Origin of the sequence: Enterobacter sp. BNK-8, assembly GCF_048685095.1 — a bacterium.
Classification (GTDB): Bacteria; Pseudomonadota; Gammaproteobacteria; order Enterobacterales; family Enterobacteriaceae; genus Enterobacter; species Enterobacter quasiroggenkampii.
On sequence record NZ_JBLQTN010000001.1, the window covers coordinates 3,939,536 to 4,050,147 of the forward strand.

At 54.7% G+C, this 110,612-nt stretch carries 121 protein-coding genes, 2 tRNA genes, 4 rRNA genes and 1 pseudogene (2 of these 128 running past the window's edge); 43 read left to right on the forward strand and 85 right to left on the reverse strand.

What is annotated here, in order from left to right; all coding sequences use genetic code 11:
- The 3 genes in view from aaeB to aaeX are tightly spaced (at most 7 nt apart) and all read right to left on the reverse strand, a layout consistent with a single transcriptional unit that may run on beyond the window.
- Positions 1–1,391, reverse strand: partial view of a p-hydroxybenzoic acid efflux pump subunit AaeB gene (gene aaeB, locus ACMGGU_RS19050; protein ID WP_252077680.1) — the 5' portion only. It extends 577 nt beyond the left edge of the window; only the first 1,391 of its 1,968 coding nucleotides appear in the window; it begins with the start codon at positions 1,389–1,391; the stop codon falls past the left edge of the window.
- A 5-nt stretch (positions 1,392–1,396) separates the two neighbouring features.
- A complete protein-coding gene (aaeA, locus tag ACMGGU_RS19055) occupies positions 1,397–2,329 on the reverse strand; it encodes a p-hydroxybenzoic acid efflux pump subunit AaeA (protein WP_023309394.1) in 933 nt (310 codons plus the stop codon).
- Positions 2,330–2,336: 7 nt separating this feature from the next.
- Complete coding sequence (aaeX, locus tag ACMGGU_RS19060; RefSeq protein WP_003860416.1) at positions 2,337–2,540, reverse strand: p-hydroxybenzoic acid efflux pump operon protein AaeX; 204 nt, start codon at positions 2,538–2,540, stop codon at positions 2,337–2,339.
- 179 nt (positions 2,541–2,719) lie between these two features.
- Here aaeX and aaeR point away from each other — a divergent pair, with 179 nt between their 5' ends.
- Entirely contained in the window at positions 2,720–3,646 is a 927-nt protein-coding gene (aaeR, locus tag ACMGGU_RS19065; protein ID WP_023309395.1) for an HTH-type transcriptional activator AaeR, read from the forward strand.
- Positions 3,647–3,865: 219 nt separating this feature from the next.
- Positions 3,866–4,480, forward strand: a complete 615-nt coding sequence (locus ACMGGU_RS19070; RefSeq protein ID WP_262796594.1) for a YagU family protein — start codon at positions 3,866–3,868, stop codon at positions 4,478–4,480.
- Between the two features lie 47 nt (positions 4,481–4,527).
- Here the strand turns inward: ACMGGU_RS19070 and tldD are convergent, their stop codons facing one another.
- The 8 genes from tldD to csrD form a co-directional block, all read right to left on the reverse strand.
- Complete coding sequence (tldD, locus tag ACMGGU_RS19075) at positions 4,528–5,973, reverse strand: metalloprotease TldD (protein WP_045910133.1); 1,446 nt, start codon at positions 5,971–5,973, stop codon at positions 4,528–4,530.
- 84 nt (positions 5,974–6,057) lie between these two features.
- Positions 6,058–9,861 carry an AsmA2 domain-containing protein YhdP gene (gene yhdP / locus ACMGGU_RS19080; protein WP_420300848.1) on the reverse strand — a complete coding sequence of 1,268 codons (3,804 nt, stop codon included), beginning with the start codon at positions 9,859–9,861 and terminating at the stop codon, positions 6,058–6,060.
- A 41-nt stretch (positions 9,862–9,902) separates the two neighbouring features.
- The gene (gene rng, locus ACMGGU_RS19085) at positions 9,903–11,372 is read right to left on the reverse strand and encodes a ribonuclease G (RefSeq protein ID WP_008502847.1); all 1,470 of its coding nucleotides are present in this window, start codon (positions 11,370–11,372) and stop codon (positions 9,903–9,905) included.
- Complete coding sequence (locus ACMGGU_RS19090; protein WP_048028803.1) at positions 11,362–11,955, reverse strand: Maf family protein; 594 nt, start codon at positions 11,953–11,955, stop codon at positions 11,362–11,364. The genes rng and ACMGGU_RS19090 overlap by 11 nt, the downstream gene beginning before the upstream one ends.
- Before the next feature lie 9 nt (positions 11,956–11,964).
- Positions 11,965–12,453, reverse strand: a complete 489-nt coding sequence (gene mreD, locus ACMGGU_RS19095; RefSeq protein WP_023309399.1) for a rod shape-determining protein MreD — start codon at positions 12,451–12,453, stop codon at positions 11,965–11,967.
- Complete coding sequence (gene mreC / locus ACMGGU_RS19100; protein WP_032650442.1) at positions 12,453–13,469, reverse strand: rod shape-determining protein MreC; 1,017 nt, start codon at positions 13,467–13,469, stop codon at positions 12,453–12,455. Before mreC ends, mreD begins: the two co-directional genes overlap by 1 nt.
- A gap of 62 nt (positions 13,470–13,531) precedes the next feature.
- Positions 13,532–14,575, reverse strand: a complete 1,044-nt coding sequence (gene mreB, locus ACMGGU_RS19105; RefSeq protein ID WP_000913396.1) for a rod shape-determining protein MreB — start codon at positions 14,573–14,575, stop codon at positions 13,532–13,534.
- A gap of 281 nt (positions 14,576–14,856) precedes the next feature.
- Positions 14,857–16,797, reverse strand: coding sequence for an RNase E specificity factor CsrD (csrD, locus tag ACMGGU_RS19110; RefSeq protein ID WP_045910136.1), 1,941 nt, complete (start codon positions 16,795–16,797; stop codon positions 14,857–14,859).
- Positions 16,798–16,979: 182 nt separating this feature from the next.
- Here csrD and ACMGGU_RS19115 point away from each other — a divergent pair, with 182 nt between their 5' ends.
- The 14 genes from ACMGGU_RS19115 to ACMGGU_RS19180 all read left to right on the forward strand — a co-directional run bounded on the left by ACMGGU_RS19115 (position 16,980) and on the right by ACMGGU_RS19180 (position 29,899).
- On the forward strand, positions 16,980–17,954 hold the full coding sequence (locus ACMGGU_RS19115) for an MDR family oxidoreductase (protein ID WP_048028798.1): 975 nt from the start codon (positions 16,980–16,982) through the stop codon (positions 17,952–17,954).
- 77 nt (positions 17,955–18,031) lie between these two features.
- Entirely contained in the window at positions 18,032–19,033 is a 1,002-nt protein-coding gene (msrP, locus tag ACMGGU_RS19120) for a protein-methionine-sulfoxide reductase catalytic subunit MsrP (RefSeq protein WP_048028796.1), read from the forward strand.
- On the forward strand, positions 19,034–19,633 hold the full coding sequence (gene msrQ, locus ACMGGU_RS19125) for a protein-methionine-sulfoxide reductase heme-binding subunit MsrQ (protein ID WP_024906321.1): 600 nt from the start codon (positions 19,034–19,036) through the stop codon (positions 19,631–19,633).
- Between the two features lie 234 nt (positions 19,634–19,867).
- Positions 19,868–20,320 (forward strand): type II 3-dehydroquinate dehydratase, encoded by a 453-nt coding sequence (gene aroQ, locus ACMGGU_RS19130; RefSeq protein ID WP_024906320.1) that lies wholly within the window; start codon positions 19,868–19,870, stop codon positions 20,318–20,320.
- A gap of 21 nt (positions 20,321–20,341) precedes the next feature.
- Positions 20,342–20,806 (forward strand): acetyl-CoA carboxylase biotin carboxyl carrier protein, encoded by a 465-nt coding sequence (accB, locus tag ACMGGU_RS19135; RefSeq protein ID WP_013098992.1) that lies wholly within the window; start codon positions 20,342–20,344, stop codon positions 20,804–20,806.
- 10 nt (positions 20,807–20,816) lie between these two features.
- Positions 20,817–22,166, forward strand: a complete 1,350-nt coding sequence (accC, locus tag ACMGGU_RS19140) for an acetyl-CoA carboxylase biotin carboxylase subunit (protein ID WP_024906319.1) — start codon at positions 20,817–20,819, stop codon at positions 22,164–22,166.
- Positions 22,167–22,274: 108 nt separating this feature from the next.
- Positions 22,275–22,517 carry a YhdT family protein gene (locus ACMGGU_RS19145; protein WP_048028794.1) on the forward strand — a complete coding sequence of 81 codons (243 nt, stop codon included), beginning with the start codon at positions 22,275–22,277 and terminating at the stop codon, positions 22,515–22,517.
- A complete protein-coding gene (gene panF / locus ACMGGU_RS19150; protein ID WP_032650448.1) occupies positions 22,507–23,958 on the forward strand; it encodes a sodium/pantothenate symporter in 1,452 nt (483 codons plus the stop codon). The genes ACMGGU_RS19145 and panF overlap by 11 nt, the downstream gene beginning before the upstream one ends.
- Positions 23,959–23,969: 11 nt before the next feature.
- Entirely contained in the window at positions 23,970–24,851 is an 882-nt protein-coding gene (gene prmA / locus ACMGGU_RS19155; protein WP_045910140.1) for a 50S ribosomal protein L11 methyltransferase, read from the forward strand.
- A gap of 128 nt (positions 24,852–24,979) precedes the next feature.
- A complete protein-coding gene (locus ACMGGU_RS19160; RefSeq protein WP_167213865.1) occupies positions 24,980–25,720 on the forward strand; it encodes a carbonic anhydrase in 741 nt (246 codons plus the stop codon).
- A 330-nt stretch (positions 25,721–26,050) separates the two neighbouring features.
- Entirely contained in the window at positions 26,051–27,016 is a 966-nt protein-coding gene (dusB, locus tag ACMGGU_RS19165; RefSeq protein WP_167213201.1) for a tRNA dihydrouridine synthase DusB, read from the forward strand.
- 23 nt (positions 27,017–27,039) lie between these two features.
- Positions 27,040–27,336, forward strand: coding sequence for a DNA-binding transcriptional regulator Fis (gene fis / locus ACMGGU_RS19170; protein WP_000462905.1), 297 nt, complete (start codon positions 27,040–27,042; stop codon positions 27,334–27,336).
- A 177-nt stretch (positions 27,337–27,513) separates the two neighbouring features.
- Positions 27,514–27,678 (forward strand): DUF2556 family protein, encoded by a 165-nt coding sequence (locus ACMGGU_RS19175; protein WP_008502862.1) that lies wholly within the window; start codon positions 27,514–27,516, stop codon positions 27,676–27,678.
- A gap of 139 nt (positions 27,679–27,817) precedes the next feature.
- Positions 27,818–29,899: a putative bifunctional diguanylate cyclase/phosphodiesterase gene (locus ACMGGU_RS19180; protein WP_420300849.1), complete on the forward strand. Its 2,082-nt coding sequence runs from the start codon at positions 27,818–27,820 to the stop codon at positions 29,897–29,899.
- Here the strand turns inward: ACMGGU_RS19180 and envR are convergent.
- A complete protein-coding gene (gene envR / locus ACMGGU_RS19185) occupies positions 29,815–30,534 on the reverse strand; it encodes an acrEF/envCD operon transcriptional regulator (protein ID WP_045910143.1) in 720 nt (239 codons plus the stop codon). The two genes, ACMGGU_RS19180 and envR, sit on opposite strands and share 85 nt — an antisense overlap.
- 389 nt (positions 30,535–30,923) lie before the next feature.
- Between envR and ACMGGU_RS19190 the strand changes: the two genes are divergently transcribed.
- The 7 genes from ACMGGU_RS19190 (at position 30,924) to ACMGGU_RS19220 (ending at position 40,341) form a co-directional block, all read left to right on the forward strand.
- On the forward strand, positions 30,924–32,063 hold the full coding sequence (locus ACMGGU_RS19190) for an efflux RND transporter periplasmic adaptor subunit (protein WP_420300850.1): 1,140 nt from the start codon (positions 30,924–30,926) through the stop codon (positions 32,061–32,063).
- An 11-nt stretch (positions 32,064–32,074) separates the two neighbouring features.
- A complete protein-coding gene (locus ACMGGU_RS19195; RefSeq protein ID WP_420300851.1) occupies positions 32,075–35,188 on the forward strand; it encodes an efflux RND transporter permease subunit in 3,114 nt (1,037 codons plus the stop codon).
- A gap of 304 nt (positions 35,189–35,492) precedes the next feature.
- A complete protein-coding gene (locus ACMGGU_RS19200; protein ID WP_008502867.1) occupies positions 35,493–35,714 on the forward strand; it encodes a lipoprotein in 222 nt (73 codons plus the stop codon).
- Positions 35,715–36,187: 473 nt separating this feature from the next.
- Positions 36,188–37,213, forward strand: a complete 1,026-nt coding sequence (locus tag ACMGGU_RS19205) for an amino acid ABC transporter substrate-binding protein (RefSeq protein ID WP_047071242.1) — start codon at positions 36,188–36,190, stop codon at positions 37,211–37,213.
- Positions 37,214–37,280: 67 nt separating this feature from the next.
- On the forward strand, positions 37,281–38,462 hold the full coding sequence (locus tag ACMGGU_RS19210; protein ID WP_069719888.1) for an amino acid ABC transporter permease: 1,182 nt from the start codon (positions 37,281–37,283) through the stop codon (positions 38,460–38,462).
- Positions 38,463–38,471: 9 nt separating this feature from the next.
- The gene (locus ACMGGU_RS19215) at positions 38,472–39,575 is read left to right on the forward strand and encodes an amino acid ABC transporter permease (protein WP_023309439.1); all 1,104 of its coding nucleotides are present in this window, start codon (positions 38,472–38,474) and stop codon (positions 39,573–39,575) included.
- Between the two features lie 7 nt (positions 39,576–39,582).
- Positions 39,583–40,341, forward strand: a complete 759-nt coding sequence (locus ACMGGU_RS19220; protein ID WP_014171880.1) for an amino acid ABC transporter ATP-binding protein — start codon at positions 39,583–39,585, stop codon at positions 40,339–40,341.
- A gap of 106 nt (positions 40,342–40,447) precedes the next feature.
- Here the strand turns inward: ACMGGU_RS19220 and rrf (ACMGGU_RS19225) are convergent.
- From rrf (ACMGGU_RS19225) to ACMGGU_RS19250, 6 genes are all read right to left on the reverse strand, one after another.
- Positions 40,448–40,563: ribosomal RNA gene (gene rrf / locus ACMGGU_RS19225) — 5S ribosomal RNA — on the reverse strand.
- 43 nt (positions 40,564–40,606) lie between these two features.
- Positions 40,607–40,682 (reverse strand) — tRNA-Thr (locus ACMGGU_RS19230).
- A gap of 14 nt (positions 40,683–40,696) precedes the next feature.
- A 5S ribosomal RNA gene (gene rrf, locus ACMGGU_RS19235) occupies positions 40,697–40,812 on the reverse strand.
- Between the two features lie 73 nt (positions 40,813–40,885).
- A 23S ribosomal RNA gene (locus ACMGGU_RS19240) occupies positions 40,886–43,790 on the reverse strand.
- A gap of 183 nt (positions 43,791–43,973) precedes the next feature.
- A tRNA-Glu gene (locus ACMGGU_RS19245) sits at positions 43,974–44,049 on the reverse strand.
- Between the two features lie 85 nt (positions 44,050–44,134).
- Positions 44,135–45,674, reverse strand: a 16S ribosomal RNA gene (locus ACMGGU_RS19250).
- The 16S, 23S and 5S rRNA genes sit together here with 2 tRNA genes alongside, the layout of an rRNA operon.
- Before the next feature lie 471 nt (positions 45,675–46,145).
- Between ACMGGU_RS19250 and ACMGGU_RS19255 the strand changes: the two genes are divergently transcribed.
- Positions 46,146–46,700, forward strand: a complete 555-nt coding sequence (locus tag ACMGGU_RS19255) for a gamma carbonic anhydrase family protein (protein ID WP_262790820.1) — start codon at positions 46,146–46,148, stop codon at positions 46,698–46,700.
- On the opposite strand, the gene ACMGGU_RS19260 is transcribed toward ACMGGU_RS19255, so the two are convergent.
- Genes ACMGGU_RS19260 through dprA form a run of 6 tightly spaced genes read right to left on the reverse strand, consistent with a single transcriptional unit; the run spans position 46,676 to position 50,459 of the window.
- The gene (locus tag ACMGGU_RS19260; protein WP_023345007.1) at positions 46,676–46,924 is read right to left on the reverse strand and encodes a DUF1488 domain-containing protein; all 249 of its coding nucleotides are present in this window, start codon (positions 46,922–46,924) and stop codon (positions 46,676–46,678) included. The genes ACMGGU_RS19255 and ACMGGU_RS19260 overlap by 25 nt on opposite strands.
- Positions 46,921–47,739, reverse strand: coding sequence for a shikimate dehydrogenase (gene aroE, locus ACMGGU_RS19265; RefSeq protein WP_045909527.1), 819 nt, complete (start codon positions 47,737–47,739; stop codon positions 46,921–46,923). Before aroE ends, ACMGGU_RS19260 begins: the two co-directional genes overlap by 4 nt.
- Positions 47,740–47,743: 4 nt before the next feature.
- Entirely contained in the window at positions 47,744–48,316 is a 573-nt protein-coding gene (gene tsaC / locus ACMGGU_RS19270; RefSeq protein ID WP_414456265.1) for an L-threonylcarbamoyladenylate synthase type 1 TsaC, read from the reverse strand.
- On the reverse strand, positions 48,309–48,863 hold the full coding sequence (locus tag ACMGGU_RS19275; protein WP_045909528.1) for a type I DNA topoisomerase: 555 nt from the start codon (positions 48,861–48,863) through the stop codon (positions 48,309–48,311). Before ACMGGU_RS19275 ends, tsaC begins: the two co-directional genes overlap by 8 nt.
- Positions 48,864–48,889: 26 nt before the next feature.
- Positions 48,890–49,363, reverse strand: coding sequence for a DUF494 family protein Smg (gene smg / locus ACMGGU_RS19280; protein ID WP_008503477.1), 474 nt, complete (start codon positions 49,361–49,363; stop codon positions 48,890–48,892).
- Positions 49,335–50,459 (reverse strand): DNA-protecting protein DprA, encoded by a 1,125-nt coding sequence (gene dprA, locus ACMGGU_RS19285; protein ID WP_262751705.1) that lies wholly within the window; start codon positions 50,457–50,459, stop codon positions 49,335–49,337. Before dprA ends, smg begins: the two co-directional genes overlap by 29 nt.
- A 127-nt stretch (positions 50,460–50,586) precedes the next feature.
- Here dprA and def point away from each other — a divergent pair, with 127 nt between their 5' ends.
- The 5 genes from def (at position 50,587) to mscL (ending at position 55,364) form a co-directional block, all read left to right on the forward strand.
- Positions 50,587–51,096: a peptide deformylase gene (gene def / locus ACMGGU_RS19290; RefSeq protein ID WP_008503479.1), complete on the forward strand. Its 510-nt coding sequence runs from the start codon at positions 50,587–50,589 to the stop codon at positions 51,094–51,096.
- Between the two features lie 25 nt (positions 51,097–51,121).
- On the forward strand, positions 51,122–52,069 hold the full coding sequence (fmt, locus tag ACMGGU_RS19295) for a methionyl-tRNA formyltransferase (protein ID WP_048030956.1): 948 nt from the start codon (positions 51,122–51,124) through the stop codon (positions 52,067–52,069).
- A gap of 52 nt (positions 52,070–52,121) precedes the next feature.
- Complete coding sequence (gene rsmB / locus ACMGGU_RS19300) at positions 52,122–53,408, forward strand: 16S rRNA (cytosine(967)-C(5))-methyltransferase RsmB (protein ID WP_420300852.1); 1,287 nt, start codon at positions 52,122–52,124, stop codon at positions 53,406–53,408.
- A 22-nt stretch (positions 53,409–53,430) separates the two neighbouring features.
- Entirely contained in the window at positions 53,431–54,807 is a 1,377-nt protein-coding gene (trkA, locus tag ACMGGU_RS19305) for a Trk system potassium transporter TrkA (protein ID WP_048030954.1), read from the forward strand.
- A gap of 146 nt (positions 54,808–54,953) precedes the next feature.
- Positions 54,954–55,364: a large-conductance mechanosensitive channel protein MscL gene (mscL, locus tag ACMGGU_RS19310; RefSeq protein WP_025759210.1), complete on the forward strand. Its 411-nt coding sequence runs from the start codon at positions 54,954–54,956 to the stop codon at positions 55,362–55,364.
- On the opposite strand, the gene ACMGGU_RS19315 is transcribed toward mscL, so the two are convergent.
- The 31 genes from ACMGGU_RS19315 to rpsJ form a co-directional block, all read right to left on the reverse strand.
- Complete coding sequence (locus ACMGGU_RS19315; RefSeq protein WP_045909530.1) at positions 55,338–55,580, reverse strand: alternative ribosome-rescue factor A; 243 nt, start codon at positions 55,578–55,580, stop codon at positions 55,338–55,340. The two genes, mscL and ACMGGU_RS19315, sit on opposite strands and share 27 nt — an antisense overlap.
- A 57-nt stretch (positions 55,581–55,637) precedes the next feature.
- Entirely contained in the window at positions 55,638–56,063 is a 426-nt protein-coding gene (gene zntR, locus ACMGGU_RS19320) for a Zn(2+)-responsive transcriptional regulator (RefSeq protein WP_021242972.1), read from the reverse strand.
- A gap of 2 nt (positions 56,064–56,065) precedes the next feature.
- Positions 56,066–56,434, reverse strand: a complete 369-nt coding sequence (locus ACMGGU_RS19325; protein WP_420300853.1) for a DUF1992 domain-containing protein — start codon at positions 56,432–56,434, stop codon at positions 56,066–56,068.
- Positions 56,435–56,541: 107 nt separating this feature from the next.
- Positions 56,542–56,925 (reverse strand): 50S ribosomal protein L17, encoded by a 384-nt coding sequence (gene rplQ / locus ACMGGU_RS19330; protein WP_001216368.1) that lies wholly within the window; start codon positions 56,923–56,925, stop codon positions 56,542–56,544.
- Between the two features lie 40 nt (positions 56,926–56,965).
- Positions 56,966–57,955 (reverse strand): DNA-directed RNA polymerase subunit alpha, encoded by a 990-nt coding sequence (locus ACMGGU_RS19335; RefSeq protein WP_002919219.1) that lies wholly within the window; start codon positions 57,953–57,955, stop codon positions 56,966–56,968.
- A gap of 25 nt (positions 57,956–57,980) precedes the next feature.
- Positions 57,981–58,601 (reverse strand): 30S ribosomal protein S4, encoded by a 621-nt coding sequence (gene rpsD / locus ACMGGU_RS19340; RefSeq protein WP_004868345.1) that lies wholly within the window; start codon positions 58,599–58,601, stop codon positions 57,981–57,983.
- 33 nt (positions 58,602–58,634) lie between these two features.
- Positions 58,635–59,024, reverse strand: a complete 390-nt coding sequence (gene rpsK / locus ACMGGU_RS19345) for a 30S ribosomal protein S11 (RefSeq protein ID WP_003863312.1) — start codon at positions 59,022–59,024, stop codon at positions 58,635–58,637.
- 16 nt (positions 59,025–59,040) lie between these two features.
- Entirely contained in the window at positions 59,041–59,397 is a 357-nt protein-coding gene (gene rpsM, locus ACMGGU_RS19350; RefSeq protein ID WP_003863308.1) for a 30S ribosomal protein S13, read from the reverse strand.
- A 146-nt stretch (positions 59,398–59,543) separates the two neighbouring features.
- The gene (gene rpmJ, locus ACMGGU_RS19355) at positions 59,544–59,660 is read right to left on the reverse strand and encodes a 50S ribosomal protein L36 (RefSeq protein ID WP_000868187.1); all 117 of its coding nucleotides are present in this window, start codon (positions 59,658–59,660) and stop codon (positions 59,544–59,546) included.
- Between the two features lie 31 nt (positions 59,661–59,691).
- The gene (gene secY / locus ACMGGU_RS19360; protein WP_003863305.1) at positions 59,692–61,023 is read right to left on the reverse strand and encodes a preprotein translocase subunit SecY; all 1,332 of its coding nucleotides are present in this window, start codon (positions 61,021–61,023) and stop codon (positions 59,692–59,694) included.
- A gap of 7 nt (positions 61,024–61,030) precedes the next feature.
- Complete coding sequence (gene rplO, locus ACMGGU_RS19365; protein WP_003863304.1) at positions 61,031–61,465, reverse strand: 50S ribosomal protein L15; 435 nt, start codon at positions 61,463–61,465, stop codon at positions 61,031–61,033.
- A 3-nt stretch (positions 61,466–61,468) separates the two neighbouring features.
- Positions 61,469–61,648, reverse strand: a complete 180-nt coding sequence (gene rpmD, locus ACMGGU_RS19370) for a 50S ribosomal protein L30 (protein ID WP_003863301.1) — start codon at positions 61,646–61,648, stop codon at positions 61,469–61,471.
- Between the two features lie 6 nt (positions 61,649–61,654).
- Positions 61,655–62,155, reverse strand: coding sequence for a 30S ribosomal protein S5 (rpsE, locus tag ACMGGU_RS19375; protein ID WP_003863299.1), 501 nt, complete (start codon positions 62,153–62,155; stop codon positions 61,655–61,657).
- A 14-nt stretch (positions 62,156–62,169) separates the two neighbouring features.
- Positions 62,170–62,523 (reverse strand): 50S ribosomal protein L18, encoded by a 354-nt coding sequence (rplR, locus tag ACMGGU_RS19380; RefSeq protein ID WP_003863297.1) that lies wholly within the window; start codon positions 62,521–62,523, stop codon positions 62,170–62,172.
- Positions 62,524–62,532: 9 nt separating this feature from the next.
- Entirely contained in the window at positions 62,533–63,066 is a 534-nt protein-coding gene (gene rplF, locus ACMGGU_RS19385; protein ID WP_003863296.1) for a 50S ribosomal protein L6, read from the reverse strand.
- Between the two features lie 12 nt (positions 63,067–63,078).
- Positions 63,079–63,471 (reverse strand): 30S ribosomal protein S8, encoded by a 393-nt coding sequence (gene rpsH / locus ACMGGU_RS19390; RefSeq protein WP_006178918.1) that lies wholly within the window; start codon positions 63,469–63,471, stop codon positions 63,079–63,081.
- A gap of 30 nt (positions 63,472–63,501) precedes the next feature.
- Positions 63,502–63,807 carry a 30S ribosomal protein S14 gene (gene rpsN / locus ACMGGU_RS19395; protein WP_003863291.1) on the reverse strand — a complete coding sequence of 102 codons (306 nt, stop codon included), beginning with the start codon at positions 63,805–63,807 and terminating at the stop codon, positions 63,502–63,504.
- A 14-nt stretch (positions 63,808–63,821) separates the two neighbouring features.
- Complete coding sequence (gene rplE / locus ACMGGU_RS19400; protein ID WP_001096202.1) at positions 63,822–64,361, reverse strand: 50S ribosomal protein L5; 540 nt, start codon at positions 64,359–64,361, stop codon at positions 63,822–63,824.
- A gap of 14 nt (positions 64,362–64,375) precedes the next feature.
- The gene (gene rplX, locus ACMGGU_RS19405; RefSeq protein WP_003863287.1) at positions 64,376–64,690 is read right to left on the reverse strand and encodes a 50S ribosomal protein L24; all 315 of its coding nucleotides are present in this window, start codon (positions 64,688–64,690) and stop codon (positions 64,376–64,378) included.
- A gap of 10 nt (positions 64,691–64,700) precedes the next feature.
- Positions 64,701–65,072 (reverse strand): 50S ribosomal protein L14, encoded by a 372-nt coding sequence (gene rplN, locus ACMGGU_RS19410; RefSeq protein WP_002919748.1) that lies wholly within the window; start codon positions 65,070–65,072, stop codon positions 64,701–64,703.
- 166 nt (positions 65,073–65,238) lie between these two features.
- On the reverse strand, positions 65,239–65,493 hold the full coding sequence (rpsQ, locus tag ACMGGU_RS19415; RefSeq protein WP_008503489.1) for a 30S ribosomal protein S17: 255 nt from the start codon (positions 65,491–65,493) through the stop codon (positions 65,239–65,241).
- Positions 65,493–65,684: a 50S ribosomal protein L29 gene (rpmC, locus tag ACMGGU_RS19420; RefSeq protein ID WP_003863282.1), complete on the reverse strand. Its 192-nt coding sequence runs from the start codon at positions 65,682–65,684 to the stop codon at positions 65,493–65,495. The genes rpsQ and rpmC overlap by 1 nt, the downstream gene beginning before the upstream one ends.
- Positions 65,684–66,094 (reverse strand): 50S ribosomal protein L16, encoded by a 411-nt coding sequence (rplP, locus tag ACMGGU_RS19425; RefSeq protein ID WP_002919759.1) that lies wholly within the window; start codon positions 66,092–66,094, stop codon positions 65,684–65,686. Before rplP ends, rpmC begins: the two co-directional genes overlap by 1 nt.
- Before the next feature lie 12 nt (positions 66,095–66,106).
- Positions 66,107–66,808 (reverse strand): 30S ribosomal protein S3, encoded by a 702-nt coding sequence (gene rpsC / locus ACMGGU_RS19430; RefSeq protein ID WP_000529945.1) that lies wholly within the window; start codon positions 66,806–66,808, stop codon positions 66,107–66,109.
- A gap of 17 nt (positions 66,809–66,825) precedes the next feature.
- Positions 66,826–67,158, reverse strand: a complete 333-nt coding sequence (gene rplV / locus ACMGGU_RS19435) for a 50S ribosomal protein L22 (RefSeq protein WP_002919773.1) — start codon at positions 67,156–67,158, stop codon at positions 66,826–66,828.
- 14 nt (positions 67,159–67,172) lie between these two features.
- Positions 67,173–67,451: a 30S ribosomal protein S19 gene (rpsS, locus tag ACMGGU_RS19440; RefSeq protein WP_001138117.1), complete on the reverse strand. Its 279-nt coding sequence runs from the start codon at positions 67,449–67,451 to the stop codon at positions 67,173–67,175.
- Positions 67,452–67,467: 16 nt separating this feature from the next.
- Positions 67,468–68,289, reverse strand: coding sequence for a 50S ribosomal protein L2 (gene rplB, locus ACMGGU_RS19445; RefSeq protein WP_008457150.1), 822 nt, complete (start codon positions 68,287–68,289; stop codon positions 67,468–67,470).
- A gap of 17 nt (positions 68,290–68,306) precedes the next feature.
- Positions 68,307–68,609 (reverse strand): 50S ribosomal protein L23, encoded by a 303-nt coding sequence (rplW, locus tag ACMGGU_RS19450; RefSeq protein WP_000617546.1) that lies wholly within the window; start codon positions 68,607–68,609, stop codon positions 68,307–68,309.
- A complete protein-coding gene (gene rplD / locus ACMGGU_RS19455) occupies positions 68,606–69,211 on the reverse strand; it encodes a 50S ribosomal protein L4 (protein WP_000424395.1) in 606 nt (201 codons plus the stop codon). Before rplD ends, rplW begins: the two co-directional genes overlap by 4 nt.
- Before the next feature lie 10 nt (positions 69,212–69,221).
- Positions 69,222–69,851 (reverse strand): 50S ribosomal protein L3, encoded by a 630-nt coding sequence (gene rplC, locus ACMGGU_RS19460; RefSeq protein WP_003863274.1) that lies wholly within the window; start codon positions 69,849–69,851, stop codon positions 69,222–69,224.
- 32 nt (positions 69,852–69,883) lie between these two features.
- A complete protein-coding gene (gene rpsJ / locus ACMGGU_RS19465) occupies positions 69,884–70,195 on the reverse strand; it encodes a 30S ribosomal protein S10 (protein WP_001181005.1) in 312 nt (103 codons plus the stop codon).
- 379 nt (positions 70,196–70,574) lie between these two features.
- On the opposite strand from rpsJ, the gene ACMGGU_RS19470 reads away from it, so the two are divergent.
- Complete coding sequence (locus ACMGGU_RS19470) at positions 70,575–71,048, forward strand: prepilin peptidase (protein WP_420300854.1); 474 nt, start codon at positions 70,575–70,577, stop codon at positions 71,046–71,048.
- Here the strand turns inward: ACMGGU_RS19470 and bfr are convergent.
- The 11 genes from bfr to fkpA all read right to left on the reverse strand — a co-directional run bounded on the left by bfr (position 71,032) and on the right by fkpA (position 79,233).
- Complete coding sequence (bfr, locus tag ACMGGU_RS19475; protein ID WP_008503492.1) at positions 71,032–71,508, reverse strand: bacterioferritin; 477 nt, start codon at positions 71,506–71,508, stop codon at positions 71,032–71,034. The two genes, ACMGGU_RS19470 and bfr, sit on opposite strands and share 17 nt — an antisense overlap.
- A 72-nt stretch (positions 71,509–71,580) precedes the next feature.
- Entirely contained in the window at positions 71,581–71,775 is a 195-nt protein-coding gene (bfd, locus tag ACMGGU_RS19480) for a bacterioferritin-associated ferredoxin (RefSeq protein WP_196353013.1), read from the reverse strand.
- Between the two features lie 179 nt (positions 71,776–71,954).
- Positions 71,955–73,139, reverse strand: a complete 1,185-nt coding sequence (gene tuf, locus ACMGGU_RS19485; protein WP_014068448.1) for an elongation factor Tu — start codon at positions 73,137–73,139, stop codon at positions 71,955–71,957.
- 69 nt (positions 73,140–73,208) lie between these two features.
- Positions 73,209–75,323: an elongation factor G gene (gene fusA / locus ACMGGU_RS19490; protein WP_008503004.1), complete on the reverse strand. Its 2,115-nt coding sequence runs from the start codon at positions 75,321–75,323 to the stop codon at positions 73,209–73,211.
- Between the two features lie 96 nt (positions 75,324–75,419).
- Positions 75,420–75,890: a 30S ribosomal protein S7 gene (rpsG, locus tag ACMGGU_RS19495; protein ID WP_004106370.1), complete on the reverse strand. Its 471-nt coding sequence runs from the start codon at positions 75,888–75,890 to the stop codon at positions 75,420–75,422.
- A 96-nt stretch (positions 75,891–75,986) separates the two neighbouring features.
- Entirely contained in the window at positions 75,987–76,361 is a 375-nt protein-coding gene (rpsL, locus tag ACMGGU_RS19500) for a 30S ribosomal protein S12 (protein ID WP_000246815.1), read from the reverse strand.
- A 124-nt stretch (positions 76,362–76,485) separates the two neighbouring features.
- Complete coding sequence (tusB, locus tag ACMGGU_RS19505; RefSeq protein ID WP_045909310.1) at positions 76,486–76,773, reverse strand: sulfurtransferase complex subunit TusB; 288 nt, start codon at positions 76,771–76,773, stop codon at positions 76,486–76,488.
- A gap of 7 nt (positions 76,774–76,780) precedes the next feature.
- Entirely contained in the window at positions 76,781–77,140 is a 360-nt protein-coding gene (gene tusC, locus ACMGGU_RS19510) for a sulfurtransferase complex subunit TusC (protein WP_063622727.1), read from the reverse strand.
- A complete protein-coding gene (tusD, locus tag ACMGGU_RS19515; RefSeq protein WP_023294706.1) occupies positions 77,140–77,526 on the reverse strand; it encodes a sulfurtransferase complex subunit TusD in 387 nt (128 codons plus the stop codon). The genes tusC and tusD overlap by 1 nt, the downstream gene beginning before the upstream one ends.
- Positions 77,526–78,248: a helix-turn-helix transcriptional regulator gene (locus ACMGGU_RS19520; RefSeq protein ID WP_045330517.1), complete on the reverse strand. Its 723-nt coding sequence runs from the start codon at positions 78,246–78,248 to the stop codon at positions 77,526–77,528. Before ACMGGU_RS19520 ends, tusD begins: the two co-directional genes overlap by 1 nt.
- Before the next feature lie 166 nt (positions 78,249–78,414).
- Complete coding sequence (gene fkpA / locus ACMGGU_RS19525) at positions 78,415–79,233, reverse strand: FKBP-type peptidyl-prolyl cis-trans isomerase (RefSeq protein WP_008503008.1); 819 nt, start codon at positions 79,231–79,233, stop codon at positions 78,415–78,417.
- Positions 79,234–79,471: 238 nt separating this feature from the next.
- Here fkpA and ACMGGU_RS19530 point away from each other — a divergent pair, with 238 nt between their 5' ends.
- Positions 79,472–79,690: a protein SlyX gene (locus ACMGGU_RS19530; RefSeq protein ID WP_008503009.1), complete on the forward strand. Its 219-nt coding sequence runs from the start codon at positions 79,472–79,474 to the stop codon at positions 79,688–79,690.
- A 51-nt stretch (positions 79,691–79,741) separates the two neighbouring features.
- Here the strand turns inward: ACMGGU_RS19530 and slyD are convergent, their stop codons facing one another.
- The 4 genes from slyD to kefG form a co-directional block, all read right to left on the reverse strand.
- Positions 79,742–80,332 (reverse strand): peptidylprolyl isomerase, encoded by a 591-nt coding sequence (gene slyD / locus ACMGGU_RS19535; protein ID WP_008503010.1) that lies wholly within the window; start codon positions 80,330–80,332, stop codon positions 79,742–79,744.
- 94 nt (positions 80,333–80,426) lie between these two features.
- Entirely contained in the window at positions 80,427–80,627 is a 201-nt protein-coding gene (locus ACMGGU_RS19540) for a YheV family putative zinc ribbon protein (RefSeq protein ID WP_010436300.1), read from the reverse strand.
- Positions 80,628–80,640: 13 nt separating this feature from the next.
- Entirely contained in the window at positions 80,641–82,446 is a 1,806-nt protein-coding gene (gene kefB, locus ACMGGU_RS19545) for a glutathione-regulated potassium-efflux system protein KefB (protein ID WP_045909312.1), read from the reverse strand.
- On the reverse strand, positions 82,446–83,000 hold the full coding sequence (gene kefG / locus ACMGGU_RS19550; RefSeq protein ID WP_021242220.1) for a glutathione-regulated potassium-efflux system ancillary protein KefG: 555 nt from the start codon (positions 82,998–83,000) through the stop codon (positions 82,446–82,448). Before kefG ends, kefB begins: the two co-directional genes overlap by 1 nt.
- Positions 83,001–83,135: 135 nt before the next feature.
- On the opposite strand from kefG, the gene ACMGGU_RS19555 reads away from it, so the two are divergent.
- Complete coding sequence (locus tag ACMGGU_RS19555) at positions 83,136–85,040, forward strand: ABC transporter ATP-binding protein (protein WP_136195929.1); 1,905 nt, start codon at positions 83,136–83,138, stop codon at positions 85,038–85,040.
- 15 nt (positions 85,041–85,055) lie between these two features.
- Positions 85,056–85,988: a LysR family transcriptional regulator gene (locus ACMGGU_RS19560; protein WP_045909314.1), complete on the forward strand. Its 933-nt coding sequence runs from the start codon at positions 85,056–85,058 to the stop codon at positions 85,986–85,988.
- Between the two features lie 93 nt (positions 85,989–86,081).
- Here the strand turns inward: ACMGGU_RS19560 and mdcH are convergent, their stop codons facing one another.
- The 8 genes from mdcH to mdcA all read right to left on the reverse strand — a co-directional run bounded on the left by mdcH (position 86,082) and on the right by mdcA (position 93,127).
- Entirely contained in the window at positions 86,082–86,978 is an 897-nt protein-coding gene (gene mdcH, locus ACMGGU_RS19565; protein ID WP_196353015.1) for a malonate decarboxylase subunit epsilon, read from the reverse strand.
- Positions 86,978–87,595 (reverse strand): malonate decarboxylase holo-ACP synthase, encoded by a 618-nt coding sequence (locus ACMGGU_RS19570; RefSeq protein WP_262802584.1) that lies wholly within the window; start codon positions 87,593–87,595, stop codon positions 86,978–86,980. Before ACMGGU_RS19570 ends, mdcH begins: the two co-directional genes overlap by 1 nt.
- 2 nt (positions 87,596–87,597) lie before the next feature.
- Entirely contained in the window at positions 87,598–88,557 is a 960-nt protein-coding gene (locus tag ACMGGU_RS19575) for an AEC family transporter (protein WP_063622731.1), read from the reverse strand.
- 122 nt (positions 88,558–88,679) lie between these two features.
- Positions 88,680–89,480: a biotin-independent malonate decarboxylase subunit gamma gene (mdcE, locus tag ACMGGU_RS19580; protein ID WP_420300986.1), complete on the reverse strand. Its 801-nt coding sequence runs from the start codon at positions 89,478–89,480 to the stop codon at positions 88,680–88,682.
- Positions 89,480–90,313: a biotin-independent malonate decarboxylase subunit beta gene (locus tag ACMGGU_RS19585; RefSeq protein ID WP_048027661.1), complete on the reverse strand. Its 834-nt coding sequence runs from the start codon at positions 90,311–90,313 to the stop codon at positions 89,480–89,482. The genes mdcE and ACMGGU_RS19585 overlap by 1 nt, the downstream gene beginning before the upstream one ends.
- Positions 90,306–90,605, reverse strand: a complete 300-nt coding sequence (gene mdcC / locus ACMGGU_RS19590; RefSeq protein ID WP_023294711.1) for a malonate decarboxylase acyl carrier protein — start codon at positions 90,603–90,605, stop codon at positions 90,306–90,308. The genes ACMGGU_RS19585 and mdcC overlap by 8 nt, the downstream gene beginning before the upstream one ends.
- Positions 90,606–90,614: 9 nt before the next feature.
- Entirely contained in the window at positions 90,615–91,472 is an 858-nt protein-coding gene (locus tag ACMGGU_RS19595; protein WP_047072445.1) for a triphosphoribosyl-dephospho-CoA synthase, read from the reverse strand.
- Positions 91,472–93,127: a malonate decarboxylase subunit alpha gene (gene mdcA, locus ACMGGU_RS19600; RefSeq protein WP_334763289.1), complete on the reverse strand. Its 1,656-nt coding sequence runs from the start codon at positions 93,125–93,127 to the stop codon at positions 91,472–91,474. Before mdcA ends, ACMGGU_RS19595 begins: the two co-directional genes overlap by 1 nt.
- 228 nt (positions 93,128–93,355) lie before the next feature.
- On the opposite strand from mdcA, the gene ACMGGU_RS19605 reads away from it, so the two are divergent.
- The 3 genes from ACMGGU_RS19605 to ACMGGU_RS19615 are packed head-to-tail and all read left to right on the forward strand — an operon-like array spanning position 93,356 to position 95,493.
- Positions 93,356–94,378, forward strand: coding sequence for a hydrolase (locus ACMGGU_RS19605; protein WP_045909321.1), 1,023 nt, complete (start codon positions 93,356–93,358; stop codon positions 94,376–94,378).
- Entirely contained in the window at positions 94,375–94,593 is a 219-nt protein-coding gene (locus ACMGGU_RS19610; protein ID WP_008503016.1) for a YheU family protein, read from the forward strand. The genes ACMGGU_RS19605 and ACMGGU_RS19610 overlap by 4 nt, the downstream gene beginning before the upstream one ends.
- Before the next feature lie 30 nt (positions 94,594–94,623).
- The gene (locus ACMGGU_RS19615; protein ID WP_008503017.1) at positions 94,624–95,493 is read left to right on the forward strand and encodes a phosphoribulokinase; all 870 of its coding nucleotides are present in this window, start codon (positions 94,624–94,626) and stop codon (positions 95,491–95,493) included.
- 87 nt (positions 95,494–95,580) lie between these two features.
- On the opposite strand, the gene ACMGGU_RS19620 is transcribed toward ACMGGU_RS19615, so the two are convergent.
- On the reverse strand, positions 95,581–95,985 hold the full coding sequence (locus ACMGGU_RS19620; protein ID WP_014885509.1) for an OsmC family protein: 405 nt from the start codon (positions 95,983–95,985) through the stop codon (positions 95,581–95,583).
- Between the two features lie 311 nt (positions 95,986–96,296).
- Between ACMGGU_RS19620 and crp the strand changes: the two genes are divergently transcribed.
- The gene (gene crp / locus ACMGGU_RS19625; protein ID WP_000242758.1) at positions 96,297–96,929 is read left to right on the forward strand and encodes a cAMP-activated global transcriptional regulator CRP; all 633 of its coding nucleotides are present in this window, start codon (positions 96,297–96,299) and stop codon (positions 96,927–96,929) included.
- A gap of 57 nt (positions 96,930–96,986) precedes the next feature.
- Complete coding sequence (locus ACMGGU_RS19630; RefSeq protein WP_045909322.1) at positions 96,987–99,074, forward strand: YccS/YhfK family putative transporter; 2,088 nt, start codon at positions 96,987–96,989, stop codon at positions 99,072–99,074.
- On the opposite strand, the gene argD is transcribed toward ACMGGU_RS19630, so the two are convergent.
- From argD to ppiA, 4 genes are all read right to left on the reverse strand, one after another.
- Complete coding sequence (gene argD, locus ACMGGU_RS19635; protein ID WP_420300855.1) at positions 99,071–100,294, reverse strand: bifunctional acetylornithine/succinyldiaminopimelate transaminase; 1,224 nt, start codon at positions 100,292–100,294, stop codon at positions 99,071–99,073. The genes ACMGGU_RS19630 and argD overlap by 4 nt on opposite strands.
- Before the next feature lie 86 nt (positions 100,295–100,380).
- Positions 100,381–100,944, reverse strand: a complete 564-nt coding sequence (pabA, locus tag ACMGGU_RS19640) for an aminodeoxychorismate synthase component 2 (RefSeq protein WP_045909324.1) — start codon at positions 100,942–100,944, stop codon at positions 100,381–100,383.
- Positions 100,945–100,974: 30 nt separating this feature from the next.
- Positions 100,975–101,559 (reverse strand): putative adenosine monophosphate-protein transferase Fic, encoded by a 585-nt coding sequence (locus tag ACMGGU_RS19645; RefSeq protein WP_063622735.1) that lies wholly within the window; start codon positions 101,557–101,559, stop codon positions 100,975–100,977.
- Between the two features lie 106 nt (positions 101,560–101,665).
- Positions 101,666–102,238 carry a peptidylprolyl isomerase A gene (ppiA, locus tag ACMGGU_RS19650; protein ID WP_014885514.1) on the reverse strand — a complete coding sequence of 191 codons (573 nt, stop codon included), beginning with the start codon at positions 102,236–102,238 and terminating at the stop codon, positions 101,666–101,668.
- A 278-nt stretch (positions 102,239–102,516) separates the two neighbouring features.
- Here ppiA and tsgA point away from each other — a divergent pair, with 278 nt between their 5' ends.
- The gene (gene tsgA, locus ACMGGU_RS19655) at positions 102,517–103,701 is read left to right on the forward strand and encodes an MFS transporter TsgA (protein WP_196365609.1); all 1,185 of its coding nucleotides are present in this window, start codon (positions 102,517–102,519) and stop codon (positions 103,699–103,701) included.
- 18 nt (positions 103,702–103,719) lie between these two features.
- Here tsgA and ACMGGU_RS19660 read toward each other — a convergent pair whose 3' ends face one another.
- The gene (locus ACMGGU_RS19660) at positions 103,720–105,021 is read right to left on the reverse strand and encodes a cytosine deaminase (protein ID WP_157189811.1); all 1,302 of its coding nucleotides are present in this window, start codon (positions 105,019–105,021) and stop codon (positions 103,720–103,722) included.
- A 239-nt stretch (positions 105,022–105,260) separates the two neighbouring features.
- On the opposite strand from ACMGGU_RS19660, the gene nirB reads away from it, so the two are divergent.
- The 4 genes and pseudogenes from nirB (at position 105,261) to ACMGGU_RS19680 (ending at position 109,942) form a co-directional block, all read left to right on the forward strand.
- Complete coding sequence (gene nirB, locus ACMGGU_RS19665) at positions 105,261–107,804, forward strand: nitrite reductase large subunit NirB (protein WP_262802588.1); 2,544 nt, start codon at positions 105,261–105,263, stop codon at positions 107,802–107,804.
- A complete protein-coding gene (nirD, locus tag ACMGGU_RS19670) occupies positions 107,801–108,127 on the forward strand; it encodes a nitrite reductase small subunit NirD (RefSeq protein ID WP_008503027.1) in 327 nt (108 codons plus the stop codon). The genes nirB and nirD overlap by 4 nt, the downstream gene beginning before the upstream one ends.
- Positions 108,128–108,261: 134 nt before the next feature.
- Positions 108,262–109,634 (forward strand): annotated as a pseudogene (gene cysG / locus ACMGGU_RS19675) (siroheme synthase CysG).
- 137 nt (positions 109,635–109,771) lie between these two features.
- On the forward strand, positions 109,772–109,942 hold the full coding sequence (locus tag ACMGGU_RS19680) for a YhfL family protein (protein WP_008503029.1): 171 nt from the start codon (positions 109,772–109,774) through the stop codon (positions 109,940–109,942).
- 144 nt (positions 109,943–110,086) lie between these two features.
- On the opposite strand, the gene trpS is transcribed toward ACMGGU_RS19680, so the two are convergent.
- Positions 110,087–110,612, reverse strand: partial view of a tryptophan--tRNA ligase gene (gene trpS, locus ACMGGU_RS19685; protein WP_045909329.1) — the 3' portion only. It continues 479 nt past the right edge of the window; the window shows 526 of its 1,005 coding nt (coding positions 480–1,005); the start codon falls outside the window, past its right edge; it ends in the stop codon at positions 110,087–110,089.

A 110,612-nucleotide genomic window follows, 5' to 3' on the forward strand; every position in this document is an offset into this window, starting at 1 on the left:
CTCGCCAGCGCCCCCAGCGATCCCAGACGTCGCTTTTGCACTTCAATGCCGATAAAGAACGCCATTACCGCCAGGCTAATACAGAGCAGCAGCATGCTCTGCTGCGTCGACGGGATGATGACCAGAAAGTAGAGCGCGCCTATCGGCAGGGCGGCAATGGTGCCGTACAGGAAATCGATGGCGACCATACGCGGATTAGGCAGACGCATCGCCAGTGCGGTCACGACGGCAATCATCACCATCGCGCCGCTGCCGGACGTCCAGCCCGTCCACAGCCAGAACAGCGTGCCGAGCATACAGGCGAGCGTCGTACGCCAGAAGTTAACCATCGCGTGATGGCGCTCGGCGGATTCCGCCTTGATCACCACTTCGCCCTGCAGCACCTCTTCTTCCGCCGCGCTGATTTTGGTATTTCCGATCACGCCGCGTTTCAGCAGCAGGTAGCGCGTCGCGGCGCCGACCCAGGTGTAGATGGTTACCGGCGTGTCGCGCTCCCCTGTCCAGGCGATCACCCTGCGCATACGCTTCAGCTGCTTGTGCACGTCCTGCACCGTTTCCACCGGCTCGGCGAACAGTTCGCGGAAGGTATCGGTGACCGCTTCCGGGCGCGTGTTCTGTATCAGATAGGTTTCACATGCCTGGGTAATCAGCGTTAACGAGACCGTATTAAGAGCTTTCAGACGACGGTTAGCGCGGGCCCAGCGTGACGACTCCATATTGAGATTGCTGCGCATCCCCTCCAGCGCCTGCGTGCGGCGAACCAGCCCGCTCCAGGCTTTATCCACCTCTTCGCTGTCGCCGTGCTTGATGCAGAGCTGCATCAGCTGGTACTGAGCGACAATCAGCGCGTCAAGCTCTCGATCGACTTCCTGCTTGATGGAGCGCGGGGAGAACAGCAGGTCCGCGACAATCGCACTCACGATACCAATGACAATTTCGCTGCATCGCTCCACCGCAAACTGCGGAGCCAGCAGCGGCTCGGACTGGATGGTGATGATAATAATCAGCGCGGTATAGCCCGCCAGCCCCCAGGCGTAGGAGTTCTCCACTTTCACCAGAGACGAGATCCAGGTGCAAAAGCCCGCCCAGATACAGCACACCATCAGCATCAGCAACGGTGTGCGGATCATCAGAATAATAATGGTGAGCGCCGCGAAACAGCCGATAAACGTCCCGATGATACGCAGCATCCCGCGATAGCGGATCGCGCCTGAATAGGGTTCCCCACCCGCAGCAAAGGCCGGGCCCGCCGCGACAATCGCAGCCGTCAGCACTGCCCAGCGAGGGGTTTCAAGCTGGAAGTGAAAGCCAACAAACAGCGCCAGCACAATGGCACACGCCAGCTTCACGGCGAAGCGAATGTGCTGGCTGGCGATGGAAAAGATGCCCATAGCGATTAACCAAACTCGCGCAGACGGTGGGCGATTTTACGGAAGAACGAGTCCTGGCTGGCATCCCGATCTTTTTCACCGGTAATCACCACCGTCGCCGTGGTACCCGCAGGCCACAGGTTGCCCTGCTGTTCGTCCAGATGGATACGGACCGGCACGCGCTGGGCCAGACGCACCCACTCGAGATTGGAATCCACCGTTGCCATTCCTTTTGCATCGTTCGAACTGCTGGAGTTGGTCACCCCCGCGGCGACGCTGTCGACGGTACCTTTAAAGACGCGGTTGCTGCCCAGCGGCGTGATTTCTGCCCGGTAGCCCGGACGTACGCCTTCCAGCTTGGTCTCTTCCATATAGGCGAGTACGTAGAAGGAGTTCTGTTTCACCAGCGCCACGGCGGTTGAGCCACGGGTAATAAATTCCCCGGCATACACATTAAGGTTGGTCACCCAGCCATCAGACGGCGCGCGGATCACGGTACGCTCCAGATCGAGCTTCGCCAGATCGCGCGTTGCTTGTGCTTTCGCCAGCTGGTGCAGCACGGTTTGCAGCACGTTGTTGGACTGATCAATCTCTTCACGGGACATTGCCTGAACGCCAAGCTGGTTACGGCGGCCAGCTTCGCGGCGTTTCTCCGCAGCCAGCGCCTGGTAATAGGCCACGTCCGCTTCCGCCTCTTCCAGTGCTTTCTGGTAACGAGGCTGGTCGATGGTGAACAGAACCTGATCTTTTTTCACCAGTTGGTTATCGTGTACGTTGACCGCCGTGATGAGACCGGCCACGTCAGGGGCGATCGCCACCACATCGGCGCTGAAGCGTGCATCACGCGTCCACGGTGATTCGGTGTAATAGACCCAGGCGCGGAAAATAGCGATGAAGGCGAGGATAACCAGCGCCATGGTGATGGCAGTGCGGGAGATTTTTCTTGTTAGCGTTTTCACATCAACCTCAGACAAACATGCGCGATATAAGGTAGAACAGGCAGCAATACAGCGCGGTATTGAACAATGCAGGGTGCCAGACGAAATCGTAGATCCCGGTAGGGACCAGCACCTTGCGCACCAGCCAGAAGATCGCCAGTGATAAAAGAAGCTCGAAAAATATCGGTGGGAAGGACAAACCGAACACCACGATAACGGGAAACAGACTCATGTTGACCTTGATTAGAGAGAGTGCAGGCTTCAGAATTTTTTAGCGCACGCCATCGCAGGAGAGCAAGAAACGCCGGGCGAGAATGGCGCAGCCGTTATGTAATAAATAATATATTAACGTAACTGTTATGCTGTTATCTATAATATGTGATCTAAATCACTTTTAAGCCAGAGTGAACAATGGAACGTTTAAAACGCATGTCAGTCTTCGCCAAAGTGGTTGAACTGGGCTCCTTTACCGCCGCTGCACGCCAGCTTCAGATGAGCGTCTCATCCATCAGCCAGACGGTGTCTAAACTGGAAGATGAGCTTCAGGTCAAGCTGCTCAACCGCAGTACCCGCAGCATTGGGCTGACGGAAGCGGGCAAAATTTACTATCAGGGCTGTCGCCGTATGCTGCTTGAAGTGCAGGATGTTCACGAACAGCTCTACGCCTTCAACAACACCCCCATCGGCACGCTGCGCATCGGGTGTTCTTCAACTATGGCACAAAATGTTCTCGCTGCCATGACGGCGGATATGCTGAAAGAGTATCCCGGGCTTACCGTTAATCTGGTGACGGGTATCCCGGCGCCGGATCTGATAGCCGACGGTCTGGACGTGGTGATCCGCGTCGGCGCGCTGCAGGATTCCAGCCTGTTCTCGCGTCGGCTGGGCAGCATGCCGATGGTCGTCTGCGCTTCGAAGAGCTATCTGGCCCAGTACGGTGTGCCGGAGAAACCCGCCGACCTCACCAACCACTCGTGGCTGGAGTACAGCGTGCGGCCCGACAATGAATTTGAGCTGATTGCCCCGGAGGGGATCTCCACCCGACTGCTGCCGGAAGGACGGTTTGTCACCAACGATCCGATGACCATTTCGCGCTGGCTGGTAGCCGGCGCCGGGATCGCCTACGTGCCGCTGATGTGGGTGATCAACGAGATCAACAGCGGCGTACTGGAGATCCTCTTCCCGCGCTACCAGTCCGATCCGCGTCCGGTGTACGCCCTGTATACCGAAAAAGACAAGCTTCCGCTGAAAGTCCAGGTATGTATTAACTATCTGACCGAGTATTTTGTGGACGTGGCGGAGCTGTTTCAGGGGATGCGGGGAAGAAGAAAGGAATAATCAATTTATTTCTTAACGCATAGAGGCAATGAATATTCCCAGGATGAATCTCTTGTTGATTCAGGAATATTCCTTCGCCACTATCAGGAATAGAGAATTGACACTGCCGCTACCAGCCCATTACTTTATATGTAGTCTGCTCGTCAGACTGTTATTAATTTGTTGCTGATATGAATAATAAAATGTATTCCGCAGGATGACGTTAAACAAGGAAAAGAAATGAATCTATTTGAACAAACACCGCCTTCACGCAGGCGCTATGGACTCGCCGCGTTCATCGGTTTAATTGCAGGGATTGTCTCCGCGTTTGTCAAATGGGGAGCCGAAGTACCGCTTCCGCCACGCAGCCCCTCCGACTTATTCACCGGCGCATGTGGACCCGAGCAATTAATAAGAGCCGCAAGCGAGATTGACTGTTCCCGCAATTTTTTAAACCCTCCCTATGTATTTTTACGCGACTGGCTGGGCGTTGTTGATCCTAACGCGGCAGTTTATACATTTGCCGGACATATATTTAACTGGGTTGGCGTGACGCATATTATTTTCTCAATCGTCTTCGCTGTTGGCTATTGTGTCGTGGCTGAAGTCTTCCCGAAAATTAAACTCTGGCAGGGTTTGCTGGCGGGTGCGTTAGCTCAGCTCTTTGTGCATATGATCTCCTTCCCGCTGATGGGGCTGACGCCGCCGCTGTTTGAGCTGCCGTGGTATGAACACGTTTCAGAGATCGTAGGCCATCTGGTCTGGTTCTGGTCGATCGAAATTATTCGTCGTGACTTGCGTAACCGCATCACACACGAGCCGGATCCGGAGATACCGCTGGGTAACTTACGTTAAAAAAAAGGCGCTACATCAGTAGCGCCATTTTTTTATGCCCATTCAGGTCAGGCAGTGCCGCCTACCGTCAGGTTGTCCACTTTCAGCGTTGGCTGGCCCACGCCCACCGGCAGGCTCTGGCCCTCTTTACCGCAGACGCCCACGCCGTTATCCAGCTTCAGATCGTTACCGACCATCGAGATCTGCTGCATGGCTTCAATACCGGAGCCAATCAGCGTCGCACCTTTCACCGCTTTGGTCACTTTGCCCTTCTCAATCAGGTACGCTTCTGAGGTAGAGAAGACAAACTTACCGGAGGTGATGTCCACCTGGCCACCGCCAAAGTTTGGCGCAAAGATACCGTAATCAACGGATTCGATAATCTCCTGCGGCGTGGATTTGCCCGGCAGCATATACGTATTGGTCATGCGCGGCATCGGCAGGTGCGCGTAAGATTCGCGACGTCCGTTGCCCGTCGGCGCAACGCCCATCAGGCGCGCGTTGAGTTTGTCCTGCATGTAGCCTTTCAGCACGCCGTTTTCAATCAGCACATTGTACTGACCTGGCGTACCTTCATCGTCGATAGCCACCGAGCCACGACGGTCAAGCATGGTGCCGTCATCCACCACGGTACACAGCTCAGAGGAGACGAGTTGCCCGATCTGACCGCTGAACACGGACGTCCCGCGACGGTTAAAATCGCCTTCCAGACCGTGGCCCACCGCCTCGTGTAATAGCACACCCGGCCAGCCGGCACCCAGCACCACCGGGAATGACCCCGCCGGTGCCGCGACGGCATTCAGATTCACCAGCGCCATACGCACGGCTTCTTTTGCCCACGCGTCAGCGCGCGCTTCACCGTCAACGTCGCCCAGGAACCAGTCATAGCCAAAACGACCGCCGCCGCCGCTTGAGCCGCGCTCGCGTTTGCCGTCCTCATCGACCTGCACGCTGATGGAGAGACGCACCAGCGGACGGACATCAGCCGCCAGGGTGCCGTCGGTTGCCGCCACCAGAATCAGTTCATACACACCGCTCAGGCTGGCTGAGACTTCCTGCACGCGTTTGTCCGCCGCGCGGGCGACTTTGTCCACGCGACGCAGAATATCCAGCTTCTCTTCACGGCTCATGCTCTGCAGCGGATCGATGCTGGTATAGAGCGCAGAGTGCTGCACTTCTCCCAGCGTTTTCACACGTCCATCACCGGTATCACGCACAATGGTGCGCGCCGCCTGCGCGCTCTGCTCAAGTGCGGCGAGGCTAATCTGATCCGCATAGGCAAAACCGGTTTTCTCGCCGCTGACGGCGCGGACGCCGACGCCCTGGTCAATGTTGTAAGAGCCATCTTTGATGATGCTGTCTTCTAAAACCCAGGATTCGTGATAGCTCGACTGGAAATAAAGGTCGCCGTAGTCGAGACGGCGTTCGGTCAGTTGACCAAGAATGGAGAACAGGTCCTGATGGCTCAGGCCGTTCGCTGCGAGCAAATGTTCACTTACCAGGTTCAGACTCATCGTATTGCTACTCGTTCGTTGCCGCCCGTGGCGGTATAAAGATCGTATTTATTGAGAGTGAGGCAATTACCTGCCCACGTCAAATCATTGCTGTGCATCTTTGCGCGGCTGGCGCAGCACCTCGTTAATCTGCGGTTTATCGATCGGACCGGTAATGCGGTAGCGCAGAATGGAGACCTTGCTCCACAGCGGCCCCAGCACTTTGCTGGCGGCAAACACCGCCGCGCCGACAATCGGGTTCACCACAAAGGCCGCCGCAACGCCCACGCTCGCGGAAATTTCCGGTGCCACCACGGCTTCCATATCCAGCTCGCGGCGCACGAGGTTAACGGAGCCTTTCATGGCAATGTCCGCTTCCAGGCCATCCACCAGCGTATCGTCCGTATGCAGAACGCCGTCCTTGATCCACGCCGTACTGCGGATGGAATCGTAGTAGAACCCTTCGCTGAAGGTATCGCTGAAATCGAAGCGCAGCTTGCGCAGCAGCGCATCAAAGCTGAGGAGGCGCAGGATCTGGCCGGCGCGCCCCGTACTCACGTCGGCGATCTCACCTTTGCCGAAGTGGGTTTTCAAAATGCCATTAAGCGAGGCCTCATCCGGCTTCCACGGTGCGTCGCGCCAGTGAAGATCGTAATTAACGTCAAATGACGAACCGCGCAGCGGCGTGCTGATGCCAAAGAAATTGGCTGCTGCATCCAGTTTGTTGCCTTTAATGTCGCCCTTGAGGGACGTCCGCTGCTCGCCCGGATTATTCACCCATTCCCCGCCCGCCGTCATGCGGCCAAAGCCGGTATCAACCAGGCCGCCCGAGAGCGTAAGCGTGTTTCCCTGGATGGCAAAATCACCGTCGATGCGGCCATATTTCTGCCCCCACAGCCAGCACTCTGCACAGCGCAGCTGGAGATCGGGCCAGCCGCTAAAATCGACGCGGGAGATTTGACTCAGCGGCGACGTCGCAGCCGGTTTGTCTTTCCCGCTCGCGGCGCTTGCCGGGTTGTAGTAGAGGTAGCGGATCGCCGCCTGCCACGGCGCGTGATTGCGCATGGTCAGCGTACCGTTGATCTCTCTGCCCTGGGCTTCCACCTTCGTACCGTTAGCGCCAGGCTGTGAGACAATGCTCAGGTTGTTCCACTGCTGCCCGCCGAGCATTAGCGACGGCGTGCGTACGGTAATGGCTTGCGGGAACTGGGCGGTTTCATCGACGTTTTGCCCAACGCCTTTCTGGAACAGCGCCAGCCACTCTGCACCGTCCATCGGCGGAAGATTCAGCTCAATGCCCGCCTGTTCCGGCAGCGGTGGCGTGGAGCGGCTATCCGTCGTCCAGATGGCTTTGTCGAGGGTGAGCTTGCGGTTAAGCAACCAGCGACTGTTGAAGTGGTTCGTCCCGCCCGCGCTGCCGGTCAGCGCGAAGCTGTTCAGGTTGCCATCCACGTTCAGCTTCACCGGCAGCGGCTGTCCGGCCTGTTTATCCAGCGGCGCAGGCAGCTGGCTGTGAAGGTTTTTCAGATCGCCCGTGATGTCGACCTTGTACTGCGCGCCCGCGTGATAAGGCAGGTCTATTGCCACTTTACCTTTCCAGGCGACTGCGCCCTCCACGGACGCCTCAATCGGCTTCGGCAGGATGTCCATTCGCGCTGGCTGCCAGTTGCCGTCGAGATTGACGGCCACCTGATACGCCTTTTCACCCTCTGTGGTCGTGAAGTCGATATTCACGGGCTGATTAAACCAGCTGGCGGTAAGCGGTTCGCTCTTCAGGTTGCCGTTCTCAAAGCTGAACTGCCCGCTGAGATTTTTCAGGGTGCTCTCAAGGGGTTTGATGTACAGACTGTTGTTCTTCAGACGGACGTCGCCTTTCGCGGTGGTCATCTCACCGTCCAGCGGGATATCAAGATGTAAGCGAGCATTCACATCGCCATCAAGCTGGAGCTGCTGAAGCGTCGCGGCCAGTGACTCTTTCAGAGGGGTCTCCTCAAAGTACGGTCCCACCGCCTTGCCGGGACCGTTGATGTCGGCATCAATCAGCAGCTTCTCTTTTGAGTAGTCCGGAATGTTGGCCGTCAGGTTGCTGGCCGTCACGCCGCCCAGCGCCACGCTGTCGGACTTCATCCACAGGCCGTCATTGAGGAAATTAAGTTCGATATCCAGGTTTTTCAGCGCGGGCCAGCCCGGCTGGAACGCGAAAGTGGCGTCATGCAGCGGCACCAGAACCTGGAACTGACCTTCATTATGTTTATACGGGAACAGATGCGGATTACCGCCGTAAACCAGCGTGGCATTATCCGCCTGACCGCCCTGAATCGCACCGCTCAGATAGTCTACCAGCGCTTTCCCCATCAGGTTTTCCGGGAAATAGCGCCAGGCCTGTGAGCCGTCATCGGTACTGATCCCGGCCAGAATCCCCAGCCACGGCTCATCCCCTTCAGGCTGCAAATAGCGGAAATCGCCGCGCGCATGCACCGCTTTCGCTTTGACGTCGATATGCCGGCCATCGAGCTGGAAACCCTTGTCGTTACGGAGCCAGTTAAGCACTGCGTTGCCCTGTTCGATTTCCAGCGGCGCGCGGAAGACCGTCTCGTAAGGCATTTTGGCGTCGTGCATATCAACCGTCAGCCTGCCGTTCTCCACGCTGCCTTCCAGCTTGCCGCTAAAGTGCTCCGCACCCGGCAACAGCTTCCACTGCTTCCAGGCAAGATCTTTCCATGTCGCCTGGAAACGGGTTTTTTCCGTCGCCTGAAGCGGAATATCCAGCGCCAGAGAATCAATCTTTCCGCTCGGCTGCGTAGCCAGCCAGATCTCGCCCAGGTCAGGAGAAAGCTTTGCCGCCATCGAGCGCAGCCCTTCAATAGCGGCCAAATCCAGGTTACTGGCACGGATACGCAGCTCGTCGCTGCGTTTACTGGCCGTGCCGCCAACGTCCTGCTCCGGCATCCAGGCCAGCGTCAGCGCACCGCGCGGCCACGGCTTGCCGTCCATCGTGATGCGCGTATCGGGAATGGCAAACTGCCAGCCCTCTCTCTCCTGCGTCACGTGCGCGGTGAGGTTATCGACGGAAAGCTGATGCTGCTGGTTTTCACCTTTCCAGCTCGCGCCTCCCTGCTTGAGCCAGATATCGCCGCTGGCAAATTCGCCTTTCGTCAGGGTCAACCAGCCTTCAAGACTGAAGCGGGCCGTTTCCAGCTGCATATTTTGCTGGAGCCAGTCGCCCAGCCACGGCTTGACGTCCACATCGTCGGCCTGCAGCCAGACTTTGCCGTTATTTAACAGGCCGTCATCGTCGCGCAGATCCATACGTACCTGCATCACGCCGTGCTGGCCGTTCAGGCTTGAGAGATTGACCTGCCCCTCGGCGCGGTGCCGATCCTTACCGTTGAGCCAGGTCAGCTGTGGGATCGCCAGCTCGGCGCGCTGGCCGGAAAGGGTAATAAAGCTCACTTCGCTGTCGCGCAGATCGAAATGATCGAACTGGCGGAGGAAAAGATCGCTGAAGCGGTTGGCTTCAAGACCCTGACCGCTATCGCCGCCAAACAGCGGCGTATTGGTCAGGAACTGGAGCTGATAAAAGGTGAGATCGCGAAACTGCCAGCGCAGATGCAGCAGGCTTTGCCAGACGTCCAGCGCCAGGGTCACGCGCTTGATTTTCAGGTAGCCGCCATCTTTCAGGCTGGCGTTGATATCCCGGACATCGAGCGTCGGGCCAAAATTCTGCCAGTTAGCGCTGACCTGGCTGACGTTCACCGGCACGCCGGTAGTGGATTCGATTTTCGCCAGTAGCTGCGGACGCCAGCTGTCCAGATGCGGTAAAACGAGGCGTAGCCCGCTCACGAGCAACGCGACAATCACGACCAGCGTTGCCCCTGTAAGCAATAAAATCCCCGGCAATCGCCTCACGCATCTCTCCTTGTCAGCATTCGTCACGCAGCGTACTGCGCTTACATCATCACGACGTCAAACTGCTCCTGGTTATAGAGCGGTTCAATTTGTACTTTTACCTGTTTGCCGACAAAGATTTCCACTTCCGCCAGCGCGTGTGACTCTTCGCCTTTCAGCGCTTCAGCCACCGCAGGGGAAGCATAGACCAGAAAACGGTCGGAGTCGTAGGCATGATGCACACGCACAATTTCACGCATGATCTCGTAACAGACGGTCTCAACCGTCTTTACCGTTCCGCGTCCATGGCAGGTTGGGCATTCATTACACAGCACATGCTCCACGCTCTCGCGGGTACGCTTACGCGTCATTTCCACCAGCCCCAGCTGTGAGAAGCCGTTGATGCTGGTTTTCACACGATCTTTACTCAGGGCCTGCTCAAGCGAGTGCAGCACGCGGCGACGATGGTCTTCATTACTCATATCGATGAAGTCGATGATGATAATGCCGCCCAGATTGCGCAGACGAAGCTGGCGCGCAATCGCCTGCGTGGCTTCGATGTTGGTGTTGAAAATGGTGTCATCCAGGTTGCGATGGCCGACGAACGCACCGGTGTTGATATCGACGGTGGTCATCGCTTCGGTCTGATCGATGATCAGATAGCCGCCGGACTTCAGCTCAACCTTACGCTCCAGAGCACGCTGGATCTCGTTTTCGACATCATAGAGATCGAAGATCGGCTGACGCCCGGTGTAGTGCTCCAGCAGGCCTGGCATCTCCGGGATATATTCGGCGGTAAACTCCAGCAACGCTTCATACGTCAGGCGAGAGTCCACGCGGATGCGGTCGAGCTGCGCGTCGGCAAAGTCACGCAGAACGCGCTGCGCCAGCGCCAGCTCACCATAGAGCTGATAGCGGGTCTGGTTGCGTTTTTTACGCTCCATCACTTTTGTCCAGACGCGCTTCAGATAAGCCGCATCCGACGCCAGGTCCTCCTCGCTGATCCCCTCCGCGGCGGTACGGATGATAAATCCGCCCTGTTCATCGCAGTAGGCGCTGACCACTTTTTTCAGACGCTCGCGCTCGCTTTCGCTCTCAATACGCTGTGAGACGCCCACGTGCGACGCGCCGGGCATAAAGACCAGATAGCGGGAAGGTAAGGTGATATCGGTGGTCAGACGGGCGCCTTTGGTGCCGAGGGGATCTTTCACCACCTGCACCATCAGATCCTGTCCCTGACGCACCAGTTCAGAAATATCGCGCACGGCAAACTGCTTTTGCTCTTCGCCCGCGACGCACTCGGTGTGCGGCATGATATCGGAAGCATGTAAAAATGCCGCCTTATCGAGTCCAATATCTACAAAAGCCGCCTGCATACCCGGTAGTACACGACTGACACGACCTTTGTAGATATTGCCTACTATTCCGCGCCGCGCTTCACGCTCAATATGAATTTCCTGAAGAATGCCACCATCAATATAGGCCACACGGGTTTCCGATGGCGTTACGTTTACCAACAATTCAGCCGTCATAATTATCCCTTCCCTCACGCAGTGAGTTAAAATTGCTCAGCAACTCATACGTTTCCACCAGCGGTAAGCCGACTACGGCGTGATAGCTGCCATGAATCTTCCTGACAAAACAGCCACCCAGCCCCTGAATACCGTATGCACCTGCTTTATCCATCGGTTCACCGCTGGCAATATAAGCGGCGATGTCGTCGTCGGTAAGTACTCTGAAGGTCACTTCCGTCACCACCAGGCAGTCCAGCACGTGCTGGCGATCGGCCAGCGCGACGGCCGTCATCACCTGATGCGTTTGTCCGGACAGCTTGCGCAGCATGCGCGCTGCATGATCGGCGTCGTGCGGTTTCTCCAGCACTTCACCGTTCAGGATAACGATGGTATCTGCCCCCAGCACAGGGAGATCGCGTGGCACACTGGCCACGCCCGCCTGCGCTTTCTCCCGCGCCAGACGTGACACGTACTGTTGAGCACTTTCACCCTCAGCACGTTGTTCTTCAATGCCGGTCACGATGCGTTCAAAAGAGACCCCTAGCTGCGTCAGGAGTTCCTGACGGCGCGGGGAGCCGGAAGCGAGATACAAAGACGTCATAGAAACCTTTTATTGCACAGCAAACTGCTGGCGAACCTTACGCATCAGCAGGAACAGCCATGGCCAGAGCACACCGTTTACTACACTACTCCAGAACACTTCCGGTCGGAAAGAGACGTTGATCACTAAAAACTCTGCCCAGAAAACAACGATATCCGCAGCGAGCGACAACAACATCACAACCAGGGCCTGTTGCCAGAGCGCAAGGTTACGGAAGAGCTGGAATTTGAGTGCGACGAGGTACGCAATAATGCTCATGGACAAGGCGCGTACACCAAGCGTTGAGCCGCTAATGAGATCCAGTATGGCACCCATCACAAAACCTGTGCCGACATTTACGCGATGCGGCAGGGCAAGGATCCAGTAGAGCAAAATGAGCAATACCCAGTTTGGCCGGAAAACGAGAATGTCATCCGGCCATGGCATCACTTGCAGCAACAGTGCAATGAGAAACGAGAGCCAGATGACCCAGCGTCCCTGGCTACGATAGCTTGCCACTACTGCCCTCCCGAAGAGAGTTTAGGCGGTGGCGGCGCATCCGGCAGCGGCTGCGTTAACCCGGTTGCCGGCGCCGGGACTGGCGCAGGCGGCCCCATGGAATCCGCAGGCGGGAGAACCTGCGGCATCATCTGCATCAGACGTTCATTTGCCACACGATGCACCTCTTCAGGCGTCATCGGGTTAGCCCCGTTACGATCGGCGCCCCACAGCAGCAGCAGATAGCGCAGACGCTGCAAACCGGCGGTTGGACGCGCCTGAATCACGGTATAGGCACGCTGCGTATCCAGCTTCACCGAAGAGACCACCGCAACCGGATAGCCTTCAGGGAAGCGGCCACCCAGACCGGAGGTCACCAGCACGTCGCCCACGCGGATATCCGTGTTGGCCGGCAGGTGTTCCAGCTGCAGGTCATCCGTACAGCCGTTCCCGGCCGCAATCACGCGGATGTCGTTGCGCAGCACCTGGATCGGCAGCGCATGCGTGGCATCACAAATCAGCAGCACGCGGCTGGTCAGTTTGGCCACGGCAACCACCTGGCCCACGACGCCTTTATCACTGATAACAGGCTGACCTTCATACACCCCGTTCACGCTCCCTTTGTCGATCACAACCTGATCGCTGTAAGGGTCGTTCACGGTGGAGATCACCTGAGTGACCATTTTCTGCTCATCCTGACGCAGCGGCGAGCCGAGCAGTTCACGCAGACGCGCATTTTCCTGCTTGTATTGCCCCAGCATCAGCAGTTCGCTGTTTTTCAGCAACAGTTCCTGACGTAATGCCCGGTTTTCGAGTTCGAGTTGGTCACGTGAAGACAGCGTTTGAGAAACGGAGTCGAGCAGTTCACGGGGACCATTGGATATAAAGTAGAAAGGACTGACGGCGGTATCCATGTACGTTCGGATCTGGCTGAACGTACCGAGGCGGCTATCGGCAATAATGACCCCAAGCGCAACCAGAACCGCCAGAATGAGGCGAAACTGTAGCGATGGGCCACGGCTAAAAATTGGCTTCATAGGCTATGCGTATTCTCGCGTCAGAGAGAAAGGGTAGCAAATTGCTACCCTCTCAAACTCGACTACTCTTCGCTGAACAAATCGCCGCCGTGCATGTCGATCATTTCCAGCGCCTTGCCACCACCACGGGCGACGCAAGTCAGTGGATCTTCTGCAACTACGACAGGAATACCTGTCTCTTCCATTAACAGGCGGTCGAGGTTACGCAGCAGCGCACCACCACCGGTCAGAACCATACCGCGCTCGGAGATATCGGACGCCAGCTCTGGTGGGCACTGTTCCAGCGCGACCATTACCGCGCTCACGATACCCGTCAGTGGTTCCTGCAGTGCTTCCAGAATTTCGTTGGAGTTCAGGGTGAAACCGCGTGGCACACCTTCAGCCAGGTTACGGCCACGCACTTCGATCTCACGCACTTCATCGCCCGGATACGCAGAGCCGATTTCGTGTTTGATACGCTCTGCGGTGGCTTCACCGATCAGAGAGCCGTAGTTACGGCGTACATAATTAATGATGGCTTCGTCGAAGCGGTCACCACCGATACGTACGGAAGAGGAGTACACCACGCCGTTCAGAGAGATAACGGCCACTTCAGTGGTACCACCACCGATATCCACCACCATGGAACCGGTCGCTTCAGACACAGGCAGACCTGCACCGATTGCCGCCGCCATTGGCTCTTCAATCAGGAACACTTCACGCGCACCAGCACCCTGGGCAGATTCACGAATTGCGCGACGCTCTACCTGGGTTGCGCCAACCGGCACACACACCAGAACACGCGGGCTTGGACGCATGAAGCTGTTGCTGTGAACCTGCTTGATGAAGTGCTGAAGCATTTTTTCAGTCACGAAGAAGTCGGCGATAACGCCGTCTTTCATTGGGCGAATAGCGGCGATGTTGCCAGGGGTACGACCCAGCATCTGCTTCGCGTCATGACCCACAGCGGCCACGCTTTTCGGCGAGCCTGCACGATCCTGACGAATGGCCACAACGGAAGGCTCATTCAATACGATGCCTTGTCCTTTTACATAAATAAGGGTATTCGCAGTACCCAGGTCAATGGACAGGTCATTGGAAAACATGCCACGAAATTTTTTCAACATACTAAGGGATAATCCTGAAAGCTGGGGCGGAAAACAAAATCCGCTTACTTTACCAACCACACGCAGCAGCGACAAGGCGCAAAAATCATCTGCAACGGTGAAAATTTGTGCAGTACGTTTCCTGATGTTACAAAATCATCCCCTGACTCCCTCAGGGCTGAGTAAACAGTAGCGTTCCCCACTGACGTTTGTAACCCGTTAAGGTCGTTCACTGGCTTTTTGCTCGACATACTCAAAGCTACAGGCGCGATATTCTACGTGAAAACAGCGTAAACGGCAGGTCAAACAGAGTATCTTTGCAAATATTTTTTCACGTTGGTGTCAAGCGGTTGAGAGGCAGCAAAAAAATCCCCCTGACCACCCATGACACCGCGCTCTGTTAACATCTGCCATTCCCCTCTGGAGCGCACGCCCGTAGCAAATACTTGTGTTCGCGTTCCCTTGCATGCTTCTACCAGACTCTGTACCAGCAGCTGGTTTTCCGTACGCTTCTCAATATTCCTTACCAGCCCTGGATGTAGCTTTAATAACTCCACATCCAGCGCCTTAATCCAGTCGGTACTGACCAGCGTTAAACCTGCCTGCGTCACCGCGACACGCGCACCGAGCGCATTGATCAAACGTACCACCGGACGTAACCGGCTGATGTGTTGACCTACATCGGCCTCAGCAAGTTCAAAAATAATGTGTTTGCGTTGCGATTTTTCGCATTGCATTAATGTATCACGTAGCCAGCGCTGAAAACGTGGGCGTATTAACGACTCTACGGTGACCTGCAGCGCCAGGCTCTCTTCCGGCCAGAAAGATAAAAACGGAATTAACCGGGTAATTTGCTGGCGGTCATACTCCTCGGACAGACCAAATTGCAGGACCATTGGCAGATATTCCGCCGAGATAACCTCTTCCGAACCGTCAAAAATACGACACATCAGTTCACGGTGATGAACGTTGCCGTTTTTCATGACCGCGGGTTTTTGATAAATACGCGGTCCGCCGCGGCTCAGCATTTGCTCAATCAGCGTTCGCCAGCGCACGTTGCCGCGCCCTTTTTCCGGCAGGGAGTCATCATACACCGCCCATCCGTTCGCGCCCTGCAACACGGCGTTGCGGGTGGCCGCTTCCGCATGTTCCATCACCTGTTCTGTCGATTGCCCGCCACGCCAGGCGCAGATCCCCATGTGGACCATATCGTCCCTGTCGAGCATTTTGCTCTGCGGCAGCGCATCCACCGCCTTCAGCAGCTGGCTGGCGATGCTTTCCGACTCTTTCAGCGTTCGGTGCGGCAGCAACACGGCAAAGTCGCTGCGGTGATAGCGGGCCAGCAGCGCACCGGGGTAGCGCATAATAAAGGTGGAGAGCAGGTTGATCAGCGTAAAGAGATTTTCTTCCGCGGCCCGCTGTCCCCAGGTATCGCGCAGGAGATCAAAGTCAGGCAGGCGAATCATCATCACCACCCCGTGCGTCCCCACTTTTTCCGAATCGTCGAGCAGCGTGGCGAGTTGATTATCAAAGAAGAGGCGGTTGTTCAGGCCAGTTTTATTATCCTGGGCGGCATAGGAGCGGATCAGCGAATCCATACGGCTGCGCTGGTCGCTGGCAAACTGGATTTCCGAGAGCAGCGTATCCAGCGCACTGCTGGCGCGTGACGGCCATTCGTGAACGGAACCACGCACCTGCGGGCCGCGCTCACCGTTAAGGATCCGCACGGAGCGCATCTCCAGCAGCTCCTGTCCGGAGAGCTGGCGGCGCAGCCAGCGGACCGCGAGAAAGATCAGCAGGACGATAAACGCCACCGCCACGGTGAGCGGCGCGGTGGTCATCATCGAACGGAAATAGCTGGCCATCGGATCGAGGTAGACCATGTGGATGGTCATCCCCGGATTTTTCAGGGAATGCACCGTCACTTCCCGGTACTGGCTCACCACGCCCGCAGGCCGATAACCTCCCGGCCGTTCATGGCTTAACACACGATGCTTTCCCTGCTGAATGTCGATTTGAACAATATCAACAGGTACCATCAACTCATCGAGTTCACGGGTGAGCGCCGGTAGCGGCGTCGTCAGTAGACGCGTATCAATCACCGACGCGACGGACTGCACCCGGTTGACCAGTTTGTCCTGAATGGCGTTGTAAAAGCTCAAAGAGCAGCCCAGAAGGGTGACAAAAATGGTAAGCCCCGTCAGCAAGGTGATAAAAGCTGAGAACTTCGTCGTTAATCGCATCCTTGAGATTACTCCGTGGGTTGATGGGGTAGCGAGTAAGCGCTAACTTGCATTTCGAATGCGGCATACTACCAAATCGGGTGTATCTGGCAATTTATTGCGTTAAATCGGCACTGCGTTTCCCTGAGCGAGTATAGTCTTCAGAAATTATTTTCCAATCATATGAGTCGAGAGGACCCCGTATGCAGGCTTTGATCTTAGAACAGCAGGACGGCAAAACACTTGCCTCAGTGCAGGCGGTAGAAGAGAGTCGCCTGCCGGAAGGCGAAGTAACCGTCGACATCGACTGGTCCAGTTTAAATTATAAAGATGCGCTGGCGATTACCGGTAAGGGTAAAATCATCCGAAATTTCCCTATGGTGCCAGGTATTGATTTTGCGGGCCGGGTTCATACCAGCGAGGATCCGCGCTTCCACCCGGGCCAGCAGGTGCTGCTCACCGGCTGGGGCGTAGGTGAAAATCACTGGGGCGGGCTGGCCACGCAGGCGCGCGTGAAGGGCGACTGGCTGGTGCCGATGCCGAAAGGCATGGATGGCCGCAAAGCGATGATCGTCGGCACGGCAGGCTTTACCGCGATGCTGTGCGTGATGGCGCTGGAAGAGGCGGGCATCCGCCCTGAATCGGGCGAAATTGTCGTCACCGGTGCCAGCGGGGGCGTGGGGAGCACGGCAGTGACGCTACTGCATAAACTGGGCTATCAGGTCGCGGCGGTTTCCGGTCGTGAAAGCACCCACGATTACCTGCGCCAGCTCGGTGCAAACCGCATTCTCAGCCGTGACGAATTCGCTGAAACCCGTCCGCTGGAAAAACAGGTCTGGGCAGGCGCGGTAGATACCGTCGGTGATAAGGTGCTGGCAAAAGTCCTGGCGCAGATGAACTACGGCGGCTGCGTGGCTGCCTGCGGACTGGCGGGCGGATTTGCCCTGCCCACCACCGTGATGCCATTTATTTTGCGTAACGTCCGCCTGCAGGGTGTGGATTCCGTGATGACCCCAGCGGCTCGCCGTACGCAGGCATGGGAACGTCTGGTACGCGATCTGCCGGAATCCTTCTACACCCGTAGCGCCACGGAGATTACGCTCAGCCAGGCACCGGACTATGCCAGTAAGATCATGGATAACCAGTTCCACGGTCGCGCACTGGTGAAAATCGCCTAATCTTCAAATTTTCGTGACATATTCGCGCGAATCCCTCTCCTCCGTCATGCTTAGGAAAACGCATGACGGAGGATGCCATGAAAAACCGAAAACTGACGGAAGCCGACGTAACGTCTGAGTCTGTCTTTATGTTACAGCGCCGCCAGATCCTGAAAATGCTTGGCATCAGCGCCACCGCGCTCTCGCTCTCGCCGGCAGCACACGCCGACCTGCTCGACTGGTTTAAAGGCAACGATCGGCCGAAGGCCCCTTCCGGCGCCCCGCTCACCTTTACGAAACCCGCCCAATGGCAGAACAAACTCGCGCTTACGCCAGAAGATAAAGTCACCGGCTACAACAACTTCTACGAATTTGGTCTCGACAAGGCCGATCCTGCCGCCAACGCCGGTAGCCTCAAAACCGATCCGTGGACGCTGAAGATTGAGGGCGAAGTGGCGAAACCTCTGACGCTGGATCATCACGATCTGACCACCCGTTTCCCGCTCGAAGAGCGTATCTACCGTATGCGCTGTGTGGAAGCCTGGTCGATGGTGGTGCCCTGGATTGGCTTCCCGCTGCATAAATTACTGGCGATGGTTGAGCCCACCAGCAACGCAAAATATGTCGCCTTCCAGACGCGCTATGCGCCGGACGAGATGCCTGGACAAAAAGACCGGTTTATTGGCGGCGGGCTTGAGTATCCGTATGTGGAAGGGTTACGCCTCGATGAGGCGATGCACCCGCTTACCCTGCTGACCGTCGGCGTGTACGGCAAGGCGCTTCCGCCGCAGAACGGTGCCCCCATTCGTTTAACCGTACCGTGGAAATACGGTTTCAAAGGAATTAAGTCCATCGTCAGCATTAAGCTCACCCGCGAGCGCCCGCCAACCACCTGGAATCTGGCGGCCCCGGACGAATACGGTTTCTTCGCCAACGTTAACCCGCATGTGGATCACCCGCGCTGGTCGCAGGCGACCGAGCGGTTTATCGGTTCCGGCGGCGCGCTGGACGTGAAGCGTCAGCCCACGCTGCTGTTTAACGGTTATGCGGATGAAGTGGCCTCGCTGTACCGTGGCCTCAATTTACGGGAGAACTTCTGAGTGCGTTTAACGGCAAAACAGATTACCTGGCTGAAAGTGCTTCTGCATCTGGCCGGGCTGCTTCCTTTTATATGGCTGTTCTGGGCCGCCAGCCAGGGGCTCTTTAGCGCCGATCCGGCCAAGGATATCCAGCATTTTACCGGTCGGATGGCTCTGAAATTTTTGCTGGCCACCTTGCTCGTCTCGCCGCTGGCGCGCTACGCTAAACAGCCACTATTGATACGCACCCGTCGACTGTTAGGGCTATGGTGTTTTGCCTGGGCGACGCTGCATCTCACCAGCTATGCCCTGCTGGAGTTGGGAATTAACAATCTGGCACTGCTTGGCCGCGAACTGGTGACACGCCCTTATCTGACGCTGGGTATTGTGAGCTGGGTGATTTTACTGGCGTTAGCGCTGACCTCCACGCAATATGCACAGCGAAAACTGGGCAGGCGCTGGCAGCTGCTGCACAACTTCGTCTATCTTGTCGCGATCCTCGCCCCTATTCATTACCTGTGGTCGGTGAAGATCCTCTCCCCGCAGCCGGTCCTGTACGCACTGGCCGCCGTGGCGCTTTTAGCATGGCGTTACAAGAAGTTCCGCCAGTGGTTGCGATAGTGCGCGAAACTGTGCGTTTTCCCGCATATTCCCCGTCAACCGCAAATCTTTTTCGGATAGCGGTTGATAATCTTCCCTGATAAGACCAGTATTTAGCTGCTAAATGCTACGAAATCGTTATAATGTGCGACCTTGGTTCGCCTGACAGCGGTTTTAAGCCTCTGAAAAGGTGACATTTGCGTTTCGAAGGTATATTTTGTTTTTTACCCGAAAATCGCAGGAGATAGCGGCATAATGACTGATAAGTTCCATATCTTAGTTTTGAACGGACCGAACCTGAACATGCTCGGAACCCGTGAGCCAGAGAAGTACGGCACGCTGACATTGAGTGAAATTGTTAACCGTCTGGGAACGGAAGCAGCGTCACTGAATGTGGATTTGGATCATTTTCAGTCGAATGCGGAGTACGCAATCATCGACCGTATTCATCAGGCTAAAGACAATGTGGACTATATCCTGATCAATCCGGCCGCGTTTACGCACACCAGTGTTGCTATCCGCGACGCACTGCTCGCGGTGAGTATCCCGTTTATCGAGATCCACCTGAGTAACGTGCACGCCCGAGAGCCGTTCCGCCACCATTCGTATCTGTCAGATATCGCTGCTGGCGTTATCTGCGGACTGGGCGCAGACGGCTATTCATACGCTTTACAGACAGCGGTAAAACGCTTGTCACAATCACACTAAACAAGAGTACGGAACCCACTCATGGATATTCGTAAGATTAAAAAACTGATCGAGCTGGTTGAAGAATCAGGCATCTCCGAACTGGAAATTTCTGAAGGCGAAGAGTCTGTACGCATCAGCCGTGCAGCCCCAGCCGCTAGCTTCCCGGTAATGCAGCAGGCTTATGCTGCGCCAGTGCAGCAGCCTGCGCTCTCCGCAGCCGTTGCACCAGCAGCAACTGAAGCCGCACCTGCCGCTGCAGCAGAAATCAGTGGTCACATCGTACGTTCCCCAATGGTTGGTACTTTCTACCGCACCCCGAGCCCGGACGCGAAGGCGTTCATCGAAGTGGGTCAGAAAGTCAACGTAGGCGATACCCTGTGCATCGTTGAAGCGATGAAAATGATGAACCAGATCGAAGCAGACAAATCAGGTACTGTGAAAGCGATTCTGGTCGAAAGTGGTCAGCCGGTTGAATTTGACGAGCCGCTGGTCGTCATCGAGTAACGAGGCGAACATGCTGGATAAAATTGTTATCGCCAACCGCGGCGAGATTGCTCTGCGTATTCTTCGTGCCTGTAAAGAACTGGGCATCAAGACCGTCGCGGTGCACTCAAGCGCGGATCGCGATTTAAAACACGTATTGCTGGCGGATGAGACGGTCTGTATTGGCCCGGCTCCGTCCGTAAAAAGCTATCTGAACATCCCGGCTATCATCAGCGCCGCTGAAATCACCGGCGCGGTGGCAATTCATCCGGGTTACGGCTTCCTCTCTGAGAACGCCAACTTTGCTGAGCAGGTTGAACGCTCTGGCTTCATCTTCATCGGTCCGAAAGCCGACACCATCCGCCTGATGGGCGACAAAGTGTCTGCAATCACCGCGATGAAAAAAGCCGGTGTGCCAACCGTACCAGGCTCTGACGGCCCTCTGACCGACGACATGGATGCTAACCGTGCTCATGCTAAACGCATTGGCTACCCGGTTATCATCAAGGCGTCTGGCGGCGGCGGCGGTCGCGGTATGCGCGTTGTGCGTAGCGATGCCGACCTGGCGCAGTCCATCTCCATGACCAAAGCTGAAGCGAAAGCCGCTTTCAGCAATGACATGGTATACATGGAAAAATACCTGGAAAACCCACGCCACATCGAAATTCAGGTGCTGGCTGACGGTCAGGGTAACGCGATCTATCTGGCAGAACGTGACTGCTCCATGCAGCGTCGTCACCAGAAAGTGGTCGAAGAAGCGCCAGCACCGGGTATTACCCCGGAACTGCGTCGCTACATCGGCGAGCGTTGCGCCAAAGCGTGTGTCGATATCGGCTATCGCGGGGCGGGTACCTTTGAGTTCCTGTTCGAAAACGGCGAGTTCTATTTCATCGAAATGAACACCCGTATTCAGGTTGAACACCCGGTTACCGAAATGATCACCGGCGTTGACCTGATCAAAGAACAGCTGCGTATCGCTGCAGGCCAGCCGCTCTCCATCAAGCAGGAAGAAGTTGTGGTGAAAGGCCATGCGATCGAGTGTCGTATCAACGCCGAAGACCCGAACACCTTCCTGCCAAGCCCGGGTAAAATCACGCGTTTCCACGCGCCGGGTGGTTTTGGTGTGCGCTGGGAGTCTCATATCTACGCCGGTTACACCGTACCGCCGTACTATGACTCAATGATCGGCAAGCTCATCTGCTACGGCGAAAACCGTGACGTGGCGATTGCCCGCATGAAGAACGCCCTGCAGGAGCTGATCATCGACGGTATCAAAACCAACGTTGATCTGCAGATGCGTATCATGAGCGACGAGCACTTCCAGAATGGTGGAACCAACATCCACTATCTCGAGAAGAAACTCGGTCTTAACGAGAAGTAAGACTGCGCGCGCACGAAAAGGCCGGATTATCCGGCCTTTTTTATTTCTGGGGCCTGGAAAGCCTCATCATGTACAATCCCCGCTTTCTTCATCCACAAGGGACAAAAAATGGACAAACGTTTTGTTCAGGCCCATAAAGAAGCGCGCTGGGCGCTGTGGCTGACCCTTCTCTATCTCGCCGCATGGTTAGTAACTGCTTACTTACCAAATTCAGCCTCCGGTATCACCGGCCTGCCGCACTGGTTTGAAATGGCGTGTCTGCTGGTACCGTTGATTTTCATTTTGCTCAGCTGGCTGATGGTGCGCTTTATCTTCCGCGATTTCCCGCTGGAGGATCGTGATGCAAACTGAAATCATCACCGTACTGGTTGTCTATTTGATCGTGGTTTTTGGCCTCTCTTTCTATGCCATGCGCAAACGCAGTACCGGATCGTTCCTGAGCGAATATTTCCTCGGCAGCCGTTCGATGGGCGGGTTTGTGCTGGCGATGACGTTGACCGCCACGTACGTGAGCGCCAGTTCGTTCATTGGCGGGCCGGGCGCGGCGTATAAATACGGGCTGGGCTGGGTACTGCTGGCCATGATCCAGGTGCCCACGATCTGGCTGTCACTGGGTATTCTGGGCAAAAAATTTGCCATACTCGCTCGCCGCTATAACGCCATTACGCTAAACGATATGCTGCAGGCGCGTTATCAGAGCCGCGCGGTGGTCTGGATTGCCAGTATCAGCCTCATTGTCGCCTTCGTCGGCGCCATTGCTGTTCAGTTTATTGGCGGCGCGCGCCTGCTGGAAACGGCTGCGGGTATTAAGTACGAGACCGGGCTGCTCATCTTCGGGATCACGATTGCGCTGTACACCGCGTTTGGCGGCTTCCGCGCCAGCGTGCTGAACGATACCATGCAGGGCATGGTGATGCTGATAGGCACCCTTGTGCTGCTGGTCGGCGTCATCTACGCGGCCGGTGGATTACACAATGCGGTGCAAACGCTGGAGCAGATCGATCCTAAACTGGTCAGCCCTCATGGTGCTGATGATATCCTGACGCCCGCGTTTATGACCTCCTTCTGGGTGCTGGTCTGCTTCGGGGTTATCGGTCTGCCGCATACCGCCGTGCGCTGTATCTCCTATAAAGACAGCAAAGCCGTTCATCGGGGAATTGTGATTGGTACCGTCGTTGTCGCGCTGCTGATGCTGGGTATGCATCTGGCGGGCGCGCTGGGACGGGCCGTATTACCTCACCTGACCGTGCCGGATCAGGTGATCCCTACGCTGATGGTGCAGGTTCTTCCCCCGTGGGCCGCAGGTTTGTTCCTTGCCGCACCAATGGCGGCCATCATGTCTAACGTTAACGCGCACCTGCTGCAGGCTTCCGCCACTATCATCAAAGATCTGTGGCTCAGCGCGCGTCCGGCTAAAATGCATAATGAGCAAAAGCTGAAACGCATCTCGACCTGGACCACGCTGGTGCTCGGCATTCTGATGATGTTAGCCGCATGGCGCCCGCCGGAGATGATCATCTGGCTGAACCTGCTGGCGTTTGGTGGGCTTGAAGCGGTATTCCTGTGGCCGCTGGTGTTAGGGCTCTACTGGGAGCGTGCAAACGCGGCGGGCGCGCTGAGCGGCATGATTGTCGGCGGTGTGCTGTACGCCGTCCTCGCAACGTTTAAGATTCAGTACCTGGGCTTCCATCCGATTGTGCCTTCGTTACTGCTAAGTTTACTGGCGTTTGTGGTGGGGAACCGTTTTGGTCAGCCCGTCCCACAGCCCGCTATGATTTCTACTGATAAATAAAGAGTTTTGCCATGCCGTGGATCCAACTAAAACTGAACACAACCGGCGCTAACGCCGAGGAACTGAGCGATGCGCTGATGGAGGCCGGCTCGGTCTCTATCACCTTCCAGGACACGCATGACACGCCGGTCTTTGAGCCTCTGCCGGGCGAAACACGCCTGTGGGGCGATACCGACGTTATCGGCCTGTTTGATGCTGAAACCGACATGAAAGAGGTCGTCGCGATTCTGGAAAACCACCCTCTGCTGGGCGCTGGGTTTGCGCACAAAATCGAACAGCTGGAAGACAAAGACTGGGAACGCGAGTGGATGGATAATTTCCACCCGATGCAGTTCGGCAAACGCCTGTGGATCTGCCCGAGCTGGCGCGAGGTTCCTGATGAAAACGCGGTTAACGTCATGCTCGATCCGGGTCTGGCGTTTGGTACCGGCACCCATCCCACGACGTCCCTGTGCCTGCAGTGGCTGGATGGTCTCGATCTGGACGGTAAGACGGTGATCGACTTCGGCTGTGGATCCGGGATCCTCGCGATTGCCGCCCTGAAACTGGGTGCGGCTAAAGCCATCGGGATCGATATCGATCCGCAGGCCATTCAGGCCAGCCGCGACAACGCCGAGCGTAACGGCGTTTCCGATCGTCTGGAGCTGTATCTGCCGGATGCGCAGCCAGAAGCCATGAAAGCCGACGTGGTGGTCGCAAACATTCTGGCAGGCCCACTGCGTGAGCTGGCCCCGTTAATCAGCGTGCTGCCCGTTGAGGGCGGTCTGCTGGGGCTTTCGGGTATCCTGGCAAGCCAGGCGGACAGCGTGTGCGACGCCTACGCCGATCTTTTCACTCTCGACCCGGTGGTGGAGAAAGAAGAGTGGTGTCGTATTACCGGTCGTAAAAAATAAGCATTTGGCGTGGTCATCTGACCACGCCTTTCTCCCACTGATAATCCTCTCTCCCTCTGCCATTCTTCGGTAAAATAACCACACAAATCATGTTGATTTGTATTATAAAAATTCACCGGAAGAATATGATGAAACACATTACAGGCAAGGCAGCGCTGCTGGCGCTGAGCATGGTTTCGGCTTCAGCATTTGCGTCACACTGGAGCTACGAAGGGGAAGGTTCACCGGAACACTGGGGCGAACTGGACGAGGCTTACAAGACCTGTCAAAGCGGAATGAACCAGTCTCCAATTAATATTGATTCAACCGCTAACGCCCATCTCTCCCCGCTTAAAACGCACTACATTGATGGCCCAGTGGGGCTGACAAACAATGGCCATACCATCCAGGCCAGCGAAAAGGCAGATACCCGCAACACGATCACCCTGGACAAGCAAACCTGGACGCTACAGCAGTTCCACTTCCATGCGCCGAGCGAAAACACCGTGCACGGCAAAAAGTACGCGATGGAGATGCATCTGGTTCATAAAAATAGCGCGGGTGAGCTGGCCGTGGTGGCCGTCATGTTTGATAAAGGTGCTGCGAATCCGGAGCTGGAAAAGCTGTGGAGCGTGATGCCGCAGCAGGCTGAACAGAACGTAGCCCTTGAGAAGGATCTCAATCTGAACAAACTGCTGCCAAAGGTGAAAACCTACTGGCGCTTTAGTGGCTCGTTGACCACGCCACCGTGTTCTGAAGGGGTCACCTGGATCGTGCTCAAACAGCCGTTAACCGTCTCAGCAGAACAGCTTGAGAAATTTACTCATACCATGCATCACGATAATAACCGTCCGGTACAGTCTCTGCATGGGCGTGTTGTGGTCGAATAACGCCCATCCAGAGGCTTGAGATCATGTTCTAAAATGCGACGCAGATCGCAAAGAAGAGGGAAAATCTGCTGCTAAAAACAGCAGATTATCCCGCTGAGGTAAGCCGTTTATTCAGAAATGATGAGAAGTTACGGGAAATTGTAAGCGCCCATAAAATAGCCATTCCCACATAACATAATGATTTAAATAGTGAATAATTCTTAACGGAAAGATTGAGCGGCGATTCCTTGATCTACAACAGTGGATTGTTCAAAGTTTGGCCTTTCATCTCGTGCAAAAAATGCGTAATATACGCCGCCTTGCAGTCACAGTATGGTCATTTCTTAACTCATGCGCATCGGACACCACCAGCTTAGAAATCGCCTGATCGCAGCCCCTATGGCAGGTATTACCGACCGGCCGTTCAGGACGCTGTGCTATGAGATGGGAGCCGGTTTAACCGTATCCGAGATGATGTCGTCTAACCCGCAGGTTTGGGAAAGCGATAAATCCCGCCTTCGGATGGTGCACATTGATGAACCGGGTATTCGCACCGTGCAAATTGCCGGAAGCGTGCCTGAAGAGATGGCAGATGCCGCGCGTATCAACGTGGAAAGTGGTGCCCAGATTATTGATATCAATATGGGGTGCCCGGCCAAAAAAGTGAATCGCAAGCTTGCAGGTTCAGCCCTTCTGCAATACCCCGACCAGGTGAAAGCTATCCTGACGGCGGTTGTCAGCGCAGTGGACGTTCCTGTTACGTTAAAGATTCGCACGGGTTGGTCGCCGGAACACCGTAACTGTGTAGAGATTGCCCAACTGGCCGAAGACTGTGGCATTCAGGCCCTGACCATTCATGGACGCACGCGCGCCTGTTTGTTCAACGGTGAAGCTGAATACGACAGCATTCGGGCAGTTAAGCAGAAAGTTTCCATTCCGATTATCGCGAATGGCGACATAACTGACCCGCTTAAAGCCAGAGCTGTGCTCGACTATACGGGAGCTGATGCTCTGATGATAGGACGTGCCGCTCAGGGAAGACCCTGGATCTTTCGGGAAATCCAGCATTATCTGGACACTGGAGAGCTGCTTGCTCCACTGCCTCTGGCAGAGATTAAGCGCTTGCTTTGTTCGCATGTTCGGGAACTGCATGACCACTACGGTCAGGCGAAAGGGTACCGAATTGCGCGTAAACACGTTTCCTGGTATCTCCAGGAGCACGCTCCAGATGACCAGTTTCGGCGCACATTCAACGCCATAGAGGATGCCAGCGAACAGCTGGAGGCGTTGGAGGCATACTTCGAAAATCTTGCGTAATGAAATAAAGAGCTGACAGAACTATGTTCGAACAACGCGTAAATTCTGACGTACTGACCGTTTCTACCGTTAACTCTCAGGACCAGGTAACTCAAAAGCCCCTGCGTGACTCGGTTAAACAGGCACTGAAGAACTATTTTGCTCAACTGAACGGTCAGGATGTTAATGACCTGTATGAGCTGGTACTGGCTGAAGTTGAACAGCCACTGTTGGACATGGTGATGCAATACACCCGCGGTAACCAAACCCGCGCTGCGCTGATGATGGGTATCAACCGTGGTACTCTGCGTAAGAAACTGAAAAAATACGGCATGAACTGATACTAATCAGTTAAATGCTTGTTTAAAAAGGCGCTCTTCGGCATGGGGAAGCGCCTTTTTTATTTCCTGCTTCAGTCCGTCAACGCTTTGTAAACCTTCGCTTATCCCGCTTTAAAACCGCCGCTTTTGGTGTATATTTCCCCCACTCTACTGGCGCTCTTCTCGCGGAATGACACAATGATTCGTAAATACTGGTGGCTGGTTGTCTTTGCAATCTCCGTTCTGATTTTCGATGCACTCCTGATGCAGTGGATTGAACTGATGAGCACCGAAACCGATAAGTGTCGCAATATGAACTCCGTGAATCCCCTGAAACTCGTGAACTGCTCAGAGCTCGACTAATCGCCTGATTGCGCAAATCTCCCCGTTATTACCCACTAAAAACGGGGATTTAAATCCCTTTGAGCCATTACCCGACGGTGATAATGTCTCGCCCTTCTCAACCGCTCTAGCGTAACCTCACACTCGAGTAGAACCGTCCATGCTGGTCAGCCAATACAACCATATCCTTGTTGTCCTCTCCTTTGTTGTCGCCATTCTTGCCGCATATACCGCACTGAATATGGCGGCACGTGTCGCCGGGAGTCAGGGCGTCGCTGCCCGCGTCTGGCTGGCTGGTGGCGGTATTGCAATGGGCATAGGCGTGTGGGCCATGCATTTTATCGGCATGCTGGCGATGGACCTCTCCATGAGCATGAGCTACAACGCCACCCTGACGGTGTTATCGATGGTCATCGCCGTGGGGTCGTCACTGTTTGCGCTCTGGCTCGTTAGCTGCGATCGGTTACGCTTGCGCCGTCTGCTGCCCGGTGCGCTGGTGATGGGAAGCGGTATTGTTGCCATGCATTACACCGGCATGGCTGCGCTGGAGGTGATGCCCGGGATTATCTGGGACAAGGTCTGGGTGGCCATTTCGGTCGCCATTGCGCTTGCCGCTTCACTCGCTGCATTATGGCTGACCTTCCGCCTGCGTCACGATGCCGCTCAGGTCGTGCTGATGCGCACGGGTGCCGCCATCACCATGGGCATTGCCATTGCCGGGATGCATTACGCCGGGATGAAAGCCGCACAGTTTCCGATGTCCACAATGGTTCACCATGAGGGTATCAACGGGAGCTGGCTGGCGGTGCTGGTTAGCGTCGTCGCGCTCTCTATTCTTGGGATTACCCTGCTGGTATCGATGCTGGATGCCCGCCTTCAGGCACGTACCGCCCTTCTGGCCTCGTCACTTGCAGAAGCTAACCGGGAACTCGCACAACTGGCCCTGCACGATACCCTGACGCGTCTGCCCAACCGTATCCTGCTGGAAGACCGACTCGATCAGGCCATCAGCAAAGCCGATCGTGAAGGGACCCATTTCGCCCTGATGTTCATGGATCTCGACGGTTTTAAAGCCATCAATGACGCTTACGGCCATGATGTTGGTGACAAGCTGCTGATTGCCGTTACGGAGCGTCTGCTGCATCTCCTGAAGGGCCAGTTCACCCTGGCTCGTATCGGCGGTGATGAGTTTGTTCTGCTGGCTGAGGGAGAAGGCCCGGACGATGCGGCATCGCTGGCGAATTCGCTGGTGCGCGCGATCGATAGCCCGTTCAACCTCGACCACTATGAACTGGTGGTGACCCTCAGCATTGGGATCGCGCTGTATCCTCACGACGGTAAAACCGAACGTGAGCTCATGTTTAACGCCGACGCGGCGATGTACCATACCAAGCACATGGGCCGGAACGGTTACCACTTTTTCCAGCCCTCGATGAATACACTGGCGCAGACCCATCTTCAGTTGATGAACGATCTGTGGATGGCGATCGATCGCAATGAGCTACGCCTGCTGTACCAGCCAAAATTTCACGCTCCCGCCGGTCCAATCCTTGGATTTGAGGCGTTATTGCGCTGGCAGCATCCTAAGCAGGGGTTACTGACCCCGGACCTTTTCCTGCCGCTGGCGGAGAAAACGGGGCTGATTATCCCTATCGGCAACTGGGTAATTAATGAAGCCTGTCGCCAGCTGCGTGAATGGCATCTTCAGGGACATCAAAACTGGTCAATGGCGGTAAACCTGTCGACGCTGCAGTTTGAACAGCCTTCGCTGGCCAACACGGTTCTCAACTGCCTGGCACTTCATCATGTGCCACCAGAAATGTTGATCCTGGAAGTGACGGAAACCACGGCAATGAGCAACCCGGATGAAAGTGTACGGGTGCTGACAGAGCTGACGGAAGCGGGCGTAAAGGCCTCCATTGATGATTTTGGTACAGGATATTCGAGCCTGCTGTACCTCAAGCGCTTACCGGCCTGTGAACTGAAAATCGACAGGGCGTTCGTGAAAGAGCTAAGCGGGGAAAGCGAGGATGCCACCATTGTCTCAGCGATTGTGGCCCTCGCCAAAACACTCAACCTGAAAGTCGTGGCGGAAGGTGTGGAAACCGAAGCACAGCAAGCTTTTTTAACCGAGCTGGGTTGCAACACCCTTCAGGGTTATCTGTTAGGTAAACCCGTCAGCGCGCAAACCATTGAGGCACTTTGCGCGCGAGGGGAAATGTTACCTGGCGCTGAGCTGTAAGCATCATCATGAGGCGATACGCGAATGACAGGCAGTGTCGCCAGAATGCTATCGACCAGGGCGGGAGCCTGCTGAAAAAGATTGAAACTGTCGTTATTCATTAACCAGTTTTTAATGATTCCGCTAAAAAAACCGTGGAATACGATCAGGGTCAGATCAACATTTACCTTTGGCGAAATGATGTTACGTGAAATACAGGCCTCCAGCGTGGCACGCAGCGTGTCATAATTGAATCCAATCCGTTTTCTTATCTCACTCTCAGAAATCATATCACTGCTAAATTCACATTTGTGATACAGAATTTGTAAAAGGGCACATTGTCGGGGCTCACGCGCAATATACTGCAGCGCAGTAATAAATTGCTCACGAAGTATTAACAATGGATCATCACCTTCGGAAAGGGAAAGCCGGTCGCGAATAATGTCGCGAAGCGGTAATTGCTGCTCCCAGATGGCATTAAATATTTCGGCTTTACTGGTGAAGTGCCAGTAAATGGCACCGCGCGTAACCTTTGCGGCATCCGCGATGTCCGTCAGCGTCGTGTTGGCTACGCCACGCGTCGCAAACTGCCCGATAGCCGCCTCAATCAGCTGCTGCCGGGTTTGTTGAGCTTCTTCTTTCTTTTTACGCGCCATAGACAACTACTCGCCACTCACAAGATTTATACGTAACACAGGGGTCAGGAGAAAGAAAGTATTCACCAAATTTCGTTTTAATTTTGCACAAAAAAAGTCAATCTTCTTAATTTATAGCTTAGCTAAATACATATTTAAGTTTAAATTCACAGCATGAATAATTAAATCACGTTAAGCGCTATTTAACTGATTAGCTTGCCGGAAGATGACGGAGAAATAAACCGAGCCTGATTCTGATTTTTCCGCTCAGACCTTGTCATTCGCACTTATAAATTAAAAAACATTAAATACCCTCATTATTATACGCAGCTACATTTTATTTTTTATCCCGCTGCCCCTGCTACCGATTCACGCCAAACATCGGTTTCCGGGTATTTAAAGGACCAGTAATGACGAATCATTTCAGACGCTTACCTTTAGCCGGTTTCATTGTCTGCGCTGTACTGCTCTCAGGATGCGATGGCCAGGAAAACCAACCGCAACATCCGCAGGCTCCCCAGGTCAGCGTGCATATTGTGAAAAGCGCACCGCTGGCTGTCACCACTGAACTCCCGGGCAGAACTGATGCGTTCCGCGTAGCAGAGGTTCGTCCGCAGGTTAGCGGTATTATCCTGCGCCGCAACTTCACGGAAGGCAGCGATGTAAAAGTCGGGGATTCGCTTTATCAGATTGATCCTGCAACCTATCAGGCGGCTTACGATAACGCGAAAGGCGAGCTGGCGAAGGCCCAGGCGGCGGCCAATATTGCACACCTTACGGTGAAACGTTATCTCCCGCTGGTCGGCACACAGTATGTCAGCAAGCAAGAGTATGACCAGGCCGTCGCCACGGCCCAGCAGGCAGATGCCAGCGTCGTCGCCGCCAAAGCGGGCGTTGAAAGTGCACGCATCAATCTTGCCTATACCAAAGTGACGTCTCCCGTCGATGGCCGCATCGGCAAATCCAGCGTGACGGAAGGCGCGCTCGTGACGAACGGACAAACCGCGGCGCTGGCAACGGTCCAGCAGCTTGATCCGATTTACGTCGATGTGACCCAGTCCAGTAATGATTTTATGCGTCTGAAGCAGACGAGCCTGCAAAAAGGCGATACCGCCAGCAGCGTTGAGCTACTGATGGAGAACGGGCAGCCCTATCCGCTGAAAGGCAGATTGCAGTTCTCCGACGTCACGGTGGATGAAAGTACCGGCTCGATTACCCTGCGCGCCATTTTCCCGAATCCTCAACATCTGCTGTTACCCGGTATGTTCGTTCGCGCCCGCATTGATGAAGGTACGCAGCCGGATGCGATTCTGGTTCCCCAGCAAGGCGTGACCCGCACACCGCGAGGCGATGCCACCGTGATGGTGGTGAACGATAAAAATCAGGTTGAGTCTCGCACCGTCGTTGCGCCACAGGCGATTGGCGATCGCTGGCTGGTAACGGAAGGGCTGAAAAACGGTGACCGCGTGATTGTCAGCGGACTACAGAAGGTTAGACCGGGCGTAACCGTCGTCGCTATGCCTGATACCACCACCGCTCCGGCCAGTTAAGGGACGACGACATGGCTAATTTCTTTATTCAGAGACCGGTTTTCGCCTGGGTACTTGCCATCATTTTGATGATTGCAGGCGGACTGGCCATTCTCAAACTTCCCGTCGCTCAGTATCCGACCATTGCACCTCCCGCCGTGGCGATATCCGCGACCTACCCGGGAGCAGATGCCCAGACGGTACAGGATACCGTGACCCAGGTTATCGAACAGAACATGAACGGTATCGATAACCTGATGTATATGTCCTCCACCAGCGATTCAGCGGGTAACGTCACGATCACCCTGACCTTCGAGTCCGGAACCGATCCGGACATCGCCCAGGTGCAGGTTCAGAACAAGCTGCAGCTCGCCATGCCGCTGCTGCCTCAAGAGGTGCAGCAGCAGGGGATTGGCGTTGAGAAGTCCAGCAGCAGCTTCCTGCTGGTTGCCGGTTTTGTATCAGACAACAAAAACCTGACGCAGGATGACATCTCCGACTATGTCGCCTCGAACGTCAAAGATGCCATCAGCCGAACGTCTGGCGTCGGTGACGTGCAGCTGTTTGGCGCCCAGTATGCGATGCGTATCTGGCTCGACAGCAATGCGATGAACAAATACCAGCTGACGCCGCTGGATATCATCAACCAGTTGAAAACGCAGAACGACCAGATAGCGGCAGGCCAGTTGGGCGGGACGCCGTCCATCCCGGGACAACAGCTGAATGCCTCGATCATCGCGCAAACCCGCCTGAAATCACCGGAAGAGTTCGGTCGCGTGACGCTCAAGGTGAACCAGGACGGCTCGATGGTGCATCTGAAGGATGTGGCTCGCATTGAGCTGGGTGGCGAAAACTACAACATGGTGACAAAAATCAACGGGCAGGCGGCAACCGGCCTGGGGATTAAGCTGGCAACCGGGGCCAATGCGCTGGATACGGCAGCAGCCATCAAGAGCAAGCTGGCACAACTGCAGCCGTTCTTCCCGCAGGGGCTCAAAGTCGTCTACCCCTATGACACCACGCCGTTTGTGAAAATCTCTATCCACGAAGTGGTGAAGACCCTGTTTGAGGCGATCGTTCTCGTCTTCCTGGTCATGTACCTGTTCCTGCAAAACCTGCGGGCAACGCTCATCCCGACGATCGCGGTTCCGGTCGTTCTGCTGGGTACCTTCGCGGTTCTGGCGGCGTTCGGTTTCTCCATCAATACCCTGACAATGTTCGGCATGGTGCTGGCGATAGGCCTGCTGGTTGATGACGCTATTGTCGTCGTCGAGAACGTTGAACGCGTCATGGTCGAGGACAAGCTGCCGCCGAAAGAGGCCACGCAGAAGTCGATGGGGCAGATTCAGGGTGCGCTGGTGGGGATCGCCATGGTGCTCTCGGCGGTCTTTATCCCGATGGCCTTTTTTGGCGGCTCGACGGGGGCGATCTATCGCCAATTCTCGCTGACTATCGTTTCCGCGATGGCATTGTCCGTACTGGTTGCGCTAATCCTGACGCCTGCACTCTGTGCAACGTTGCTTAAGCCCGTATCCGCCGATCATCATGAGAAAAAAGGGGGCTTCTTCGGCTGGTTTAATGCGCTTTTTGATAAGAGCGTGGAGCACTACAGTAATAGCGTGAGCGGTATTTTGCGCAAAACCGGGCGCTATCTGGTGGTGTACGTCATTATTGTTGGTGGGATGGCGGTGCTCTTCCTGCGCTTACCCACCTCCTTCCTCCCCGAAGAGGATCAGGGGGTGTTTATGACGATGGTTCAGCTGCCTGCGGGGGCAACCCAGACGCGTACTCAGCAGGTCCTCGACCAGGTTCAGGACTACTACCTGAATAAAGAGAAGGCGAATGTTGAATCCGTCTTTACCGTAAACGGGTTTAGCTTTAGCGGCCAGGGCCAGAACTCCGGCATTGCCTTCATCAGCCTGAAGCCTTGGGAGGAGCGTCCTGGGGCACAAAATGGGGTCGAGGCGATTGTGGGCCGCGCGACAAAAGCCTTCAGCCAGATTAAAGACGGCCTTGTTTTCCCGTTTAACCTGCCTGCCATTATTGAGTTAGGTACCGCAACGGGCTTCGACTTTGAACTGATCGATCAGGCTAACCTCGGACATACCCAGCTGACGCAGGCGCGTAATCAACTGCTCGGCATGGTGAAAGAGCACCCCGACCTGCTGGTACGCGTGCGTCCTAACGGTCTGGAGGATACGCCACAGTTCAAGCTGGACGTCGACCAGGAGAAAGCCCAGGCGCTGGGCATCAGTCTTTCTGACGTCAACCAGACGATTTCGACAGCCTTAGGCGGCACCTATGTGAATGACTTTATCGATCATGGGCGCGTGAAAAAGGTCTACGTCCAGGCTGATGCAAAATTCCGTATGTTGCCAGGGGATATTAACAACCTTTACGTGCGCAGTGCGAACGGGGAAATGGTGCCGTTCTCAGCCTTTAGCAACGCTCACTGGGTTTACGGTTCACCTCGTCTGGAGCGCTATAACGGAATGCCCTCTATGGAGATCCTCGGTGAATCAGCCCCGGGTAAAAGTACCGGCGAAGCCATGGCTATGATGGAAAGCCTCGCGGCAAAACTGCCTTCCGGCATCGGTTATGACTGGACGGGAATGTCTTACCAGGAGCGACTTTCGGGTAACCAGGCGCCTGCACTGTACGCCATCTCACTGATCGTGGTGTTCCTGTGTCTGGCCGCGCTGTATGAAAGCTGGTCCATTCCGTTCTCCGTCATGCTGGTTGTGCCGTTGGGGGTCATCGGGGCGCTTCTCGCAGCATCGCTGCGCGGGTTAAACAATGACGTCTATTTCCAGGTCGGCCTGCTGACCACGATTGGTCTGTCAGCGAAAAACGCCATTTTGATCGTCGAATTTGCTAAGGACCTGATGGAGAAAGAGGGTAAAGGCATCATTGAGGCCACGCTGGAGGCGTCAAGGATGCGCCTTCGACCGATCCTGATGACGTCTCTGGCCTTTATATTGGGCGTCATGCCGCTGGTGATCAGCTCCGGGGCCGGGAGCGGTGCGCAAAACGCCGTCGGTACGGGCGTGATGGGGGGAATGCTTTCCGCAACGCTGCTGGCGATTTTCTTCGTACCCGTTTTCTTTGTGGTGGTCCGTCGACGCTTTACCCACCATAAAGATTAACATTTCCCTAAAAAGGCACCTCGCGTGCCTTTTTTATTTTTAACATAAACAATGAATTAGGCATTAAGCAAAACTAATGTTAAAAATACGATGATTTGCATTAAGTAAAAATACTCTCTTGCAGCTTCATAATGTCTCCATTAATTCGTCCTGAAACCGACTTTTCTCCACGATTTTTACAAACTACATAATTTGAGATTATTCCTCGTGTAACGCGGACTTACCCCGGTGGTAAAATAACCTCCAGTTCGTTAATTGCCCTCCTGGCTTTATAGCGGATGAGAAATAATATTGAGGTAACATCATGAAAAGATTCATTTCCGTTGCACTACTCGCTGCGCTGCTTGCTGGTTGCGCGCACGACTCTCCATGTGTACCGGTTTACGACGACCAGGGCCGACTGGTTCATACCAATACCTGTATGAAAGGCACCACCCAGGATAACTGGGAAACTGCAGGTGCTATCGCCGGCGGTGCTGCCGCAGTGGCAGGTTTGACGCTGGGTATTGTTGCCCTGACGAAGTAACAGCTGTTAAGAAAGCGCGGCTGTGGCCGCGCTTTTGCTTTTAATCAGTGCACTATTTTCAAATAAGTAAAAAAATAGCCCCGTATTTATTCGCGCTGTTCATTTCATCCTGAAACCAGTCACATCTTTTTCGTATACTCATTTAAATTACCGGTTCTATTGTGATGATTTTCACACATTAATATTATTGACTACCCTGCCAATATTCACGCTGGAAACTATCTTGTCTTTTTCCTGACGCGACTCAAAACTTTTGCTCCAATTTGTGGCACAGGTTGTAATTTCGCACCGTTTCAGGGCGCTCGTTTTATTTAAGCCTGTCTACACTCAGCATTAAGCGTTCACTCATCTCTTATTTTGTCGAACGCAAAACTGGCATTACGTTTGCTTTATAAACGTTGGCCAACGCCACAGACAGGTAAAGCGTTTAAAAACGCCTCTATAACGATAAATTTCGCCACACAGGATGCATTATGAAAAAGACGATGATAGCCAGCCTGGCCGCTGCAGGCATGATGTTTGCCGTAGCCGGTCAAGCCCATGCGGGAACGACACTGGATGCCGTTAAAAAGAAAGGTTTTGTTCAATGCGGTATCAGTGACGGTTTGCCTGGCTTCTCTTATGCCGATGCGAACGGCAAATTTACCGGTATCGATGTGGACGTCTGCCGTGGCGTTGCTGCCGCCGTTTTTGGTGATGACAGCAAAGTAAAATATACCCCGCTGACGGCGAAAGAACGCTTTACGGCGCTGCAGTCCGGTGAGGTTGACATGCTCTCCCGTAATACCACCTGGACTTCCTCCCGCGACGCAGGGATGGGGATGTCATTCACGGGCGTGACCTATTATGACGGTATCGGCTTCCTGACCCACAATAAAGCGGGCCTGAAAAGCGCCAAAGAGCTGGATGGCGCCACCGTTTGTATTCAGGCGGGCACCGATACCGAGCTGAACGTCGCCGATTATTTCAAAGCAAATAACATGAAATACACGCCAGTGACATTCGACCGCTCGGATGAGTCGGCCAAAGCGCTGGAATCCGGCCGTTGCGACACGCTGGCCTCTGACCAGTCACAGCTGTATGCCTTACGCATTAAGCTGAGCAATCCTGCAGAATGGATTGTTCTGCCTGAAGTGATCTCCAAAGAACCTCTCGGACCAGTGGTACGTCGTGGCGATGAAGACTGGTTCTCCATTGTTCGCTGGACGCTGTTTGCCATGCTGAACGCAGAAGAGATGGGTATCAACTCGAAAAACGTGGATGAGAAAGCGGCTAAACCATCCAACCCGGATATGGCACACCTGCTGGGTACAGAAGGTGATTTCGGCAAGGATCTGAAGCTGGATAACAAGTGGGCCTACAACATCATCAAACAGGTGGGCAACTACTCTGAGATCTTTGAACGCAACGTGGGATCGGAAAGCCCGCTGAAGATCAAACGCGGCCAGAACAATCTCTGGAACAACGGCGGTATTCAGTACGCACCACCAGTACGTTAAGTCATAGCTGTAACGGGCACTGCTCTGGCAGTGCCCACTCCAGAGTCATGGTTACTGAGGTTTCTTTATGTCCCATCGCCGCTCAGCCGTAAAAGGATCGCTATCCTTTTCTCATCCCGCGGTCCGCGCCTGGCTATTCCAGATTATTGCTATTGTTGCGGTTGTTCTCATCGCCGTGTATCTCATCCATAACACCATCACCAACCTGAATAATCGCGGCATTACCTCCGGTTTCGCGTTTTTAGATCGCAGCGCGGGGTTTGGCATTGTTCAGCATCTTATTGATTACCAGGAAGGTGACACGTATGGACGCGTGTTCGTGGTCGGTTTACTGAATACGCTGCTGGTATCGGCGCTTTGTATCGTCTTCGCGTCGATACTGGGCTTCTTTATTGGTCTGGCACGTCTTTCAGAAAACTGGCTCCTGCGGAAACTGTCGACTGTTTATATTGAAACGTTCCGCAATATCCCCCCGCTCCTGCAGATCTTCTTCTGGTATTTTGCCGTATTGCGTAACCTACCCGGCCCCCGTCAGGCCGTCGACGCGTTTGAGCTTTTCTTCCTGAGCAACCGTGGGCTATCCATTCCTTCTCCTCTGCCGGGCGAAGGGCTGTACGCTTTTATCGGCGCGATTGCGATCGCGCTTGCTCTCACTGTTGGGGTATTCCGTTTTAACCGCACGCATCAGATCAAAACCGGCCAGCTTCGCAGAACCTGGCCGACGGCTGTCGTCCTGTTCGTTAGCCTGCCGCTGGTGGCTCACTGGCTGTTTGGGGCCGCACTGCACTGGGACATTCCCCATCTGCGGGGCTTCAACTTTCAGGGCGGGATGGTATTAATTCCCGAACTGGCAGCTCTGACATTGGCGCTGTCGATTTATACGTCCGCGTTTATTGCCGAGATTATCCGTGCCGGGATCCAGGCCGTACCTTACGGACAGCACGAGGCGGCACGCTCACTGGGATTACCGCATACGGTAACGCTTCGCCAGGTCATCATCCCGCAGGCTTTACGGGTCATCATTCCCCCTCTGACCAGCCAGTATCTTAACATTGTCAAAAACTCGTCGCTGGCCGCCGCTATTGGTTATCCCGATATGGTGTCACTCTTCGCCGGAACCGTGCTTAACCAGACCGGACAAGCCATTGAAACCATCGCCATCACCATGTCTGTCTATCTCATCATCAGCCTGGTAATTTCACTGCTGATGAACCTCTATAACCGTCGTATAGCACTGGTCGAGCGCTAAGGATTTATGATGACAAAAGCGATACTGTCGCACTCCTCGCGCCCTGCCAACTCGACAGGTGGACGTTTCATTCTCTGGGCGCGCAAGAATCTGTTCTCCAGCTGGAGTAACAGCCTGCTGACGATTGTCTGCCTGTGGCTCATGTGGGAGTTGATTCCTCCCCTGCTGAACTGGGCGTTTTTACAGGCCAACTGGGTCGGTTCAACCCGGGCAGACTGTACAAAAGCGGGTGCCTGCTGGGTGTTTATCCATGAACGCTTCGGTCAGTTCATGTATGGGTTGTATCCGCATGAACAGCGCTGGCGGATTAATCTGGCGCTGGTTATCGGCCTGCTCTCTGTCGCAGTCATGTTCTGGAAAAAGCTGCCTCACCGTGGACGCTATATTGCCGTCTGGGCGGTGGTTTATCCGATTATTGTCTGGGTGCTGCTCTATGGCGGTTTTCTGGGGCTGGAACGCGTTGAAACACGCCAGTGGGGCGGGCTGACGCTGACGTTGATTATCGCATCAGTGGGGATAGCCGGTGCTCTGCCGTGGGGGATTTTACTTGCCCTGGGGCGACGTTCAAAAATGCCGATCGTCCGCGTGCTCTCCGTTATCTTCATTGAGTTCTGGCGCGGCGTACCGCTTATCACCGTCCTGTTTATGTCGTCGGTCATGCTGCCGCTGTTTATGGCTGAAGGGACAACGATCGACAAACTGATCCGTGCCCTGGTCGGGGTAATTCTCTTCCAGTCCGCCTATGTTGCAGAAGTTGTGCGCGGTGGTCTGCAGGCGTTGCCTAAAGGCCAGTACGAAGCGGCAGAATCACTGGCGCTCGGCTACTGGAAAACGCAGGGGCTGGTCATTCTTCCCCAGGCACTCAAGCTGGTCATCCCGGGTCTGGTCAACACGATCATTGCCCTCTTCAAGGATACCAGCCTGGTGATCATCATCGGATTGTTCGATCTCTTTAGCAGCGTGCAGCAGGCAACCGTTGACCCTGTCTGGCTGGGCATGTCCACCGAAGGATATGTCTTTGCTGCCCTGATCTACTGGATCTTTTGTTTTAGCATGTCGCGCTACAGCCAGCATCTGGAAAAGCGCTTTAACACCGGGCGTACACCGCACTGAGGAAAATATGAGCCAAATAACTATGACACCCGCCGACGCGATGATTACGCTGGAAAACGTGAACAAATGGTACGGACAGTTTCATGTCCTGAAGGACATTAATCTCAAGGTCAAGCAGGGCGAACGCATTGTCCTGTGCGGCCCTTCCGGATCCGGGAAATCCACAACCATTCGCTGCATTAACCATCTTGAAGAGCATCAGCAAGGACGCATCGTGGTTGATGGTATTGAGTTGAATGAAGATATCCGCAATATCGAACGCGTGCGTCAGGAAGTGGGAATGGTCTTTCAGCACTTTAATCTGTTTCCGCACCTGACCGTTCTCCAGAACTGTACGCTTGCACCGATTTGGGTACGGAAGATGCCGAAAAAGGAAGCCGAGGCGCTGGCAATGCACTACCTGGAGCGCGTACGTATCGCAGAGCATGCGAATAAGTTCCCTGGCCAGATATCGGGTGGCCAGCAGCAGCGTGTGGCTATCGCCCGTTCACTGTGTATGAAACCGAAAATTATGCTGTTTGATGAACCGACATCAGCTCTCGATCCGGAAATGGTGAAGGAGGTTCTGGATACCATGATTGGGCTGGCACAATCCGGCATGACTATGCTGTGCGTCACGCATGAGATGGGGTTCGCGAGAACCGTGGCTGACCGGGTGATCTTTATGGACCGTGGGGAGATTGTTGAGCAGGCGCCACCGGATGAGTTCTTTGCGCATCCCAAGTCAGAACGTACGCGAGCATTCCTGTCGCAGGTGATTCATTAATCTGCTGTTTTTGCCCGGTGGCGCTGCGCTTACCGGGCCTACCGTTTTCACGAGAATCATAACGCAAAAAGGCCATCCTTTCGGATGGCCTCTTCACTTGTTTGATGTCTGGCAGTTCCCTACTCTCACATGGGGAGACCCCACACTACCATCGGCGCTACGGCGTTTCACTTCTGAGTTCGGCATGGGGTCAGGTGGGACCACCGCGCTAAAGCCGCCAGACAAATTCTTTTACTTCTTGCCGAACTTTAACCTAAGTATAAAGTGGTGCTGATACCCAGAGTCGAACTGGGGACCTCACCCTTACCAAGGGTGCGCTCTACCAACTGAGCCATATCAGCACGCTAAATTTGATGCCTGGCAGTTCCCTACTCTCACATGGGGAGACCCCACACTACCATCGGCGCTACGGCGTTTCACTTCTGAGTTCGGCATGGGGTCAGGTGGGACCACCGCGCTAAAGCCGCCAGGCAAATTCTGTTTAATCTGTATCAAGGCTGAATTTTGATTGTTCGTCTCTTCGCCAAAACATCTTCGGCGTTGTAAGGTTAAGCCTCACGGTTCATTAGTATCGGTTAGCTCAACGCATCGCTGCGCTTACACACCCGACCTATCAACGTCGTCGTCTTCAACGTTCCTTCAGGAGACTTAAAGTCTCAGGGAGAACTCATCTCGGGGCAAGTTTCGTGCTTAGATGCTTTCAGCACTTATCTTTTCCGCATTTAGCTACCGGGCAGTGCCATTGGCATGACAACCCGAACACCAGTGATGCGTCCACTCCGGTCCTCTCGTACTAGGAGCAGCCCCCCTCAATTCTCCAGCGCCCACGGCAGATAGGGACCGAACTGTCTCACGACGTTCTAAACCCAGCTCGCGTACCACTTTAAATGGCGAACAGCCATACCCTTGGGACCTACTTCAGCCCCAGGATGTGATGAGCCGACATCGAGGTGCCAAACACCGCCGTCGATATGAACTCTTGGGCGGTATCAGCCTGTTATCCCCGGAGTACCTTTTATCCGTTGAGCGATGGCCCTTCCATTCAGAACCACCGGATCACTATGACCTGCTTTCGCACCTGCTCGAGCCGTCACTCTCGCAGTCAAGCTAGCTTATGCCATTGCACTAACCTCCTGATGTCCGACCAGGATTAGCTAACCTTCGTGCTCCTCCGTTACTCTTTGGGAGGAGACCGCCCCAGTCAAACTACCCACCAGACACTGTCCGCAACCCGGATTACGGGTCTACGTTAGAACACCAGCCATTAAAGGGTGGTATTTCAAGGACGGCTCCACGCAGACTGGCGTCCACGCTTCAAAGCCTCCCACCTATCCTACACATCAAGGACCAGTGTTCAGTGTCAAGCTATAGTAAAGGTTCACGGGGTCTTTCCGTCTTGCCGCGGGTACACTGCATCTTCACAGCGAGTTCAATTTCACTGAGTCTCGGGTGGAGACAGCCTGGCCATCATTACGCCATTCGTGCAGGTCGGAACTTACCCGACAAGGAATTTCGCTACCTTAGGACCGTTATAGTTACGGCCGCCGTTTACCGGGGCTTCGATCAAGAGCTTCGCGTTGCCGCTAACCCCATCAATTAACCTTCCGGCACCGGGCAGGCGTCACACCGTATACGTCCACTTTCGTGTTTGCACAGTGCTGTGTTTTTAATAAACAGTTGCAGCCAGCTGGTATCTTCGACTGATTTCAGCTCCACCCGCAGGGGCTTCACCTACATATCAGCGTGCCTTCTCCCGAAGTTACGGCACCATTTTGCCTAGTTCCTTCACCCGAGTTCTCTCAAGCGCCTTGGTATTCTCTACCTGACCACCTGTGTCGGTTTGGGGTACGATTTAATGTTACCTGATGCTTAGAGGCTTTTCCTGGAAGCAGGGCATTTGTTACTTCAGCACCGTAGTGCCTCGTCATCACACCTCAGCGTTAAAAGGTACCGGATTTACCTGGAACCTCCGCCTACATGCTTAAACCGGGACAACCGTCGCCCGGCTAACATAGCCTTCTCCGTCCCCCCTTCGCAGTAACACCAAGTACAGGAATATTAACCTGTTTCCCATCGACTACGCCTTTCGGCCTCGCCTTAGGGGTCGACTCACCCTGCCCCGATTAACGTTGGACAGGAACCCTTGGTCTTCCGGCGAGCGGGCTTTTCACCCGCTTTATCGTTACTTATGTCAGCATTCGCACTTCTGATACCTCCAGCATGCCTCACAGCACACCTTCAACGGCTTACAGAACGCTCCCCTACCCAACAACGCATAAGCGTCGCTGCCGCAGCTTCGGTGCATGGTTTAGCCCCGTTACATCTTCCGCGCAGGCCGACTCGACCAGTGAGCTATTACGCTTTCTTTAAATGATGGCTGCTTCTAAGCCAACATCCTGGCTGTCTGTGCCTTCCCACATCGTTTCCCACTTAACCATGACTTTGGGACCTTAGCTGGCGGTCTGGGTTGTTTCCCTCTTCACGACGGACGTTAGCACCCGCCGTGTGTCTCCCGTGATAACATTCTTCGGTATTCGTAGTTTGCATCGGGTTGGTAAGCCGGGATGGCCCCCTAGCCGAAACAGTGCTCTACCCCCGAAGATGAATTCACGAGGCGCTACCTAAATAGCTTTCGGGGAGAACCAGCTATCTCCCGGTTTGATTGGCCTTTCACCCCCAGCCACAAGTCATCCGCTAATTTTTCAACATTAGTCGGTTCGGTCCTCCAGTTAGTGTTACCCAACCTTCAACCTGCCCATGGCTAGATCACCGGGTTTCGGGTCTATACCCTGCAACTTAACGCCCAGTTAAGACTCGGTTTCCCTTCGGCTCCCCTATACGGTTAACCTTGCTACAGAATATAAGTCGCTGACCCATTATACAAAAGGTACGCAGTCACACCACAAGGGTGCTCCCACTGCTTGTACGTACACGGTTTCAGGTTCTTTTTCACTCCCCTCGCCGGGGTTCTTTTCGCCTTTCCCTCACGGTACTGGTTCACTATCGGTCAGTCAGGAGTATTTAGCCTTGGAGGATGGTCCCCCCATATTCAGACAGGATACCACGTGTCCCGCCCTACTCTTCGAGTTCACAACCTGTGTGCTTTCGTGTACGGGACTGTCACCCTGTACCGTGCGACTTTCCAGACGCTTCCACTAACACACAAGCTGATTCAGACTCTGGGCTGCTCCCCGTTCGCTCGCCGCTACTGGGGGAATCTCGGTTGATTTCTTTTCCTCGGGGTACTTAGATGTTTCAGTTCCCCCGGTTCGCCTCGTTAACCTATGTATTCAGTTAACGATAGTGTGACGAATCACACTGGGTTTCCCCATTCGGACATCGCCGGGTCAAAGGTTCATATCACCTCGCCGGCGCTTTTCGCAGATTAGCACGTCCTTCATCGCCTCTGACTGCCAGGGCATCCACCGTGTACGCTTAGTCGCTTAACCTCACAACCCGAAGATGTTTCACTTCATGATTGCGAAAATTTGAGAGACTCGAACACACCTTAAAGATGTGTCGTTTCAATTTTCAGCTTGATCCAGATTTTTAAAGAGCAAATATCTCAAACGTGACTCGCAAGTCAGTTTTGAGATATGACGGCAGGTGACTTTCACTCACGAACCAGCAAGTGGCGTCCCCTAGGGGATTCGAACCCCTGTTACCGCCGTGAAAGGGCGGTGTCCTGGGCCTCTAGACGAAGGGGACACTGAAGTCTCAATCGCAAGACGCCTTGCTATTTACTTTTCATCAGACAATCTGTGTGAGCACTACAAAGGCAGGTTCTTTAAGGTAAGGAGGTGATCCAACCGCAGGTTCCCCTACGGTTACCTTGTTACGACTTCACCCCAGTCATGAATCACAAAGTGGTAAGCGCCCTCCCGAAGGTTAAGCTACCTACTTCTTTTGCAACCCACTCCCATGGTGTGACGGGCGGTGTGTACAAGGCCCGGGAACGTATTCACCGTAGCATTCTGATCTACGATTACTAGCGATTCCGACTTCATGGAGTCGAGTTGCAGACTCCAATCCGGACTACGACGCACTTTATGAGGTCCGCTTGCTCTCGCGAGGTCGCTTCTCTTTGTATGCGCCATTGTAGCACGTGTGTAGCCCTACTCGTAAGGGCCATGATGACTTGACGTCATCCCCACCTTCCTCCAGTTTATCACTGGCAGTCTCCTTTGAGTTCCCGGCCTAACCGCTGGCAACAAAGGATAAGGGTTGCGCTCGTTGCGGGACTTAACCCAACATTTCACAACACGAGCTGACGACAGCCATGCAGCACCTGTCTCAGAGTTCCCGAAGGCACCAATCCATCTCTGGAAAGTTCTCTGGATGTCAAGAGTAGGTAAGGTTCTTCGCGTTGCATCGAATTAAACCACATGCTCCACCGCTTGTGCGGGCCCCCGTCAATTCATTTGAGTTTTAACCTTGCGGCCGTACTCCCCAGGCGGTCGACTTAACGCGTTAGCTCCGGAAGCCACGCCTCAAGGGCACAACCTCCAAGTCGACATCGTTTACGGCGTGGACTACCAGGGTATCTAATCCTGTTTGCTCCCCACGCTTTCGCACCTGAGCGTCAGTCTTTGTCCAGGGGGCCGCCTTCGCCACCGGTATTCCTCCAGATCTCTACGCATTTCACCGCTACACCTGGAATTCTACCCCCCTCTACAAGACTCTAGCCTGCCAGTTTCGAATGCAGTTCCCAGGTTGAGCCCGGGGATTTCACATCCGACTTGACAGACCGCCTGCGTGCGCTTTACGCCCAGTAATTCCGATTAACGCTTGCACCCTCCGTATTACCGCGGCTGCTGGCACGGAGTTAGCCGGTGCTTCTTCTGCGGGTAACGTCAATTGCTGAGGTTATTAACCTCAGCACCTTCCTCCCCGCTGAAAGTACTTTACAACCCGAAGGCCTTCTTCATACACGCGGCATGGCTGCATCAGGCTTGCGCCCATTGTGCAATATTCCCCACTGCTGCCTCCCGTAGGAGTCTGGACCGTGTCTCAGTTCCAGTGTGGCTGGTCATCCTCTCAGACCAGCTAGGGATCGTCGCCTAGGTGAGCCGTTACCCCACCTACTAGCTAATCCCATCTGGGCACATCTGATGGCAAGAGGCCCGAAGGTCCCCCTCTTTGGTCTTGCGACGTTATGCGGTATTAGCTACCGTTTCCAGTAGTTATCCCCCTCCATCAGGCAGTTTCCCAGACATTACTCACCCGTCCGCCGCTCGTCACCCAGGAGCAAGCTCCCTGTGTTACCGCTCGACTTGCATGTGTTAGGCCTGCCGCCAGCGTTCAATCTGAGCCATGATCAAACTCTTCAATTTAAGTTTGATGCTCGTGAATTAAACTTCGTAATGAATTACGCATGTTCACTCAGAGACTTGGTATTCATTTATTGTCCGAAGACATTAAGAATCCATGTCACTTTGAGTGCCCACACAGATTGTCTGATAAATTGTTAAAGAGCAGTGCAACGCGGCTTTCGCTCACCGTTGCGAGGTGGCGTATATTACGCTTTCCTCTTTCAGAGTCAACCCGTTATTTCAGGATTTTTTCTCTTCAACCGACCGCGTTGTCTGTGAAGTGATTCACATCCGCCGTGTCGATGGAGGCGCATTATAGGGATCCCAATTTTTAGCACAAGTATTTTTTAGATCTTTTTTTCCGACTGCTGATTTTCCGCGCTTTTCGCTGAAATCCCGCCCGATCTGCTTAAATATTGACGTATTTTGCCTTGCCTCGATCCATTAATACGATCAAAGTCTTCTGTATAGCGCTCATTCTTAGAGGTAGATATGCCAGCAGTATTACGCCCTTATAAAGATCTGTTCCCCCAAAAAGGCGATCGCGTGATGATCGATGCCAGCAGCGTGGTCGTTGGTGATGTGCGAATGGCCGAAGATGTCAGCATCTGGCCGCTCGTCGCCATCAGGGGAGATGTTAACTATGTGTCGATTGGTGCACGTACCAACATTCAGGACGGTAGCGTTCTGCATGTCACGCACAAATCCTCCTATAACCCCGAGGGTAATCCCCTCATCATTGGAGAGGATGTTACCGTCGGCCATAAAGTGATGCTCCACGGCTGCACGATCGGAAATCGCGTCCTTGTTGGCATGGGGTCGATTTTGCTGGATGGCGTCATAGTAGAAGATGACGTAATGATTGGTGCCGGTAGCCTGGTCCCGCAGAACAAACGGCTGGAGAGCGGTTATCTCTATCTGGGAAGTCCGGTAAAACAGATCCGCCCCCTTAAGGAGGCAGAGATCGAAGGATTAAAATACTCGGCGAACAACTACGTAAAATGGAAGAATGACTATCTGGATCAGGATAACCAAACCCAGCCCTGATCGTCTTCCTGCTGTTCGCGGATTAAATCGCTGGCTTCCTCTTCCAGATCCCAGCGATTTTCGCAAAATACCGCTAGCGGGTCTGTGCCGCCAAAACGATGCAACAGCGTTTCTCCATGGATGGCGCAGGTAAGTTGCATGCCCTGCACCAGCACCGGAAAACAGACCGCTTGTTTATGCTCATCCCAGCTCTCTCTGTCCGGGAAATGAATAGCCTGATTCACGCCGAAAGCTCCTGCTTTAGCTTTTCAATGACCGGCTCGACCGCAGGCAACACGCCGTGCCAGAGCAGCACCGCATGCGCAGCCTGCCCCACCAGCATTCCCAGCCCATCGGCTAACTGTTTCGCGCCGTGTTGTTCACACCAGTTCAGGAAAGGCGTCTTCCCTTTCTGATAGAACATGTCATAGAAGTACATATGCGCACTGACCAGCGAAGCGGGGATCGCCGGGATCTCACCGTTGATGCCGCTGGATGTGGCATTAATGACAAGATCGAACTCACGTTCGGCAAGATCGTCAAGCGCTACCGCGCTCACGCTGCCGGTATGCGCAAACAACGCCGCCAGCGCTTCTGCCCGGGAAAAGGTTCTGTTCGTGATGGTCACCGAACAGTCCAGTGAAAGCAGAGGCAACAAAACGCCCCGCGATGCGCCACCCGCGCCAATCAGCAGGATCCGGAAACCGGGCTTGATAAAGGAGAGTCTTTCCAGATCGCTGAGTAAACCAATCCCGTCGGTGTTGTCCCCCAGAAGGCGTCCATCCTCAAGCCGTTTTAGGGTATTGACTGCACCAGCAAGTGAAGCGCGTTCGGTCAGCTCATCCGCACGTTCGAAGGCTTCTTCTTTAAACGGGACCGTCACATTCGCGCCTTTGCCCCCCGCGGCGAAAAAGGCCTCAAGCGTAGGGATAAAGGCATCCACTGGCGCCAGTACGCGACCATAGGGGTGATCTATCTGCAGCTGCTCCGCGAACTGCTGATGGATCAACGGTGACTTGCTGTGTGCAATGGGATTACCAAAAACAGCATAGGTTTCCATGAGATTACCCCTGGCGAAAACGTTCGCCGGTCAAAGCATCGCGAATTTCAGATGGATTCAGGCGCCCTCCCGTTTCACCGACAGCGACAGGGAAGTCATTCCCGAACTGCGCCAGCACTTCTTCGGTTGTCCGACATGGCGGCTGCCCGGTCAGGTTGGCGCTGGTTGAGACCAGTGGTTTACCAAATGCCAGGCACAGCTCCACCACCAGCGGATGGTCAGTGACCCGAACGGCAAGGGAATCAAAGCGTCCGGTTAACCAGCGCGGGGTTGTCGGCTGCGCCGGGAAAACAAAGGTGACCGGACCAGGCCACGCGGAGAAGATTGTCTCGCGCTGTGCTGGGGTAAGCATCGAGTCATCAATATAGGGCTTAAGCTGCTCGTAATTCGCAGCGATCAAAATCAGTCCTTTCTCGACGGGTCTTTGTTTCAGGGTAAGCAGACGGTTCACAGCCGTCTCGCTGTCAGGATCGCAACCGACCCCAAAAACAGCTTCAGTTGGATAGGCGATGACTTCTTCATTTTTCAGTACGTCCACTGCATGGGCAATGGAGCCTGATGGCAGGTTATTATTCACTATATTGATCCGCCGTTACCGGCTTTCCACATTGTTTACTGGCGCAGAAGCGTTTCATGCCTTGCGCGGTTTTCTTCTCTATCAGTAGCGGATAATTGCAATGAGGGCAGATTCCCGCTACCGGCTTAAAATTGATAACGAACTGGCAGTCAGGGTAGCGATCGCACGAATGGAAGGTCTTACCATAACGGGAACGGCGCTGTACCAGCTGACCGCGCTGACACTGAGGGCAGGCAATTGCCGTTTCATCAGGCTTATCAATTTGTTCCGTATGTTCACATTCCGGGTAGCGGCTACATCCAATAAACATGCCGAAACGCCCCTGGCGTAGCGCGAGTTCGCCACCGCAGAGAGGGCACAGCTGACCCTCCAGAATTTTCACGATATGCCCATCCGCCTGGCTTTTCAGAGGACGAACATAATCACATTCCGGATAGTGAGAACAACCGAGAAACGGGCCGTGTTTCCCGGACCGAATAACAAGTTCAGCCCCGCACTGCGGGCAGGGCTCGTTTTTGTGCACCGTGAACAGTGCTGATTTGGCCATAACAACTCTTGGTGCTGCACATTGAATTAGTGCAGCATACCTTCATTCACTTCAAAGAGTAATTCTTCCATTTGCTGATAGGCATTTTCACAGCCCGGGATATTAAACAGAACCATCAGGATCACCCACTTGAGATCTTCCAGTTCAAATTCTGCCGTATCCAGCGCCATGACGCGCTCTATCACCATTTCTCTCGTTTCGAGGTTTAGCACCTGAATCTGCTCAAGGAATAAAATGAATCCCCGGCAGCTGGCATCCAGCCGTTCACACTCTTCAGCGGTATAAATGCGTACAGACAATGGGTCAGAAGCAAGCTGCATCGGTTCGGCAAGGCCTTCCTGATAATCAGCCAGTTTTTCCAGCCACATCAACGCATTGTAGATATCTTCCCGCTCAAATCCCGCATCGGTAAGATCCTGTGTCAACTTGTCCTGATCCACTCGCATTTCTGCTTCGTTATGGATATAAGTCTCAAACAAATACATCAGTACGTCGAACATGGCATGCCCTCCTTAATCGGACATAGCCGCCGGGTACAGCTGCGATCCACCCTGCTAACTCCAGTTCGAGTAGCTGTGCTACCGTTACTGGCACAGGTTGGCCGGCACGTTCAGCGACAACGTCAACAGGTGTTACCTCATCTCCTACGTTAGCCAGGAGCTTGGGAAATGGCAATGCCACCTTTCCCTGATCTGATGAATATTGTCGCTTTTCGGGATCTTCCTGCAGCCATTGCAGCCCATATTGCAAATTTTCAAGAATGTCCCCGACTTCCGTTACCGGTGTTGCCCCCTGCTTAATCAGCCAGTGCGGTCCCTCGCATCCGGGATTACCTATCGGGCCTGGCAAGGCGAAGACTTCTCGCCCCTGTTCGAGCGCGCACCGTGCCGTGACCAGCGAACCGCTTCGCCGCGCGGCTTCAACCACCAGCACGCCTTTGCTAAGGCCGCTGATGATGCGATTACGACGCGGAAAATTTGCCGGTCGGGGCTGCGCGGAAAGCGGAAACTCAGACACTATCGCACCGTCAGACTCAATAAGCCGCATCGCCAATGCCTGATGCCGGCGTGGGTAAATGCTAAAAAGACCGTTCCCCAGCACCGCGACACTTCGTCCTTTTACTGACAGCGCCGCGCTGTGGGCAACGCCGTCAATACCACAGGCCAGCCCGCTGGTAATCGTGAAACCACTATGTGAAAGTTGTTCGCACAGGATTTTCCCCCATCGCTCGCCGTACCATGACGGCGCACGACTGCCTACCACCGCCAGCTGAACGGTATTAAGCATCTCAGGGTTACCTTTTATGAATAAAGCCCCGGGATAGTCAGGGATTGTGCGGAGTAGAGGGGGATAAAGGTGATGGTTGGCCGTTAATAAATGATGTCCCGGCTGCTCAAGCCATATCAGGCTACGTTCCAGCTCACTCTCATCGAACGCAACGAACCGTTCAGCCTGCTTTGCTGTCAGTCCAGCATTTCTTAAGACAAGCGTATCGATGCCTTCCTGCCTCTGCAATCGTGCAGCCGCTTCCACCATGACATCACCACACAGAGAACCTGTGTGCATGAGCCGTAGCCAAATCTCGGTAGACGTCATCCTTTCCCCTGCCATAAGCGCTCTCCGCAATCATTGCGATTGGTCACTGATGCTGTCAATCGATGGGGGATTTGTCTAGAATAGAGGGAGTATTCTTATCAACTCCTGAACACGACTCTGGAAATTTATGGCAGTTTTGCAAGTGTTACATATTCCGGACGAGCGCCTTCGCATCGTCGCTGAACCGGTCAAAGAAGTGAATGCAGAAATCCAGCGTATCGTTGATGATATGTTCGATACCATGTACGCCGAAGAAGGCATTGGCCTGGCGGCGACGCAGGTGGACATTCACAAGCGTATTATCGTGATTGATGTTTCGGAAAATCGCGATGGCCGCCTGGTGCTAATCAACCCTGAGCTGCTCGAAAAGAGTGGCGAAACCGGTATTGAGGAAGGCTGTCTGTCTATTCCTGAACAGCGTGCGTTAGTGCCGCGTGCCGAAAAAGTGAAAATTCGCGCCCTGGATCGTGACGGTAATCCGTTCGAACTGGAGGCAGACGACCTGCTGGCAATTTGTATTCAGCATGAGATGGATCACCTGGTCGGTAAACTGTTTATCGATTATCTCTCGCCGCTGAAACAGCAGCGTATTCGTCAGAAAGTAGAGAAACTGGATCGTTTGCGTTCTCGCGCATAACGTCCCCCCGGATACAAGGATCATCGTGTCTAAAACACTACGTATTATCTTCGCGGGAACCCCTGATTTTGCAGCGCGTCATCTTGACGCGCTGTTATCGTCTGGTCACCAGGTTGTTGGCGTCTTTACCCAGCCGGACCGTCCTGCTGGTCGCGGCAAAAAACTGATGCCGAGCCCGGTCAAAGTGCTGGCAGAAGAGCATGGGCTTCCCGTTTTTCAGCCCGCATCGCTGCGCCCGCAGGAAAATCAGCAGCTGGTTGCTGACCTGAATGCCGACGTAATGGTGGTGGTGGCTTACGGTTTAATTCTGCCAAAAGCCGTGCTTGATATGCCGCGCCTGGGTTGTATCAACGTGCATGGGTCTCTGCTCCCACGCTGGCGTGGTGCAGCTCCTATCCAGCGCGCGCTGTGGGCGGGTGATGCCGAAACGGGCGTGACCATCATGAAGATGGACGTAGGTTTAGACACCGGCGACATGCTGTATAAACTGGCCTGCCCCATTACGCCAGACGATACCAGCGCCACGCTGTATGACAAACTGGCAGACCTTGGCCCACAAGGTCTTATCGAGACGCTTCAGCAGCTTGCTGACAATACGGCAAAACCGGAAGTTCAGGATGACGCGCTGGTAACCTACGCCGAAAAGCTGAGCAAAGAAGAAGCGCGTATCGACTGGTCCCTGTCCGCCGCTCAACTTGAACGCTGCATTCGCGCTTTTAATCCGTGGCCAATGAGCTGGATGGAAATTGATGAGCAGCCAGTAAAAGTCTGGAAGGCCTCCGTCATTAGCGGTGCGACGACGGCGGAACCCGGTACGATTATTGATGCCAGCAAGAACGGCATCCAGGTGGCGACTGCGCAAGGGATTTTGAATCTTGAATCGCTCCAACCGGCCGGTAAGAAAGCCATGAGCGCTCAGGATCTGTTAAATTCCCGTCGTGAATGGTTTATCCCGGGCAATCGCCTTGCCTGAGCAAATTTATTCTTAAGGCCCGGTGTTTCCGGGCATTTTTATTTTTACGGTTATGAAAAAACAAAATCTACGCAGTATGGCGGCCCAGGCCGTCGAGCAGGTTATCGAGCAGGGCCAGTCATTGAGTAACGCCCTGCCTCCCCTGCAGCAAAAAGTTTCTGATAAAGATAAAGCCCTGCTTCAGGAGCTCTGCTTTGGCGTCCTGCGCACACTCTCTCAGCTTGAGTGGCTGATTAATAAGCTCATGTCCCGCCCAATGACGGGCAAGCAGCGCACCGTACATTATTTGATTATGGTGGGTTTTTATCAGCTTCTTCATACCCGCATCCCACCTCACGCCGCGCTGGCAGAGACGGTGGAAGGTGCCGTTGCGATTAAACGTCCTCAGCTAAAAGGGCTGATCAACGGCGTATTGCGTCAGTTCCAGCGACAGCAGGATGAGCTTCTGGCTGAATTTGCCCAAAACGAAGCGCGCTTCCTGCATCCGGACTGGCTGTTGAAGCGCCTGAAAAAAGCTTATCCGCAGCAGTGGCAGGACATTGCCGATGCCAACAACCAGCGTCCGCCAATGTGGTTACGCGTGAATCGTAATCACCGCACCCGTGACGCATGGCTGGCATTACTCGAAGAAGCGGGAATGAGCGGTTTCACCCATGACGCATACCCTGATGCCGTGCGCTTAGCATCGCCTGCACCGGTACATGCATTACCCGGCTTTGAAGAGGGTTGGGTAACGGTACAGGATGCTTCTGCTCAGGGTTGCATGACCTGGCTTGAACCCCAAAACGGTGAGCAGATCCTCGATCTCTGCGCCGCACCAGGGGGCAAAACAACGCATATTCTTGAAGTGGCTCCGCAGGCCAGCGTGATGGCGGTGGACGTTGATGAGCAGCGTCTTTCACGCGTCTATGACAACCTCAAGCGCCTGGGCATGAAGGCGCAGGTTAAGCAAGGCGATGGACGCAAACCCGCAGAATGGTGTGGTGAAACACAATTCGATCGCATTTTGCTGGATGCCCCCTGCTCTGCAACCGGCGTGATTCGTCGTCATCCGGATATCAAGTGGCTGCGTCGCGATCGTGATATTAACGAACTTGCCCAGCTGCAATCCGACATCCTCGACGCCATCTGGCCGCATCTCAAGCCCGGCGGAACGCTGGTGTATGCGACCTGCTCGGTACTTCCTGAAGAAAACAGTCAGCAAATCGCGGCCTTCCTTAAACGTACCCCGGACGCGGCGCTGCGCGATACGGGAACGCCTGAACGCCCGGGTCAGCAGAATCTGCCGGGTGCAGAAGAGGGTGATGGCTTCTTTTACGCTAAGCTAATCAAAGAGTGATGTTGAGAACAGGTCACGAGATATGAAGATTATCATTCTGGGCGCAGGACAGGTTGGCGGAACGCTGGCGGAAAACCTGGTTGGCGAAAACAACGACATCACCATCGTGGATACCAACGGCGATCGCCTGCGTGTTTTGCAGGACAAATTTGACCTGCGCGTTGTGCAGGGCCATGGTTCGCACCCGCGCGTTCTTCGTGAGGCGGGCGCTGACGATGCCGATATGCTGGTTGCGGTGACCAGTTCTGACGAAACCAATATGGTGGCCTGTCAGGTGGCCTACTCGCTTTTCAACACGCCAAACCGAATCGCGCGCATCCGTTCTCCGGACTATGTCCGCGATACTGAGAAACTGTTTAACTCGGAAGCGGTCCCTATTGATCATCTCATCGCCCCAGAACAGCTGGTTATCGATAACATCTACCGTCTGATCGAATATCCGGGCGCCCTGCAGGTGGTGAACTTTGCCGAAGGTAAAGTGAGCCTGGCCGTCGTCAAGGCCTATTACGGGGGGCCATTGATCGGCAATGCGCTTTCCACCATGCGCGAGCACATGCCGCATATTGATACGCGCGTCGCAGCCATCTTCCGTCATGACAGGCCAATCCGCCCGCAGGGTTCCACGATTGTCGAAGCCGGTGATGAAGTCTTCTTTATTGCGGCTTCACAGCATATTCGTGCGGTGATGAGTGAACTTCAGCGTCTGGAAAAACCCTATAAACGCATTATGCTGGTCGGCGGCGGCAATATCGGTGCAGGTCTGGCACACCGGCTGGAAAAAGATTACAGCGTGAAGTTGATCGAGCGCGATCAGCAGCGTGCTGCTGAACTGGCGGAAAAACTGCAAAATACGATCGTATTTTATGGCGATGCGTCCGATCAGGAATTACTGGCTGAAGAGCATATTGATCAAGTTGATCTCTTTATTGCCGTCACCAACGACGATGAAGCGAATATAATGTCCGCCATGCTCGCCAAACGCATGGGGGCCAAAAAGGTCATGGTGCTTATCCAGCGTCGGGCATACGTTGATCTGGTGCAGGGCAGCGTCATTGATATTGCCATTTCACCTCAGCAGGCGACCATTTCCGCGCTCCTGAGCCATGTGCGTAAAGCGGATATTGTCGGGGTGTCATCGCTCCGCCGCGGTGTCGCGGAAGCCATTGAAGCCGTGGCGCACGGAGATGAAACCACGTCACGCGTCGTGGGCCGTTCGATAGACGAAATTAAGCTGCCACCGGGAACGATTATCGGTGCCGTTGTGCGCGGAAATGATGTCATGATTGCCAATGATAATTTACGTATTGAGCAAGGCGATCACGTTATTATGTTCCTTACCGATAAAAAGTTTATTACCGACGTCGAACGTTTATTCCAGCCCAGCCCATTCTTCCTTTAATGTGTCGGGTGCCTGAAAAAGTGCACCCGACCTTTATCCTTTTCATTTCTGTGCCTTTTATTTTTCATAACGTTTAATTATCCCGAATGGCAATTAGCTAATCATTTGTTAAACTTATAGTCGTCAGCTGGCACAAGGAGAACAAAATGAGTTTTATTAAAGAATTTCGCGAATTTGCGATGCGCGGAAACGTGGTGGATTTGGCAGTGGGTGTCATTATTGGTGCGGCATTCGGCAAGATTGTTTCATCATTAGTGGCCGACATTATCATGCCACCTTTAGGGTTGCTGATCGGGGGCATTGATTTCAAACAATTCGCTTTCACGCTGCGTGAAGCACAAGGTGATGTTCCGGCAGTCGTGATGCACTACGGCGTATTTATTCAGAACGTATTTGATTTCGTGATTGTGGCGTTTGCCATTTTTATGGCTATCAAGCTGATCAACAAGCTGAACCGTAAAAAAGAAGAGCCGGCAGCGGCGCCTGCACCTACAAAAGAAGAAGTGCTGCTGAGTGAGATTCGCGATCTGTTAAAAGAGCAGAACAACCGCGTTTAATCGAAAGCTTAAAGCAGGAAGGCCAGTGGTAAATAAGCGATTCGCTTGTTTGCCACTGGCCTCCCAGTTACCCCGTTTTGCATGCTTGTCTTTACGTAGATAACTCCCTTTCCCTTTTTTATTCTTCTCAACACGCTGTCTGAATAGCGGGTCGTGAAGTAGTGCCTCAATGGCATTGTCTTTTATCTGTCCTTTCGTGTGCTGATAGCGGCTCATAAATTCTCCTGAGCATGGTTTATGACGACGGGAGTCTAGATCCGGATGGACTAAAAATCAACAGTCCTCGGTTTCTCCACTGGCCCCCTGTTCAAGGGCTTCCAGTATGGAACAATAAATACTACTGTGGGCCGTACCGCAACAAGCATCATTCAGCCTTTGCAGAGAGCGCTGCATGGTTTGCAGTTCCTGGATGCGTGCTTCTACTTCATCCAGCCGGGCCTGCACAATGCTTTTAGACTCCTGGCAGGTATGATGTGCCGGATCGATGCGGATCGATAATAGCTCGCGGATCGAGTCTAATGTGAAACCGAGCTGGCGCGCATAACGAATAAACCGTAGGCGCTGCAGATCGTTATCGGTATAAAGTCGAAAGCCACCTTCAGTACGGACTTCATGGTCGATCATCTGCTGCTTTTCGTAATATCGGATGGTATCCGGCGTGACGTTAGCGAGCTTCGCAAGTTCACCGATACGGTACATAACTACTCCTCGTTAATTTTCCGCAACAAGCTTTCACCGTATTGACCGTGCAGAAAGTCAGTGTTCATTCCTGCCTGGCGCAGCTTAAGTTCAAGCAGGGCCAGACGGCGGCTCAGTTCAGAATGTCGTGGATCGTCCTGACGGATCCCTTTCAGCAGATCGGCCAGTTCAACAGCCTCTCTGCGCTGTTCAAGTTCCGGAGGGAGACAGCCTGCATTTTTCAGTAAACGGTAGCCCGCCCGTAGTTCAGGCGCAATGTGCGAGTCATCGTCAAGCACAAGGGGTTCGCCGCGTCCCGGAAGATCGTCGAATTCACCTTTTTTTTGGGCATCGCGAATATGGCGTTCTGCCCACTGGTCGAGCAACCACATTACCAGCTCCAGAGGATGAACAGAATTGATACAGGCATTGTAGAGAAGTGGGGATATCGCGGATATAAAAAAACCCGCCGGAGCGGGTTTTTTTACGTTACTGCAGATTACTCTGCAGCAGCTTCTGCTTTCTCTGAACGATCAACCAGCTCGATGTAAGCCATCGGCGCGTTGTCGCCTGCACGGAAACCACACTTCAGAATGCGAGTGTAACCACCGGCACGGCTCGCGAAACGCGGGCCCAGTTCGTTAAACAGTTTTGCCACGATCTCGTTATCACGAGTACGGGCGAATGCCAGACGACGATTAGCAACGCTGTCAGTCTTGGCAAGAGTAATCAGCGGCTCAACTACGCGACGCAGCTCTTTCGCTTTAGGCAGGGTCGTCTTGATGATCTCATGACGAACCAGTGAACCTGCCATGTTGCGGAACATAGCCTGGCGATGGCTGCTGTTGCGGTTCAGTTGACGACCACTCTTACGATGGCGCATGACCTTATCCTTCTCAGTAAAACCTTAACCTGTGATCCGGTTACTCGTCAGCAATGCTTGCCGGTGGCCAGTTTTCCAGGCGCATGCCCAGAGACAGACCACGTGAAGCCAGCACGTCTTTAATCTCAGTAAGAGATTTTTTACCCAGGTTCGGCGTTTTCAGCAACTCAACCTCGGTACGCTGTACCAGATCACCGATATAGTGGATAGCTTCTGCCTTGAGGCAGTTAGCAGAGCGGACAGTCAATTCGAGATCGTCAACAGGGCGCAGCAGGATCGGATCGAATTCTGGTTTCTCTTCTTTCACTTCCGGCTGACGTACATCACGTAAGTCAACGAAAGCTTCCAGTTGTTCTGCCAGGATGGTTGCCGCACGACGAATCGCCTCTTCAGGATCGATTGTGCCGTTGGTTTCCATTTCGATGACCAGCTTGTCCAGGTCGGTACGCTGTTCTACACGCGCTGCTTCAACATTGTAGGCAATACGCTCTACAGGGCTGTAGCATGCGTCGACCAGCAGACGGCCGATTGGGCGCTCATCTTCTTCCGAATGAATTCGGGCAGAAGCCGGCACATAACCACGACCGCGCTGAACTTTGATACGCATGCTAATTGCTGCGTTCTCATCGGTCAGGTGGCAGATCACGTGCTGCGGCTTGACGATTTCAACATCACCGTCGTGGGTGATGTCGGCTGCAGTCACAGGGCCAATGCCAGATTTATTCAGAGTAAGAATAACTTCATCTTTACCCTGAACTCTCACCGCCAGCCCTTTCAGGTTGAGCAGGATTTCAAGGATATCTTCCTGAACGCCTTCTTTGGTGCTGTACTCATGAAGTACACCATCAATCTCAACCTCGGTCACCGCGCAACCCGGCATCGATGAGAGCAGAATACGGCGCAGTGCGTTACCCAGAGTATGGCCAAAGCCACGCTCTAAAGGCTCAAGGGTCACCTTGGCGTGCGTCGAACTCACTTGCTCGATATCTACCAGGCGCGGTTTTAGAAACTCTGTCACAGAACCCTGCATTGTGTCCTCTCTTTGGTACTAAGCTTTACTTGGAGTAAAGCTCGACGATCAGGTGTTCGTTAATGTCCGCAGACAGATCAGAACGTTCTGGCTGACGCTTGAACGTACCTTCCATCTTGCCAGCATCAACTTCCAGCCAGGTTGGCTTTTCACGCTGCTCAGCCAGCTCCAGAGCGGCCTTCACGCGAGATTGCTTTTTCGCTTTCTCACGAATGCTAACAACGTCATTCGCTTTAACCTGATAAGAAGCGATGTTAACAACACGACCGTTTACCATGATTGCTTTGTGGCTAACCAGCTGACGTGATTCAGCACGAGTAGCGCCGAAGCCCATACGGTATACAACGTTGTCCAGACGACCTTCCAGCAGAGCCAGCAGGTTTTCACCTGTGTTGCCTTTCAGACGTGCTGCTTCTTTATAGTAGTTACGGAACTGACGCTCCAGCACACCGTACATACGGCGAACTTTTTGCTTTTCACGCAACTGCACACCATAGTCAGACAGACGCGGTTTACGCGCACCGTGCTGGCCAGGAGCTTGTTCAATTTTACACTTGGTATCGATCGCGCGAACGCCAGACTTAAGGAATAAGTCGGTGCCCTCACGACGGCTCAGCTTGAGCTTAGGACCCAAATATCTTGCCATTTTCTATCTCCAACTAACCTAAAAAACGGAGCGTTATACGCGACGTTTTTTCGGCGGACGACAACCGTTATGAGGGATCGGAGTCACATCAGTAATATTCGTGATGCGGAAACCAGCGGCGTTCAGAGCGCGAACAGTAGATTCACGACCCGGACCCGGACCTTTAACCATAACTTCCAGATTCTTGATGCCGTATTCTTTTACGGCTTCAGCGCAACGCTCTGCTGCAACCTGAGCTGCGAACGGAGTGGATTTGCGAGAACCACGGAAACCGGAACCACCGGCTGTTGCCCAACCCAATGCGTTACCCTGACGATCAGTAATAGTAACGATGGTGTTGTTGAAAGAAGCATGGATATGAGCCACGCCGTCAGAGACTTGTTTTCTTACACGTTTACGTGCACGAACTGGTGCCTTTGCCATTATTCAATCACCCCGATTATTTCTTGATCGGTTTGCGCGGACCCTTACGGGTACGTGCGTTGGTCTTAGTACGCTGACCGCGCACTGGCAGACCACGACGATGACGCAAACCGCGATAGCAACCAAGATCCATCAGGCGCTTGATGCTCATGCTGATTTCACGGCGCAGATCACCTTCAACGACAAATTTGGCAACTTCGTCACGCAGCGTGTCGATTTGTTCTTCAGACAGCTCACTGATCTTAACATCTTCAGCGATACCCGCTGCAGCCAGAATGGCTTTAGAACGGGTCTTGCCGACGCCGTAGATCGAAGTTAATGCGATCACAGCATGTTTCTGATCAGGAATGTTAATGCCTGCTATACGGGCCACTATGCACTCCTACTATTTAATATGTACGCACCATGCTGAAAAGCCCGTTTTCAGGATACTCAAATGGAAACGTACAGACATACAAAAGATTGGCTGGCTAATCTAGCCAGCTCAACCCAACTTTGCAAGAAAAATATGCGAAATAATCAGCCTTGGCGCTGTTTATGCTTCGGCTCGGCACTGCAAATCACACGGATGACACCATCACGCTTAACGATTTTGCAGTTACGGCATAATTTCTTGACGGAAGCACGAACTTTCATTTTTACTCTCCGTAACTTCTCAGGCGACCAATTAGCGGCCGTAGCCTTTCAGGTTCGCCTTCTTCAATGCAGACTCATACTGACTGGACATCATCAGAGTTTGCACTTGAGCCATAAAGTCCATAATCACGACAACAACGATAAGCAGTGAGGTCCCACCGAAGTAGAACGGTACTTTCATTGCATCACGCATGAACTCCGGGATCAGGCAGATAAAAGTAATATAGAGCGCACCAACCAAAGTCAGGCGGGTCATTACTTTATCGATATACTTCGCCGTTTGCTCTCCCGGACGAATTCCTGGTACAAATGCACCGGACTTCTTCAGGTTATCTGCTGTTTCACGCGGGTTGAAGACCAACGCCGTGTAGAAGAAACAGAAGAAGATGATCGCAGACGCATAGAGTAACACATAAAGTGGTTGCCCAGGCTGCAAATACAGCGAAATTGTTGTCAGCCAGTTCCAACCAGTACCGCCCCCGAACCATGACGCGATGGTCGCCGGGAACAGAATAATACTGGAAGCGAAGATAGCCGGGATAACCCCCGCCATGTTCACTTTCAGCGGTAAATGTGTGCTCTGTGCAGCATAGACACGACGACCTTGCTGACGTTTAGCGTAGTTCACCACAATGCGGCGTTGACCACGTTCAACGAAGACAACAAAGAACGTCACTGCAAATACTAATACTGCAACCAACAGCAACAGGAGGAAGTGCAGGTCGCCTTGACGCGCTTGCTCGATAGTGTGGGCGATGGCTGGCGGGAGGCCCGCAACAATACCGGCGAAGATAATGATTGAGATACCGTTACCGATACCACGCTCAGTAATCTGTTCGCCGAGCCACATCAGGAACATTGTCCCTGTGACCAGACTTACAACAGCGGTGAAGTAGAATGCAAAGCCCGGGTTTAACACCAGGCCCTGCATACCAGGCATATTCGGCAGACCGGTAGCAATACCGATCGACTGGAATATTGCCAGCACCAGAGTACCGTAACGGGTGTACTGACTAATCTTACGACGTCCAGACTCCCCTTCTTTCTTCAACTCTGCCAGGGCCGGATGAACGACCGTCAGCAGCTGGATAATAATAGATGCCGAAATGTACGGCATAATACCCAATGCGAAGATAGAAGCACGGCTGAGAGCACCACCAGAGAACATGTTGAACATTTCAATGATGGTGCCTCGCTGTTGCTCAAGCAGTTTGGCAAGTACAGCGGCATCGATACCAGGGATCGGAATAAAAGAGCCAATACGGAACACAATCAGCGCGCCGATAACAAACAGCAGTCTGCGTTTCAGCTCGCCAAATCCACCTTTGGCACTTTGAAAATCTAATCCCGGTTGCTTAGCCATCTGCTACTTATTCCTCAATTTTACCGCCAGCAGCTTCGATAGCAGCACGAGCACCTTTAGTAACACGCAGGCCACGAACAGTTACCGGAGTAGAAACTTCACCAGCCAGGATCACTTTCGCGAACTCGATCTGGATACCGATAATGTTTGCTGCTTTCAGCGTGTTCAGGTCTACAACGCCGCCTTCAACTTTCGCCAGGTCAGACAGACGGATTTCCGCTGTGATCGCTGCTTTGCGAGAGGTGAAGCCGAACTTCGGCAGACGACGGTACAGTGGCATCTGGCCACCCTCGAAACCGCGACGTACGCCACCGCCAGAACGAGAGTTCTGACCTTTGTGACCACGACCACCGGTTTTGCCGAGGCCAGAACCGATACCACGACCCAGGCGTTTACCCGCCTTTTTAGAGCCTTCGGCCGGAGACAGAGTATTTAAACGCATCTCTTACTCCTCAACTTTAACCATGAAGTAAACCGCGTTGACCATACCACGAACAGCAGGAGTATCCTCGCGCTCAACGGTATGACCAATACGACGCAGACCCAGGCCAAGCAGCGTTGCCTTGTGTTTCGGCAGACGACCGATTGCACTGCGGGTTTGAGTGATTTTAATAGTCTTTGCCATGGTCAATTACCCCAGAATTTCTTCAACGGATTTACCACGCTTGGCAGCGACCATTTCTGGAGAATTCATATTTTCCAGGCCATCAATAGTTGCACGAACCACGTTGATCGGGTTGGTGGAACCATATGCTTTAGCCAGAACGTTATGAACCCCAGCAACTTCCAGAACGGCGCGCATTGCACCACCGGCGATGATACCGGTACCTTCTGAAGCTGGCTGCATGAATACACGAGAACCCGTGTGAACACCTTTAACTGGGTGCTGCAGGGTGCCGTTGTTCAGCGCGACGTTAATCATGTTGCGACGGGCTTTTTCCATCGCTTTCTGGATCGCTGCTGGAACTTCACGCGCTTTACCGTAACCAAAACCAACGCGACCGTTACCATCGCCTACTACAGTCAGAGCTGTGAAGGAGAAAATACGACCACCTTTAACGGTTTTAGATACGCGGTTTACCGCGATCAGCTTTTCCTGCAGTTCGCCAGCCTGTTTTTCGATGTGAGCCATCTTACACCTCTACCTTAGAACTGAAGGCCAGCTTCACGGGCAGCATCTGCCAGTGCCTGGACACGACCATGATATTGGAACCCGGAACGGTCAAAGGAAACATTGCTGATGCCTTTTTCCAGAGCGCGTTCAGCAACAGCTTTACCTACAGCTGCAGCGGCGTCTTTGTTACCGGTGTACTTCAATTGTTCTGAGATAGCTTTTTCTACAGTAGAAGCAGCTACCAGAACTTCAGAACCGTTCGGTGCAATTACCTGTGCGTAAATATGACGCGGGGTACGATGTACCACCAGGCGAGTTGCACCCAGCTCTTTGAGCTTGCGGCGTGCGCGGGTCGCACGACGGATACGAGCAGATTTCTTATCCATAGTGTTACCTTACTTCTTCTTAGCCTCTTTGGTACGCACGACTTCGTCGGCGTAACGAACACCCTTGCCTTTGTAAGGCTCAGGACGACGGTAGGCGCGCAGATCTGCTGCAACCTGACCGATCAGCTGTTTATCAGCGCCTTTCAGCACGATTTCAGTTTGAGTCGGGCATTCTGCAGTGATACCGGCCGGCAGCGGATGCTCAACAGGGTGTGAGAAGCCCAGAGACAGGCCTACTGCATTCCCTTTGATAGCTGCACGATAACCTACACCAACCAGCTGAAGCTTTTTAGTGAAGCCTTCGGTAACACCAACAACCATTGAGTTCAGCAGGGCACGCGCGGTACCAGCCTGAGCCCATCCATCCACGAAACCATCACGTGGACCGAAGGTCAGAGCGTTATCTGCATGTTTAACTTCAACAGCTTTGTTGAGGGTACGAGTCAGCTCGCCGTTTTTACCTTTGATCGTAATAACCTGACCGTCGATTTTTACATCAACGCCGGCAGGAATAACGACCGGTGCTTTAGCAACACGAGACATTCTTTCCTCCGATTAGGCTACGTAGCAGATAATTTCGCCACCAAGACCAGCCTGGCGCGCTGCACGATCAGTCATAACACCTTTAGAGGTAGAAACAACTGCGATACCAAGACCAGCCATAACTTTTGGCAGCTCATCTTTTTTCTTATAGATGCGCAGGCCTGGGCGGCTGACACGCTGAATGCTTTCTACAACAGCTTTACCCTGGAAATACTTGAGAGTAAGTTCCAGTTCCGGCTTGGTGTCGCCTTCAACTTTAAAATCTTCGATAAAACCTTCTTCCTTCAGCACGTTGGCAATTGCCACTTTCAGCTTGGCGGAAGGCATGGTGACCGCAACTTTGTTCGCGGCCTGACCGTTACGGATACGGGTCAGCATATCCGCGATCGGATCTTGCATGCTCATCTGTCTTTACTCCCGTGATTCAATTGGTAATTACCAGCTAGCCTTTTTCAAGCCTGGCACTTCACCGCGCATAGCGGCTTCACGCAGTTTGATACGGCTCAACCCAAACTTGCCCACATAACCATGTGGACGACCTGTTTGACGACAGCGGTTACGCTGACGAGACGGGCTGGAATCACGCGGCAGAGACTGCAGCTTGAGAACCGCATTCCAACGATCTTCGTCGGAAGCGTTCACATCAGAAATGATCGCTTTCAGTTCAGCGCGTTTAGCGAAGAATTTATCAGCTAAAGCTACGCGCTTTACTTCGCGTGCTTTCATTGATTGCTTAGCCATTCAGTAACCCTACCTTACTTGCGGAACGGGAAGTCAAAGGCAGCCAGCAGAGCACGGCCTTCTTCGTCAGATTTCGCAGTAGTGGTAATGGTAATATCCAAACCACGCACGCGGTCGACTTTATCGTAGTCGATTTCTGGGAAGATGATCTGCTCACGGACACCCATGCTGTAGTTACCACGACCGTCGAAAGACTTAGCGGACAAGCCACGGAAGTCACGGATACGTGGAACAGCAATAGTGATCAGGCGCTCAAAGAACTCCCACATGCGTTCGCCACGCAGAGTTACTTTACAGCCGATCGGATAGCCCTGACGGATTTTGAAGCCTGCAACAGATTTGCGTGCTTTGGTGATCAGCGGTTTTTGACCGGAGATTGCTGTCAGGTCAGCTGCTGCGTTATCCAGCAGTTTCTTGTCAGCGATCGCTTCACCAACACCCATGTTCAGGGTGATCTTCTCGACCCGAGGGACTTGCATGACAGAATTGTAGTTAAACTCGGTCATGAGTTTCTTAACTACTTCGTCTTTGTAGTAATCATGCAGTTTCGCCATCGTACTACTCCAAATTACTTGATAGTTTCGCTGTTAGACTTGAAGAAACGGACTTTTTTGCCGTCTTCGAATCTAAAGCCTACACGGTCAGCCTTGCCGGTAGCCGCATTGAAGATTGCAACGTTAGAAACCTGAATAGCAGCTTCTTTTTCAACGATGCCACCTGGTTGGTTCAGGGCCGGAACCGGCTTCTGATGTTTCTTAACCAGGTTGATACCTTCAACGACAAGTTTGCCGGAAGACAGAACATTTTTTACTTTACCGCGTTTACCTTTATCTTTACCGGTTAACACGATAACTTCGTCATCACGACGGATTTTCGCTGCCATGATTCGCTCCTTAGAGTACTTCTGGTGCCAGAGAGATAATTTTCATGAACTTCTCAGTACGAAGTTCACGAGTTACCGGCCCAAAGATACGCGTGCCGATAGGCTGCTCGCTGTTATTGTTTAAAATAACGCATGCATTACCATCGAAGCGAATGACAGAACCGTCAGGGCGACGAACACCCTTCTTGGTGCGCACCACTACCGCCTTCAGCACATCACCTTTTTTGACCTTACCACGTGGAATTGCTTCCTTGATGGTGATCTTGATGATGTCGCCTACGCCTGCGTAGCGACGGTGCGAGCCACCCAGAACCTTGATACACATTACGCGACGTGCACCGGAGTTGTCGGCGACGTTCAGCATAGTCTGTTCTTGGATCATTTTAGTGCTCCGCTAATGTCAACTACTACCTGAGACTCTAAAATCAGAGCCGTTAAAAAGCCCCATATCGAGGGCGCGGCATTATAACACCGCTTCTGCAATATGGGTAGAAAAAATAAACGGCTCATCGCTGAGCCGTTTATTCGTATTGAGAAGGCGTACTGTATTACAGAACCGCTTTCTCTACAACGCGAACCAGCGTCCAGGACTTAGTCTTGGACAGTGGACGGCATTCACGGATTTCAACCTTGTCGCCGATACCACATTCGTTGTTCTCGTCATGTACGTGCAGTTTGGTCGTACGCTTGATGAATTTACCGTAGATCGGGTGTTTCACAATACGTTCGATAGCTACAACAATGGATTTCTCCATTTTGTCGCTAACAACACGACCTTGCAGAGTACGGATTTTATCGGTCATTACGCACCCGCCTTCTGAGTCAGTAAAGTCTTAACGCGTGCAACATTGCGACGCACTTGCTTCAGCAGGTGAGTCTGTTGCAGCTGGCCACTTGCAGCCTGCATACGCAGGTTGAACTGCTCACGCAGCAGGTTCAGCAGCTCAGCGTTCAGCTCTTCAACGCTTTTTTCACGCAGCTCTTTTGCTTTCATTACATCACCGTCTTAGTTACAAAGGTGGTTTTGATAGGCAGTTTCGCTGCTGCCAGGCCGAAGGCTTCACGGGCCAGCTCTTCCGGAACACCGTCCATTTCATAAAGGACTTTGCCCGGTTGGATCAAGGCAACCCAGTACTCCACGTTACCTTTACCTTTACCCATACGAACTTCCAGCGGCTTCTCGGTGATCGGTTTGTCCGGGAATACACGGATCCAGATCTTACCTTGACGCTTAACTGCACGGGTCATTGCACGACGTGCTGCTTCGATCTGACGTGCAGTCAGACGACCACGGCCAACAGCTTTCAGACCGAAAGTGCCGAAGCTAACATCCGTACCCTGCGCCAGACCACGGTTGCGGCCTTTGTGCACTTTACGGAATTTTGTACGCTTTGGTTGTAACATCAGCGACGCTCCTTATTTACGGCCTTTACGCTGCTGCTTTTTAGGTTGAGCAGCCGGTTTTTCCGGTTGTTCAACAGCAGCCATACCACCCAGGATCTCACCTTTGAAGATCCATACCTTAACGCCGATTACACCGTAAGTGGTGTGCGCTTCAGAGGTGTTGTAGTCGATGTCAGCACGCAGAGTGTGCAGCGGTACGCGACCTTCACGGTACCATTCGGTACGTGCGATTTCCGCGCCGCCCAGACGGCCGCTAACTTCAACTTTGATACCTTTAGCGCCCAGACGCATTGCGTTCTGTACAGCACGCTTCATAGCACGACGGAACATAACACGACGTTCCAGCTGAGAAGTGATGCTGTCAGCAACCAATTTAGCGTCCAGTTCAGGCTTACGAACTTCAGCGATATTGATCTGTGCAGGAACGCCAGCGATATCCGCTACGACCTTGCGCAGTTTTTCTACGTCTTCGCCTTTCTTACCGATAACGATGCCAGGACGAGCAGTGTGAATAGTCACACGGATGCTCTTCGCTGGACGCTCGATAACGATACGAGATACAGACGCTTTAGCCAGTTCCTTAGTCAGGTACTGACGTACTTTAAAATCGCTGTCCAGGTTGTCAGCGAATTCTTTGGTGTTCGCAAACCAGGTAGAGTTCCATGGTTTTACAATACCCAGGCGAATACCATTAGGATGTACTTTCTGACCCATTGCTAGTCTCCAGAGTCTCAGCGATCGGACACAACCACAGTAATGTGGCTGGTGCGCTTCAGGATGCGATCTGCACGACCTTTCGCACGCGGCATAATGCGCTTCATGCTTGGGCCTTCATCTACGAAAATTTTCGCGACTTTCAGATCGTCGATGTCAGCGCCATCGTTGTGTTCAGCGTTAGCAATGGCAGATTCCAGTACTTTCTTGACCAATACCGCAGCTTTCTTGTTGGTATAGGTCAGGATGTCCAGGGCCTGCGACACTTTCTTACCGCGAATCAGGTCAGCAACAAGGCGAACCTTCTGTGCAGAAGAACGAGCATGGCGATGTTGAGCTAAAGTTTCCATCTCTTCCTCCTACCTTATTTCTTCTTCGCTTTTTTATCAGCAGCGTGGCCGCGATAAGTACGAGTCGGTGCGAATTCACCCAGTTTGTGACCAACCATTTCGTCGGTAACAAAGACTGGAACGTGCTGACGACCATTATGGACAGCGATGGTCAAACCGATCATGTTAGGAAAGATCGTTGAACGACGGGACCAAGTGCGCAGGGGCTTCTTGTCTCCGCTTTCCACCGCTTTCTCTACCTTCTTCAGCAAGTGCAGGTCAATAAAAGGACCTTTCTTGAGAGAACGTGGCATGGCTTATCCTCTAAAATTATTTGCTACGGCGACGTACGATAAATTTATCAGTACGCTTGTTGCTGCGGGTCTTCTTACCTTTGGTCTGAACGCCCCACGGAGATACCGGGTGCTTACCAAAGTTACGACCTTCACCACCACCATGTGGGTGGTCGACTGGGTTCATCGCAGTACCGCGAACGGTAGGACGAACACCACGCCAGCGTGCAGCACCTGCTTTACCCAGAACGCGCAGCATATGCTCAGCATTGCCAACTTCGCCCAGAGTAGCGCGGCAGTCTGCTTCGACTTTACGCATTTCACCAGAACGCAGACGCAGGGTGACATAAGCACCATCACGCGCAACGATCTGAACGTAAGTACCCGCGGAACGCGCCAGCTGACCGCCTTTACCTGGTTTCATTTCTACGTTATGAACGGTAGAACCAACCGGGATATTGCGCATCGGCAGGGTGTTGCCTGCTTTGATTGCAGCATCAACGCCAGACTGAATCTGGTCGCCAGCTTTCAGGCCTTTAGGGGCCAGAATGTAACGGCGTTCGCCATCTTTGTACAGAACCAGCGCGATGTTCGCGGAACGGTTCGGATCGTACTCAAGACGTTCAACAACTGCTGGGATACCGTCTTTGTTGCGTTTGAAGTCAACAATACGATAAGCCTGCTTGTGGCCACCACCGATGTGACGAGTGGTGATACGGCCATTGTTGTTACGACCACCGGATTTGCTGTTTTTTTCCAGCAACGGAGCAAAAGGTTTGCCCTTGTGCAGCTCAGGGTTAACCACTTTAACTACGTGGCGACGACCCGGAGATGTCGGTTTACATTTAACAACTGCCATTGTATTACTCCTCCGACTTACTCAGCGCCGCCAACGAAGTCCAGATTCTGGCCTTCTTTCAGGGTGACGTAAGCTTTTTTCCAGTCGCTACGACGACCGATACGCTGTCCGTGACGTTTAACTTTCCCTTTAACTACCAGGGTGTTAACGACTTCGACTTCGACTTCAAACAGTTTCTGCACAGCAGCTTTGATCTCTGCTTTGGTCGCGTCTTTAGCAACTTTGAGAACGATGGTGTTTGTTTTTTCCATCGCAGTAGACGCTTTTTCAGAAACGTGCGGTGCGCGAAGCACCTTCAGCAGACGTTCTTCACGAATCATGCCAGCATCTCCTCAACTTGCTTAACAGCATCAGCAGTCATTACGACTTTGTCGAAGGCGATCAGGCTAACCGGGTCGATACCAGTCGCATCGCGTACGTCAACCTTGTGCAGGTTACGTGCGGCCAGGAACAGGTTCTCGTCCAGCTCACCGGTGATGATCAGCACATCTTCCAGAGCCATGTCTTTCAGTTTCTGTGCCAGCAGCTTAGTTTTAGGCGCTTCAACAGAGAACTTCTCGACAACGATCAGACGATCCTGACGTACCAGTTCGGACAGGATGCTTTTCAGCGCGCCGCGGTACATCTTTTTGTTAACTTTTTGACTGTGGTCCTGTGGACGTGCAGCGAAGGTCACGCCACCTGAACGCCAGATCGGGCTCTTGATAGAACCTGAACGCGCACGGCCGGTACCTTTCTGGCGCCATGGCTTTTTGCCAGAACCAGTTACTTCAGCACGAGTCTTCTGAGCACGAGTACCCTGACGAGCACCAGCTGCATAAGCAACAACAACCTGGTGAACCAGCGCTTCGTTGAAATCACGACCGAAGGTAGTTTCGGAAACAGTCAGCGCGCTCTGCGCGTCTTTCAATACTAATTCCATTGCTATCCCCTTACGCCTTCACAGCTGGTTTAACGATCAGGTCGCTACCGGTTGCACCCGGGACCGCACCTTTAACCAGCAGCAGGTTGCGCTCAGCGTCAACACGTACTACGTCCAGGCTCTGAACGGTTACACGTTCGTTGCCCAGCTGACCTGCCATTTTCTTGCCTTTGAACACTTTGCCCGGAGTCTGGTTCTGACCGATAGAACCCGGAACGCGGTGAGACAAGGAGTTACCGTGGGTAGCGTCCTGGGTACGGAAGTTCCAGCGCTTAACGGTACCAGCAAAACCTTTACCTTTAGAGGTACCGGTTACGTCAACTTTTTTAACGTCAGCAAACAGCTCAACGCTAATGTCCTGACCTACGGTGAACTCTTCGCCTTCAGCAAGACGGAATTCCCACAGACCACGGCCAGCTTCTACGCCAGCTTTAGCGAAGTGACCCGCTTCTGGTTTGGTTACACGGTTAGCTTTTTTAGCACCAGTGGTAACCTGAATAGCGCGGTAGCCATCGTTAGCCAGATCTTTAACCTGAGTAACGCGGTTTGCTTCAACTTCGATTACGGTTACTGGGATAGAAACGCCATCTTCAGTGAAGATGCGGGTCATACCCACTTTTTTACCGACTAAACCAATCATTGTTTCAACCTCTCAATCGCTCGATGACCTGATTAACCCAGGCTGATCTGCACGTCTACACCGGCAGCCAGATCCAGACGCATCAGAGCATCAACGGTTTTCTCAGTTGGCTCAACGATGTCAACCAGACGCTTGTGAGTGCGGATTTCGTACTGATCGCGCGCGTCTTTGTTAACGTGCGGAGAGATCAGAACGGTGAAGCGCTCTTTGCGGGTCGGCAGCGGGATCGGACCACGGACTTGCGCACCAGTGCGCTTAGCAGTCTCGACGATTTCCGCGGTTGATTGATCGATCAGACGATGATCAAACGCTTTAAGGCGGATACGGATTCTTTGGTTCTGCATGAGACCAGAGCTCCAATTATTTTATAAACGAAAATGATTACTCCTCAAACCCATTACGATTGATGGGAGAGTGTAACCGTTCTTACGTAGCTCCCCAATTGGGAGCATTGTTGAGTAACAAAATGAGCTACTCTGGTTCTGATTGAACCCGCCGTCAATTACGACAAGCCCGCGCATTATACGTAAATCTGGGCAAGACGCAAGTGCCGTTTAGAAATTAAGCGCCAATGTCGCTGGTGCGTAAGAGCGCGCAACGTTATATGCAATGTATTCTGCGGCGATGCTTTGTTTCGAGCCGCTACGCATCTCCGTTTTTTGTGCATTGCCGGACAGGCCGATTATAACGACTATGCGCTCAAACCCGTTTGAGGCCTTTTACATGCTAACCACCCTCCCCTTTCTGCTGATCTATCTTTCACTGACTGCCTTACTGGTACATGCCGATATTCGCTACGGTCTGCTTCCCGATAAATTTCTCTGCCCGCTGCTATGGGCGGGGCTGCTCTTCCAGCTCTGTATCCGACCTGATTTTCTGCCGAGCGCGGTGGCGGGTGCGATGGCTGGATATATTGGCTTTGCCGTTATTTACTGGGGCTACTGGTTTATCTGCCGGCGTGAAGGTATGGGATATGGCGATGTGAAATACCTGGCGGCGCTTGGTGCATGGCATGGCTGGTGCGTACTGCCAACGCTGGCGTTACTCGCGGCGCTGATGGCGCTTCTCTGCATTCTTGTCTTTTCGTTCATTCGCCCTGATAAGAAGGCAATAAAAAACCCGCTGCCTTTTGGGCCATTTCTGGCAGCAGCGGGTTTATGCGTAGGCTGGAAGACGTTGCTTATTCTTCCACTTTAATCTGTGACTGAAGATAGTTTTGCAGGCCAATTTTAGCAATGAGATCCAGCTCTGTTTCCAGCCAGTCAATATGCCCTTCTTCATCGGCCAGGATCTGGATCATCATATCGCGGCTGACGTAGTCATGTACGCTGTCAGCATAGGCAATGGCTTCACGGAGATCTTTAGCGCCTTCAAGTTCCAGCCTGAGGTCGGAACGCAGCATCTCTTCGACATCTTCTCCGATACCCAGCTTGCCGAGATCCTGCAGGTTTGGAATGCCTTCAAGGAATAAAATACGCTCGATATATTTATCAGCGTGTTTCATCTCATCTATAGATTCATGGTACTCAACGTCGTTTAAACGTTTGAGTCCCCAGTTTTTGAACATTCTCGCGTGAAGAAAATACTGGTTGATTGCGACAAGCTCATTTCCCAATAATTTATTGAGATAACTTATGATTTTAACATCACCTTTCATTATATAGTCCCTCCGCTTCCACTCATTGAAGCGTAGATCGGGCTACAGGGATGTCAAAAAAAAGATGGGCGCTTACGCGATCTCTTTGTATTCCGGGATCTGCATCAGTTCGTCCTGCATGATCTCTCGCACAGCACGTACACATTTACCGCATTGATTTCCCACCGGAACAAATTTGCGAAGCTGCTGGAATGACTGGGGCTGAAACTGGCGAACGGCCTGACGTATTTTTTTGTCGCTTACACCATTACATAAACAAACGTACATAGAAACTCCCGTTCAAATTATGCGCAAAGTGTAAGTGAGAATGGTTATGATTACAATAGCACAAACGCCAGAATGCGGGGCGGGAGCAGGCAAAAAATGCGAAATTTTGTGACAACGCCTGAGCGGCAGAAAACAAAAAAGGACGCCGAAGCGTCCTTTTTTTATTCGGGGATAATTAATTAGCCCAGAACTTTAGCAACAACGCCCGCGCCAACGGTACGGCCGCCTTCACGGATTGCGAAACGCAGACCGTCGTCCATCGCGATTGGGTGGATCAGAGTCACAACCATCTTGATGTTGTCGCCTGGCATTACCATCTCAACGCCTTCTGGCAGTTCGATGGTACCGGTCACGTCAGTAGTACGGAAGTAGAACTGTGGACGGTAGCCTTTGAAGAACGGAGTATGACGGCCGCCTTCGTCTTTGGACAGGATGTACACTTCAGATTCGAACTTGGTGTGTGGCTTGATTGAGCCTGGCTTAGCCAGAACCTGACCACGTTCGATTTCTTCACGTTTGATACCACGCAGCAGAACACCAACGTTCTCACCAGCACGGCCTTCGTCCAGCAGTTTGCGGAACATTTCAACGCCAGTACAGGTAGACTTCGCAGTCTCTTTGATACCAACGATTTCAACTTCTTCACCAACTTTGATGATACCGCGCTCTACACGACCGGTAACAACGGTACCACGACCGGAGATGGAGAATACGTCTTCGATTGGCAGCAGGAATGGCTTGTCAATCGCACGCTCTGGTTCTGGGATGTAAGAATCCAGGAAGCCAGCCAGTTCGATGATTTTCGCTTCCCACTCAGCTTCGCCTTCCAGCGCTTTCAGAGCAGAACCACGAACGATTGGGGTATCGTCGCCTGGGAAATCGTACTGAGACAGCAGTTCACGAACTTCCATCTCTACCAGTTCCAGCAGCTCTTCGTCATCAACCATGTCGCATTTGTTCAGGAACACGATGATGAAAGGAACGCCTACCTGACGACCCAGCAGGATGTGCTCACGAGTCTGAGGCATTGGGCCGTCAGTCGCAGCAACAACCAGGATCGCGCCGTCCATCTGCGCAGCACCGGTGATCATGTTTTTAACATAGTCGGCGTGGCCTGGGCAGTCTACGTGTGCGTAGTGGCGAGTCGGGGTGTCATATTCAACGTGGGAAGTGTTGATGGTGATACCACGAGCTTTTTCTTCTGGTGCGTTATCGATCTGGTCGAATGCACGAGCAGAACCACCGTAGGTTTTAGCCAGAACGGTAGTGATTGCAGCAGTCAGGGTAGTTTTACCATGGTCAACGTGGCCGATAGTACCAACGTTGACGTGCGGTTTTGTACGTTCAAATTTTTCTTTAGACACGGCTATATTCCTTACTATAGTGCTCTCCCCTGTGGAGAGAGCACGGGACTTAGGTTTTAATCCTGTGGATTACTTACCACGGGCTTCAATAACGGCCTGAGCAACGTTGTTAGGCGCATCATCATACTTCAGGAATTCCATGGTGTATGATGCACGACCTTTGGTCAGAGAACGCAGCTGAGTTGCATATCCGAACATTTCAGACAGCGGAACTTCAGCGTGGATCTTAACGCCAGTTACTTCGGATTCCTGACCACGCAGCATACCGCGACGACGGCTCAAGTCACCGATAACGTCACCGGTGTTCTCTTCAGGAGTTTCTACTTCAACCTTCATGATTGGCTCAAGCAGAACTGGTTTTGCTTTCTTAAAGCCTTCTTTAAAGGCAATAGACGCAGCCAGTTTAAACGCCAGTTCAGAGGAGTCAACGTCGTGGTAAGAACCGAAGTGCAGACGAACACCCATGTCAACAACCGGATAGCCAGCCAGAGGGCCCGCTTTCAGCTGTTCCTGGATGCCTTTATCAACGGCTGGGATGTATTCGCCAGGAATTACACCACCTTTGATGTCGTTGATGAACTCGTAACCTTTCGGGTTAGAGCCCGGCTCCAGTGGGTACATGTCGATCACAACGTGACCGTACTGACCGCGACCACCAGACTGCTTAGCGTGTTTACCTTCAATGTCGGTAACTTTCGCGCGAATCGCTTCGCGGTAAGCAACCTGAGGTTTACCCACGTTCGCTTCAACGTTGAATTCACGCTTCATACGGTCAACGATGATGTCCAGGTGCAGTTCACCCATACCAGCGATGATGGTCTGGTTAGATTCTTCATCAGTCCATACGCGGAATGATGGGTCTTCTTTCGCCAGACGGCCCAGAGCCAGACCCATTTTTTCCTGGTCAGCTTTGGTTTTTGGTTCAACTGCGATGGAGATTACCGGCTCTGGGAATTCCATACGCTCCAGAATGATCGGGTGATCCGGGTCACACAGGGTGTCACCAGTGGTCACGTCTTTCAGACCGATAGCTGCAGCGATGTCGCCCGCACGAACTTCTTTGATCTCTTCACGTTTGTTAGCGTGCATCTGTACGATACGGCCAAAACGCTCACGCGCCGCTTTCACGGAGTTCAGGATGGTGTCACCGGAGTTAACCACACCAGAGTAAACGCGGAAGAAGGTCAGGTTACCCACGAATGGGTCGGTAGCAATTTTGAACGCCAGTGCAGAGAATGGCTCTTCGTCGCTTGCGTGACGCTCAGCCGGGGTATCTTTACCGTCGTCCAGGATGCCGTTGATCGCAGGAACGTCAACTGGGGATGGCAGGTAGTCAACTACCGCATCCAGCATCGCCTGAACACCTTTGTTCTTGAACGCAGAACCACAGGTTACCAGGATGATTTCGTTGTTCAGAACGCGCTGACGCAGAGCTTTTTTGATCTCTTCTTCAGTCAGTTCTTCACCACCCAGGTATTTCTCCATCAGCTCTTCAGAAGCTTCAGCAGCGGATTCGATCAGGTTCTGGTGCCATTCGTCAGCCAGGTCCTGCATTGCAGCTGGGATATCTTCGTATTCGAAGGTAACGCCCTGGTCTGCATCGTTCCAGTTGATGGCTTTCATTTTCACCAGGTCGATAACGCCGGTGAAGCCTTCTTCAGCACCAATTGCCAGCTGCAGCGGAACAGGGTTCGCGCCCAGACGGGTTTTGATCTGACCAACAACTTTCAGGAAGTTAGCACCCATACGGTCCATTTTGTTAACGAACGCGATGCGTGGAACTTTATATTTGTTCGCCTGACGCCATACGGTTTCAGACTGTGGCTGAACACCACCAACTGCGCAATAAACCATTACCGCGCCGTCAAGAACACGCATGGAACGTTCTACTTCGATGGTGAAGTCAACGTGCCCTGGGGTGTCGATGATGTTTACGCGATGCGGTTCGTACTGCTTAGCCATACCTGACCAGAATGCAGTAGTCGCTGCGGAGGTGATAGTGATACCACGCTCCTGCTCCTGTTCCATCCAGTCCATGGTGGCTGCGCCGTCATGAACTTCACCGATTTTGTGGTTTACACCGGTGTAGAACAGAATACGTTCGGTAGTAGTGGTTTTACCGGCGTCGATGTGCGCACTGATACCGATGTTACGGTAGCGTGCGATGGGTGTTGTACGAGCCATTTGATTCCTCGTTTATATCTTTAGGCGTTCAGTTAAGTTACCCAGAGCGGGCGGCTTCTCTGAAGCGCCCGCCTGGTGACTAAGACTCCGAAGGGATTACCAACGGTAGTGTGCGAACGCCTTGTTGGCTTCTGCCATACGGTGAACGTCTTCACGTTTCTTAACTGCAGTACCTTTGTTGTCTGCAGCATCAGAAAGTTCGTTCGCCAGACGCAGAGCCATGGATTTATCACCGCGTTTACGAGCAGCTTCAACGATCCAACGCATTGCCAGGGCATTACGACGAACCGGACGAACTTCAACTGGAACCTGATAAGTAGAACCACCAACGCGGCGGGACTTAACTTCTACAGTTGGGCGAACGTTGTCGAGAGCGACTTCGAAAGCTTCCAGTTCATTTTTACCAGAACGCTGAGCCAGGGTCTCAAGCGCGCTGTATACGATTGCTTCTGCAGTAGATTTTTTACCATCTACCATCAGGATATTGACAAATTTTGCCAGCAGTTCTGATCCGAATTTCGGATCTGGAAGAATTTTACGCTGACCAATGACGCGACGACGTGGCATGGGAATACTCCGTTGTTAATTCAGGATTGTCCAAAACTCAAAGAGTTTAGTGTGACATTAAGATAAATCAGTTTGGCCTTACTTAACGGAGAACCATTAAGCCTTAGGACGCTTCACGCCGTACTTGGAGCGAGCCTGCTTACGGTCTTTAACACCTGAGCAGTCCAGCGCACCACGAACGGTGTGGTAACGAACACCCGGAAGGTCTTTAACACGACCGCCACGGATCAGGATCACGGAGTGCTCCTGCAGGTTGTGACCTTCACCACCGATGTAGGAAGTCACTTCGAAACCGTTAGTCAAACGCACACGGCATACTTTACGCAGTGCGGAGTTTGGTTTTTTAGGAGTGGTGGTATATACACGAGTACATACACCACGTTTCTGCGGGCAGGCTTCCAGCGCAGGCACGTTGCTTTTCGCAACTTTGCGTGCACGTGGTTTGCGTACCAGCTGGTTAACTGTTGCCATTAAATAGCTCCTGGTTTTAGCTTTTGCTTCGTAAACACGTAATAAAACGACCTCATACAATATGAGGACGCGAAATTTTAGGGCTACGTCGAAAAGGTGTCAAGAAATATACAGCGATCTCAAATCACCAGTTCATTTGACTGGCGTGCGTCACAGTAAGATTGACGAAATCAGTATAGCCAACCACGTCAATTTTGGCTGAAATTTGACCAGAAAGACCCCGCGCATCCAGATCGTCTTTCAGCGCAGAGACTGTTATGGGGGCATTCGTGAGAATTTCAACGAAACGACTGCCTTCAAGTGCGGCAAGCACGCCGTCCTGAATCAGCAGCAGATCATCACCGTCGCGCAGCATACTCAGTAACGCGTCGATGTCACATTGCCATGGTGAATGGCTCAGAGTATGGAGCATGGCAGCCTCAGAAAGTCAGAACGGTGTCGTAGTGGGAAAGGTGTTCGCGCAATGCCGCAGAAGACACGACGGTCACATCCAGCACGAAAGGCGTCTTCTCATCCAAACCGCGAGCGGCCAGCGAATCGGCGCAGACATACAGGGTTTCAATGTCGTACAGCGGCAGCACTTTGAAGGTCGCGATGTAATCCCGCGCCAGAATGGCCTGTGGCTGCTGATCCGCCAGAAGCTGAAACACCCCGTCCCCCAAAAAGAAGACGCCGATATCTTCGGTCAGCGCGGACGTCGCAAGTAACGCATCCAGCCCTTCGCGGCCGGAAGCGCTGCCGTGCGGCGCAGACGTAAACACAAATGCCACGCGCTTCATCAGAATTGCACCACTCTGTCGCAGGTTAACGCCGCCTGTGCCAGCGCACCCAGGCCACTTAACGAAAAACCGGGCTGCAGGTTAGAACCCGATAAACCAAGACGCGCGGCTTCGGTTGCATCTGTCACGCCGCGGCGCAGTGCCGCCGCGACGCAGATATGCAGTTCTACGCCCTGCTTTTCGTTTAGTGCCTGCCAGCCGCGCACCACGTCAAACTCATCGCTCGCCGGTGACGTAAACTGGTTCGCGTTATACACCCCTTCCCGATAGAAGAAGACGCTCGCCAGCTCATGTCCGGCTGCCAGCAGCGCATGCGCAAACTGCAGCGCGCTGCTGGCCTGCTGAGTCCCGTACGCCGGGCCTGTCACCATTAACGCAAAACGCATTACTTGTCTTGTCCCAGGAAATCACCGCTTTTGAACTGGCGAATATAGAGATAGACCGTGTGCTTGGAGATGTTCAGACGATCGGCCACCTGGTTGATGGCGTCTTTAATATCAAAAATCCCTTTTTCATAGAGATTGAGCACAATCTGACGATTCTTGGCGTTGTTCGAGACGTTGCGGTCGGCATTCACCTCTTCAATAGTGAACTCCAGCGTCTGCGTCACAAGATCTTCGACGGAAGAGGCAAAGTTAACAGAAGAGCCAACATCCGGCGTTTCGGGTGGAACAAAGGTGCTCATGATCTGCGAGAATGGCACATCAAGGTTCATGTTGATGCACAGCAGCCCAATCACGCGATGCTCACGGTTTCGAATCGCGATGGTTTCTGACTTCATCAGCACGCCGCTTTTGGCGCGGGTGAAATAGCATTTGGAGACGCTGCTGTCCGCGCCGGTCATGTCATGCAACATACGCAATGCAAGGTCGGTAATTGGCGAACCAATTTTACGGCCAGTATGCTCACCATTCGCAATGCGGATGGCGGAACACTTCAGATCTTGCAAGGAGTGCAATACGATTTCGCAGTGGGAGCCAATGAGCATCGCTAACCCGTCCACTACCGCTTCATAGGATTTCAGAATATCGAAGTCGGTCTGATCGAAAGGACGTTGATCCAGTAAATCAAGTTCACTGGTTTCGTTGGTTAAAAGCGACCTGGACATGAAAAAAACACTCCTTTTCAGGAGCCTGTCGTTAGGTTTTCAGGGCAGGCTCATTATCTACACGGACAACTAAATTAATACAGCGTGCCTAACGCTTTCCAGTGTTAATTATACCTGCCCCACAATAAAAAACCGCCGCCTTAAAGGCGGCGGTTTTTTTTCAGCATTACTTCTTAGCGGCAGCGGCTTTATCGTCAGCCGGTGCGTCTGCCTTGGCATCCGCTTTCGGTGCCGGTTTGATATCCAGCAGCTCTACGTCAAAGACCAGGGTAGAGTTGGCAGGGATACCCGGAACGCCGGTTTTGCCATAGGCCAGATCCGGTGGAATAACCATCTTGATCTTGCCGCCTTTCTTGATGTTTTTCAGGCCTTCAGTCCAGCCCGGGATCACACCATCCAGACGGAAGGAGAGTGGCTCACCACGGGTGTAAGAGTTATCAAACTCTTTACCGTCGATCAGCGTACCTTTGTAGTTCACGACAACCGTGTCGCTGTCTTTAGGCGCATCGCCGGTGCCTTCTTTCTCAACTTTGTACACCAGGCCAGTCGAAGAGGTTTTCACACCCTTCTCTTTAGCAAAGGCATCGCGGTAGGCTTTGCCTTTCGCTTCGTTGTCTTTAGCGTCCGCGTCCATCTTGGTCTGCGCGGCGCCCTTCACACGCGCTTCGAACGCCTGCAGAGTCTGTTCAATTTCCTGGTCAGACAGCTTGCTCTTATCGGCAAATGCGTCCTGAACGCCCGCGATCAGCTGAGCTTTATCCAGTTTGATGCCCAGTTTCTCTTGTTCTTTCAGAGAGTTTTCCATGTAACGACCCAGAGATGCGCCCAGTGCGTAGGCGGATTTCTGGTCGTCATTTTTGAACGCCGCTTTGCTGTCTGCAGTGGCAGCAGGCTTCGCAGCAGTATCAGCAGCGAATGACAGCGGCGCGTTCAGCGCAACAGCCATCGTCGTCGCCAGCAGCGTTACTTTAAACAGTGATTTCATCCATATCTCCAGGGCCTGGGGACTCTCACCCCAGCGTTAAACGTAAATGAGTGACGTACTATAAAACGTTGCAGAAGAAATCTACAGACAGACACGTCCAATTCTCGCCACTTTTCAGACTATTTTTGTTTAAATAAGTTTCTTGCCAGAGGGATGCGAACTGTACTTAAGGATAAACTCAGTTAAACTGCGCCGCCGCTGGGCCATTATGGCGAATCTGAAATAAACGAGGTGAATGATGAAGGATACAACGATAGAAGCGAGAATGGCTGAGCTGGAAAGCCGCCTGGCTTTTCAGGACATCACCATCGAAGAGCTAAACCAGACCGTGACCGCACATGAACTCGAAATGGCGAAACTGCGGGATCATATGCGCCTGCTGACGGAAAAGCTGAAGGCTACGCAGCCGTCGAACATTGCCTCTCAGTCGGAAGAGACACCACCTCCTCATTATTGAGGCGTAAAAAAAGCGGGATTATCCCGCTTTTTTATTTTCCGCATGACGGAATTAGTGGCAGCCGCAGCCGCCGTTACCGCAACCACCTTTACCGTGGCCGTGGTCATGACCATGGTCGTGGCCGTGACCACCGCAGCAGCCATCGTGGCCGTGATCGTGGTCATGGTCGTGACCGTGTGCACCGTGAACGTGGCCATGAGCCAGCTCTTCTTCGGTCGCTTCACGGATCGCAACAACTTCTACGTTGAACTTCAGGTTCTGGCCAGCCAGCATGTGGTTGCCGTCAACCACGACGTGGTCGTCTTCCACTTCGGTGATTTCAACTGGAACCGGGCCCTGGTCGGTTTCTGCCAGGAAGCGCATGCCAACCTGCAGTTCGTCAACGCCCATGAACACGTCTTTAGGAACGCGCTGAACCAGGTTGTCGTCATACTGACCGTAAGCGTCGTTCGCGCCTACAGCAACGTCAAATTTGTCGCCAACTTCATGACCTTCCAGCGCGTTTTCCAGGCCGGAAATCAGGGAACCGTGACCATGCAGGTAGTCAAGCGGCGCACTCACCGGAGACTCATCAACCAACACACCGTCTTCTGTACGTACCTGATAGGCCAGGCTGACCACCAGGTCTTTTGCTACTTTCATGATATCTCCTGAGCGTGGGAAAATTGCTGGCGCAGATTGTAGCGGAAATCTGCACCTGTGTACCCTTTAGCTTAAAAAAACTCAGGGCATATCGCTAGTCCGGATGAAAAATCCCGATAACTTGCTCTTCTTTGCGAACGTGATCGCGGGCCTCTTTGTCGGCCTCACGCATCTGGTGACCGCACTTAACACACTCAACAACATCAATATTATTTTCCCGCCACATCGCCAGGGTATCTTGTGCCTGGCAGGTCGGGCATTTTGCACCCGCGATAAAGCGTTTACGTACAGCCATCTTTCGTTACCCTTTATTCAAATTCATCCCAGCCATCGAGCTGGCGTCGTTCCTGCTGCATCTCGCGCTGGAAGATCTCCTCCAGCTCGCGACGCGCTTCCCGCACGCGGGAGATCTGCGCCGTATCGGTATGTACCGGCATCAGCTCGCGCAGCATCCGCATATCCAGCCGGCGGAAGTGCATCTGAGCACGCTGCGCCTGATGCGGATGCATGCCAAGCGAGATCAGCGCCTTGCGCCCCAGTTCCAGCGCACTGGAGAACGTCTCACGGGAGAAGTGTTTCACACCCGCCTGCAATAATTCGTGAGCTTCAACACGTCCCCGCGCACGCGCCAGAATATGCAGATGCGGGAAATGCTGCTGGCAGAGATCCACCAGCTTCATCGTGTCTTCCGGGTCGTTACAGGTAATGACGATGGACTCTGCCGCCTCTGCCCCCGCCGAGCGCAGTAGCTCGAGCTGGGTCGCATCGCCGTAGTAAACCTTGTAGCCGTATTTGCGCATCAGGTTGACCGCGCTGATATCCCGCTCCAGCACCGTAATGCGCATTTTGTTCGCCATCAGCAAACGCCCGATCACCTGTCCAAAGCGGCCAAAGCCCACCACGATCACCTGGGGCTTATCATCCTCCACCCACGGCGCTTCGTCTTCATCGTCTGTCGGGTTCAGGCGGCGCGACAGCAGTTTATCCACCAGCTTCATCAACAGCGGCGTGGTCATCATTGACAGCGTGACCGTCACCAGCAAAAGCGCCATCTGATCGTCTTTAAACAGCTTCTGGGAGGAGGCGGTAGAGAACAGCACAAACGCGAACTCGCCCCCCTGGCTTAACACGCTGGCAAACTGCATGCGTTCCGAACTGCGCAAGCCGTAAATGCGCGCCATGACGTAGAGCACCAGCGTTTTCACCGCCACCAGGATGGCCACGCTCACCACAACCCACAGCAGATGGGTATAGAGCACGCCAAGGTTGAGCGCCATCCCCACCGAAATAAAGAACAGGCCTAACAGCAGCCCTTTAAAGGGATCGATGGCAATTTCCAGCTCGTGCCGGTATTCACTTTCCGCCAGCAGCACCCCGGCGATAAAGGTCCCGAGCGCCATCGACAGCCCCAGCGCATCCATAAACAATGCCGACCCCAGCACCAGCAGCAGCGTCGCGGCGGTAAACACCTCGCGCACGCCCGACGCGGCAATAAAGCGGAACACCGGACGTAACAGGAAACGTCCGCCAATCAGCATCCCCGCGAAGGCCAGCACCTTCATCGCGATTTTCGCCCAGTCGAAGTGGTCGTCGCCGGAGCCCGCCAGCAGCGGCACCAACGCCAGCGCCGGGATGACCGCCAAATCCTGGAACAGCAGCACCGAAAAACCCAGCTGACCGGCTTCGTTGCGGTTCATCCCCTTGTCGCGCATCAGCTGCAGGGCCATCGCCGTCGACGACATCGCAAGGCCTATCCCCCCTATCACCGCCGCCTGCCAGGAGAAATTCGTCAGCATTAACAGGCCCCCCAGAATCGCGGCGCTGAACACCACCTGCGCGGCACCCACGCCAAAGATGGAGCGTCGAAGCTGCCACAATTTAGAAGGGTTGAGCTCAAGGCCGATGATGAACATCAGGAACACCACGCCCAGTTCGGAGAAGTGAAGAATTTCATCTACATCGCTGATGAATCCCAGTCCCCAGGGGCCAATCGCGATCCCCGCCAGCAGATACCCCAGTACCGCACCGATACCAATACGCGCAGCAAGCGGCACCGCGACGACGGCCGCAAATAAAAACAGCACCCCGGCGAGGAGCAAATTCGATCCTTCCATTAACGACCTCCTGCCGGAATCGGTGACGCCAGCCATTCACCATAGGCTCTGGCGTGGCTGGCCAGTTCTTTCGGATCCTGACGTCGGGCCCAGTAGACAATAATCGGGCTCATCCAGTGCATACGGCACATTGCCGCCGTCAGTTCGAAAGGCCGCAGAATGTCGCTCATCGGATAGCGGTTCAGCCCGTCGTGGCGGTAAGCGCTTTCGGGTTCACCGGTCGTAATCACGCTACGCCAGTACTTTCCCGCCAGCTGGTTGCCCCCCACCCCACTGGAGAAGCCCCGGCTCAGCACGCGGTCCAGCCACTCTTTGAGCAGCGCCGGACAGCTGTAGGTATAAAGCGGATGCTGGAACACAATCACGTCATGCTGACGCAGCAGTTCCTGCTCGTAAGGAATATCAATAAAGAAATCAGGATAGTGCGCGTAGAGATCGTGCACCGTCACGTTACTGAGCTGTGTGGCCGGCTTAAGCAGCACCCGGTTTGCCACCGAGTCCTGAGATTCCGGATGGGCATACAGCAGCAGCACTTTTGCTGTCTGAGACATCATTCCCCTCCCGGTCTTGTTTCTGTTTTTGTGTATCGTTGTTGTTTTGGGCTACCATGGCGGCCCGGTGCGGAAAATGGCCCACACCTTACATTATCATAATGACAAATTAACATAGTCGGAACATACGGCGCTTCTATGATTGTTTTCTCCTCGTTACAAATTCGTCGCGGCGTGCGCGTCCTGCTGGATAACGCCACTGCTACCATCAACCCAGGCCAAAAAGTGGGTCTGGTCGGCAAAAACGGCTGTGGTAAATCCACGCTGCTGGCGTTGCTGAAAAACGAGATTAGCGCGGATGGCGGTAACTTCACCTTCCCGGGGAACTGGCAGCTCGCCTGGGTGAACCAGGAGACGCCAGCCCTGAGCGAACCGGCACTCGACTATGTTATCGACGGCGACCGGGAATACCGTAAGCTCGAGGCGGAACTTAACGCCGCTAACGAGCGCAACGACGGTCACGCCATCGCCACCGTTCACGGCAAGCTGGACGCCATTGACGCGTGGACCATTCGCTCCCGCGCCTCCAGCCTGCTTCACGGCCTGGGCTTCAGCAATGAACAGCTGGAACGCCCGGTCAGCGACTTCTCCGGTGGCTGGCGCATGCGCCTCAACCTGGCGCAGGCGCTGATCTGCCGCTCTGACCTGCTGCTGCTCGATGAACCGACTAACCACCTCGATCTCGATGCGGTTATTTGGCTGGAGAAGTGGCTCAAGAGCTATCAGGGCACTCTGATTCTGATCTCCCACGACCGAGACTTCCTCGACCCGGTGGTGGATAAAATCATTCATATCGAACAGCAAACGATGTTCGAGTACACCGGCAACTACAGCTCCTTCGAGCGCCAGCGCGCGACGCGTCTTGCCCAGCAGCAGTCAATGTACGAAAGCCAGCAGCAGCGCGTGGCGCACCTGCAGAGCTTTGTGGATCGCTTCAAGGCCAAAGCGTCAAAAGCAAAGCAGGCCCAGAGCCGCATCAAGATGCTGGAGCGCATGGAGATGATCGCCCCGGCGCACGTCGACAACCCGTTCCACTTCAGCTTCCGCGCCCCGGAAAGCCTGCCAAATCCGCTGCTGAAAATGGAAAAAGTCAGCGCGGGCTATGCCGACCGCATTATTCTCGACTCCATCAAGCTCAACCTGGTGCCGGGTTCACGTATTGGTCTGCTGGGACGCAACGGTGCAGGTAAATCGACGCTGATCAAACTGCTGGCGGGCGAGCTTAACCCGGTCAAGGGTGAAATCGGCCTGGCGAAGGGCATCAAGCTGGGTTACTTCGCCCAGCATCAGCTGGAATTTTTACGCGCGGATGAATCCCCGATTCAGCATCTCGCGCGTCTGGCGCCGCAGGAGATGGAGCAGAAGCTGCGCGACTACCTCGGCGGCTTCGGCTTCCAGGGCGATAAGGTCACCGAAAACACCGAGCGTTTCTCGGGCGGTGAAAAAGCCCGTCTGGTGCTGGCGCTGATCGTCTGGCAGCGCCCGAACCTGCTGCTGCTCGATGAACCGACCAACCACCTGGATCTCGATATGCGTCAGGCGCTGACCGAAGCGCTGATTGAGTTCGAAGGCGCACTGGTGGTGGTTTCGCACGACCGTCACCTGATCCGTTCCACCACGGACGATCTCTACTTAGTGCACGATGGCAAAGTCGAACCGTTCGACGGCGATCTGGAAGACTACCAGCAGTGGCTGACGGACGTGCAGAAGCAGGAGAACCAGCCGGAGGAGTCGGCGAAAGACAACGCCAACAGCGCGCAGGCACGTAAAGACCAGAAGCGCCGTGAAGCGGAGCTGCGCACTCAGACGCAGCCGCTGCGTAAAGAGATTGCCCGTCTCGAAAAAGAGATGGAAAAGCTCAACGCCACGCTTGCCGCTGTTGAAGAGAAGCTCGGTGACAGCGGTCTGTATGACCAGAGCCGTAAAGCCGAACTGACGGACTGCCTGCAAACGCAGGCGAAGACCAAATCCAGCCTCGAAGAGTGCGAGATGGCGTGGCTGGACGCGCAGGAACAGCTGGAAGCGATGCTGCAGGCTGACTGATCCACCGGGAGGGCTATGAGTTTCGATAACACGAGCGAGATTACATTCCGCAAACTCAGCATCTTCATGACGTTTATGGAGAAGGGGAATATCGCGCGTACCGCCGAAACTCTGGGCCTGAGCGGCGTCAGCGTTCACCGTGCGCTGCACACGCTGGAAGAGAACGTGCGCTGCCCGCTCTTTACCCACAAGGGGCGCAACCTGATTGCTCTCCCTTCCGCCTGGACCTTGCTGGAATATTGTCAGGAAGTGATGCAGGTGATGGAGCGCGGGCTGGAAGCGTCGCGCAAAATTGCCGGGATCGGCCAGGGGCGGCTGCGCGTGGGCACGCTCTACTCGCTCACCCTGGAAACCGTGCCGCGCCTGATTATGGGCATGAAGCTGCGCCGTCCGGATCTGGAAATGGATCTGACGATGGGCTCCAACGAAACCCTGCTGCACATGCTGGATGAAGGCTCGCTGGACGCCATTCTTATCTCCATTTCCGAGAGCGATATCGACCGTAACAGCCTCGAAGTGCTCCCCCTGTTCCACGACGATATTTTCCTTGCCGCACCGGCCTCCGCGACGCTCAATACCCGCGGCCCGGCCGATCTGCGCGACTATAAAGATCGGAAATTTGTCTCTCTTGCGGAAGGGTTCGCCACCTATGCAGGCTTCCAGGAGGCGTTTCATATCGCCGGGTTCGAGCCGGAGATTGTTACCCGTGTGAATGACATTTTCTCCATGCTCAGTCTGGTGCAGGCGGGAGTGGGCTTTACGCTGATGCCGGGCAGGATGAAAAAGGTCTATGAGAATTCCGTGCAGCTCCTGAAGCTTGCCGAGCCATACCAGATGCAACAGCTGATCGCCATCGTCTTTGCCCGCAACCGCGAGCAGGATCCAAGCCTGCGGGCGCTGGCCGCCGAAGGGCGGATGTATGCCCGCAGTTTGCAGGACGGAGCCTGAGGTCGTGCCGGGTGACGACGCGTCGCGTCTTACCCGGCCTACGTTCGTGCAGTTGTAGGCCCGGTAAGGCGCAGCCGCCACCGGGCTAAACCATCACGCACGGAGTCGCTTAGCCAGATGTACTGCCACGTCCACCCCGCTGCGCTCCAGCGAAATGGTCTCTCCTTCCCACGGTGCCTGACGCGTCAGGCAGGTCAGTACGCCGCCGGGGGGCATCTCGATCGCCAGCCGGGCTTCGCGTTCATTCGCTGAAATCATCGCCTCCTGCCAGCGCACCGTGCGCGCCATGTTCATCGCCAGATCGTCGGCGATCTTTTCCGGCTGCCACAGCACGCGCCCGGTGCTGCCACTCAGGTAGGCGCAGCGTGGGCGTGAAAGCGTGACCGATTCGAACGCCGTTGCCAGCTTTTGCGCGGGTGCTGTCAGCAGTTCGCAATGCGACGGCACGCTGATCGCCAGCCGTTTGGCCTTGCTCGCCCCTTTCGCCAGCGCGCGCGACGCCGCCTCCGCCATCCCTTCATCGGTTCCGGCAATCACGATCTGCGTTTCGGCATTCAGGTTGGCAATGTAGGTCCCGGTGCCCTGGATAAGGTCTTCCACCTGCGGCAGAGTGAGCCCCATAATTGCCGTCAGGCCGTAGCCGTGCGGATACGCCTGCTCCATCAGATCGCCACGCAGCGCCACCAGCTTCAGCGCATCCGTGAAGTCCAGCGCGCCTGCGATGACCGCCGCCGGATAAGCGCCGATGGACAGCCCGCTGACGATATCCGGCGCCACGCCGCGCCGTTCCAGCTCGCGCGCCCAGGCCACGCCTGCAATTAGCAGGCAAAGCTGAACCGCGCGGGTATGGCTTAACGCGTCTGCGCTATCCAGCGTATCCACTTCGGTGCCAAGCACCTCACGCGCCTGAGCCAGTTCCGTTCCCGGCAGGTTTTGCAGCATGCCTTCGTGCTGCGTGCCCTGCCCCGGAAAGGTAAACACTATTTTCATCACTCCTCCCTGCGCCACGGATCCGCCACCAGGCGCGGTCCACGGCGGGTTTTCAGCAGCGTTTTGCCGTCGCGCAGCCACTCCGCCAGCGCGAAACCGCCCTCGGGCGTATCCACCTGCGTATCGGCACGACACAGCGCACGGCTTAGCCGGGACTGCCACGTCGTCAGGGCGTCCGGTGAGATCGGCAGCGGAGCGCGGATAAGCAGATCGAGATCGCTGTCGGCATGGATCACCGGGATACCGGTCGCCAGCGCGTAGCCGGTACTGCCGGTAATGCCCCACGTCCACGGCCACGTCTGCTGAGAAAGCTGAAGCGCCACCTGAACGGGTGGCTGAGTTACAAAGGGCGAGCGCAGCAGTTCGGCCGCAACGCTCAGGTCTTCCGGTGAAACCACGCGTAGCACGTTTTCGGGCTTCACCCATCCGGCTGCCCGCTGGTCGCGACGTAAACCGCGCACACCAACGGGGATCCGGCCTTCGCTATCCACATCACGCCGCACCACCACCGGCAGGCCGGTATGCCAGGCGGCCTCCACCCAGGATTCAGTGATGCCTTCCAGCGCATCGCGGGAAGTAAGCCAGATAAGGTCGTGCGGGCGTAATGGGGTGGTCATGGTTACATTCCTGAAGTTAGCGAGATAAACAGCGGCAGCGACAGGATACACAGGACGGAGCTTAACAGCAGCACGGCTTCTGCATCCGGCGACTGCACGCCAAAGCGGTTACCGAACACAACGCCGAAGAAGCCCGCAGACAGCGCAATCATCAGGATAGCGGTGATCGCCACGGAGCCGTGCAGACCGAAGAGTAAGACGATACCCCAGGCAATGGCTGGCTGAATCAGCAGCTTAGCGATCGTGGAGGTGATGACCATGGTATTAATCTGCAGCTTACGGGCAGAGAGGATCACCCCGGTCAGGAACAGCGCCGCAGCGGTCGCGGACAGTCCCAGCGGTTTGATCGCCGCCAGCACCAGCTCCGGCATTTTGATGCCGATGGCGGACAAAATCACGCCCAGCAGCGGGCCCATCACGATCGGTTTTTTAATGGAACGCCACATCAGCACCGGCAGCATTGAGAGCGTTGAGCCGGAGCTATTGCCCTCAGCACGCGCTTTTTCACGCTCCAGAATGAGCAGGCAGAACGGGGTCATCAGCACCGAACCGCAGGCGATGGAGACCGCGACGGAGAGCGACGTAGAGGAGCCTTCGCCCAGCACGCTGCCCAGAATCGGCAGACCCAGCGCTGCATAGTTGGGCAGCGCGACGGTGAGCGTCAGCACGGCCGCATCCTGTGGCGATTTCTTAAAGACGCCGGTGGCGAGGAAGTAGATGACCGCATAGGTGATCCACATCGCCAGCGTCAACACCAGAATCAGCGGCGACTGGGCAACGATGCCGGTCCACGGCGTTTGCACGGTGGCACTGAACAGCGCGGCAGGGAGTGCAAAATCCATTACGAAGATATTAAGCAGGGAAACATTTTTGTTATCGACCATCTTTGCCTTGCCGGCCCAGAATCCCAGCAGCATGATGACGAAAATCGGTGCAAGAGCATGAACAATTACGTAAGTCATAAATCACCTGTAGTAAAAAAGTTTTAGCACTGGCGCGATGATTATTATTTTCAGGATGCAGGTTCCCGCGTGGGCGCTGTCACGCGCCCACGGGTTGATGCATCTGGCAGGTCTCTTTTTACTTACCAGTTGGCTCGCATACGTTCGCGTACGAGCGCCGAGCTGCGGCGATTGTCAGCACCCAGACGGTTTTTCAACGTGGTGTCCTGACGAGCGTCACTGATGGCCTGTTGCAGGGTGGATTTCACCAGCGTCAGATCGTTATCGGAGGGGGCATCCGGGTTGCTGATATCCAGCAGGTTAGAGAGCAGCCCCAGCGTGGCGTAGTTGCTGATGTCGTACGCCATTGGCGGAATGGTCGCCGCCAGTTTTTCCAGCGCCTCGACGGTACGCAGCGTGATGCGCGCCGCAGACTCTTTGCCCATCGCGTGGATCAGCACGCCTTTGTCGTTAAAGGCGATCAGACGGTTAGCCTGGTAGCCGTGCGCCAGGAACGCGCCGGACATCGCCTTGCCGACGATAAGCCCAATCACCGGGTGACCGGCCAGGCGGGCATTCGCATAGGCTGCTGCCGCACCGGCCAGCGCCTGATGAATACCAAACGCCTCTTCGCGTCGGCCATAGGCCTGGCTTGGGACGTCGATCACCGCCACAATCGGGCGCTTCACGGCTTTATCGGCATCAGCCGCGACGGTTTCACTGACCACTTTCGCCAGGGTCCAGCCTTCCAGCAGCCCCACTTCTCCTTTCGCCGCACGCGGGAAGTGGTTGTTGGCATCCGGCACCACGGCAACAAAGCGCACCGCCTCGCCGTTCAGCTCGCCGTCTGCCGCCTGCACGGACGGGCATAGCCCCTCGATACGTTTGGCGTTCGGGGCGAGGATGTCCAGCCAGCGTTCGCCACGGCTTATTGCGTTACTCATCATTTCACCTCCCGGGCAAAAAGCGCGTTAATCTGTTCGGCATCAGCCTGTTTGCGGGTGTCGAAATTCGTCAGACGGTTCAGGTAATCGTCGTAGTTATCGGTGCGATGTTTCGCGGGAACGCCTTTAGCAATCGCGTCGTTCATCGCCTGTTTCACCGCGTTGATACCGTCGCCGACGAGCGCATCCACCAGCCCGCTTTGATAGCGCACTTCACCGCCGGTCATGCTCCAGATAAACGGACGATCGCGGGAGTCGTACTCCTCAATGCCCGCCTCCTGTTCGATAACCTGCGGGCCGTTGAGGCCAAGACGCGCTTCGCGGGTCACGATCAGGTAGCTGCAGAGCGCCGCCGCGATGGACATCCCACCGAAGCAGCCCACGGTTCCGGCCACAATGCCAATAACCGGCGTGTAGCGACGCAGGTCCACAATCGCCGCGTGAATATCGGCAATCGCCGCCAGGCCAAGGTTCGCCTCCTGCAGACGCACGCCGCCGGTTTCGAGGCACAGCACCGCCTGAGTCGGAATGCCGTTACGGTTATCTTCCGCCGCCAGCTCCAGCGCCGCCGCCATTTTGGCACCGGACACTTCGCCCATGCTGCCGCCCTGGAACGCACCTTCTATCGCCACTACGACGGCAGGCTTGCCGTTGATGGTGCCCTTCGCCACCACCATGCCGTCGTCCGCCTGCGGCACAATGCCCTGTGGCCCAAGCCACGGAGAGATAATGCCTTCAAACGGATCCAGCAGTTCGCGGTAGCTGCCCTCGTCGAGCAGGGCCTGCGCGCGCTGGCGCGCTTTCAGTTCGATAAAGCTGTTGTCATCACGCATGGCTCACCCCCTCAAAAACCTGTTCGATGCGAATGCGCGCCACGCCCGGCGTCGCGCCGAAGTCGTGGATGGTCAGCTTCCCTGCGGGCAGGCTGCTGACGGTTTGCAGACGGTTGAACAGCGCCTCCCAGCGCCCCCGGCTGTTATCCACGGAGGTGGTGATATCAATGGTTAACGTCTGACCCGGTTCGGCGGTGAAGAGCACCTCCATATCCCCGGAACCGACTACCCCTGCCAGCGCCCTGCCGCTTAACGTGCGGCTGGCTGGCACGGTCAATGTGATTTTTTCCATAACATCCTCTTAATGCTTTGAATTTGGCGTTTCGACGCGGTCGAGAAACAGCGTGGCGGCAAGCAGGTCGGCAGCGCCGCCCGGTGAGGCGTTGAGCGCCAGCATCTGACGGTCTAACCTCGCCAGCGCCTGCTGGCCCGCAGGCGTTGCGCTGCCGCCGGCATTCAGCACCGCACGGGCGCCGTCCTGCATGGCATCAAGCCCTTCCATTCCGGCACGTGACAGCACGCAGGTGTCGGTGAGTGAGGTCATGATGGCCATCAGCGCGTCGAGCCTGGCGTGCGTTTCGCTGCTGCCGTTGAGGCGGCTCAGACGAAGCTGCGGCAGCGCGCGCTGCATAACGTGCGGGAACGCCTGCTGCGCCTCTTCACGCGCGCCCGGCACGCGGTAACGGTGCGTGGCGCGCAGGCCTTTACTGAACACCTTCGGCGCCGCGTCGTCCGGCAGTCTCGCCAGCTGTGCGGCGGTGCGGGCGACGTCTTGCGCCCTGGCATCACCGCCGAGCATCGCCACCGCGCTGACCAGCAGCCCCAGCGCCCAAATCGCGCCGCGATGGGTGTTTACGCCACCGGTTGCAGCCATCATCTGCTGCTCGCCTTCGCGACCGAGTCGCCCGACGGTTTGCCGAAGTGCGATATCTGCCGGGCGCTGCCAGCTTTGCAGCGCCAGCGCCTGAAACGTGGAGGTCAGGCTGTGCGCGGAGCGCTCCATCAGCGCAAGGGATAAATCGTGGTGCGCGCCGTTCCCCCGACTGTCCACCAGACCGGGTTTCGGGCTTAAACGTGCTTCGTCAATCAGACACTGCGTGGCGGTTCGCGCCAGCCATTCGGCACCGCCTTCAACCTGAATCTGGGGGAGAAGTTTCATTACCAGCTCCGGAATTTCGCAGGTGGGTTGTAGAGACCGCCGGACCATTCCACGAGATCAGACACGCTGCCTGCCGCCAGCAAAGAGCGGGTGGCATCAGTGCGGCGAATCCCCATATCTTCCGGATAGAGCACCTTGCCGCTCTGACGCAGTTCCGCCACGCGTTTGGCATCCACGCCCAGACCGATGTCGGTGATCCCCGCGACGGCAGCGACCATGGCACGACGCTCTTCCAGATCTTTCGCCCGATAGAGGTAGGCAATCCCCTCTTCCGTCAGCACGTGGGTGACGTCATCGCCGTAGATCATCACCGGCGCCAGCGGCATACCGGAGGCTTTCGCCACGTCAACGGCATCGAGTTTTTCCACGAAGGTCGGCTTCACACCCGCCTGGAAGGTTTCCACCATCTGCACGACCAGTTTTTTGCCGCGCTGCATTGGGTCAGGTTCGGTGATCATGTTCAGCCAGGCTGGCGTGGCGTGGCGACGACCGTGCGGGTCATGACCCATGTTTGGCGCACCGCCGAAGCCGGACAGACGACCACGGGTCACGGTTGAGGAGTTGGCGTAGCCGTCCACCTGCAGCGTAGAGCCGATGAACATATCCACCGCGTACTGACCTGCCAGCTGGCAGAACGCGCGGTTGGAGCGCATGGAGCCGTCGGCACCGGTAAAGAAGACGTCCGGACGCGCGCGGATGTACTCTTCCATCCCCAGCTCGCCGCCGAAGCAGTGCACGCTCTCGACCCAGCCGCTTTCGATGGCCGGGATCAGCGTTGGATGCGGGTTCAGCGTCCAGTGTTTACAGATTTTGCCTTTGAGCCCGAGCTGTTCACCGTAGGTAGGCAGCAGCAGCTCGATCGCCGCAGTGTTAAAGCCGATCCCGTGGTTCAGGGACTGCACCTGGTGTTCCGCATAAATACCCTTGATGGCCATCATCGCCATCAGGATGTGTTCCTGTTTAATCAGGCGCGGGTCGCGAGTAAACAGCGGTTCGATAAAGAACGGCTTATCGGCAACCACCACGAAGTCAATCCACGAGCCCGGAATATCCACGCGCGGCAGTTCACACTCGTCATCCACCAGCTCGTTCACCTGCGCGATGACGATGCCGTCATGGAACGCGGCGGCTTCCACCAGCGCCGGGGTATCTTCGGTGCTCGCCCCGGTATAGAGGTTGCCTTTGCGGTCGGCTTTAAAGCCGGCAATCAGCGCCACGTTGGGCGACAGGTCGACGTAGAGACGGGAATAGAGTTCGATATAGGTATGAATCGCGCCGATTTCGAGCTGACCATCCTCCAGCAGCTGGGAGATGCGCAGGCTCTGCGTCCCGGAGAAGGAGAAATCCAGCTTACGGGCGATGCCTTTCTCAAAGATATCCAGATGTTCGCTGCGGCCAACGCTTGGCATGATCATATGCAGGTCGTGGACGATCTGCGGGTTCACTTCGGCCAGCGAGCGGGAAAGGAAATCGGCCTGCTTCTGGTTGTTACCTTCCAGCACGACCTTGTCGCCTGGCGCGATCAGTTTTTCCAGCATGGCGACGAGATCGCCGGTTGGCAGTACCTTGCCCTGCACCGGTACGGAGGCCAGACGACGCGCTTTTTCGCTGCGTCGCGTGTTCCATTGCCGGGTGGGTGTTTGCCCAGATAACATTATTAACCTCCTGATTCAGCTAATCATTTTGATTTGCTTAACGTTGAGTAAAGTGTGCGCTCTGGTGAGAAAGGCATCAATTAAGCGTAGAGCTGAATCATTAGCCTGAGAGTAATAATCAAGGTAAATATTTGTGATCGGGATCAGTTCATGTTTCGGAAAACCAGGCTAAACGGGGTACAATTCGGAAAGTATCGTTAATTTCTGACAAGAATCAGCATCGCGCTTATGACCCAAATCATTCCATCAGGCTTCGAGATTGCAGCCGAAGACAGCACTGAGTTCGTGCCTATGCGCGGCGTCGCCAATCGCCATTTGCAGACCATGCTGCCGCGACTGATCCGCCGCAAGGTGCAATTCACCCCACACTGGCAGCGGCTAGACCTGCCAGACGGTGACTTTCTGGATCTCGCCTGGAGCGAAGCGCCGGATCAGGCTCGCCATAAGCCGCGGCTGGTGGTTTTTCACGGTCTGGAAGGCAGCCTGCACAGCCCGTATGCGCACGGGTTAATTGAGGCGGCCAAAGCGCGCGGCTGGCTCGGCGTGGTGATGCATTTTCGCGGGTGCAGCGGTGAACCGAATCGTCAGAAACGCATCTATCATTCGGGTGAAACCGAAGACGGCACGTGGTTTTTACACTGGCTGCGGGACAACTTCGGCACCGTACCCACCGCGGCGGTGGGCTACTCGCTGGGCGGCAATATGCTGGCCTGCCTGCTGGCTAAAGAGGGGGAAAGCGTCCCGCTAGATGCCGCCGTCATCGTCTCCGCCCCGTTCATGCTGGAGCAATGCAGCTACCACATGGATAAAGGCTTTTCCCGCGTCTATCAGCGCTACCTGCTCAACCTGCTGAAGGCCAACGCGGCGCGTAAACTGAAGGCCTACCCGGACACCCTCCCGGTCAGCCTGCGCCAGTTGAAAAAAGTGCGCCGCATTCGCGAATTCGACGATCTGATCACCGCGAAAATTCACGGCTTCGCCGATGCGATTGACTATTATCGTCAGTGCAGCGCCATGCCGCTGCTCAGCAAGATCACGCAGCCGACGCTGATCATTCATGCCAAAGATGATCCGTTTATGGATCATCACTCGATTCCCGCTCAGGAATTCCTGCCCGACAACGTTCACTATCAGTTGACCGAGCACGGCGGCCACGTCGGGTTTATCGGCGGCACGCTGCGCCGCCCGAAAATGTGGCTTGAGACGCGTATTCCTGACTGGCTAACCCCTTATCTGGACGGTGCAACATGATTATTCCCTGGCAGGATCTGGCTCCCGAAACGCTCGATAATCTGATTGAAAGCTTTGTATTACGCGAAGGCACCGATTATGGTGAACAGGAACGCTCGCTTGAGCAAAAGGTCAACGATGTAAAGCGCCAGCTGAAAAGCGGCGACGTGGTGCTGGTGTGGTCAGAACTGCATGAGACGGTCAATATCATGCCCCGCAACGCGTTTCACGGCTGATCTTCCACCCTTTTCAGTCAGGGAGTTGCTATGTCTGCCAGACATCCGGTTATTGCCGTTACGGGGTCGAGTGGTGCGGGAACCACCACCACCAGCCTCGCATTTCGCAAGATTTTCGCCCAGCTGAATCTCCGTGCGGCGGAGGTCGAAGGCGACAGCTTTCACCGCTACACGCGTCCGGAGATGGACATGGCCATCCGTAAGGCGCGCGATCTGGGAAAACACATCAGCTACTTCGGTCCGGAAGCCAATGACTTCGGCCTGCTGGAACAAACCTTTATTGAGTACGGTCAGAGCGGCAAAGGGCAGTCCCGCAAGTATCTGCATACCTATGATGAAGCCGTTCCCTGGAATCAGGTGCCGGGCACCTTTACCCCCTGGCAGCCCCTGCCGGAACCCACCGACGTGCTGTTTTACGAAGGATTACACGGCGGCGTGGTCACACCGCAACACGACGTGGCGCGCCACGTGGATCTGCTGGTTGGCGTGGTGCCTATCGTTAACCTGGAGTGGATCCAGAAGCTGACGCGTGACATGAGCGAGCGCGGCCATTCGCGAGAGGCGGTGATGGACTCGGTAGTGCGCTCCATGGAAGATTACATCAACTTCCTGACGCCGCAGTTCTCCCGCACCCATATCAACTTCCAGCGCGTGCCGACGGTGGACACCTCCAACCCGTTCGCGGCCAAAAGTATCCCATCCCTGGATGAGAGCTTTGTGGTGATTCATTTCCGCAATCTCGAAGGCATTGATTACCCCTGGCTGCTGGCGATGCTGCAGGGCTCGTTTATTTCTCACATGAATACATTGGTCGTGCCGGGCGGAAAAATGGGGCTGGCGATGGAGCTCATCATGACGCCGCTGGTGGAGCGGTTGATGGAAGGAAAGCAGATTGCGTGACGTCTGTTGCCGGATGGCGCTTCGCTTATCCGGCCTACGTTCGTGCAGTTGTAGGCCCGGTAAGCGCAGCGCCACCGGGCTTTATTTTTAAGCCTCGATCACTTCATACGAATGGGTGATTTTTACCGCTTTCTCCAGCATTAACGCCACAGAGCAGTACTTCTCGGCAGACAGGTCCACCGCACGTGAAACCGCCGCGTCTTTCAGCGCTTTACCGGTGACCACAAAGTGCAGATTAATGTGGGTGAACAGGCGTGGCGCCTCTTCGCGACGTTCTGACGTCAGTTTCACCTCACAATCCGTCACGTCATGACGGCCTTTTTGTAGAATCGACACCACGTCAATGGCGCTGCATCCCCCTGCTGCCATCAGCACCATTTCCATTGGGCTGGGCGCTTTATCGCCGGAGTTACCGTCCATCAAAATCTGGTGCCCTGACGCGGATTCGCCCAGGAACGTTAAACCTTCAACCCACTTCACGCGCGCTTGCATATTCTTAAACTCCAACGTTGCATTTTTGGTGACAGATTACGCGTGCGTTACATTTCTCGCAATGGAAGGCGACCTGCATCATGCTGAAGCGAGACACCAGGAGACACGCGGCGAAAGCTATGCTAAAACACTCAGGATGCTACAGTAATACATTGACGTTACACATGTATGCAGAGGACATCAAACTTTACTGGCTGCGAAACGTTACGGTAGCCGACTTCCCAGGGTATGGGTAAGAATTCGATTGCAACCCCAGAGTCCGGATGCATCTGATGACTCTGGTGACAGCTTATAACAGAGGATAACAGCGCATGGTGCTTGGCAAACCGCAAACAGACCCGACTCTCGAATGGTTCTTGTCTCATTGCCACATTCATAAGTACCCATCGAAGAGCACGCTGATTCACCAGGGTGAAAAAGCGGAAACGTTGTATTACATCGTTAAAGGCTCGGTGGCAGTGCTGATCAAAGATGAAGAAGGGAAAGAGATGATCCTTTCTTATCTGAACCAGGGCGATTTCATCGGTGAACTGGGCCTGTTTGAAGAGGGCCAGGAACGTAGCGCCTGGGTTCGTGCAAAGACAGCATGTGAAGTGGCTGAAATTTCTTACAAGAAGTTCCGTCAGCTGATTCAGGTTAACCCTGACATCCTGATGCGTCTCTCTTCCCAGATGGCGCGCCGCCTGCAGGTCACCTCAGAGAAAGTGGGCAACCTCGCCTTCCTGGACGTGACGGGCCGCATCGCACAAACTCTGCTGAACCTGGCGAAACAGCCGGACGCCATGACCCACCCGGACGGCATGCAAATTAAAATTACCCGTCAGGAAATTGGTCAGATCGTTGGTTGCTCCCGTGAAACAGTGGGCCGTATCCTGAAAATGCTGGAAGATCAAAACCTGATTTCCGCCCACGGTAAAACCATCGTGGTCTACGGAACGCGTTAATTCCGCTCAAACGGCGTGCCATCGCAAGGTGTCACGCCGTTTTTGTCTCTACTCCCCATGTGGCGCAGGCTGATCTATCACCCGGAAGTTAACTACGCACTGCGACAAACGCTGGTGTTGTGTCTACCCGTGGCCATAGGCCTGATCCTCGGACATCTTCAGCAAGGCCTGCTGTTTTCCCTCGTGCCCGCCTGCTGCAACATCGCCGGTCTGGACACGCCGCATAAGCGCTTTTTCAAACGCCTGATTATTGGTGGCTGCCTGTTTGCTGGCTGTAGCCTCGCCGTACAGCTGTTACTGGCTCGTGATATCCCGCTGCCGCTGATCCTGACCGTGCTGGCGATGACGCTCGGCGTCACGGCGGAAATCAGTTCGCTGCACGCTCGCCTGCTTCCCGCGTCGCTGATTGCGGCCATCTTCACGCTAAGCCTCGCCGGGAATATGCCGGTGTGGGAGCCGCTGCTGATCTACGCCCTGGGGACATTATGGTACGGGCTGTTCAACTGGTTCTGGTTCTGGCTGTGGCGGGAACAGCCGCTGCGCGAATCCCTGAGCCTGCTCTATGTGCAGCTAGCGGAGTACTGCGAAGCCAAATACACCCTGCTGACCCAGCATACCGATCCGGAAAAAGCCTTACCGCCGCTGCTGACGCGCCAGCAGAAGGTGGTGGATCTGATAAGCCAGTGCTATCAGCAGTTGCATATGCTCGCCGCCAACAAGAACCACGAGTACAAACGGCTGCTGCGCACCTTCCAGGTCGGGCTGGATCTGCAGGAGCATATCTCCGTGAGCCTGCACCATCCGCAGGAGGTGCAAAAGCTGGTCGAGCGCAGCCACGCCGAAGCGGTGATCCGCTGGAACGCGCAGACCGTCTCGGCACGACTACGGGTGCTTGCTGACGACATTCTTTACCACCGCTACCCCACGCGCTTTAACATGGAAAAACAGCTCGGCGCGCTGGAGAAAATCGCCCGTCAGCATCCGGATAACCCGGTCGGCCAGTTTGCCGCCTGGCACTTCAGCCGCATCGCCCGCGTGCTGCGCACCCAGCGCCCGCTCTATCCGCGCGATCTGATGGCGGATAAGCAAAAACGGCTGCCGTTATTGCCCGCGCTCAGGAGCTATCTGTCGCTTAAATCGTCCGCCCTGCGCAACGCCGCACGGATTAGCGTGATGCTCAGTACCGCCAGCCTGATGGGCATGGCGCTGCATCTGCCGAAACCCTACTGGATCTTAATGACCGTGCTGTTTGTCACCCAGAACGGCTACGGCGCCACGCGGGTGCGTATTCTGCATCGGGCGGGCGGCACCATGGCCGGGCTGATCATTGCGGGCGTGACGCTGCACTTCCACGTGCCGGAAGGCTACACCCTGGCAGGGATGCTGGCGATCACGCTGGTGAGTTACCTGATTATCCGCAAAAACTACGGCTGGGCGATGGTGGGCTTCACGGTGACGGCGGTATACACCCTGCAGCTACTCACGCTCAATGGCGAACAGTTTATTGTCGCCAGGCTGATCGATACCCTGATCGGCTGCCTGATTGCCTTCGGCGGTATGGTCTGGCTCTGGCCGCAGTGGCAAAGCGGACTGCTCAGGCAGAACGCCCACGACGCGCTGGAAGCCGATCAGCAGGCCATTCGCCTCATCCTGAGCGACGACCCGCAGCCCTCCCCGCTGGCGTATCAGCGCATGAAGGTCAACCAGGCGCACAACGCCCTGTTTAACTCGCTCAATCAGGCGATGCAGGAGCCGGGCTTTAACTCGCACTATCTGGCCGATATGAAGCTCTGGGTGACGCACAGCCAGTTTATCGTCGAGCACATTAACGCCATGACCACGCTGGCGCGCGAGCACACGATGCTCACGCCGGATCTGGCGCAGCGCTATTTGCAGTCGTGTGAAATTGCGTTGCAGCGGTGTCAGCAGCGTCTGGAGTATGACTCGCCGGGTGAGTCGGGGGATTCCAATATTCTGGAAGCGCCGGAAACGCTGACCCACGGCCCAATGAGCACCCTGGAACAGCATTTACAGCGCGTGCTGGGGCATCTGAACACCATGCACACCATTTCGTCGGTGGCATGGCGTCAGCGTCCGCATCATGGGGTTTGGTTAACGCGCGTGTTGAAACGAACGCCGTACTAATTCTGCTGGACGATCTTCGCAACCGCCGCGGCAAAGCGGGTTAATCCGTCTTCAATATCCTTATCTTCCACCACCAGCGACGGCGCAAAGCGCATGACGTCCGGCCCGGCGTTGAGCACCATCACCCCTTCGCGAGCGGCGGCGTGCAGGAAATCACGCGCGCGGCCCTTGTACTGCGGCTTCAGCTCAGCGCCAATCAGCAGCCCCATCCCACGGATCTCGCTGAACACGTCGAACTGCTCGTCAATCTTTTTCAGGTGTTTCACAAACAGCTCGCGCTTCGCGCTAACGCCGTTCAACACCTCTGGCGTGTTGATGATATCGAACGCAGCACCCGCCACGGCGCTCGCCAGCGGGTTACCGCCGTAGGTTGAGCCGTGAGAACCGACGTGGAACGCGGAGGCGATCTCCTGCGTCGTCAGGACCGCACTTACCGGGAATCCACCGCCGAGCGCTTTCGCGCTGGTCAGAATATCCGGCGTCACGCCGTAGTGCATATAAGCAAACAGGTCCCCGGTACGTCCCATTCCGCACTGCACTTCATCAAAGACCAGCAGCGCCTGATGTTCGTCGCACAGCGCGCGCAGCCCTTTCAGGAATTCCGGGGTTGCCGCGGTCACGCCACCTTCCCCCTGAATAGGTTCCACCACCACCGCGCAGATGTGGTCGTCCATCACCGCTTTTACCGCGTGCAGATCGTTAAACGGCACGTGGACGATGTCGGCCGGTTTCGGGCCAAACCCGTCGGAATACTTCGGCTGGCCGCCAACGGAGACGGTAAAGAAGGAGCGCCCGTGGAAAGCGTTATGGAAGGCGATGATTTTGGTTTTATACGGGCTGTGGCGCGTAGTCGCGTAGTAGCGCGCCAGCTTAAAGGCGGTTTCGTTAGCTTCGGTGCCGGAGTTCATAAACAGCACGCGCTCGGCAAAGGTCGCCTCAATGATCTTGCGGCCCAGGCGCAGCGCCGGTTCGTTGGTAAAGACGTTGCTGGTGTGCCACAGGGTTTCGCCCTGGGTTTTCAGCGCCTCCACCAGCGCGGGATGGCAATGACCCAGCGCCGTGACCGCAATTCCACCCGCGAAATCCACATACTCTTTACCCTGCTGATCCCAGACGCGGCTGCCTTTCCCCTTCACAGGGATAAACTCAGCCGGTGCATAAATCGGCAGGATCACTTCATCAAATGTTGCGCGGGTAATTGCTGGTTGTTCAGTTGCCATGTCATGCCCATCCATTTTATGTCACATTGATTGTGAAAATATAATCACAAAATATGCATAAAAAATCACAGCAAGGCAACAGATATTCAGCGATGGAGGAAATTTGCCAGCAGCGCGTGCCCCTGCTCGCTGAGGATACTTTCCGGATGGAACTGCACGCCTTCGAGATCCCATTCGCGGTGGCGAATCCCCATGATCTCCTGCGTATCGCTCCAGGCGGTCACCTCAAAGCCGTCAGGCAGCGTCGGCGGGTCAATCACCAGCGAGTGGTAGCGCGTCACGGTTAACGGATTATTGAGCCCCGTGAACACCCCGGTGCCCGCGTGCGTAACCGGCGAGGTTTTACCGTGCATCACTTTGGCGGCCCGCACGATGGTAGCACCAAACGCCTGGGCAATCGCCTGATGACCCAGGCAGACGCCCAGGATCGGCAGCCTGCCGGCATAGTGCTGGATAACCTCCAGCGAAATACCCGATTCCGACGGCGTGCAGGGGCCGGGTGAAATCACGATTTTCTGCGGAGCCAGCGTCTCGATATCGGCGAGCTCGATCTCGTCGTTGCGACGAACAACCACCTCTGCACCCAGTTCGCAAAAATACTGGTAAAGGTTCCAGGTGAAGGAATCGTAGTTATCAATCAGCAGAATCATGGCGGCTCCCGAAAAAAATGCCGCCCTATTCTACTCAGATTCCCGCGCTTCGCTCACTACTTTGGCAAAGATAGCGTTTAGCGCGGTTAGATCCCCCGTTGCGCCGCTGCGGTTAGCGGTCACCCACTGCTCAGGATCGATATCGCGCCAGTCCAGCGCGTAACCCGCGTGAAGCGCCAGCTGCTCGAAGAACACCCGTTGGGCAATGCCATTGCCGCGCATAAACGGGTGCAGCATGTTGATTTCGCAGTAATAGTGGCTAACCCGGTCAACAAACGCCGCTTTCTCAAGACCCACAAGATACTTTTCGCTTTCCAGCGCCGCCATCAGTTCATTCCCCATCTTCTCGATGTATTCGAAATGGCAGAAGGGAATATCCCCCTTGAAAATATCGTCGGTGCGGAACTCCCCTGCCCGCTTCATCTCTCTGCGGTAGAGATGGCGGTGAATAAGGCACAGATGGGGTAACCCGGGCGCGGAAGGCCCAAGCTCCAGGGTCTCAATGTCGGGATCCGATGGACCATTACCTTTCTCAAGGAGACAACTGGCCTGAAAGTTGACGCTACGCTGCTGCTCCCAGAGACGGGATTTTTGCTTGTCGGTGAGTTTTTTCACTTAACGCCTCCCTGAATAGTCCGTTTGCCACAAGTATAAGCAGCAAAACGCGCTTTCGCAGGGAGGTCGACATCACGCGGGCAGGAGAAGCCCGCGTTCAGAAGAATTACGGCAGAACTTTTGCGGAGAGGATCACGACAGGTTTTGACGGCACATTCTGGTACGGACCGACGTCGTGAGTAGGCACCTGAGAAATCTTGTCGGCGACGTCCATCCCTTTCACAATTTTACCGAAAACGGCATAGCCGAAGTCGCGCTGACCGTGGTCGAGGAAGGCGTTATCCGCCACGTTGAGGAAGAACTGGCTGGTCGCGCTGTCTTTGTCCGCGGTACGCGCCATAGAGATCGTGCCGCGCTTGTTCAGCAGGCCGTTGTCCGCTTCGTTTTTGATTGGCGGGTTCGGCTGTTTCTGCTGCATCTGCTCGTTGAAGCCGCCGCCCTGAATCATGAAGCCCGGGATCACGCGGTGGAAGGTGGTGTTGTTGTAGAAGCCGCTGTTCACATAGTCGAGGAAGTTTTTCACAGAAACCGGAGCTTTCTGGCTATTCAGTTCCAGCTCAATATTCCCGGCGGAGGTGGTCAGCAGAACGTGAGGGTCCCCTTTTGCTGCCAGCGCAGCAGGGGAAACGGCAGAAAGAGCAAACACAGCTGCGACAGCCGCCAGTGTTGATTTGAGCATGAGAATTCCTTAACAAAGCGCAGTATAAAAAGCGAATGGCTTGATTCTAAAGAGCAGTATGAACGGAGACCAGCCTTTTACCTAATTTTACGAAATTGAAACAGTTGTAACCACGCAAACGATTGGTTTTATCGCCTTTTTATGTGATCGAGATCACATAAAAACCTGCAATGAACTTCTAATTTCTCTTAAAAGATATGAATAGATCACTTTAATGTCTAAAATCTGCCCGCTCTCAGCGCCCGATGGGCGCTTTTCTTTTTCTGAACAGGCCAGACATGACTAACAGCAATCGCATCAAGCTCACATGGATCAGCTTCTTCTCCTACGCCCTGACCGGCGCGTTGGTGATCGTCACCGGGATGGTGATGGGGAATATCGCAGACTACTTCCAGCTGCCCGTTTCCAGCATGAGTAACACCTTCACCTTCCTCAACGCGGGGATCCTGATCTCTATCTTCCTGAATGCCTGGCTGATGGAAATCGTGCCGCTGAAAACCCAGCTTCGCTTCGGCTTTGTGCTGATGGTCGCCGCCGTGGCGGGGCTGATGCTGAGCCACAGCATCGCCCTGTTCTCTGCCGCCATGTTCGTGCTCGGCCTGGTTAGCGGGATCACCATGTCGATCGGTACGTTCCTGATTACCCATATGTATGAAGGCCGCCAGCGCGGCGCGCGCCTGCTGTTTACCGACTCCTTCTTCAGCATGGCCGGCATGATCTTCCCGATGGTCGCGGCCGTTCTGCTGGCCCGCAGCATTGAATGGTACTGGGTCTATGCCTGCATTGGTCTCGTCTACGTGGCGATCTTTATTCTGACCTTCGGCTGCGAGTTCCCGATACTGGGCAAGAAAGCGCAAACCACGGCAGAGCCTGTGGCGAAAGAGAAATGGGGTATCGGCGTGCTGTTCCTCTCCATCGCCGCCTTGTGCTACATCCTGGGCCAGCTGGGCTTTATCTCCTGGGTCCCGGAATACGCCAAAGGTCTGGGCATGAGCCTGAACGATGCGGGTAAACTGGTGAGCGATTTCTGGATGTCTTACATGTTCGGCATGTGGGCGTTTAGCTTCATCCTGCGCTTCTTCGACCTGCAGCGCATTCTGACCGTGCTGGCAGGTCTGGCGACCGTGCTGATGTATCTGTTCATCAACGGTTCCCCGGAACATATGCCGTGGTTCATTCTGACCCTGGGCTTCTTCTCCAGCGCGATCTACACCTCGATCATCACCCTGGGCTCTCTGCAGACCAAAGTGGCCTCGCCGAAGCTGGTTAACTTCGTTCTGACCTGCGGCACCATCGGCACCATGCTGACCTTCGTGGTGACGGGCCCGATCGTTGCCCACAGCGGCCCGCTGGCCGCGCTGCACACCGCGAACGGTCTGTACGCCGTGGTGTTCATCATGTGCTTCATCCTGGGCTTTGTGACCCGCCACCGCCAGCACAACGCGGTAGCGGCATCGCACTAAACCCTGCGCCCCTTTGCATTACGCAGAGGGGCTGTTTCTGGCGAAACTGACCTCTTCTCCTCCGGTATCCATCTGGATCCAGGTCTGCGCCAGCTGCGTGGTGGCGATAATCCGCCCCTGACGAATCGACCAGCGCACCGGCACCTGACAGCGCACCGCTTCAAACCCGCTCTCCGCAGGCAAAATAATCAGATTTGCCGGGTTTCCCGTTTCAATACCGTAATCGCTCAGGCCGAAGGTACGGGCGCTGTTATGGGTGATCAGGTTCAGGCCGCTGTCGATTTGCGGATAGCCCATCATCTGGCAGACGTGTAGCCCCATATGCAGCACCTGCAGCATATTGCCGGTGCCGAGCGGGTACCACGGGTCGAAGACGTCGTCGTGACCAAAGCAGACGTTAATGCCCGCCTCCTGCAGTTCTTTCACGCGGGTGATACCGCGACGCTTCGGATAGTCATCAAAGCGCCCCTGCAGGTGGATGTTGACCAGCGGGTTAGCAACGAAGTTAATCCCCGACATCTTCAGCAGACGGAAGAGCCGCGAAGTGTAAGCGCCGTTGTAGGAGTGCATGGCGGTGGTGTGGCTGGCCGTCACGCGCGGGCCGATGCCAGCCTCATACGCCAGCGTGGCCACCGTCTCGACAAACCGCGACTGTTCGTCGTCGATTTCATCGCAGTGGATATCCAGCGGACGGTCATACTTCTTCGCCAGTTCAAAAGCGATGTGCAGCGACTGGACGCCATATTCCCGGGTAAATTCGAAGTGCGGGATCGCCCCGACCACGTCGGCCCCCAGTTTTAACGCCTCTTCCAACAGCGCCGCGCCGTTCGGGTAAGAGAGAATACCTTCCTGCGGAAACGCGACGATTTGCAGCGTTACCCACGGCGCCACCTCCTGCTTCACCTCCAGCATCGCCTTCAGGGCGGTGAGCGTCGGGTCAGAGACATCCACATGGGTACGAACAAACTGGATGCCGTTAGCGATTTGCCACTTCAGCGTTTTCCAGGCGCGTGCTTTCACATCCTCATGGCTGAGCAGCGCCTTGCGCTCCGCCCAGCGTTCAATGCCTTCGAACAGCGTGCCGGACTGGTTCCAGTTCGGCTCCCCCGCCGTCTGGGTGGTATCAAGATGAATATGCGGCTCGATGAACGGTGGGAGAGCGAGACCACCGCGCGCGTTCAGTACCTCATAACTTTCGGCGTGGGTATCGTCCATGGGGGTGATGTCACCAAATCGCCCGTTCTCGATGGCAAGTTGCCACAGCCCATCCCGACCCGGTAAACGCACATTCTGAACAAGCCATAACGGTGATGTAGACATACCTTTCCCCTCATAAACGCAGCTGATATTCAGGCGTATCGATTTTTGCAAAACCGCCCCTGAGTTGTACACAAATTCAACGAACACGAAAAGCCTGCGATTTCCGCCACTTATAAAAATCCTGACAAATCAGTCATATACCACCTAAGGAGTAGGCGAAGACGTATTTGATTTGCATCAATAAGCGCCCCTGCTGAATCGTTAAGGTAGGCAATAATAGAAAAGAAATCGAGGCAATAATGAGCAAAGTCAGACTCGCTATCATCGGTAACGGTATGGTCGGCCACCGCTTTATTGAGGATCTTCTCGATAAGGCCGATGCTGAGCAGTTCGATATTACCGTGTTCTGTGAAGAACCCCGCAAGGCATACGATCGTGTGCACTTGTCTTCCTACTTCTCCCATCATACCGCCGAAGAGCTCTCTCTGGTGCGCGAAGGTTTCTACGAGAAGCATGGCGTAAAAGTGCTGGTGGGCGAACGCGCTATCACCATCAACCGTCAGGAAAAAGTGATCCACTCCAGTGCTGGCCGTACGGTTTTTTACGACAAGCTGATCATGGCGACAGGCTCGTACCCGTGGATCCCGCCGATTAAAGGCTCGGAAACGCAGGATTGCTTCGTTTACCGTACCATTGAAGATCTCAACGCCATTGAATCCTGTGCGCGTCGAAGCAAACGCGGCGCGGTGGTGGGCGGCGGCCTGCTGGGCCTGGAGGCCGCAGGCGCGCTGAAAAACCTCGGCGTGGAAACCCACGTCATCGAATTTGCCCCGATGCTGATGGCCGAACAGCTCGACCACATGGGTGGTGACCAGCTGCGTCGTAAAATCGAAAGCATGGGCGTGAAGGTTCACACCAGCAAGAACACCAAAGAGATCGTTCAGGAAGGGACTGAAGCGCGCAAAACCATGCGCTTTGCCGACGGCAGCGAGCTGGAGGTGGACTTCATCGTCTTCTCCACCGGTATTCGTCCACGCGACAAGCTGGCGACCCAGTGCGGTCTGGCCGTCGCGCAGCGCGGCGGGATCATGATTAACGACACCTGCCAGACCTCCGATCCGGATATCTACGCCATCGGCGAATGCGCCAGCTGGAACAACCGCGTATACGGCCTGGTGGCGCCGGGCTACAAAATGGCGCAGGTCGCCGTGGATCATATCCTCGGCAGCGAAAACGCCTTCACCGGCGCAGACATGAGCGCCAAGCTGAAGCTGCTGGGCGTGGATGTAGGCGGTATTGGCGATGCGCACGGCCGCACCCCGAATTCCCGCAGCTACGTCTATCTGGACGAAAGCAAAGAGGTCTACAAACGACTCATCGTCAGCCAGGACAACAAAACCCTGCTCGGCGCGGTGCTGGTGGGCGACACCAGCGACTTCGGTAACCTGCTCCAGCTGGTGCTCAACGCCATCGAGCTGCCGGAAAACCCGGACGCGCTGATCCTCCCGGCGCACGCCTCCAGCGGCAAGCCGTCCATCGGCGTGGATAAACTGCCGGACAGCGCGCAGATTTGCTCCTGCTTCGACGTGACCAAAGGCATGCTGATCTCCGCGATCAACAAAGGGTGTCACACCGTTGCGGCGCTGAAAGCGGAAACCAAAGCCGGTACCGGCTGCGGCGGCTGTATTCCGCTGGTCACTCAGGTGCTGAACGCCGAACTGGCGAAACAGGGCATCGAAGTGAACAACAACCTGTGCGAGCACTTCGCGTATTCTCGCCAGGAGCTGTACCACCTGATCCGCGTGGAAGGCATTAAGTCCTTCGACGAACTGCTGGCGAAGCACGGCCAGGGCTACGGCTGTGAAGTGTGTAAACCGACCGTCGGCTCCCTGCTGGCCTCCTGCTGGAACGAGTACGTGCTCAAGCCCGAGCATACGCCGCTGCAGGATACCAACGACAACTTCCTGGCCAACATCCAGAAAGACGGCACCTACTCCGTGATTCCACGCTCGGCGGGTGGTGAAATTACTCCGGAAGGGCTGGTCGCGGTGGGCCGTATCGCACGTGAATTTAACCTCTACACCAAAATTACCGGCTCCCAGCGTATCGGCCTGTTTGGCGCGCAGAAGGACGACCTGCCGGAAATCTGGCGTCAGCTGATTGAAGCGGGCTTCGAAACCGGCCACGCGTACGCTAAAGCGCTGCGCATGGCGAAAACCTGCGTGGGCAGCACCTGGTGTCGCTACGGCGTCGGCGACAGCGTGGGCTTCGGCGTTGAGCTGGAAAACCGCTACAAAGGCATCCGTACCCCGCACAAAATGAAGTTCGGCGTCTCCGGCTGCACCCGCGAATGTGCGGAAGCGCAGGGTAAAGACGTGGGTATTATTGCCACCGAGAAAGGCTGGAACCTGTATGTGTGCGGCAACGGCGGGATGAAACCGCGCCATGCGGACCTGCTGGCGGCGGATCTCGATCATGACACGCTGATTCAGTATCTCGATCGCTTCATGATGTTCTACATCCGTACCGCCGATAAGCTGACCCGTACCGCCTCCTGGCTCGATAACCTCGAGGGCGGCATCGACTACCTGAAATCGGTCGTTATCGACGACAAGCTGGGCCTGAACGAACATCTGGAAGCGGAAATGGCACGCCTGCGCGAGGCGGTGATCTGCGAGTGGACGGAAACCGTCAACACCCCGGCGGCGCAGACGCGCTTCAAACACTTTATCAACAGCACCCAGCGCGACCCGAACGTACAGGTTGTGCCGGAGCGCGAACAGCATCGTCCGGCGACGCCGTATGAACGTATTCCGGTCACGCTGGTGGAGGAAAACGCATGAGCCAGTGGGTAAACATCTGCAATATTAACGACATTCTCCCCGCCACCGGCGTCTGTGCGCTGCTGGGCAACGAGCAGGTGGCGATTTTCCGCCCTCGCCACGATGAACAGGTTTTTGCCATCAGCAATATTGACCCGTTCTTTGAGGCCAGCGTGCTCTCCCGCGGCCTGATTGCCGAGCACCAGGGTGAACTGTGGGTCGCCAGCCCGTTGAAAAAGCAGCGTTTCCGCTTAACCGACGGACTCTGCATGGAAGATGAAAGCTTCTCGGTCAAACACTACGACGTCCGCGTGAAGGACGGCGAGGTGCAGCTGAAAGCGTAACCCCTCGCCTTTTCAACAGGAAAGGCTTATGACCCCTTATGGGTAACGGCAGGAAAAACCGTATGTTCTGTACGATTCCTGCTGTTATCCTGACGTCAATTCTTCCCCCGCCATGAATGCTGTGAGGTAACGTCGTGGATCACCTGCCGATTTTTTGTCAATTACGCAACCGCGACTGCCTGCTCGTGGGCGGCGGCGACGTGGCCGAGCGCAAAGCGCGCCTGCTGTTAGAGGCTGGCGCCCGCCTGACCGTGAATGCCCTTTCCTTCGCCCCCCAGTTTGAGGTTTGGGCCCAGGAAGGGATGCTCACGCTGGAGCAGGGCGCGTTTAATGAATCCCTGCTGGATACCTGCTGGCTGACTATTGCCGCGACGGATGACGATGAAGTGAACCAGCGCGTGAGCGACGCCTGCGAAGCGCGCCGTATCTTCTGCAACGTGGTGGATGCGCCGAAAGAGGCCAGCTTTATCATGCCGTCGATTATCGACCGCTCGCCGCTGATGATTGCGGTCTCGTCCGGGGACGTTCGCCGGTTCTCGCGCGTCTGCTGCGGGAAAAACTGGAAGCCCTGTTGCCCCAGCATCTTGGCCAGATTGCGCATTATGCCGGGCAGCTGCGTTCACGCGTGAAGCAAACCTTCGCGACCGTGGGCGAGCGCCGTCGCTTCTGGGAAAAATTCTTTGTGAACGACAGGCTGGCGCAGTCGCTCGCGAATCAGGACACCAAAGCCGTTGAAGAAACGACCGAACAGCTGCTGAGCGAACCGCTGGACCATCGCGGCGAAGTGGTGCTGGTGGGCGCAGGCCCCGGTGATGCGGGTTTGCTGACGCTGAAAGGGCTACAGCAGATCCAGCAGGCCGATATTGTGGTGTACGACCGTCTGGTGTCCGATGACATTATGAATCTGGTCCGTCGCGACGCCGACCGCGTCTTCGTGGGCAAACGGGCGGGCTACCACTGCGTGCCGCAGGAGGAGATCAACCAGATCCTGTTACGCGAGGCGCAGAAAGGTAAGCGCGTGGTGCGCCTTAAGGGCGGCGATCCGTTTATCTTTGGGCGCGGCGGCGAGGAGCTGGAAACCCTGTGCGACGCGGGCATTCCGTTCTCTGTCGTGCCCGGCATTACGGCGGCATCCGGCTGTTCAGCGTACTCTGGCATTCCGCTGACCCATCGCGATTACGCCCAGAGCGTACGTCTGGTGACGGGCCACCTGAAGACCGGCAGCGAGCTGGACTGGCATAACCTGGCCGCTGAAAAGCAGACGCTGGTGTTCTACATGGGGCTCAATCAGGCCGCCACGATTCAGGCGAAGCTGCTGGAGCACGGTATGAATGCGGATATGCCCGTCGCGCTAGTCGAAAACGGCACCGCCATTACGCAGCGCGTGGTGGATGGCGTGCTGACGCAGTTAGGCGAGCTGGCGCAGCAGGTTGAAAGCCCGGCGCTGATTGTGGTGGGCCGCGTGGTTGAACTGCGCGACAGGCTAAACTGGTTCTCGAATCACTAACGCATATTCTCCCTTCCTGGAGTAGTCCTTAAGCGGACTACTCCCCTCTTACGCCTACCGATAACATACCGCCCGCATAGTGGAACTTTTCCATTTATTCCCTCGTATTACATCCATTTTTTAGACAAGGAATGCATATGTTCAAACTGGCAAAAGCCGCCGTTCTGGTTGGCCTGTTATCGACGCTGACGGCCTGCACCGGTCACGTACAGAACACCAAAAATAATTGCAGCTACGATTATCTGCTGCACCCGGCGATCTCCATTTCGAAAATCATCGGTGGTTGCGGCCCGGCAGCACAGCAGTAAGCGTTTTACAGGCGTAAAAAAAACCGGGGTGTCCCGGTTTTTTTGTTGGCGTAGAGCGGTTTTTTGTCGGGTGGCGGCTTTGCCTTACCCGACCTACACGATCCTGTAGGCCGGGTAAGCGTTAGCGCCACCCGGCAAGCAGACTCAAGGCTTCGCAACAAACCCAATCGCGTTGTACACCGCTTTCAGGGTTTCGGACGCGCGCGCGCTGGCTTTTTCCGCGCCCTCTTTCATCACTTTCTGCAGGAAAGCTTCGTCGTTACGGTAGCGGTGATAACGCTCCTGCAGCTCGGTCAGCATGCCGGAAACGGCATCTGCCACTTCGCCTTTCAGGTGGCCGTACATCTTGCCTTCGAAGTGTTTTTCCAGCTCTGGGATGCTCTGGCCGGTGACGCCGGAGAGGATATCCAGCAGGTTGGAGACGCCCGCTTTGTTCTGCACATCGTAGCGCACTACAGGCGGCTCGTCGGAATCGGTCACCGCGCGCTTGAGTTTTTTCACCACCGATTTCGGATCTTCCAGCAGGCCGATAACGTTGTTGCGGTTATCGTCAGACTTGGACATCTTCTTGGTCGGCTCCAGCAGCGACATCACGCGCGCGCCGGACTTCGGAATGAAAGGCTCAGGCACTTTAAACACATCGCCGTAAATCGCATTAAAGCGCTGGGCG

Excerpts from the sequence above, each read along its gene's own strand:
- aaeX (WP_003860416.1), bottom strand. The coding sequence starts at position 2,540 with ATGAGTCTGTTTCCCGTTATCGTGGTGTTCGGTTTGTCCTTCCCACCG.
- tusB (WP_045909310.1), bottom strand. The coding sequence starts at position 76,773 with ATGCTCCATACTCTGAGCCATTCACCATGGCAATGTGACATCGACGCG.
- panF (WP_032650448.1), top strand. The coding sequence starts at position 22,507 with ATGCAAACTGAAATCATCACCGTACTGGTTGTCTATTTGATCGTGGTT.
- mdcH (WP_196353015.1), bottom strand. The coding sequence starts at position 86,978 with ATGAAAATAGTGTTTACCTTTCCGGGGCAGGGCACGCAGCACGAAGGC.
- rpsC (WP_000529945.1), bottom strand. The coding sequence starts at position 66,808 with ATGGGTCAGAAAGTACATCCTAATGGTATTCGCCTGGGTATTGTAAAA.
- mreB (WP_000913396.1), bottom strand. The coding sequence starts at position 14,575 with ATGTTGAAAAAATTTCGTGGCATGTTTTCCAATGACCTGTCCATTGAC.
- prmA (WP_045910140.1), top strand. The coding sequence starts at position 23,970 with ATGCCGTGGATCCAACTAAAACTGAACACAACCGGCGCTAACGCCGAG.
- mscL (WP_025759210.1), top strand. The coding sequence starts at position 54,954 with ATGAGTTTTATTAAAGAATTTCGCGAATTTGCGATGCGCGGAAACGTG.
- envR (WP_045910143.1), bottom strand. The coding sequence starts at position 30,534 with ATGGCGCGTAAAAAGAAAGAAGAAGCTCAACAAACCCGGCAGCAGCTG.
- pabA (WP_045909324.1), bottom strand. The coding sequence starts at position 100,944 with ATGATTCTGCTGATTGATAACTACGATTCCTTCACCTGGAACCTTTAC.
- ACMGGU_RS19175 (WP_008502862.1), top strand. The coding sequence starts at position 27,514 with ATGATTCGTAAATACTGGTGGCTGGTTGTCTTTGCAATCTCCGTTCTG.
- rplF (WP_003863296.1), bottom strand. The coding sequence starts at position 63,066 with ATGTCTCGTGTTGCTAAAGCACCGGTCGTTATTCCTGCCGGCGTTGAT.
- rpmJ (WP_000868187.1), bottom strand. The coding sequence starts at position 59,660 with ATGAAAGTTCGTGCTTCCGTCAAGAAATTATGCCGTAACTGCAAAATC.
- ACMGGU_RS19160 (WP_167213865.1), top strand. The coding sequence starts at position 24,980 with ATGAAACACATTACAGGCAAGGCAGCGCTGCTGGCGCTGAGCATGGTT.
- ACMGGU_RS19680 (WP_008503029.1), top strand. The coding sequence starts at position 109,772 with ATGTTCAAACTGGCAAAAGCCGCCGTTCTGGTTGGCCTGTTATCGACG.
- ACMGGU_RS19615 (WP_008503017.1), top strand. The coding sequence starts at position 94,624 with ATGTCTGCCAGACATCCGGTTATTGCCGTTACGGGGTCGAGTGGTGCG.
- bfd (WP_196353013.1), bottom strand. The coding sequence starts at position 71,775 with ATGTACGTTTGTTTATGTAATGGTGTAAGCGACAAAAAAATACGTCAG.
- ACMGGU_RS19315 (WP_045909530.1), bottom strand. The coding sequence starts at position 55,580 with ATGAGCCGCTATCAGCACACGAAAGGACAGATAAAAGACAATGCCATT.
- tsgA (WP_196365609.1), top strand. The coding sequence starts at position 102,517 with ATGACTAACAGCAATCGCATCAAGCTCACATGGATCAGCTTCTTCTCC.
- csrD (WP_045910136.1), bottom strand. The coding sequence starts at position 16,797 with ATGCGATTAACGACGAAGTTCTCAGCTTTTATCACCTTGCTGACGGGG.
- rng (WP_008502847.1), bottom strand. The coding sequence starts at position 11,372 with ATGACGGCTGAATTGTTGGTAAACGTAACGCCATCGGAAACCCGTGTG.
- ACMGGU_RS19660 (WP_157189811.1), bottom strand. The coding sequence starts at position 105,021 with ATGTCTACATCACCGTTATGGCTTGTTCAGAATGTGCGTTTACCGGGT.
- ppiA (WP_014885514.1), bottom strand. The coding sequence starts at position 102,238 with ATGCTCAAATCAACACTGGCGGCTGTCGCAGCTGTGTTTGCTCTTTCT.
- argD (WP_420300855.1), bottom strand. The coding sequence starts at position 100,294 with ATGGCAACTGAACAACCAGCAATTACCCGCGCAACATTTGATGAAGTG.
- ACMGGU_RS19190 (WP_420300850.1), top strand. The coding sequence starts at position 30,924 with ATGACGAATCATTTCAGACGCTTACCTTTAGCCGGTTTCATTGTCTGC.
- accC (WP_024906319.1), top strand. The coding sequence starts at position 20,817 with ATGCTGGATAAAATTGTTATCGCCAACCGCGGCGAGATTGCTCTGCGT.
- rpsG (WP_004106370.1), bottom strand. The coding sequence starts at position 75,890 with ATGCCACGTCGTCGCGTCATTGGTCAGCGTAAAATTCTTCCAGATCCG.
- rplD (WP_000424395.1), bottom strand. The coding sequence starts at position 69,211 with ATGGAATTAGTATTGAAAGACGCGCAGAGCGCGCTGACTGTTTCCGAA.
- ACMGGU_RS19205 (WP_047071242.1), top strand. The coding sequence starts at position 36,188 with ATGAAAAAGACGATGATAGCCAGCCTGGCCGCTGCAGGCATGATGTTT.
- rpmD (WP_003863301.1), bottom strand. The coding sequence starts at position 61,648 with ATGGCAAAGACTATTAAAATCACTCAAACCCGCAGTGCAATCGGTCGT.
- rpsJ (WP_001181005.1), bottom strand. The coding sequence starts at position 70,195 with ATGCAGAACCAAAGAATCCGTATCCGCCTTAAAGCGTTTGATCATCGT.
- nirD (WP_008503027.1), top strand. The coding sequence starts at position 107,801 with ATGAGCCAGTGGGTAAACATCTGCAATATTAACGACATTCTCCCCGCC.
- ACMGGU_RS19200 (WP_008502867.1), top strand. The coding sequence starts at position 35,493 with ATGAAAAGATTCATTTCCGTTGCACTACTCGCTGCGCTGCTTGCTGGT.
- rplP (WP_002919759.1), bottom strand. The coding sequence starts at position 66,094 with ATGTTACAACCAAAGCGTACAAAATTCCGTAAAGTGCACAAAGGCCGC.
- rpmC (WP_003863282.1), bottom strand. The coding sequence starts at position 65,684 with ATGAAAGCAAAAGAGCTGCGTGAAAAAAGCGTTGAAGAGCTGAACGCT.
- rpsQ (WP_008503489.1), bottom strand. The coding sequence starts at position 65,493 with ATGACCGATAAAATCCGTACTCTGCAAGGTCGTGTTGTTAGCGACAAA.
- rplB (WP_008457150.1), bottom strand. The coding sequence starts at position 68,289 with ATGGCAGTTGTTAAATGTAAACCGACATCTCCGGGTCGTCGCCACGTA.
- ACMGGU_RS19220 (WP_014171880.1), top strand. The coding sequence starts at position 39,583 with ATGAGCCAAATAACTATGACACCCGCCGACGCGATGATTACGCTGGAA.
- ACMGGU_RS19210 (WP_069719888.1), top strand. The coding sequence starts at position 37,281 with ATGTCCCATCGCCGCTCAGCCGTAAAAGGATCGCTATCCTTTTCTCAT.
- ACMGGU_RS19145 (WP_048028794.1), top strand. The coding sequence starts at position 22,275 with ATGGACAAACGTTTTGTTCAGGCCCATAAAGAAGCGCGCTGGGCGCTG.
- rplR (WP_003863297.1), bottom strand. The coding sequence starts at position 62,523 with ATGGATAAGAAATCTGCTCGTATCCGTCGTGCGACCCGCGCACGCCGC.
- rplQ (WP_001216368.1), bottom strand. The coding sequence starts at position 56,925 with ATGCGCCATCGTAAGAGTGGTCGTCAACTGAACCGCAACAGCAGCCAT.
- ACMGGU_RS19520 (WP_045330517.1), bottom strand. The coding sequence starts at position 78,248 with ATGTCCAGGTCGCTTTTAACCAACGAAACCAGTGAACTTGATTTACTG.
- ACMGGU_RS19090 (WP_048028803.1), bottom strand. The coding sequence starts at position 11,955 with ATGACGTCTTTGTATCTCGCTTCCGGCTCCCCGCGCCGTCAGGAACTC.
- ACMGGU_RS19630 (WP_045909322.1), top strand. The coding sequence starts at position 96,987 with ATGTGGCGCAGGCTGATCTATCACCCGGAAGTTAACTACGCACTGCGA.
- ACMGGU_RS19070 (WP_262796594.1), top strand. The coding sequence starts at position 3,866 with ATGAATCTATTTGAACAAACACCGCCTTCACGCAGGCGCTATGGACTC.
- ACMGGU_RS19180 (WP_420300849.1), top strand. The coding sequence starts at position 27,818 with ATGCTGGTCAGCCAATACAACCATATCCTTGTTGTCCTCTCCTTTGTT.
- slyD (WP_008503010.1), bottom strand. The coding sequence starts at position 80,332 with ATGAAAGTAGCAAAAGACCTGGTGGTCAGCCTGGCCTATCAGGTACGT.
- aroQ (WP_024906320.1), top strand. The coding sequence starts at position 19,868 with ATGACTGATAAGTTCCATATCTTAGTTTTGAACGGACCGAACCTGAAC.
- rpsL (WP_000246815.1), bottom strand. The coding sequence starts at position 76,361 with ATGGCAACAGTTAACCAGCTGGTACGCAAACCACGTGCACGCAAAGTT.
- rpsK (WP_003863312.1), bottom strand. The coding sequence starts at position 59,024 with ATGGCAAAGGCACCAGTTCGTGCACGTAAACGTGTAAGAAAACAAGTC.
- msrP (WP_048028796.1), top strand. The coding sequence starts at position 18,032 with ATGAAAAACCGAAAACTGACGGAAGCCGACGTAACGTCTGAGTCTGTC.
- fusA (WP_008503004.1), bottom strand. The coding sequence starts at position 75,323 with ATGGCTCGTACAACACCCATCGCACGCTACCGTAACATCGGTATCAGT.
- ACMGGU_RS19595 (WP_047072445.1), bottom strand. The coding sequence starts at position 91,472 with ATGAAACTTCTCCCCCAGATTCAGGTTGAAGGCGGTGCCGAATGGCTG.
- ACMGGU_RS19115 (WP_048028798.1), top strand. The coding sequence starts at position 16,980 with ATGCAGGCTTTGATCTTAGAACAGCAGGACGGCAAAACACTTGCCTCA.
- ACMGGU_RS19575 (WP_063622731.1), bottom strand. The coding sequence starts at position 88,557 with ATGACTTACGTAATTGTTCATGCTCTTGCACCGATTTTCGTCATCATG.
- ACMGGU_RS19540 (WP_010436300.1), bottom strand. The coding sequence starts at position 80,627 with ATGGCTGTACGTAAACGCTTTATCGCGGGTGCAAAATGCCCGACCTGC.
- aroE (WP_045909527.1), bottom strand. The coding sequence starts at position 47,739 with ATGGAAACCTATGCTGTTTTTGGTAATCCCATTGCACACAGCAAGTCA.
- ACMGGU_RS19335 (WP_002919219.1), bottom strand. The coding sequence starts at position 57,955 with ATGCAGGGTTCTGTGACAGAGTTTCTAAAACCGCGCCTGGTAGATATC.
- mdcE (WP_420300986.1), bottom strand. The coding sequence starts at position 89,480 with ATGAGTAACGCAATAAGCCGTGGCGAACGCTGGCTGGACATCCTCGCC.
- accB (WP_013098992.1), top strand. The coding sequence starts at position 20,342 with ATGGATATTCGTAAGATTAAAAAACTGATCGAGCTGGTTGAAGAATCA.
- ACMGGU_RS19605 (WP_045909321.1), top strand. The coding sequence starts at position 93,356 with ATGACCCAAATCATTCCATCAGGCTTCGAGATTGCAGCCGAAGACAGC.
- ACMGGU_RS19215 (WP_023309439.1), top strand. The coding sequence starts at position 38,472 with ATGACAAAAGCGATACTGTCGCACTCCTCGCGCCCTGCCAACTCGACA.
- fkpA (WP_008503008.1), bottom strand. The coding sequence starts at position 79,233 with ATGAAATCACTGTTTAAAGTAACGCTGCTGGCGACGACGATGGCTGTT.
- dusB (WP_167213201.1), top strand. The coding sequence starts at position 26,051 with ATGCGCATCGGACACCACCAGCTTAGAAATCGCCTGATCGCAGCCCCT.
- ACMGGU_RS19470 (WP_420300854.1), top strand. The coding sequence starts at position 70,575 with ATGCTAACCACCCTCCCCTTTCTGCTGATCTATCTTTCACTGACTGCC.
- rpsS (WP_001138117.1), bottom strand. The coding sequence starts at position 67,451 with ATGCCACGTTCTCTCAAGAAAGGTCCTTTTATTGACCTGCACTTGCTG.
- rsmB (WP_420300852.1), top strand. The coding sequence starts at position 52,122 with ATGAAAAAACAAAATCTACGCAGTATGGCGGCCCAGGCCGTCGAGCAG.
- rpsN (WP_003863291.1), bottom strand. The coding sequence starts at position 63,807 with ATGGCTAAGCAATCAATGAAAGCACGCGAAGTAAAGCGCGTAGCTTTA.
- rpsH (WP_006178918.1), bottom strand. The coding sequence starts at position 63,471 with ATGAGCATGCAAGATCCGATCGCGGATATGCTGACCCGTATCCGTAAC.
- mdcC (WP_023294711.1), bottom strand. The coding sequence starts at position 90,605 with ATGGAAAAAATCACATTGACCGTGCCAGCCAGCCGCACGTTAAGCGGC.
- rplN (WP_002919748.1), bottom strand. The coding sequence starts at position 65,072 with ATGATCCAAGAACAGACTATGCTGAACGTCGCCGACAACTCCGGTGCA.
- ACMGGU_RS19275 (WP_045909528.1), bottom strand. The coding sequence starts at position 48,863 with ATGGCCAAATCAGCACTGTTCACGGTGCACAAAAACGAGCCCTGCCCG.
- ACMGGU_RS19530 (WP_008503009.1), top strand. The coding sequence starts at position 79,472 with ATGAAGGATACAACGATAGAAGCGAGAATGGCTGAGCTGGAAAGCCGC.
- ACMGGU_RS19195 (WP_420300851.1), top strand. The coding sequence starts at position 32,075 with ATGGCTAATTTCTTTATTCAGAGACCGGTTTTCGCCTGGGTACTTGCC.
- rplO (WP_003863304.1), bottom strand. The coding sequence starts at position 61,465 with ATGCGTTTAAATACTCTGTCTCCGGCCGAAGGCTCTAAAAAGGCGGGT.
- rplE (WP_001096202.1), bottom strand. The coding sequence starts at position 64,361 with ATGGCGAAACTGCATGATTACTACAAAGACGAAGTAGTTAAGAAACTC.
- ACMGGU_RS19570 (WP_262802584.1), bottom strand. The coding sequence starts at position 87,595 with ATGACCACCCCATTACGCCCGCACGACCTTATCTGGCTTACTTCCCGC.
- def (WP_008503479.1), top strand. The coding sequence starts at position 50,587 with ATGGCAGTTTTGCAAGTGTTACATATTCCGGACGAGCGCCTTCGCATC.
- bfr (WP_008503492.1), bottom strand. The coding sequence starts at position 71,508 with ATGAAAGGTGATGTTAAAATCATAAGTTATCTCAATAAATTATTGGGA.
- tldD (WP_045910133.1), bottom strand. The coding sequence starts at position 5,973 with ATGAGTCTGAACCTGGTAAGTGAACATTTGCTCGCAGCGAACGGCCTG.
- rpsD (WP_004868345.1), bottom strand. The coding sequence starts at position 58,601 with ATGGCAAGATATTTGGGTCCTAAGCTCAAGCTGAGCCGTCGTGAGGGC.
- ACMGGU_RS19255 (WP_262790820.1), top strand. The coding sequence starts at position 46,146 with ATGCCAGCAGTATTACGCCCTTATAAAGATCTGTTCCCCCAAAAAGGC.
- crp (WP_000242758.1), top strand. The coding sequence starts at position 96,297 with ATGGTGCTTGGCAAACCGCAAACAGACCCGACTCTCGAATGGTTCTTG.
- ACMGGU_RS19325 (WP_420300853.1), bottom strand. The coding sequence starts at position 56,434 with ATGTGGTTGCTCGACCAGTGGGCAGAACGCCATATTCGCGATGCCCAA.
- rplC (WP_003863274.1), bottom strand. The coding sequence starts at position 69,851 with ATGATTGGTTTAGTCGGTAAAAAAGTGGGTATGACCCGCATCTTCACT.
- kefB (WP_045909312.1), bottom strand. The coding sequence starts at position 82,446 with ATGGAAGGATCGAATTTGCTCCTCGCCGGGGTGCTGTTTTTATTTGCG.
- rpsE (WP_003863299.1), bottom strand. The coding sequence starts at position 62,155 with ATGGCTCACATCGAAAAACAGGCTGGCGAACTGCAGGAAAAGCTGATC.
- mdcA (WP_334763289.1), bottom strand. The coding sequence starts at position 93,127 with ATGTTATCTGGGCAAACACCCACCCGGCAATGGAACACGCGACGCAGC.
- ACMGGU_RS19585 (WP_048027661.1), bottom strand. The coding sequence starts at position 90,313 with ATGCGTGATGACAACAGCTTTATCGAACTGAAAGCGCGCCAGCGCGCG.
- kefG (WP_021242220.1), bottom strand. The coding sequence starts at position 83,000 with ATGATGTCTCAGACAGCAAAAGTGCTGCTGCTGTATGCCCATCCGGAA.
- rplV (WP_002919773.1), bottom strand. The coding sequence starts at position 67,158 with ATGGAAACTTTAGCTCAACATCGCCATGCTCGTTCTTCTGCACAGAAG.
- ACMGGU_RS19620 (WP_014885509.1), bottom strand. The coding sequence starts at position 95,985 with ATGCAAGCGCGCGTGAAGTGGGTTGAAGGTTTAACGTTCCTGGGCGAA.
- ACMGGU_RS19555 (WP_136195929.1), top strand. The coding sequence starts at position 83,136 with ATGATTGTTTTCTCCTCGTTACAAATTCGTCGCGGCGTGCGCGTCCTG.
- mreC (WP_032650442.1), bottom strand. The coding sequence starts at position 13,469 with ATGAAGCCAATTTTTAGCCGTGGCCCATCGCTACAGTTTCGCCTCATT.
- fis (WP_000462905.1), top strand. The coding sequence starts at position 27,040 with ATGTTCGAACAACGCGTAAATTCTGACGTACTGACCGTTTCTACCGTT.
- rplX (WP_003863287.1), bottom strand. The coding sequence starts at position 64,690 with ATGGCAGCGAAAATCCGTCGTGATGACGAAGTTATCGTGTTAACCGGT.
- zntR (WP_021242972.1), bottom strand. The coding sequence starts at position 56,063 with ATGTACCGTATCGGTGAACTTGCGAAGCTCGCTAACGTCACGCCGGAT.
- nirB (WP_262802588.1), top strand. The coding sequence starts at position 105,261 with ATGAGCAAAGTCAGACTCGCTATCATCGGTAACGGTATGGTCGGCCAC.
- rplW (WP_000617546.1), bottom strand. The coding sequence starts at position 68,609 with ATGATTCGTGAAGAACGTCTGCTGAAGGTGCTTCGCGCACCGCACGTT.
- aaeR (WP_023309395.1), top strand. The coding sequence starts at position 2,720 with ATGGAACGTTTAAAACGCATGTCAGTCTTCGCCAAAGTGGTTGAACTG.
- ACMGGU_RS19560 (WP_045909314.1), top strand. The coding sequence starts at position 85,056 with ATGAGTTTCGATAACACGAGCGAGATTACATTCCGCAAACTCAGCATC.
- dprA (WP_262751705.1), bottom strand. The coding sequence starts at position 50,459 with ATGACGTCTACCGAGATTTGGCTACGGCTCATGCACACAGGTTCTCTG.
- tusD (WP_023294706.1), bottom strand. The coding sequence starts at position 77,526 with ATGCGTTTTGCGTTAATGGTGACAGGCCCGGCGTACGGGACTCAGCAG.
- smg (WP_008503477.1), bottom strand. The coding sequence starts at position 49,363 with ATGTTCGACGTACTGATGTATTTGTTTGAGACTTATATCCATAACGAA.
- ACMGGU_RS19610 (WP_008503016.1), top strand. The coding sequence starts at position 94,375 with ATGATTATTCCCTGGCAGGATCTGGCTCCCGAAACGCTCGATAATCTG.
- tusC (WP_063622727.1), bottom strand. The coding sequence starts at position 77,140 with ATGAAGCGCGTGGCATTTGTGTTTACGTCTGCGCCGCACGGCAGCGCT.
- trkA (WP_048030954.1), top strand. The coding sequence starts at position 53,431 with ATGAAGATTATCATTCTGGGCGCAGGACAGGTTGGCGGAACGCTGGCG.
- secY (WP_003863305.1), bottom strand. The coding sequence starts at position 61,023 with ATGGCTAAGCAACCGGGATTAGATTTTCAAAGTGCCAAAGGTGGATTT.